The following is a 115,343-nucleotide window of genomic DNA, read 5'->3' on the forward strand; positions in this document are numbered from 1 at the left end:
GGCGATTAACTGGCAAATGTCGAGTGCGCAAATAGGTCTGCTGTATGCGGCCATTCCTCTTGGCGCGGCGGTGGGCGCGTTGACCAGCGGGCAACTGGCGCACAGCGTGCGTCCGGGACTGATCATGCTGATATCGACCGTGGCTTCGTTCCTGGCTATCGGTCTGTTTGGGTTGATGCCGGTCTGGGAGCTTGGCGTTGTCTGCCTGGCGCTGTTCGGCTGGCTGAGTGCGGTCAGCTCTTTGTTGCAGTACACCCTGTTACAGACGCAGACGCCAGAAGCGATGCTCGGGCGAATTAACGGTTTGTGGACTGCGCAGAACGTTACAGGAGATGCGATCGGCGCGGCGCTGTTAGGGGGATTGGGGGCGATGATGACACCGGTTGCTTCGGCAAGCGTAAGTGGGTTTGGGCTGGTGATTGTCGGTCTGCTACTGCTGCTGTTGCTGGGAGAAGTGCGCCGATTCCGACAAATGCCTGTGAATGCCGGATAGCGTTGTCCTCTACGGTTTGTAGGCCGGATAAGGCGTTAGCCGTATCCGGCGCTGGCGATTAAAAGAGAGCTGACAGACGTTGCAGCAGCAAGGTCGCGCTGTAGTAGTCGAGACGGAAGGTTTCCGTACCCAGGGCGTAAACACGTTTATTCTGCACGGCAGGCAGATGTGCCAGCAGCGGATTAGCATAAATGGCGTCGGCATCTTTGTTGTCGCCAGCGAACAGGAACAGCGCTTCGCCGTTCAGGCCTGCCGCCAGGTTCTCACCGCCAAGCTGGATGATATCGTGGCGTTTGCCCTGACTCTGGCTGGTGTGCAATCCGGCAGGCAGCGGTGCCAGGGTGAAACCTAACTGCTCCATCAGCTTGCCCTGCGCCGACTCAGGCGTCCACAGGTTGGCGCTGTGCGCTGCAGCGGTGTATACCAGCGCGCTGACCGGTTGCGGCGGCAGGGTAATACGCTGCTTGACCGCCTGCAGTTGCTTATCAAACTCGGCAATACGCGCAGCCGCCTGTTGCTCCTGACCGGTAATTTCACCTAACTGCGTCAGCAGCGCCTGCCAGCTTTTGTCGTCGTAATTAATGATGAGCGTTGGCGCAATGGTGGACAGCTGATCGTATAGCGCGAGGGCTGAATCTCCCCCGGTGGCGCTGATCAGAATCAGATCCGGCATTTGCGCCGCCACGGCCTCAGCGCTCGGTTCGCCGATATACAGGCGGCTCAGTTTGCGCGCTTTTGCCACTTCGCTCCACTGGCGTAAAAAGCCCTGTGCATCGCCGATGCGATTGTTCGGCGTAGTAGCGCCGCTGGCGATGACCGGGGCATCAATTGCCAGCAGCGAGCCGGTGAGGGTGACGCTGGTGGAGACAATTCGCTGCGGCTTATGTTCCAGCGTATGCGTACCACGACTGTCGGTAACCTGACGCGGCCAGTCGGCGGCATAACCTGAAGAAATTCCTGAAATAGACAAACCTGCCAGTAAGAGCACGGTGCGGCAAAAAGAGGGGAGACTCACGAATCAGCATCCTGTTATCAGTATAAGTAATGCTTCTCATTTTCATTGTTAGTGGGCAAGGATGCAAGCCAAAGTCGCACATTGTGCTGCCACAAGAGTTGACATACCGCCGCTTTGCTTTTAGGTTAGCGACCGAAAATATAAATGATAATCATTATTAGAGCTTTTATCATTTTTGGAGGATGATATGGAAACGTCACTGGCCGAGGAAAAAACGCAGACTATGCCGACGCTCGCTCCCGACAGTTTTTTCTTTATGTCGCCGTACCGTAGTTTTACGACGTCAGGATGCTTCGCCCGCTATGCGGAACCGGCAATTGATGGCGATTCGCCAGACAGCCCTTTCCAACAAAAAATGCATGCACTGTTTGCTGATGCCAAAGCGCAGGGTATCGCTAACCCCATCATGGTCGGGGCGATTCCTTTTGACACCCGCCAGCCGTCATCGCTGTTTATTCCCCAGTCGTGGCAGACGTTCTCCCGAACGGCGAAGCAGCAATCATCTCGTTACTTTAACGCGCATCAGTCGCTGAACGTTGTTGAACGTAAATCGATCCCGGAACAGAACTTCTTTGAAGATATGGTCGCTCGCGCGGCTGCGCTGACGGCAACCCCGGAAGTCGACAAAGTGGTGTTGTCACGCCTGATCGATATCACCGCTGATGCCAATATTGACAGCGGGGCGCTGCTGGAGCGCCTGGTGGCGCAAAATCCGGCGAGCTACAACTTCCACGTCCCCCTTGAAGACGGTGGCGTATTGATTGGCGCCAGTCCGGAACTGCTGTTACGCAAAGAAGGCGATCGTTTCAGCTCATTACCGCTGGCAGGCTCGGCACGACGTCAACCGGACGATGTGCTGGACCGTGAGGCGGGCATCCGCCTGCTGGCGTCCGAAAAGGATCGTCATGAGCACGAACTGGTGACGCAGGCCATGAAAAATGTCCTGCGCGATCGCAGCCGTGAACTGCAACTCCCTTCTTCTCCGCAACTGGTCACCACGCCTACGCTCTGGCACCTCGGCACGCCGTTTGAGGGTAAAGCCAACGCGCAAGAAAACGCCCTGACGCTCGCGTGCCTGCTGCATCCGACGCCTGCGCTGAGCGGTTTCCCGCATCAGGTTGCGCGCAAACTTATCGCCGAGCTGGAGCCGTTCGATCGCGAACTGTTCGGTGGCATTGTCGGCTGGTGTGATGCCCAAGGCAACGGCGAATGGGTAGTGACGATCCGTTGTGCGAAGCTGCTGCGTAATCAGGTACGTTTCTTTGCCGGTGCCGGGATTGTTCCGGCTTCGTCCCCGGTTGCGGAATGGCGTGAAACGGGAGCCAAACTCTCCACGATGTTGAATGTTTTTGGACTGCATTAAGAGCCTTATTGACCAGGCCTCTAAGGAGCGATAATGAGTATTCCTTTCACCCGTTGGCCGGAGGAGTTTGCCCGCCGCTATCGTGAAAAAGGTTACTGGCAGGATTTGCCGCTGACCGACATTCTGACCCGTCACGCCGACAGCGATCATACAGCGGTGATCGATGGCGAACGCCATCTGAGCTATCGCCAACTGAATCAGGCCACTGACAATCTCGCCTGCAGCCTGCGCCGTCAGGGGATCAAACCCGGCGAAACCGCGCTGGTACAACTGGGCAACGTGGCTGAGTTGTATATCACTTTCTTTGCGCTGCTCAAGCTGGGCGTAGCCCCGGTGCTGGCATTATTCAGCCATCAGCGAAACGAACTTAACGCCTATGCCAAACAGATCGAACCTGCGCTGCTGATTGCCGATCGTCAGCATGCGTTGTTTAGCGGAGACGATTTTCTTAACGCTTTTGTGGCTGAACACAATTCAGTGCGCGTGGTGCAACTGCGCAATGACGAAGGCGAACACAATCTGCAAACGGCGATAAGCCAGCCTGCGACTGATTTTTCCGCCACGCCATCGCCTGCTGATGAGGTGGCCTATTTCCAGCTTTCAGGCGGGACTACCGGGACGCCAAAGCTGATTCCTCGTACCCATAACGATTACTACTACAGCGTGCGTCGCAGCAATGAGATTTGCCGCTTCACCGGGGAAACGCGTTATTTATGCGCGATCCCGGCGGCGCATAACTACGCGATGAGTTCGCCTGGCGCGTTGGGGGTATTCCTGGCTGGCGGCACCGTCGTGCTGGCGGCTGACCCGAGCGCCACCCTGTGCTTCCCTCTGATTGAACAGCATCAGGTTAACGTCACGGCGCTGGTGCCGCCAGCGGTGAGCCTGTGGCTGCAGGCAATTGCGGAGTGGGGGAGCAATGCGCAATTGGCTTCGCTGAAGCTGCTACAGGTCGGTGGGGCACGGCTTTCCGCCTCGCTTGCGGCGCGTATTCCGGCGGAGATTGGCTGCCAGCTGCAGCAGGTCTTCGGCATGGCGGAAGGGCTGGTGAACTACACCCGTCTGGACGACAGCCCTGAACGCATCATCAATACCCAGGGCCGCCCGATGTGTCCCGATGATGAAGTCTGGGTAGCAGACGCTGACGGCAACCCTTTAGCCCAGGGAGAAACCGGGCGCCTGATGACGCGTGGCCCATACACCTTCCGCGGTTACTTCAAAAGTCCTGAGCACAATGCCAGCGCCTTTGACGCCAACGGTTTTTACTGCTCTGGCGATCTGATCGCCATCGATCGAGATGGCTACATCACCGTCCAGGGACGTGAGAAGGATCAGATCAACCGCGGTGGAGAGAAGATCGCTGCAGAAGAGATTGAAAACCTGCTGCTGCGCCACCCGATGGTGATCCATGCCGCGCTGGTCAGTATGGATGACGAACTGATGGGCGAGAAAAGCTGTGCCTGGTTGGTGGTAAAAGAGCCGCTGCGAGCGGTGCAGGTGCGTCGTTTTCTACGCGAACAGGGCGTAGCGGAATTTAAATTACCTGACCGCGTTGAGTGCGTTGAGTCGTTACCGCTGACTCCGGTTGGGAAAGTAGATAAAAAACAATTACGTCAGTGGCTGGCATCACGTTCACTGGCCTGAAGGAGAATAAGAGATGGCAATTCCTAAACTGCAGGCTTATGCGCTACCCACGGCGCTTGATGTTCCGGTGAACAAAGTGGACTGGGCGTTTGACCCCGAACGCGCCGCACTGCTGATCCACGACATGCAGGACTATTTTATCGGTTTTTGGGGCGATAACTGCCCGATGATGGAGCAGGTCGTCGCTAACATCGCCGCACTGCGTCAGTACTGCAAAGAGCATAACATTCCGGTGTATTACACCGCTCAGCCGAAAGAACAGAGTGATGAAGACCGCGCTCTGCTCAATGATATGTGGGGACCGGGACTGACGCGTTCGCCGGAACAGCAGAAAATCGTTGAGGCGCTGGCGCCGGATGAAGCGGATACCATTCTGGTGAAATGGCGTTACAGCGCATTTCATCGCTCCCCGCTGGAACAGATGCTTAAGGAAACCGGACGTAATCAACTGATCATTACCGGCGTGTATGCGCATATTGGCTGTATGACCACCGCAACAGACGCCTTTATGCGCGACATCAAGCCGTTTATGGTTGCCGATGCGTTGGCAGACTTTAGCCGTGACGAACATCTGATGTCGCTGAAATACGTGGCGGGACGCTCCGGGCGTGTGGTGATGACACAGGAATTATTACCGACGCCGGTACCGGCCAGCAAAGATGCGTTACGCAGCATTATTCTGCCGCTGCTGGATGAGTCCGAAGAGCCGATGGATGACGAAAACCTGATCGACTACGGACTGGATTCCGTGCGCATGATGGCGCTGGCGGCGCGCTGGCGTAAGGTTCATGGCGATATTGACTTCGTGATGCTGGCGAAAAACCCGACCATTGACGCCTGGTGGACGCTGCTCTCTCGCGAGGTGAAGTAATGTCTGGATTTGACTTCGCAGGGAAAACCGTCTGGGTAACCGGCGCGGGAAAAGGGATTGGCTACACCACCGCGCTGGCGTTTGTGAAAGCGGGTGCTGAGGTGACAGGATTCGATCGTGAATTTTCTCAGAATAACTACCCGTTTGCCACCGAAGTGCTGGATGTGGCGAATGCTGAACAGGTGGCTGAGGTGTGTCAGCGCGTCCTGCAAACGCGCGAGCGGTTGGATGTGTTGGTCAATGCGGCGGGTATTTTGCGTATGGGGGCCACCGATGCGCTGAGTATTGAGGAGTGGCAGCAGACGTTTGCGGTTAACGTTGGTGGGGCGTTCAATCTGTTTCAACAGACGATGGCGCAGTTTCGTCGCCAGCAGGGCGGGGCAATCGTGACCGTCGCGTCGGATGCGGCGCACACGCCGCGTATCGGTATGAGCGCATACGGTGCGTCAAAAGCCGCGCTGAAAAACCTGGCACTGACCGTCGGACTTGAACTGGCAGGCAGCGGTGTGCGTTGCAATGTGGTTTCGCCAGGCTCGACCGACACCGACATGCAGCGTACGTTGTGGGTCAGCGATGACGCGGAGCAACAGCGCATTCGTGGGTTTGGCGAGCAGTTTAAGCTCGGCATTCCGCTGGGGAAAATCGCTCGTCCACAGGAAATCGCTAACACGATTTTATTCCTCGCTTCCGATCTGGCGAGCCACATTACGCTTCAGGATATCGTGGTGGACGGCGGCTCCACGCTGGGGGCATGACGATGATCTGGAAACGTCATTTAACGCTGGATGAACTGAATGCCACCAGTCAGAACACGATGGTGGCGCATTTAGGCATGGTCTATACCCGACTGGGGGATGATGTGCTGGAAGCCGAAATGCCGGTGGATAGCCGGACGCATCAGCCGTTTGGTCTGCTGCACGGCGGCGCGTCGGCGGCCCTGGCGGAAACATTGGGTTCGATGGCGGGTTATCTGATGACTCGCGACGGGCAGTGTGTGGTGGGTACGGAACTGAACGCCACGCACCATCGGGCGGTTGCGCAGGGGAAAGTGCGCGGCGTTTGCCAGCCGCTGCACCTCGGGCGTCAGAGTCAAAGCTGGGAAATCGTCATCTTTGATGAGCAGGGACGACGCTGTTGCACCTGTCGTTTAGGCACTGCGGTGATGGGGTGAGTCGCCCGACAAAGTAAAATGAAATTGCAGGGTTAACGGCTAAATGAAGTGATCCAGTTAACAATGCAATGTAAATACTCAGTGATACTTCGGGTTTACATGGTTGTCAGGTTGTTAAATTCAGAAAAGATGTTATAGAAACAAAATGTAACATCTCTCTGACCAGGACAACGGAAAACCAAGTATGAATAAATCAGGGAAGTACCTCGTCTGGACAGTGCTCTCCGTTATGGGAGCATTTGCCCTCGGCTATATCGCATTAAATCGTGGCGAACAGATCAACGCGTTGTGGATAGTCGTGGCGTCGGTCTGTGTCTACCTTATCGCTTACCGTTTCTACGGCCTGTACATCGCGAAAAATGTACTGGCGCTGGACCCGACGCGTATGACGCCAGCTGTGCGTCATAACGATGGTCTGGACTATGTTCCTACCGATAAAAAAGTGCTGTTTGGCCACCATTTCGCGGCGATTGCTGGAGCGGGTCCATTAGTTGGACCGGTGCTGGCGGCGCAAATGGGCTATCTGCCGGGTATGATCTGGCTGCTTGCCGGGGTGGTACTGGCGGGGGCGGTGCAGGACTTTATGGTGCTGTTTGTTTCTACCCGTCGCGATGGTCGTTCCCTTGGCGAACTGGTGAAAGAAGAAATGGGCCCAACGGCGGGCGTCATTGCTCTGGTGGCCTGTTTTATGATCATGGTGATTATCCTCGCGGTACTGGCGATGATCGTCGTGAAAGCGCTGACCCACAGCCCGTGGGGAACCTACACCGTCGCCTTTACTATCCCGCTGGCGATCTTCATGGGGATTTACCTGCGTTATCTGCGCCCGGGCCGCATTGGTGAAGTGTCGGTCATCGGTCTGGTATTCCTGGTGTTTGCTATTATTTCCGGCGGCTGGGTGGCTGAAAGCCCGACCTGGGCACCGTACTTTGACTTTACCGGCGTACAGTTGACCTGGATGCTGGTGGGATACGGCTTTGTCGCCGCTGTGTTGCCGGTGTGGCTGCTGCTGGCACCGCGTGATTATCTCTCTACCTTCCTGAAAATCGGTACCATTGTTGGTCTGGCGGTAGGGATTCTGATCATGCGTCCGACGCTGACCATGCCTGCGCTGACCAAGTTTGTTGACGGTACAGGCCCGGTCTGGAGCGGTAACCTGTTCCCGTTCCTGTTTATTACCATCGCCTGCGGTGCGGTCTCTGGTTTCCACGCGCTGATTGCCTCCGGCACCACGCCGAAGATGCTGGCGAATGAAGGTCAGGCCTGTTTTATTGGCTACGGCGGGATGCTGATGGAATCCTTTGTCGCCATTATGGCGCTGGTGGCGGCCTGCGTTATCGACCCGGGCGTCTACTTTGCGATGAACAGCCCGATGGCTGTACTGGCACCTGCCGGAACCACCGATGTGGTTGCGTCAGCGGCACAGGTTGTGAGCAGTTGGGGCTTTGTTATCACGCCTGATACGCTGCATCAGATTGCGAACGATGTCGGCGAACAATCCATTATCTCCCGCGCAGGCGGTGCGCCGACGCTGGCGGTGGGCATGGCGTATATTCTGCATGGTGCACTGGGCGGAATGATGGATGTGGCGTTCTGGTATCACTTCGCCATTCTGTTTGAAGCCCTGTTTATTCTGACGGCGGTAGACGCCGGTACGCGCGCCGCACGCTTTATGCTGCAGGATCTGCTGGGCGTGGTGTCACCGGGTCTGAAACGTACCGATTCGCTGCCTGCGAACCTGCTGGCAACGGCGCTGTGCGTGCTGGCCTGGGGTTACTTCTTGCACCAGGGCGTGGTGGATCCATTGGGTGGTATTAATACCCTGTGGCCACTGTTTGGTATCGCCAACCAGATGCTGGCCGGTATGGCGTTGATGCTTTGCGCGGTGGTGCTGTTCAAGATGAAACGTCAACGCTACGCGTGGGTGGCGCTGGTGCCAACGGCCTGGCTGCTGATTTGTACCCTGACCGCCGGCTGGCAGAAAGCGTTTAGCCCGGATGCGAAAATTGGCTTCCTCGCCATCGCTAACAAGTTCCAGGCGATGATCGACAGCGGTAATATTCCGGCGCAGTACACTCAGTCGCAGCTGACGCAGTTGGTGTTTAACAACCGCCTGGATGCGGGTCTCACTATCTTCTTCATGGTAGTCGTTGTGGTGCTGGGTCTGTTCTCCATCAAAACTGCACTGGCAGCACTGAAAGAGGACAAACCTACGTCGAAAGAAACGCCATACGAACCGATGCCTGAGAATGTCGAAGAGATCGTGGCGCAGGCGAAAGGCGCGCACTAATATTCTCTTAACCAACGAGCCCTCTCCTGAATGGGGAGGGCGTTTGTTCGACAGGGAACCACTATGTTTGAAACGCTCTCTAAAGCCGGGAAGTATTTAGGTCAAACCGCCCGATTAATGATAGGTGTGCCGGATTACGACAACTATGTTGAGCATATGCGCGTCACGCATCCGGACCTGACACCAATGACCTACGAAGAATTTTTCCGCGAACGCCAGGATGCGCGCTACGGGGGGAAAGGCGGCGCGCGCTGCTGTTAATGCTCTTCATCATTCAAGCTGCAGGCGTGTTCACCCTGGTTACTTACCTTTGTAAGCTCCAGGGGTTTCGCTGCGTTGCTGCCATCAGGCATCCCACACCATAATCACACCGTAAACGATTCTACTTTTTCGAACGCTGCGCGCAGCGTCTGTGGCGTTAACGTTACCGGCAGCGCATGAATGGACTCCACCGGGCGCAGGGTGTGCGCAATCACGTTGTCGATTTCGGCGCGGTTGTTGATGTCCACTTCCAGTTGAGCCAACCGGGTTGGCAGGTTGAAGCGCTGATAGGCGGTAATTAACTGCGTCAGCACATCATTTTGTCCCAGCAGCGCGCTCTGCACCAGTATGCCGTACGCCACTTTGGTGCCATGCAAAAACTTCTCCGTTTGCGGGAGCACGGTCAGGCCATTATGTACCGAATGCGCCGCCGCCACGCGGGTGTAGCGCTCACCCAGACCGCCGACCATGCCGCCTCCGGCAATAATTGCATCCACTACATCGCAAAACGTGCGGCTTAACGTACCTTGTTGCTTATCGACCAGCGCCTGCTCGCTGCTTTCCAACAGGACGTCGCGGATCGTCTGCGCAGCATGGATACCCAGACGTACGGTCAGAGGCAGGTTTTCCGGCTCAGGTGCGAGCACGACTGCCTCGTACCATTTCGCCAGCGTGTCGCCGATCCCCGCCAGTAAGTATTCTTCAGGCGCATTGAGAACGATCTCTGGCTCGACCAGCACGAGGAAATTGGCGTCAGCGAAAATTTCGAAATGCAGCGCCTGGCCTGCATCGTTGTACCAGACGGAGAGCGGTGTCCATGCGGCGCAGGTCGCTGCGATAGTAGGAATACCGACAAAAGGCAGACCCAGACGACGAGCCAGCGCTTTGGCCGTGTCGAGCAATGTCCCGCCGCCCACACCAATCACCACGCTGCGATTCTCTCCTGACTCTTTTGCCAGTTGAGTAACATCGGTTTCACTGCAATGTCCCGTAAACAGCAGGTGTCTGGCATCGGCAAGATGAAATGCCTCAGGCAGATAAGGGCGGGCCGCGTCGATGGCGCGTTCACCGTAAACCCAGACGGCGCGTGAGAGTTGCTCTGCGGTGAAAAAATCGTTGAGTCTTGACAGGCTGCCGGGATGGGAAAAATAGTTGGCCGGGCCGGTGACGACGCGAATCTCGGTATTACTCATGTTGTGTTGTCCTTTTGGCTGTCCTGTCAATGCAGGTTATTTTTATATAGACGTCTGAACGTCTTGATTGCCAAATACTAGCATCGTGCTATAGTGGCTTCAACCACAACATCACACGCTGGGATAACAATAATGAGTAATAACCCGCTGATTCCGCAAAGCAAACTGCCTAATCTTGGCACCACTATCTTCACGCAAATGAGCGCGCTGGCGCAGCAGCATCAGGCCATTAACCTCTCGCAGGGATTTCCTGATTTTGACGGCCCACTTTTTTTGCGGGAACGTCTGGCGTATCACGTCGCGCATGGCGCAAACCAGTATGCGCCGATGACGGGCGTACAGCCGTTGCGCGAAGCCATTGCGGATAAAACCGCGCAGTTGTACGGCTACAAACCTGATGCGAATAGTGAAGTGACCGTGACGGCGGGGGCCACAGAAGCGCTGTTCGCCGCTATTACGGCGCTGGTGCGTCCTGGCGATGAGGTGATTTGTTTTGACCCGAGCTACGACAGCTATGCGCCCGCGGTCGAATTATCCGGCGGCGTAGTTAAACGTATCGCGCTGCAACCGCCGTCTTTTCGCGTCGACTGGCAGGAATTTAGCGCTGTACTCAGCGAACGTACCCGACTGGTGATCCTTAACACGCCGCACAATCCTTCCGCCACCGTATGGCATCACGCCGATTTTGATGCCCTGTGGCAGGCAATTAAAGAACGCGAGATCTTTGTCATCAGCGACGAAGTTTATGAGCACATTTGCTTCGCCGGACAAGGACATGCCAGCGTGCTGGCGCATTCACAGCTGCGCGAACGCGCCGTTGCAGTTTCATCGTTTGGGAAGACCTACCATATGACCGGCTGGAAAGTCGGCTACTGCGTTGCGCCTGCCGCCATTAGCGCTGAATTACGCAAGGTACACCAGTATCTGACGTTCTCAGTTAATACGCCGGCTCAGTTGGCGCTGGCGGATATGCTGCGGGAGGATCCAACACACTATCGTGAGTTGCCAGCCTTTTATCAGAAAAAACGCGATGTGTTGGTGAACGCGCTGCGTGACAGCCGACTGGAAATTTTGCCGTGTGAAGGCACCTATTTTCTGCTGGTCGATTACAGTGCCGTCTCCACGCTTAACGACGTTGAGTTTTGCCAGTGGCTGACCAAAGAAGTGGGCGTTGCCGCGATCCCGTTGTCGGTTTTCTGCGCCGATCCTTTCCCGCATAAGCTGATTCGCCTATGTTTTGCCAAGCAAGAATCGACGCTGCTGGCGGCAGCCGAACGTCTGGTTGCGCTGTAGTTATTTTACTGTCCAGGCTTTGGAGAAGCGACGGTCGGCAAATAACTCTTGCAGACCGTTAATTTGTTTCAGACGTAAAACCTCATCGTCGTCCATACCTAACTCTTTACTGATTTTCTCTTCGCTCCATCCCAGGAGCGATAATTCACGAACGATTTCCGACATGGCATGAATTTTATGCCGCCCGCGGGCACGGTTATGACGAATTGTCGCTGCCATGCGTTCATGGCGTTCACGCTGTAAACAGGTGACCGGCAGGTAGCCATGCAGGCGTGATTTCAGCGACGGTTTGCTTTTACCTAGCTCATGACGGTGGAAACCATCGACAATTTCGTATTCTTCCGCCGTGGAGTGAACTACCACGATGGGCTGCGTGAATCCGTCTGCTTCGAGGGATTTCTGCAGCAGTTTTTTCTCCGGAGGCGCAACGTTATTGGGGTTATAGTCATTGGGTGAGATATGCTCATTTTTAATCCATAGTACACAATCTACTGGCTCTTCGCGAAAAGGGCTGACGCTGTGGATAGCCATTCTGAATTGGTTGATTGCTTCAATTCGTTCTTCTTCTGACAGCCCAGAAAGAAAACCAGTGAGTTCTTGAGTTAGTCGGTGTTGCATAAGATTCCCCATTGCTGGCGTTTTATTTTCATGCGTTCATTATAACGTTGGTAGTTTTTGGGTTTTGTGGGGCTGAATGACAGCGCCCGGCACCAGTAGTCGTTATTCAGCAGGACTTTACAGATACGCCGCCACGACGGAATATCCGCTGAGCCAATATCTTTTTCCTGAGTTTCCGGGATATTGTCCATGCCCTTTTTCTTATACCACTGCAAATAGATGGCGATTTTATTGCGATAATGCTCAGCGGTCTTTTCCGGCATGCTATTGAGTAGCAGCATGGCGTATTCCTGCCAGTTTAAATGTTCGGGTTTTAATATTTTGCGGTGCCCGTAAAAATGGTTGTCCTGACCGGCATAAATTCCGCCACTTTTTACACCGCTGACACGGGCACACATGGCTGCCCAGCGCTCGGGTTCAATGACGTGATATAGCCATAATCCCTGACGCTGTTCCGGGCCAAAGGGCTCACAAATACGCATGTAACGTGTTGGGACACCGGCCTGATACATGAGATTGTATAAGGGATTGCACGACATTCTGGTTTTTGCGAACCAGGTCCAGATATCGGCAGTTTTCCAGTCATAAATCGGGTAAATATACCAGGTATGCCCGCCGGGGGCGCTGGTGGTCCAGGGTTTATCATCGGCAAAGCGCTGCTTTTGCGAATTGGCAATGGCGACAAAACGATTATATGACTCATCGGCGCGGATCCCGACCATCATGCCGGCTGGACGTTTCTCTGAATACCAGTCAGCGAACTCGCGAACAAATTGTTCAAAGGTCATGCCGGGTTGATAGAAGGAGAAATACTCTGGATCGGTTATGGCATCCGTGGGAGGCTGGCGAACCCACGGAGTACCTGGTTCCCAACACTGCCATTCTGGCTGAAATTGAGAGAGGGAATTCTGGGTGGTGAGCGGTAAAGCCACCCAATAAAAGCGCTCGATGACATCAGAATAACGTGCACGAAGCGCCTCAACATAATCAATAGTGCAGGAAAACTGGGCTTCCCAGTCGATAAATAGTACATCAATTTTTTTATGCAGTTGGCGTGCAAGCATAGCTGTCAGATGTAACATCAGTCCTGAATCTTTCCCGCCGGAGAAAGAGACACAAACCCGAGGCAGAGTTTCCAGCGCCCAGGTTATGCGCTCCAGAGCGGCGTCCAGCACGTTTTGAGCAAGCGGGATTTTATAAATAGACATATTAAGCTCATATCAGAATTATTATTCAAAACAATAACAAATGCTGACAATAAGATATGCTAATTTTTTTCAGGTGCAACGTTTTAATACATTCATGGTTGTTTTGAATTGCCTTTATTCATAAAAATATAAAATGAATAGCTAAAGCTCTATTTGTTAGTCCTCTGGTCATTTTTATCATTTATTTTATTAATTAAATTAACGAAGCCAGTATTGTTGAGTGATGCTCTGTTATACATCAAAAATAAATTTATTTTTGGTAAGGGGATATCGATACAGATCTCTTTTAAATTAAATGAGCCGGTATATTGTTCGTAAACATCCCTTGGTAGCAGACCTATGATATCTGTGTTTGAAATAATATTAATGATCGTTATTAATGAGTCGCTGCGGAAACCAATATCTCGATTAGCCAGCAAGGCGCTGGTTTTTTGCCAGTATTCTTTAACGCCATGGTCTTCAGAGATAAGTTGCGTGAACTGTTCTTTTAATATTGTTTCAAGCGTGCTTTCTCCATTAATTCTTGGATGGTTTTTGTTGCAAACTAATATTGTTTCAGCAGTTTTAAATGGTGAGCATATTATCGAGCGATTACTCACTGGGGCGGTAGCAATGACTAAATCTGCTTTTCTGTAAGCCAACAGATTTTCCGTACTTTCAGCAGTGATGAGTATGTTATGGTGCTCAATTTCGACATGTGAGTCTTCTCTGAGAAAATGAATAACTTCCTCGATGTTGATAATGGTTGGCAGTTGTGGACAGTAAATAATGAATTTTTTCTTCAGACTGGAGTTATTCATGATGTTTATTGTCTGCTCCAGACTGTTGAGGTTTTTCTCAAGATGATGATGGAGGTTAATCCCCATAATCGTTGGCGTTAGGCCTTTTCCGGAGCGGATAAACAGTGGGTCATTAAATTGTGTGCGTAGCCGTTGCAGTGACTGGCTAACGGCAGAGGGGGTAATATACAAAGTTTCAGCAGCTTTAGTGATACTCAAATGTTGATAAATACACTCAAAGATAACCAACAGATTGAGATCGAACTTTTTGAGGTCATAGAGGTTAGCCATGCATACCTTCCTGTGATGGTCATGTTTTGAAAGATTTAATATTGAAATATTTTAAGTTGTGATTATTCTTGTGATTTATGTTTGTGTGCTTAATGAATTATTAATTTAAACTAAAATAGCACATATTGCATAATTTTGACCAAAAAAGTTAATTTAAATGAGTGATTGACATGAAAATGATAACAACCACTCATTTTGTTACTTTTATTTATTACCCATGATAATGTTTAATTTCTCCTTATCCGGCAAGCCGACTTCCTGTTGTAACGTATCGTCTTTACTCATGTAATAGATAGCCGGCGTGACGTTGGCGCCTAAATCATCCATCAACTTTTGATTGATATTCAATACCTTCATCTGCTCCGGTGAAATGGAGGTCGGGATTTCTAGCTTCATATTCCCACCAGATGCCTCATAGTCATGCCAGGTCTTGGCCGGATCTTTTGCGGCCAGAATCGCAGCGGCGGTAGCCGGGCTTTCGGGTTTAATTACGCCAACCAGTATTGTGCGCAACTGAACTTTACCTGAGTCTACCCACGGGCGAGCCTTTTGCCAGAACTGTTTGCAATAGGGACAGAAGGGATCGGCAAACACATAGACAATGACTGGAGCCTCTTTTTTCCCGTCCAGAATCCAGGATGTTTTTTCCATTCGCTGCCACATTTCGCGTCCGGCAGGGGCGTAGATCTCTTTTTCTATCAGCGTATTACTGAGGTTTTCACCTTTTTCGTTATACATATAACCGGAAATGGCGTGTTTGCCGTCAGGCGTAACATAGATAGTAACGCCCATATCCTGGTATTTTCCCAGGTAGCCCTTCATTCCACCCGGCGCGTCGAAGGGTTTGAGAATAGTAATGCCCTGTTTCTCAATAGCTTTAACGGGGGCAGGAAGTTCTTCGGCGTGCACCACGGCAGGAAGCAGGGTTAAGAGTAAGGTACGTTTAAACATTGATTTTCCTTATAAAATCAGAAGGAAAGGGGGCTAAGTTGCAAAACCTATCGCAGCCATAGGTAAGATCGACCGTCTGTCGATTGCCCTTTCTTGAGTGGGGTGATGTAATCCCAATCGCTGTTACGACCTTTGTTAAGGTAATGTAGAGCGCAACACATAGCCAGCCCTGCTGGCACTGACGTTACCTGCGGGTAGCTCGGGTAATGAGGCTCCCTGCAAAGGGGGCCTTTTTTACTTTTATCTTTAGATTCACAACATGAGTTTGAGTGGGTTGTTAGTTAACGCTTATTGATTTGATAAAGGAAACGCATTAGCCCTGCGAAGAGATTTTCGTTAACTTATCTCTCAACGAAAACACGGAGGAAGTACAGATGTCTTTGATTAATACCAAAATTAAACCTTTCAAAAACCAGGCGTTCAAAAACGGTGAGTTCATCGAAGTAACCGAGAAAGATACCGAAGGTCGCTGGAGCGTCTTCTTCTTCTACCCGGCTGACTTTACTTTCGTTTGCCCGACCGAGCTTGGTGATGTGGCTGACCACTACGAAGAACTGCAGAAACTGGGCGTAGATGTTTATTCCGTATCTACTGACACCCACTTCACCCACAAAGCATGGCACAGCAGCTCTGACACCATCGCGAAAATCAAATACGCGATGATCGGCGACCCGACTGGCGCCCTGACCCGTAACTTCGACAACATGCGTGAAGATGAAGGTCTGGCTGACCGCGCAACCTTCGTTGTAGACCCGCAGGGTATCATCCAGGCAATCGAAGTTACCGCTGAAGGTATCGGCCGTGATGCGTCTGACCTGCTGCGTAAAATTAAAGCCGCACAGTACGTTGCCTCTCACCCAGGTGAAGTTTGCCCGGCGAAATGGAAAGAAGGCGAAGCGACCCTGGCTCCATCCTTAGATCTGGTCGGTAAGATTTAAGTCGCATAATTTGTAGGCCGGATAAACGCAGTGCATCCGGCCATTCCACAGGCGCAGTTTGCGCCTGTTTCATTCCAGCACCATGACGCAAGTTGCATTAATGCAGTCCCGCAAAGTCGGCTTGCATGATGATGTTTTCAGAGAGGGAAGAAGAATGCTCGACACAAATATGAAAACCCAGCTCAAGGCTTATCTTGAGAAACTGACCAAACCTGTTGAGCTGATTGCTACGCTGGATGACAGCGCTAAATCGGCAGAAATCAAGGAACTGCTGACTGAAATTGCTGAACTGTCAGAAAAAGTCACCTTTAAAGAAGACAATACTCTGGCGGTACGCAAGCCATCGTTCCTGATCACCAATCCAGGCTCTCACCAGGGGCCGCGCTTTGCCGGTTCTCCGCTGGGTCATGAGTTTACCTCCCTGGTGCTGGCGCTGCTGTGGACCGGTGGTCATCCGTCAAAAGAGGCGCAGGCGTTGCTGGAGCAGATCCGCGATCTCGACGGTGATTTTGAGTTTGAAACCTATTATTCGCTTTCCTGTCATAACTGTCCGGACGTGGTACAGGCGCTGAACCTGATGTCGGTACTGAATCCACGCATCAAGCATACGGCGATTGACGGCGGTACATTCCAGAACGAAATTACCGATCGCAACGTGATGGGCGTTCCGGCGGTGTATATGAACGGCAAAGAGTTCGGTCAGGGGCGTATGACGCTGACTGAGATCGTGGCGAAAGTAGATAGCGGCGCAGAAAAACGTGCGGCACAAGAGCTGAACAAACGTGATGCTTATGACGTGCTGATTGTTGGTTCCGGTCCTGCGGGGGCGGCAGCGGCAGTGTACTCTGCACGTAAAGGTATTCGCACCGGTCTGATGGGCGAACGTTTTGGCGGTCAGGTTCTTGATACCGTTGATATTGAAAACTACATCTCGGTACCGAAAACCGAAGGCCAGAAACTGGCGGGCGCGCTGAAAGCACACGTTGATGACTATGATGTTGATGTGATCGACAGCCAGAGCGCAAGTAAACTGGTTCCGGCGGCGCAGGAAGGCGGTTTGCATCAGATTGAAACGGCATCCGGCGCGGTGCTCAAAGCACGCAGCATTATCATTGCCACCGGTGCGAAATGGCGCAACATGAACGTTCCGGGTGAAGATCAGTATCGCACAAAAGGCGTAACCTACTGCCCGCACTGCGATGGCCCGCTGTTCAAAGGCAAGCGCGTTGCGGTGATTGGTGGCGGCAACTCCGGTGTTGAAGCTGCTATTGACCTGGCAGGCATTGTTGAACATGTGACGCTGCTGGAGTTCGCACCTGAAATGAAGGCTGACCAGGTGCTGCAGAATAAGCTTCGCAGTCTGAAAAACGTCGATATTATTCTGAATGCGCAAACGACAGAAGTGAAAGGCGATGGCAGCAAAGTCACCGGCCTGGAGTATCGCGACCGCGTGAGTGGCGACGTTCACAGTGTGGAACTGGCGGGTATCTTTGTACAGATAGGTCTGCTGCCAAACACCAACTGGCTTGAAGGTGCCGTCGAGCGTAATCGCATGGGTGAAATCATCATCGATGCCAAGTGCGAAACCAGCGTGAAGGGGGTTTTCGCCGCTGGTGACTGCACCACCGTACCGTATAAGCAGATCATCATCGCGACCGGTGAAGGCGCGAAGGCCTCATTGAGTTCGTTTGATTATCTGATTCGCACGACAGTAGCATAAAAAAAGTAAGACTCACCTGCAATGCCAAAACCGTCAGCCATCCGCTGGCGGTTTTTTATTTCCACGCTTTCAGATTGTCAATTCTTGAAACAATAAACCGTGTAACACATTCATTTAATGAGTCTGACCATTAGTTTCATCAAAGAAAGATGAGGCGTTTTCTTTATTATATCAACCTGCATTACGTTTTTATTTGTTTTATGAATAAATGGTTGGTTAATTCATGGGTGAAATATATGAAACCCTGACGATCTTTGAATCGACAGGGTTATTGTTGCGTGATTTTTTTATTTCTCACGATAGTCACACGCTGAAAGCGGCTTATTCAGCTCTGGAAGCACATGCCTCGAGGCTAACAGAACAGGAGTGGTTGGACGCGGAGTACGACTTCAATGCGCTATTTGTTGGGCCACAGACGTTAAAGGCTGCGCCGTTCGCTTCGGTTTATCTCGAAGAAGATGCCCTCGTAATGGGTAAATCAACTTTGAGCATTCGGGAATTCATGGCAAATATAGGTTTATCTATAAACCACAAAAATAATATACCGGATGATCATATTTCATATGTATTGGAATTGGCGGTTTTATTATCGGCTAATGCCAGAACATCAGCTAAATACCAGGTCGCCTTCACTCGATATGTAAGTGAGTATATAGCGCTGTGGGTGCCCGAGTATATCGAAAAAATAAATATAAATGCACAAACCGCCACGCTGAAAACCGTAGCGGGAAGGTTGTCTTCTTGGCTTAATGAATTAAACACGAGAGTATCAATATGAGTAATGAACCGGGAGTTCTGAACAGACGTTCATTTTTGAAAGGGTTAGTTGCCCTTGGAACCGTGGCTGCCCTGCCTGGGGGGTTGCTGACTTCACGCTGCGCATTGGCGCAACCGCCAATTCCGTTTAACCCTAAAACTTACAAAATTTCTCGCAACGCCTGTCCGCGTAACTGCTATGACACCTGTAGCCTGAAAACCTGGGTGAAGGATGACGTCATTACCTTTGTGGAAGGCGCGCCTGAGTCAACGTTTACGCATGGAACACCCTGTGTAAAAGGTCTGACTTATCCTCGCCGGGTGTATAGCCCGGATCGCATTAAATATCCGATGGTTCAGGATGTTCGCGGCAGCGGTAACTGGCGTCGTATCTCCTGGGACGAAGCAATGCAGCGCATTGCGACCAAGATGCTGGAGATTAAAAAGAAAGACGGCTCAATGCTGGGGCTGGCGCTGTCAAAATACTCAGGCAACCTTGGGGTGATGGGTTATGCCGTTGAAGGGATGATGTCTTCGCTGGGTTACACCACCCGTTTTGCCGGGACACCTTGCTGGCCAGCCGGTATCGACGCCCAGAACTATGATATGGGGGATATGTGGTGTAACGACCCGGAAGATTTTGTAAAAGCAAAATATATCATCATCTGGGGCGCGAATCCGGCCTGGTGCTCTATGCACACTATGAAATACATCTATCAGGCGCGGGAGAAAGGCGCAAAAGTTGTCGTTATCGATCCGCTGTTAACGCAGACCGCCGCGAAAGCCGATCTTTATTTACGTGTTCGCCCAGGCTCAGATGGCGCTCTGGCGCTGGGCATGGCGCGTCACCTGGTGGATAAAGGTTTAGTTGATCAGGATTTCGTCAATAACTATTCCCACGGATACCCGGAATTCGAAGCTTATCTGCGCAGCAGTGTGACCGTCGAGTGGGCCGCTGAAATTTGCGGTCTGTCGGCGGATGCCATTCGCCAGTTAGCGGAAGAGTTTACGGCGGTTAATCCTGCCACCGTGTGGATTGGCTACGGCATGCAGCGCCATGTTAACGGCGGCGCTAACGTACGGGCGATCGATGCCTTTGTGGCAATGACCGGCAATATTGGTATTGAGGGCGGCGGTGCCCGCTACGGTCATCTGCAGACATGGGGTTATAACTACCATGGAATGATGCAGAAGCCTCCTGCAGGTTCTGTCGGAATAAAAGGCGCAGGTGGTCCGGTGGGTGAGTTTGTCAGCGATAGCGGTGAGAAGAGCGAATACTCCGATCGTGCGCTGAATATCAACCAGACGGCGCAAGGAATTCTGGACGCCAGTGAACCACCGGTACGGATGCTGTGGGTGGCCTCTAAAAACCCGTTTGCTCAGGATTTCGACCGCAACAAGATGATCAAAGCGTTTGATAAACTGGAAATGGTGGTTTGTGTCGACCAGTTCTTCAACGAAACCGTCCAACATGCGGATATCGTGCTGCCTGTCACTACCACCTTTGAACAATGGGATGTCTCTTCGTCTTATTGGCACTACTGGTTATCCGTCAACGAGCCGGCTATCAAACCGCTGTATGAGTGCAAGAGCGATCCGGAAATCGCGGCGCTGCTGTCCAAAACCATCAATAAACTGGAACCCGGTTCATGTACCTTCCCGCAGGCGTTTGATGCTAAACGCTGGTTGGATCAGGAATTTAATGAGGGGATGGGGAAACAGTTTGGCATTGCGGGCTGGGATGACCTGCTGGAAGGACCACGCAAAGCAAAAATGGTCAGCACCGCGGCCTGGTACGATCGCAAGTTCAAAACGCCGTCAGGCAAGTACGAGTTCAAATCAGAACGTTGTGCGGAAAATGGTCACACGGCTTTGCCGGAATATAAAGCGGGTGCACAGGGTGCGCTGCCGTTCCACCTGTTTACACCTCATCTTCAGTACGGTCTGCACTCGCAGTTTGTCAATCTGGACTGGATGCAGGTTTTCTGGCCAGAACCCTTTGTTTATATCCACCCGCTTGCTGCACAGAAAAAGGGCATCACTGAGGGCGCTCACGTCAAAGTCTTCAACGAGGTGGGCCATGTTGAGTTGCGAGCCAAAATTACCACTAATGTGCCGGAAGATTTTCTTGTGATGTACGAATCCTGGTTCAACAAGCTTAGTTACAACGTACAGAATGTGGTCAAAGATACGCCCGCCGATATGGGAAAAATGGCGACAGGCGCGCCCGGTGCGGCCATACACAGTCAATTTGTAGATATTACTCTGTCAGGAAATGAAGGAGCTGCGGCATGAGACGCGCGTTTTTAGTCAATAGCGATAAGTGCATCGGCTGCCGTGGCTGTGCGATGGCGTGTAAGAGTTTTAATCAGCTGGAGCCTGAACGTTTCTGGCGCTATGTCTACCCGCTGGATAAAGAAATTTACCCGCATGAGGAGCGAGCGTTCTACTCGCTGGCCTGTAACCATTGCGAAAATCCGGCCTGCCTGGCGGCTTGTCCGGTAGAGGCGTACACCAAACGCGAGGATGGTGTTGTGGTGCATAATCCGGAACGTTGTATCGGATGCAAAAACTGTATCCGCAATTGCCCATACGGTGCGCCGCGCTTTAATGAAGAGATGAAAAAAGCGGAAAAATGCAGCATGTGCTACGAGCGTCTCGATGTCGGTATGCAGCCGGCGTGCGTGAGTGCCTGCCCGGTAGGCGCCCTGACGCTTATCGATCTGGATGCCGATCCGATCCCCAACAATGCCGTACAGTATCCGCCGGGATTCCCACGTATGCCGCAGCTTAACCCTGGCACGCGTTTTATCCTCGCGCGTCAACCGAAGCAACCGGAGGGCAAGTAATGGAAAAGTATGAATTCCCTCTGGTTATTTTTACCGTATTGAGCCAGATGTCGGTTGGTATAACGCTCATTCTGACGCTGCGCACGCTGCAAGGGAAACTGGAAAGCAAGCGCCTGTACTGGCTGGTAAGCGGGCTGGTTCTGGCGGCTGCTTCCGTGGCGGCGGTATTGCACCTGGCGCATCCGGATCGCGCCTACAATGCCCTGATTAACCTCCAGCATGCCTGGCTGAGCCGTGAGATTCTCGGCGCAACTTTATACGGCGCGGCGGTGGGCGTGACGTTTTTGGCAAAAGGGCACAAAGCGCCGGCCGTTCTGGCCTCTGTTCTCGGGATCGCGCTGGTGGCGGTACAGGGGATGACCTATGCCGCCCCGGCGATGGTGGCGATCGCCAACGGTCTGACGATGCTGCTGTTCTTCATCACGGTGTGGGTTATGGGTTGTGCGGCGATTCCGCTGCTTAACCTCACGCCTGCCGTTGCCGCATTGCGTCAGGGGATTGTCGTTTGTATGGCGGTCATGATTGCCGCGCCCATTATCTGGCTAAGTGGTGGCACCATCATGCAGATGACGGCACATGCCTGGCTGACGTCGCCGCTTTATCTGGCAAGTCTGGTGTGTCTGGCGGTGGCCTTTGTCCTCAGCCGCCAGGGCGAGCGTCGTGCAAAAGCGCTCTTTGTCCTGCTGTTTGTTGGCGTATTCCTGGGTCGTCTGACGTTCTTTGGCGATACGGTTAGTACTATCGTGAATATCGGTCATTTGTACTGATCGTCAGGCAATAAAAACCCCTGTCAGGCATTAACCTGGCAGGGGTTTTCTTTAGCAAATTAGAGGCTATTAACGTACAACCAGCACTGGCAGAGTAGCGTGGCGAACAACGCTGGAAGCGTTTGAGCCGAGCAGATGAGTGCTGATTGATGGGTTGCGCGATCCAATGACGACCACATCCGCATTCAACTCTTCACCCAACTCGTTGACGACGTCACGTACGCTGCCAAAGCGGACGTGTTGTTTAATACGGGAAGGATCAATGCTGAAGTGACCGACCATCGTTTGCAGACGGGTTTCCGCTTCGTGTTGTAGATGCTCTTCAAAACGACGGACATCGGCTGCAAAGCGGTGCAGGCTTAAGCTTGCTGAGCCTGGCAGCACATGCAGCAGATGAATAACCCCGTTTTCCTGTGCCAGAAATTCTGCATGGCGAATAGCCTTGTCGCTCAGTTCCATTTCGAATACATCAACAGGCATTATGATTGTGTTGTACATAAACATTCTCCTTGTCATTACATGAACACATATCAGCATAGTATTAAAAATGATTCTGTCAGTCACGACACAGATTTATGTTTTCGAACAGGAGATAAGGTGAGGGTCAGGAGTTGGGGGCTAACCGGAAAGAGGATGCGGATGCATCCCCTGTAAGATAAAGCGAGTGGCTTTGATAAGACAGAGTTAGCGCAGGTAGTCGCCCGCAGCTTCAGGTTGGTACTCAAGCTCAATGACTTCGAGGTGTGTTGAGGTCCCGCCTGGTAGTTCCCAGTGAATGGTGTCGCCAACGCGCAGGCCCAGAAGTGCAGCGCCAACAGGTGCCATTACCGAAAGCTGTGTGCTGCTGTCAGTCATATTGGCCGGATACACCAGGGTACGCACACGGACTTCGCCATCACTCAGATTGCGGAATTTCACGCGGCTGTTCATGGTCACGACATCGTGCGGCATGGTTTCTGGTGAACACATTTGGGCACGATCCAGCTCGGCGTTCAGGGCGTCGGCAATCGGTAAACCAGCAAACGCAGGTTGCTCCAACAGGCGGTCAATGCGTTCCGCATCGAGGTCGTTAATGATGATAGTTGGTCTGGACATTTGTTACTCCATGTCGTCGATACTGCGGGTGCGCAGGTAAATAATCCCAAAAGAAAACCCTCACCGTCAGGCGGCAAGGGTTTAGCTTTTATGATGATACTGAGACTTACCCCTGGTTTGAAGTGATTTAGTTCACATTCAGGCAAATCATCAATATTGTTGCGTATGGTGTGATTTTAGCCGAAAAACGCGATCGTTCTCCAATTTGCATTATGCTTTTTAAGCGCTCGCTGCGGGCGCGTCAAACAACTCAGTGTTCCGCGACAGGAGATCTCATGAGCCAGTACGACAAACTTACCTTGAAAGACGGCAGCTATTTGCATTTTAAAGATTGGGGAAGTGGGCAGCCTATCGTCTTTAGCCATGGCTGGCCGCTGACGGCAGATGCGTTTGAGGATCAGATGCTGTTCCTCGGGTCGAAAGGATTTCGGGTGATCGCCCATGACAGGCGTGGGCATGGGCGTTCAGCCCAGCCCTGGGATGGTCACAATATGGATCAGTATGCTGACGATCTGGCTGAACTTACCGCGCATCTCAATCTTAAAGATGCCGTACATGTCGGACACTCTACCGGGGGCGGGGAAGTGGCGAGGTACATTGGTCGCCATGGAACGCAGCGGGTAGCCAAAGCGGTGTTAATCGGCGCGGTGACGCCCATAATGATCAAGACCGACTTTAACCCAAATGGTGTGCCAAAAGAGGTGTTTGATGGCATCCGTGAGGGAGTGATAAACGATCGCGCTGCTTTCTTCTATGAACTGACCGCTGCATTTTATGGCTACAACCGCCCGGGCGTAAATGCGTCGAAAGCCGTTCGTGAAAGCTTTGTTGAACAGGGTTTACAAGGTTCTATCAAAGCGTTGTACGACTGTATTCACGCGTTTTCAGAAACTGACCTGCGTGAGGATCTCAAAAAGATGACTATCCCGACGCTGGTGATCCATGGTGATGACGATCAGATTGTCCCGTTTGAAACCTGCGGAAAGGTTGCGGCGGAAATACTGCCGGACGTGCAGTTGAAGGTGTATGTTGGCGGTTCGCATGGCATTTGCACTACCCATAAACAACAGATCAACGGCGATCTGCTCAACTTTATTCAATCGTAATCTTTAGCGGATTGTTCTACGCTGATCTTCTTTTTCCAGGGAGATGAGCGAAGCATAATTTGTGCTGCGCTGATGTTAACTTCAACAGAGAACGCTATGTATTTCTATCAACCATCACAAGGACACGGCTTACCGCATGACCCGCTGAATGCCATCATTGGACCGCGCCCTATTGGCTGGATTGCCTCCCGCGACAGCGACGGTCGGCATAACCTTGCACCGTACAGTTTCTTTAACTGCTTTAATTATCACCCGCCGATTATCGGTTTCGCCAGCAGCGGCTGGAAAGATAGCGTGCAGAATATTATCGACACCGGTGAGTTTGTCTGGAATCTGACGACTCTTGAGCTGGCCAGCGCGATGAACGAAACGTCAGCCAGCTTGCCTCACGGCGAGGATGAGTTTTTTGCCGCCGGGCTTAGCAAAGCAGATAGTCGGATAGTCAGCGTGCCGCGCGTGGCGCAAAGCCCGGTCAATTTTGAGTGTCGCTTATCGCAAAGTCTGCAACTGACCACCGCTGATGGTTCGCCTGTTGAAACCTGGCTGGTGCTGGGAGAAGTGGTGGGTATTCATATTGATGAAACGCTACTGGAAGGCGGCATCTACCAGACGGCGAAAGCAAAACCGGTACTGCGTGCGGGCGGGCCAACGGCGTATTATTCGATCAGTGAAACACACCGCTTTGATTTAGTTCGCCCGGATGCCCGTTCAAAACGCTAACCATATGGACCGACGCCAGCTTGCCGCGCCGGTCGTTATTTTCAGTATCCCACTTTGTCGATAATAAACTGTTTACCGCAGTTACCCGGATGCGGTTGCGGTAAGAATGACTGTGCGGATAACGTCTGGTTAATGGTGTCGGCTTTCAGGGACAACTGGATTTCTGTTAGATAGGCCGGATTGCCGTGGCAGCTTAGCTTCACGGCTTTGACGTTCTCTCTGCCCCAGCTTTTAGCGACGGCGGCGTCAAATGCGCTGCGGCTGACGGTTTTGCCGTAGTTTTCCGCGAGGAATTTGCCAGCCTCGCTGTTCTTAACCTCATTATTCATCCGTACCATCGTGCCGAAGTATGCGTCGGGATCAAAACCGAAACAGGCGCCATGCTTGGCATATTCGTAACGTTCCAGACAAGATCTCCCGCCGGCACCGGGCATTACGGCACTGAGTTTTGCAGCGCTTTCCAGTGACAGGCCCGTGTCGGGAGCCGCGCATTTACGGCTGGCGCGCGCTTCAGGCAGGTTGGGAATAGGGCGAGTCGCGCAGCCAAAGCGCATCCAGCGGCGGTTGTCTACTCCACGGGCGGCGATGGATTTTGGCAGGCTGGGCCATAAACCGTGAACGGTCAGGAAATCTGCTTTGTCCGCGCTCTCTTTTTGCAGACGACATTCGTCGGGCTCTTGACGATTTCTCTCGTGTTGGCTCTGACAAAATCCGGTTTGCCAGGAGAGGGCCAGCACGTAGCTGTCAAAATCAGCGTACTGTTTTGCCTGAAGTTCATCGGCCTGAGCCGCAGAAACTGGGAGCAGAAGTGCTGCCAGCAGCGAAGAATAACGCCATGTTGATGTCATGATGATTTCGGATACTTATATAAATTCTGAATATCATCTATTTAATCATAAAAAATGCCAGTCAGGTTTAGCTGACTGGCATCATTTTCATCAGGCGGGAACCCGAATGATTAGCTCCACATTGCCAGAATCGGCCAGCCGACCAGCAGAAGCATAGAGATGTAGATAACGCCGAAGATAGCACCCAGACGCCAGTAGTCTTTGGACTTCACATAACCGCAGCCGTAAATAATAACGCCAGGGCCAGTTGCATACGGAGTCAGACAGCCCATGATACCGATGGACAGTACCAGCAGGATACACAGGTGTTCCATCGGAACGCCCGGGATGCCTTTGCCGACGGCCAGAATAACCGGCAGCATGGTGGCGGTGTGTGCGGAAAGGCTGGCAAACAGGTAGTGAGCAAAATAGAACACCAGCACCAGAACGATCACGGTCGCGTTAGGCGAGAAGCCTTCCAGGTGCGAGCTCATCGTGTTGGCGAACCAGTCGATGAAGCCTGAACGGGTTAAACCATTCGCCATAACGACCAGCGTGGCGAGGTTAACCAGGGTGTTCCATGCGCTGTTATAACGGGTGATGTCTTTCCACGGGACAACGTGCAGCGCCAGCATCAGCGAGACTGCCAGCAGACCCACAGCGGTCGCATCAATCAGTTTACCGCCAAAGACCCACAGACCCAGGCTGAGCAGAACCAGACCGATCAGGGTCAGCTCTTTACGCGTCAGTTTACCCATGGTTTTCAGTTCATCACCAGCCCACGCGGCAACTTCAGCACTGTGAGTAACTTCTGGCTTGTAAAGAACATAGGACAGCCACGGAGCAACGATCAGCAAAATAATACCAACCGGCAGGAAGCTGAGGAACCATTGCAACCAGCTGATTTGAATACCGGCAATTTTATTGACGAATTCCAGACCCAGCACGTTAGGTGCAGCACCGGTAACGAACATAGAGGAGCTCAGGCTGGTACTGATTACCATCATCCACATCAGATATCCGCCGATACGGCGCGCGGACGGATCGTTCGGGAATGATTTAAACAGCGGCGGCAGGTTTTTGATAACCGGGAATACGGTACCACCGGTACGCGCGGTGTTGGACGGTGTAAACGGCGCCAGCAGAATGTCGATGATGACAATCGCGTAGCCCAGCGTCAGGGTGCGCTTACCCATGAATTTTACCAGGAACAGCGCGATACGACGACCCAGACCGGTGACTTCATAGCCCAGCGCGAAGATAAACGCGCCAAACACCAACCACACGGTAGTGCTGGAGAAGCCTGCCAGACCCCATTTCAGCGCTTGCTTACCCGCTTTAAACGCCGGGTCGGCCAGCTCTGAAGCATCAAACAGCAGATAGTTGCTGCCGATGACGCAGATCGTTACGGCGATAAAGCTTATCGCTGTTGCCGGGATTGGCTCCAGGATCATCCCAACAATCATTGCCACGAAAACGGCAAAATAGTGCCAGGCCTGCGGGGGCATTCCATCAGGGACAGGGATAAGAAACATGACGCCCATTACGACCAATGGGGCCAGTAATTTCCATATTTTATCTTTTGCTAAAGACATGTGTGTGATTCTCCGGAAAGGATCTTTAATTGTGATAATGATGAACTTGTGAAATCTGAGCTAAGAACCAGGTGACGATCAGCAGATCGGCGCAGCCTCCTGGGCTGAGGTTGCGTTCAATGCACTGTTGGTCGAACTGGCGCAGGTATTCGAGATCGGCAGGGGTGCGAATCCCCCCTTGCTGCAATAGAGTTGTGGCCTGCTGCTGTAGCCAGCGCAGACCTTCTGCGCCGCCACGTGAAGCCACGTTGGTGTCGCCATTGATAGACATCAGCAGCAATAACGTGTCGAGTAGCGCCAGTTCAGGATCGCGGCCCTGAGTCAGCAGTGCGCGGTAGTGCGGCAGGGCATGCTTGATGACTAGCGGGTATCCTGCTTCGGCTTCGCCCCGTGCGCCGGTTAATCCCAGTTGCTGATAAAGACGTTGGCCAGCCGTGAGTTGTTGATTGTTCTGGCGCAGTTCGCGCTCGGTCAGGCCACGGCAAAATGTTGCTGCCGTAGAGCAAAGGGTTTCAGCGGTAACAGTCAGTTGGAGCTGGTGCAGGCGGCCAATGGCGGCACACAGCAGCCCCAGTGAAAAGATGCTCCCTTTATGGGTGTTTACCCCCTCGGTGGCGCGAAACATATCGGCTTCGCAGGCCATGCCCAGTGGGCGCAGTCCTTTCAACACATCCTCGGGCGACAGCTGTGCGCTAAACGCCCCATATTCAATAAAACGCGGCAGCCAGGCCTGAATTGCCTCAGCGCTGCGATGAAAATCTTCCAGCGCCATATCTTTATGTGCGCCGTTGTTAATACGATCCACCAGACCCGGTTTGGGCGACAGGTTGACTTCAGTCAACATGGCCCGCCACGCAAGCGTTGCGTAAGCGTCAGGCAGATCCAGAGGAAGGACTGCGTTATTGGTTGATGTTGCGGGAATCGGCATCATGCAGCAGAGCCTCCATCTGAGAGAGTAAGTCGGAAAGCGCGTGGGTTTTACCCCGCGCGCATTCGGCAGCGCTTTGCCCGCACAGCAGACAGCGGCGGGCAGGGAGTGCGAAATGACGCCGGGACAGAATTTCCCCTTCAGGGGTCAGGACATCGATGTCCCATAACCGTCCCAGCGGATGTGAATGCTCAAGTTCAATTGTGGCGAGCTTGAGATCGTGGGCCGGGGCCTCAATAGACAAAAGACCTTCCGGACCGCTGGCAGAAACCAGCGCCGTTTGCTCCCTGATAATCCAGGTGGATTTTTCCGCCAGCGCGAGCAGGGCGGTTACGCCGTGATTAAAGATGCGACGGGTTAATGCGCTGTCTTTAATCGGACCCGGTACGACCACGGTAAATGAGACCAGTGGCGCGTGATGACGCGTCAACCAGGCATGTTGCCTTGCTTGTCTCTCATCCCGGCTGGCGAGCAGCTCGGGAATCGAAACCGCGTGTTGGGTGGCGTGTTCAGGGAGCAGGCGCATGGCTTATTCCTTCACCTGATGCACAACGTCAATCACCGAGCCATCGCGGTAACGCACAACGGCAATCACGCGGTCGGTGAATTCGATAGCGCGTGGCTGACCGGTGAGCTGCTGTGCACGTTCGCGCAGCCATTCAATGGACACCACTTTCATACCGGCTTCTTTCAGACGTTCAGCCAGTTCCGGACGCGCAGGGTTAACGGCGATACCGTGGTCAGTGACCAGGATGTCTACGCTGGAGCCCGGGGTTACGCAGGTCAGGACGTTATCAACCAGCGTCGGGATGCGTCCGCGAACCAGCGGAGCGACAATGATGGAAAGCGCAGCGGCAACCGCAGTATCGCAGTGACCGCCGGATGCGCCGCGCAGTACGCCGTCAGAACCGGTCAGTACGTTAACGTTGAAGCTGGTATCAACTTCCAGCGCACTCAGCACCACGACGTCCAGACGATCGACGGAGGCGCCTTTTGAACCCCAGTTGGCATACTGGTTGGCACTGATCTCAATGTGGTTTGGATTGCGGGCCAGCGACTCAGCCGCGTTACGGTCAAAGCTCTGTACGTCCAGCAGTTTGCGAATCAGGCCTTTTTCGTGCAGGTCAACGATGGTAGCGGTGATGCCGCCCAGCGCGAAGTCAGCACGGATATCGCGGCTGCGCATCTTGTCTTCCAGGAAACGAGTAACGGCCAGAGAAGCGCCGCCGGTTCCTGTCTGCAGTGAGAAGCCTTCATTGAAGTAACCGGAGTTAGCAATGACGTCTGCCGCGCTACGGGCGATTAACAGTTCACGCGGGTTGGTGGTCATGCGTGTCGCATCAGCACCGATTTTGTCCGCATCGCCGACCTGATCGATCTGTACAATCAGATCCACTTGATCCTGCGTAATGCTGGCCGGGTTATGCGGATAGGTCAGCAGCTGTTCAGTCAGCAGGACAACCTGTTTTGCATTTTCGGCATCGACGCGGGCATAGCCCAGTGAACCACAGCATGCTTTACCTGTATAGCCGTTAGCATTACCAAACTGGTCACAGGACGGTACGCCGAGGAACGCCACATCAATGCTGAGTTCGCCACTTTGCACCAGGTGTACACGGCCGCCATGGGAGTGGACCTGCACAGGCTCGGCCAGCAGGCCACGGGAGATCTCTTCCGCCAGCGGGCCACGCAGCCCGGAGGTGTAAATACGGCTGACCACGCCCTGACGGATGTGCTCAACCAGCGGAGCATGGCAGTCGCTCAGGGAGCTGGAGGCCAGCGTCAGATTTTTAAAGCCCATTCTGGCGATGGCGTCCATCACCAGGTTAATCGTCAGATCGCCACCGCGAAAAGCGTGGTGGAAAGAGATGGTCATGCCATCCTGTAAACCTGAACGACGAATGGCGTCTTCCAGGTTAGCGCACAGCTTCTTGTCGCGCGGTTTTTGCGCCTGTAATTCTACTTTTGCGGTGCTCTGATAAGCGGAAAGCTCACTTTCTGCATGACGGCTCCAGGTCGCCACGCGATCCTGGCGTTGAGACTGTTCGATTTTCTGCGTCATTTTTTTGCCTTATTCTTCGCGAATGCCGGAAAGTTCTGCACGGGAGATAACCAGAAGGGCGCGCTCGATAACCGGGCTGTCGACCATTTTGCCGTTCAGGGAAACTACGCCACGACCTTCGCGAGCGGCGGCTTCAGCGGCTTCCACGACCAGGCGCGCGTGAGCCAGCTCTTTGCGTGTCGGCGCGTACAGGTTGTGCAGGAGCTCGATCTGGCGCGGGTTGATGAGCGACTTACCGTCAAAACCCAGTTGCTTGATGTGTGCGGCTTCATGCAGGAAACCCGCTTCGTTGTTGGCATCGGAATAAACGGTGTCGAACGCCTGAATGCCGGCAGAGCGTGCCGCCTGCAAAATAGAGCAGCGGGCAAACAGCAGTTCAGTCCCTTCCGCAGAGCGCTCAGTGCGCAGGTTACGCACATAATCTTCCGCACCCAGTGCAATACCGATCAGGCGCTCGGAAGCGTGGGCAATTTCTACCGCGCGGGTAATGCCTAACGGCGATTCGATGGCAGCTAACAGACCGGTACTGCCGGGCTCACGGCCACAGGCTTTCTCGATACGCAGGATTTCGCTTTCGATGTCGATGACGTCCTGCGCGGTATCGGTCTTCGGTAAACGCACGATGTCAGCGCCGCCGCGTACCACGGCTTCGAGATCGTTAATGCCCCATTCGGAGTCGAGGGCGTTTACGCGCACGATAGTTTCAACGTCGTGATACAGCGGATGCTGCAGCGCGTGGTACACCATACGGCGAGCAGTATCTTTCTCGCGCAGCGCGACGGAGTCTTCCAGGTCGAACATCAGCGCATCTGCCGGATAGATGAACGAGTTGCTGACCATGGCGGCATTGGCGCCCGGTACGAACAGCATGCTGCGGCGGGTACGGGTTTTACGTTGCTGCAAAGATTCACTAATCACTGGCAATCCTCCCATGGCAGTGCAGGAATACCGCCAGCGCGGGCCAGTAGTGCTTCCAGTCGCGCACGTAAAATGCAGTCCAGTGCGCCTTTATCATCAACATTTAATTGCACGCCGCGTACGTTGTAGCGGGACAGAACGTCCAGAATGGTGGCCCGGATGGCATCACCGAACTGCTTTTCGACGCTACTGTTAACCTGCAGGTCAATATCCTGCGAATCAAGTGGGGCGATGCGAATCATCACATCACCGGACTCGAGTGTGCCTGCGACGGCTGCCTGGTTTATTTTCATTTTTCACCTGTTGCTAATGCGGGGGTATTTTGGCGGACTGCCGCACCCGATGAGGCCCGCTCAACCATGCTTTGCAGATAGTGCAGCGTGGCGTCAGGGACCAGGGATGCGATAGCCGTGAGATCTTTTTTAACCAGCAGCTTGCGCACCCAGGAGGCAGAAATCGGCATCTCCTGGAAGCACAGCCGCTCAATTTCCACCAGTTCAATCGGTGGGGCGGGAAGCGTTGGGGTCTCCAGCCAGTAGCGCATATCGTTGTTGTACTGGGAGGTGACGGTGCAATACGGCTCGGTACCGACGAAGCGGTGCGTGACGCCGAGAGCCGGTGCCAGATACTGGCGGAAGATTTTCAGGTCTATTTCGGTATAGCAGTGGTTAATAACGCTCTGCTCTTTGATGAAGTAGCACGGGAATGTGGCGCGGGAAATGATGTATTCCGAACCGCGATGAACGGTTAAACGTGGAATGTCTTTTGTCCCTTTAAGCACCAGATCCAGTCGGTCTTCATACGGAAAACGCGAGGTATCTTCTTTCACCAAAAACAGATGCAGCCAGTCACATTGCGCGGCCGCTTGTTGGATCAGAAAACGATGTCCGTTGGTGAAGGGGTTGGCGTTCATGACGATACAGCCAATTTTTTTCCCTTCATGGCGCTGTTTCGCCAGTGATTCAGCGTAGCGTTTCAGACGTGTGGTGCTGTTTTCCATCAGCACCATAATGCCGGGAACGCTGGTCAGCGTAGAAAAACCGCACTGCTTAAACAGCGACTCGTACTCGGTTTTGGTATAGATGAAGAGGTGCGTACAGTGGCGCTCATAGGCGAGGTTGATTAACTCGGTCGCCAGCGTCAACGCTAAGCCTTCACCCCTTACGGATTCGCAGATGGCGACGCACTTTATGATATTGCCGGCAATGCCGCCGCAGGCAATCAGGCGGTCATCGCGGGTGACGGTGATAAATACTTCGACAGTTGTATCAACGCTCAAATCATTCTCTTTCAGAAATTGCGCGATAGCCGCCATCTTTTTATTTTCTGAGCGTTTAACTTGCGTGAATATATTATTACCGAACATAGTGAATAGAGCCCCGATGCTATATTTGTTACTGGGTTTCTGTTTTTGTTGCTCTGTTTAGCAACCTGATAACTTTTTGTTTGCAATTGAAGGGAATGTTTTTTTATTACGGAGTATTTCTTTTTTTCCCTGCTGCATACATCGTAAGGAGTATTTTGGAGGTGATTTTTGATTTATTTCACAATAAGTTAGAAGGTTTTAATGTGTTTTATGGTTTTAAGTTTTTTAATTAATTTAACTCCGAAATAGCGTGTGGTTTTAATTTGTTTAATTGATTTAAGGTGGGGAATCTGCAACGATCCTGTTTTATACCGCGACTTGCAAATAAAACATTTTTATTACAACTACAATGAGAAATAAGTTTCGGGTATCGTCGCTGAGGAAGAAATATGGCAGAGCAGAAAAATAAAACACGGTTTCCTTTTTTTCGCAGTCTGGCGTTTCCATTGCGTATCTTTCTGCTTATTTTGGTCGTTTCTGTTTTTATTATCGCCGCGTTAGCACAATACTTTACCGCCAGTTTTGAAGATTATCTGGCAACGCATGTCCGCGATATGGCGATGAACCAGGCCAAAATCATCGCCTCTAACGACAGTATCATCGCGGCGGTGAAGCATCGTGATTACAAGCGTCTGGCGACCATTGCCGACAAACTGCAGAGCGGGACTGACTTCGACTATGTGGTTATCGGGGATACCAACTCTGTCCGCCTTTACCACCCAAATCCGGAAAAAATTGGCTACCCGATGCAGTTCACCAAACCCGGCGCGCTGGAAAGAGGGGAGAGTTACTTTATTACCGGCAAAGGGTCGATTGGGATGGCGATGCGCGCCAAAACGCCCATCTTTGATGACGATGGCAAAATCATTGGCGTGGTCTCAATTGGCTATCTGATCAGTAAAATCGATAGCTGGCGATCGGACTTTTTACTCCCAATGGCAGGGGTGTTTATCCTGCTGTTGCTGGTACTTATGCTGCTCTCCTGGTTATTTGCCGCCCATATTCGCCGGCAGATGTTGGGGATGGAGCCTAAGCAAATCGCGCGGGTAGTGCGTCAGCAGGAAGCGCTATTCAGCTCGGTATATGAAGGTTTGATCGCCGTGGACCCTGATGGGTATATCACCGCAATAAACCGCAGCGCGAGGAAAATGCTGGGGCTGTCTTCGCCTGGACGAAAGTGGCTTGGAAAACCGGTTAGTGAGGTGGTTCAGCCGACTGACTTTTTCACCCAGCAGATTGCGGAAAAACGACAGGACGCGATGGTGAACTTTAATGGCCTGAGCGTTATCGCTAACCGTGAGGCGATTCGCTCCGGCGATGAACTGCTTGGGGCAATCATCAGTTTTCGTAGTAAAGATGAAATTGCTACTCTTAATGCGCAATTAACGCAGATCAAACAGTATGTAGAGAGCCTGAGAACGCTGCGTCATGAACACCTTAACTGGATGTCGACCATTAATGGCCTGCTGCAAATGAAAGAGTATGACCGGGTGCTGGCAATGGTGCAGGGGGAGTCGCAGGCGCAACAGCAACTGATTGACAGTCTGCGCGGCGCGTTTGCCGATCGTCAGGTAGCCGGTCTGTTGTTTGGCAAGGTGCAGCGTGCGCGTGAACTGGGCCTCACTATGACTATCGTTCCTGGCAGTCAACTGCATCAACTCCCTGAGGGGCTGGATAGCACAGAGTTTGCAGCAATTGTTGGCAATCTGCTTGATAATGCATTTGAAGCGAGCTTGCGCACCCAGCAAGGCAACAAGATCGTCGAACTCTATTTGAGTGATGAAGGGGATGACGTGATCATCGAAGTTGCCGATCAGGGATGCGGTGTACCGGAAGCATTGCGTGAAAAAATATTTGAACAGGGTGTGAGCACCCGTACCGATGAACCAGGTGAACATGGCATCGGTTTGTATCTGATTGCAAGTTATGTGAGGCGCTGTAACGGGGTGATTACACTCGAAGATAACTCCCCCTGCGGCACCTTATTTTCTTTATTTCTTCCGAAAGTGAAAAAAAATAATGACGGAACCATTAACGCTATTGATCGTTGAGGATGAAACGCTACTGGCGGAAATGCATGCTGAATATATCCGCCATATACCCGGCTTCAGCCAGATTTGGCTGGCGGGTAATCTTGCGCAAGCGAGGATGATGATTGAGCGTTTTAAGCCCGGTTTGATTCTGCTCGATAACTACTTGCCGGACGGCAAGGGAATTACGTTGTTGCATGAGCTAACCCAGACGCGTTATCCGGGCGGCGTGGTGTTTACCACGGCGGCCAGCGACATGGAAACGGTCTCCGAGGCCGTGCGCAGCGGCGCGTTTGATTATCTGGTTAAACCCATTGCCTACGAGCGCCTGGGACAGACGCTGACGCGTTATCAACAGCGCAGACGCATGTTGGCCGGTAATGACAGCGCCAGTCAAAAGCAGATTGATGAAATGTTTAATGCTTATGCGCGCGGCGAACCGAAAGGCGATTTGCCGACCGGAATTGATGCGTTAACGCTGAATGCGGTGTTGAAATTATTTGCCGATCCGACGGTACATCATACTGCGGAAACGATCGCTCAGGCGCTCACTATCAGCCGTACCACCTCCAGGCGCTACCTGGAGTACTGTGCCAGCCGTCATTTGATTATTGCGGAGATTATTCACGGTAAGGTGGGGAGGCCGCAGCGTATTTATCACGGCGGCTAATTCACGTCATCCTTGAAGCTGCCTCTTTGTGGGCTGCGTGAAGAAACCCCAGTCACATAATTATCTATGGTACTGGGGATGTCTTCACTTGCCGCTTTGAGGCAGCTTAAATGATTTTGCGTATCAAGGTCAGATGCTGACAGTTATCGTTAACCGCCAATCAGGGCGGACGTCGCCGGCACCATCACTTCAGTTGCGATAATCACAACCAGCAGTCCAACCAGAACCGGAACCGAGGTACGTTTCACTACTTCGAACGGAGAGATCTTTGCCATCCCTGCGACAGCAACAACCACACCGGAGACCGGAGAGATTGTGCGTCCAAGGTTTGATGCCTGCAGCATCGGGATAGCAAGGTAAGCCGGGTTAATGCCAGAAGAGTGCGCCAGTTTCGGGATCATCTCAACGAAAGCATAGAAAGGTGCGTTACCGGACCCCGTGGTCATTGCCGCCAGCATAGTCAGGATCACCAGTACCAGCATCAGAATAATGCTCGCGGAGCCAAACGAGGTGGCGATAGAAATCAGACTCTGAATAAAGCCGATTGTGCTCAGACCCTGGGCAAAAACGCCCGCCGCGACTAACAGCATCACCACGTTAGCAAAGGCATCCGCCATACCACGGTAGGCGACTTCCAGACCCGAGAAAACCTTCTGGGTGTTGAATCCTCGTACGAACTCCAGTACAGCAGCGATGAGCATGCACAGCACCAGAATCGTAATGATATGCAGCTGTGGGCCCCATTTTCCATCGAAAATCAGGACGCCAACGATCGGGGTAAATGGCAAGATGGCGTAAAACGACGGGGCGGTAGTGGTAATTTCAGCCACATCTAACATTTCATGAGAAATGTTCTCTTTTTTATCCAGATAACGCTGCCAGAAAAAGTGGGCAATCGCCATAGCAATGATGGCGGCAATGGAAATTGGTAGCGTGGTTTTAAACGCGAAATCGATCAGCGGCATTTCCGCGGCTTTTGCAGCCAGCACTACATCACCGGATGTTGGCGAAAGAATAATAGCGGCTGGGGAGGCGCAAATGGCCGCTGCGGCGCCACGGCTAATCCCAACGTTGACCATGACCGGGAACAATGTCGCCATCAGCAATACGCCCAGACCGGTTGCTGAAGAGACCGCCAGGGACATCAGGCAGGCGACAAAATAGGCGGCAATCATAAGCAGATAAGGTGAATTGATATACTGCAGCGGCTTAGAGGCCAGCTTAACCACCATATCATTCGCGCCAATATGCGTCATGTAGGCGGCAAAACCACACAGCATCATAATCATCATGCCGAGATCGCCGCCACGGCTCATCAGCAAAATTTTAATATATTCAACAATGTCTGTTGCCGTATAGCCCGTCGTTGCCGCGCTAGACGGCAAAACTTTATGGCCCATCAACGCACTGATTATCAGCAAAACCAGACCGCCGACAAACAGTACGCCTGTCGCGGAATAACCTTTAATGATGTAGCGCGCTACACCCACAATAACCACAACTCCAATAAGGAGTTCAATAAATGTCAACATTGTTTCCCCTGTCGCATTGCTGCCCAGAAAGTTAAAAAACTAAAAAAAGTAAAAAGTGGTGACAGAATGTGCCTAATAAACCGATAACTCTTGCTGATTGAAATCAATAAAAATACGGATTCAAGCGATGGCTAAGCCGTTTTTTCAGCATCGCGATTAAAAAAAGAATATCACAATAAAAAACTGTGAAGCGCAGCGTTGGTGTGTGTGTTTTGTGGTGACATTGATGCTTTATTGTTAATTTATTGTGATGTTATTTAACTCTCGCCGCAGGAAAGCACAATTTATTGGCAATAAAGAGAAAATAGTTCCTATGAAATGGCTCAGTAAATAAAGGGGTAGGTTATAGGCTGAGGAATATTCTGATTTTTTATTTGCGCATTTTTGTTAAGCTGACATTAAGGTTGGGTTTGCTAAAATTAATAATAAATCCCAGGATGGTAATTAAGTTGTGATTTTCGCTAAACGATATTTTCTCATTTTTTCATTTATTTTTATTCAGTTAGCTTTCACTTCCCAGGCTGCTGCTGAAGATAAAGGCTGGTTTGCTACTTTTAAAGATAATGTCAGTGAAACCTGGCAGCAGCCGGAACATTATGATCTGTATGTACCTGCTATTACCTGGCATGCGCGTTTTGCCTACGATAAAGAAAAAACGGATCGCTACAATGAACGGCCGTGGGGTGCAGGATTTGGTCAATCCCGTTGGGATGATAAAGGTAACTGGCACGGACTTTATATCATGGCGTTTAAGGATTCCTACAATAAATGGGAACCCATTGGCGGCTATGGCTGGGAAAAAACCTGGCGACCGCTGGCTGATGAAAACTTCCATACAGGTCTCGGCTTTACCGCCGGTTTCACCGCGCGTGATAACTGGAACTACATTCCGGTACCGGTGCTGTTACCGCTGGCATCAATTGGTTATGGCCCGGCAACGTTTCAGATGACCTACATTCCTGGAACGTATAACAACGGCAACGTCTACTTTGCGTGGATGCGGTTCCAGTTTTGATGGACTACCTGTATTGTCAGGTGGTTTATTGAAAAGTCTTTTAAAAACATAGTGATAGGAAGTTTAACTGAAAAATAACGCGACATTTATCACTTTTTGATAAAGTTCGACTGGACAAAGTGCACCACAATTGTTGTACTGATACCCGACACAGCATTTGTGTCTATTTTTCATGTAAAGGTAATTTTGATGTCTAAGATTAAAGGTAACGTTAAGTGGTTTAATGAGTCCAAAGGATTCGGTTTCATTACTCCGGAAGATGGCAGCAAAGATGTGTTCGTACACTTCTCTGCAATCCAGACCAATGGTTTTAAAACTCTGGCTGAAGGTCAGCGTGTAGAGTTCGAAATCACTAACGGTGCCAAAGGCCCTTCTGCTGCAAACGTAATCGCTCTGTAAGCATACGACAGCAAGCATTCAAAACCCGCTTAATTGCGGGTTTTTTTCGCTTCAATGTGCGGGAGAGGCAGATACCAACCAGAATGCCAGGGCGGTCATCGCGAATGATCCCAACAGATTAACCAGTACATTCACCATAGCCCAACCAAAGCGTCCTTCCTGCAGTAAAAACACTACCTCAGCAGAGAAAGTGGAAAACGTTGTCAGTCCCCCGCAAAAGCCAGTAGTAATCAGCACCTTCCACATTGGGTCAATATTTGTCATGCGATTAAACCATGCCAGACCCATACCAATGATAAATGCGCCAAGTAAGTTTGCAGCCAGCGTACCGAATGGAATGGCCTGATGCAGCGGGTTAAACCGCATACTCAACATCCATCTTGCTACGCTACCTGTGCCACCACCGATAAAAACCGCTAAAAGGAGTTGTAACACTGCGTAATCCTGCTATTTGATTGTATAGAGGGTGAGTGTAACGCTGAATAATTGTTGTTGGCGAGCTTAACAAAGTTTTCTGGAGGGAATATGTTCGTTGCAGCAGGGCAATTTGCCGTGGGACCTTCATGGGAAAAAAATGCAGAAACCTGCGCCTTACTGATGTCTCAGGCTGCAGGAGAGGGGGCGTCGCTACTGGTATTACCGGAGGCATTGCTGGCGCGTGACGATTTAGACCCTGACCTGTCAGTGAAATCAGCTCAGCTTTTGGAAGGTGGGTTTCTGACGCGTTTGTTGCAAGAAAGCGCACAAAATGAGATGACGACAATCCTGACGATTCATGTTCCCTCTGTGCCAGGCCGGGCATTTAACATGCTGGTGGCGCTACGGGCTGGTCGGGTAGTGGCCCATTACGCTAAATTACATCTCTATGATGCCTTTTCGATTCAGGAGTCACGTAATGTCGATGCAGGGGACGCCATAGCGCCGCTGCTGGACGTAGGCGGATTAAAAGTAGGGCTAATGACCTGCTATGACCTGCGCTTCCCTGAGCTGGCGCTGGCGCACGCGTTGCAGGGGGCTGAGATTCTCGTTTTACCTGCGGCTTGGGTGCGGGGATCGTTAAAAGAGCATCATTGGGCCACGCTTTTGGCGGCAAGAGCGCTGGATGCCACGTGTTATCTGGTTGCGGCTGGAGAATGCGGTAACAAGAATATCGGCCAAAGCCGGGTCATCGATCCCTTTGGCGTGACTATTGCGGCGGCCGCTGAAACGCCCGCGCTCATTATGGCCGAGGTTTCCGCCGAGCGGGTGAGGCAGGTCAGGGCACAACTTCCGGTGTTAAGTAACCGACGCTTTGCGCCACCGCAATTATTATGACGTTTTTTTAAACAAGGCTTGATTCACCTTGTTACAGATTGCTATTGTGTGCGCGCGTCGAAAGGCCGTTAATATTCTCAGGTTAATATGGCGCTTTATGTAGCCTGGTTTAAGTCAAGAAGGTATCTATGGGTGAGATTAGTATTACCAAACTGCTGGTGGTTGCCGCACTGGTTGTTCTGCTGTTTGGTACCAAGAAGTTACGTACTCTGGGTGGAGACCTGGGGACGGCAATCAAGGGCTTCAAGAAAGCAATGAACGACGATAATGCCGATGCCAAGAAAGAGGCTGATGGTAGCGTTCAGGCTGAGAAGCTTTCTCATAAAGAGTAATACTGCAAACTCTGCATGAAAAAAAACCGGCGATTTGCCGGTTTTTTATTGCTGATATGTAAGTGAGTATTACACGATTACTTCACTTCCAGCCCTTTGGCCTGCATGTCAGCATGGTATGAAGAGCGCACGAATGGACCGCAAGCCGCGTGGGTAAAGCCCATAGCCATGGCTTCTGCTTTCATCTCATCGAACTCATCCGGGCTTACATAGCGTTGAACCGGGAGGTGATGGCGGCTTGGCTGTAAATACTGCCCCAGCGTCAGCATGGTCACGCCATGGCTGCGCAGGTCGCGCATGACCTCAATGATTTCAGCATTAGTTTCACCCAGACCCACCATCAGACCCGATTTGGTCGGAATCTCCGGGTGCGCTTCCTTGAAGCGTTCCAGAAGCTTCAGCGACCAGTTGTAGTCAGCCCCAGGGCGTACATTACGATAAATACGCGGTACGTTTTCGAGGTTGTGATTAAACACGTCCGGCGGCGTGGCTGTGAGGATATCCAGCGCGCGATCCATACGACCACGGAAGTCAGGCACCAGCGTTTCGATTTTAATCGACGGGCTTTTCTCACGAATCGCGGTGATGCAGTCAGCAAAGTGCTGAGCGCCGCCGTCACGCAGATCGTCACGGTCAACGGAGGTAATCACGACATAGCGCAGCGCCATGTCCGCAATCGTCTGAGCCAGTTTTAACGGCTCGTTGGCGTCAGGAGCAACCGGACGGCCATGGGCAACGTCACAGAATGGGCAACGGCGAGTACAGATTGCGCCGAGGATCATAAAGGTTGCTGTTCCGTGATTGAAACATTCAGCCAGGTTAGGGCAGGAAGCTTCTTCGCAGACAGAGTGCAGGCCATTTTTGCGCATTGCCGCTTTGATGCCCTGGATGCGAGTGGAGTCCGCTGGCAGTTTTATTTTCATCCATTCCGGTTTACGCAGCAGGGCTTCACGCTCTGTTGCCACATTTTTTACCGGGATAAGAGCCATCTTATCGGCATCGCGGTATTTAACACCGCGTTCCATCACAATGGGTTTACTCATAGCTTGCGTGTTCCAGTTGCGAATTACGAAGGAAAGCGTTTCAATTCAAGGGAATGTTGCATTTATCAACTATTTTTGAATTAGTGATACGCAGTATATCATTGAAACGGGCCAGAAAGCAGCCTGACAGGCTGGCAAAATGTAAAATAGTTGTTGTTTTGTGCCATTTGCCACAACATATGCCGTGGCAAAGTATGACCGTATTTTCAGTCCGCGATGTACTCGTGCGGTGGGTTACCCAACAGCGCGAAGATGTTGGCCAGCAGGCGGGGGCGAATGCTCTCGGTCGTGGCTGTGCTATCCCACTGCGATACTTTCGCCATCTCCATCCCGGCATAACCGCAAGGATTGATTCGCAGGAAAGGTGACAAGTCCATATCCACGTTGAGCGCTAAGCCGTGAAATGAACATCCTTTACGGATACGTAATCCCAAAGAGCAGATTTTCTTCTCACCCACGTATACGCCAGGCGCATCGGCTCGCGGGTGGGCATCAATGCCGATTTCCGCAAGGGTATTCACGACGGTTTGCTCCAGCAACGTAACCAGTTCGCGAACGCCAAGTTTACGACGCTTCAGGTTCAACAGCACATACATAACCTGTTGGCCTGGCCCGTGGTAGGTCACCTGACCGCCACGATCGCTCTGGATCACCGGAATATCTCCCGGCATCAATACGTGCTCAGCTTTACCTGCCTGACCCTGGGTGAAGACAGGATAATGCTCTACCAGCCAGATTTCATCATGACTGTTTTCATCACGGGTATCGGTAAATTCATGCATGGCCAGAGAGACTGGCTCGTAAGGTTGAAGACCGAGCTGGCGGACCAGAATTTTATCCTGATACAAAACGGCATCTCCGTAGAGAATGTTAAAGAGGGGAAAAGTATATCACAGGGGGGAGGGGTTACCCGAGCGGGGATGCAGCGGGTAACCGACAGGTTTTTACAGCACCATGCGTACGATATCGATATTGCCTAATTCTTCGTACAGCGTTTCAACCTGCTCAATGTGTGTAGCAGTGATGGTGATTGAGACCGAGTGGTAGTTGCCTTTGCTGCTCGGTTTTACCGTCGGAGAGTAATCACCTGGCGCATGGCGCTGTACCACTTCAACCACCTGATCAACCAGCTCAGGCAACGCCTGCCCCATTACTTTGTAAGTAAATGGAGTAGGGAATTCAAGCAGTTCGTTAAGTTTGGTTTTCATGTCAGCTCCGGCATTACATCAAAAAATAATAACTCCCACTGCGCGTGGGAGTTATCTGGATACCTAGTATATGGGGACGTAAATCACACTTTCAAGTGTTCGATTTTTAGCCAAACCAGTGATGGAACATTAATTTAATGTAATCAATGATTTTCCCAAAGAAGTTGCCTTCAGGGATTTCTTGCAGCACCACCAGCGGGCGCTGTTCAATAGTTTTGCCATCCAACTGGAAGTTGATAGTGCCGACAACCTGGTTTTTCTGCAGCGGGGCGTGCAGTTCAGTGGTGTTCAACACATAGCTGGCTTTCAGATCTTTCATCCGGCCGCGCGGAATGGTCAGGTAGACGTCTTTATCAACGCCTAACGACGCACGATCGGTGTTACCAAACCAGGCGGGTTCTGAGGCAAATTCTTTACCCACTTTCAACGGGTTCACGGTTTCGAAGAAACGGAAGCCCCAGGTCAGCAGTTTTTTACTTTCGGTTTCTCGGCCTTTATAGGTGCGACCACCCATAACGGCGGAGATCAGACGCATCTGGCCTTCGGTTGCGGATGCAACGAGGTTATAGCCAGCCTTATCGGTGTGACCGGTTTTGATACCGTCGACATTCAGGCTGTTATCCCACAGCAGGCCGTTGCGGTTTAACTGACGAATGCCGTTAAAGGTGAACTCTTTTTCTTTATAGATAGAGTATTCGTTAGGCACGTCGCGAATCAGAGCCTGACCAATCATTGCCATGTCGCGAGCCGAGCTGTACTGACCGTCAGCATCGAGACCATGAACGGTCTGGAAGTGGGTGTTTTTCAGGCCCAGCGCATTCACATAGCTGTTCATCAGGCCGACGAAAGCATCCTGGCTACCGGCTGCGAAGTCTGCCATCGCCACGCACGCGTCGTTTCCGGATTGCAGGTTAATACCACGGATCAGCTGAGAAACAGGAACCTGCATGCCTGGCTTGAGGAACATCAGCGATGAACCTTTGAAGACCGGGTTGCCCGTAGCCCATGCGTCATTGCCGACGGTGACCAGATCGGTTTCTTTGAATTTCCCGGCTTTCATCGCCTGGCCGATGACGTAGCTGGTCATCATTTTGGTCAGGCTGGCGGGGTCGCGGCGAGTGTCTGCGTTCTGTTCTGCCAGAACTTTACCTGAATTGTAATCAATCAGGATATACGACTCCGCATCGATCTGCGGAACACCCGGGATCATGGTTTTAATATTCAGGTCATCGGCATGGGCAGCAGAGAGAGAGGCTGCGCAGAGAGCCGCGGTGAGCGCCATACGCTGCACGAAACGAGCGGAAAAAGTGGTCTTCATGGTCTGAACTACGACGTCCGTGATGAAATTTAAAAAAGTGCCCTACTATAGCAAATGCATAACTGGCAGGCATCTGACTTTCCGCGTGACTTTGTTAATGTCATTTACAGAAATTGACAGTTCAGATACCTGATTTACGTTATTACACGCCGGTGATGAAGGACTGTAATTGCGCCTCGGATTGAAGACGCTGCTGCAATGTGGAGGCTTCGGCTTTGCTGGCAAACGGCCCCATCTGGATACGCCAGACTGCGCCGTTTTGTACCACCCGGCCAGGAACGCCAAACTGCTGGCTTAAACGCTTTTGATACTGCTGCGCGCGCGACTGCTCGCTGACTGCGCCAACCTGAACCACATAGCGTCCGTTGGCAGTTGCCGCAGGCGCAGGAGCTGTGACGGCGGCTGGTGTTGCTGCCGGCGCGGTTGACGTGACCGGTGCGGTGGTTGTCGATTGCGGCACCGGAGTCGGCTCGCTGCTTTCCAGCACGCCTGATGCGAGCGTGGTTGGCGCACCGAGGAATCCACTGCTGTTTACTGGCGCACCGGTTGGATCATCGCTTTTCAGCGTGGAATTACTGATCGGACGAATATCGCCTTGCGGCTGACCTGCATCTGATGGCGAAGGCATGCTTCCCATATTGCCGCCACCGCTTAAATCAGGACGCGCAGGCAAGGCATAAGTTTGTTTCGCGACCGTGGTACAAGCCATACCCGGTCCGGACAATGAACCATCCTGGGCGACGATGATTGGGTCGATACGCACTTTAGTGTTGTTGGAGGTGTTCAGACGATCGGCTGCGGCGCGCGAAAGTGAAATCACGCGATCGTTACCATAAGGCCCGCGATCGTTAATGCGCACGACGATCATCCTGCCGTTCGCCAGATTGGTAATTCTGGCATAGCTGGGGACTGGCAGCGTCGGATGCGCAGCGGTCAGCTGCATCGGATCGAACGCTTCGCCAGACGCGGTTAAGTTGCTTCCTGGTTCCGCATCATAGATAGCGGCAAGTCCGGCCTGGCTAAAGCGGGAGGGATCCTGCACGATTTTGTAGCTTTTACCATCACGCTGGTAGTCCTGATTCGCCGTTGGGTTCAGGGGTTCAAAGCGCGGATCGGCCCCGCTGATTTCAACAATCGGACCATTACACACCGCAGGCTGCGGCGCGACAGCAACCTGTTGCTGACCATCATCACTCGAACACGCCGCGAGCATTCCTGCTGCGATGCAGATACCAAGCCACTGCTTACGCATTGCGTACCCCTTACACGCTTTTCGACAACATTTTTCTATGGGTGTGGATCGACATAACAATCCCGAACCCGGCCATCAGCACGATAAGTGCCGAGCCTCCGTAACTGACCAGTGGGAGTGGAACCCCAACCACGGGCAGAATACCGCTCACCATACCAATATTTACGAAGACATAAACGAATAATATCAACATTAAGCCACCCGCCATGACGCGACCAAAGGTGGTTTGCGCGCGGGCAGCGATCCATAATCCGCGCATAATCAGCAAAATGTAGAGCGTCAACAGAATCAAGATCCCCACCAGACCCAGCTCTTCCGCTAAGACAGCAAAGATAAAGTCGGTGTGGCGTTCGGGTAAAAACTCAAGCTGCGACTGCGTACCATGCAGCCAGCCTTTACCGCGTAACCCACCGGAGCCAATAGCTATTTTAGACTGAATTATGTGATAACCCGCGCCCAGCGGATCGGTTTCCGGGTCGAGCAGCATCATGACGCGCTGACGCTGGTAATCATGCATCAAGAAGAACCACAGTATCGGGATAAACGCCGCGACCAGAACCACCGCAACGCCGATTAAGCGCCAGCTCAAACCAGAAAGGAACAAGACAAACAGACCGGAAAGTGCGACCAGAATTGAAGTGCCGAGGTCAGGTTGGGCGGCGACCAGCAGCGTGGGCATAAAAATCAGCACCAGCGCAATGGCGGTATTTTTTAGCGATGGTGGGCAAACGTCACGGTTAATAAAGCGCGCAACCATCAGCGGCACGGCGATTTTGGCAATTTCAGAAGGCTGAAAACGCACGATACCCAAATCCAGCCAGCGCTGCGCACCTTTGGAAATGGCGCCGAAGGCGTCTACCGCCACCAACAGAATGATGCAAAAGATATAGAGATAGGGCGCCCAGCCCTCATACACCCGAGGGGGAATTTGCGCCATCACTACCATGATGACCAGGCCCATTGCGATCTGGCCGACTTTGCGCTCCATCATCCCAATATCCTGGCCGCTGGCGCTCCAGATGACCAGTGAGCTGTAAACCAGCAGAGCCAGCAAAATAAGCAACATTGTGGGATCGATGTGGATTTTGTCCCAGAATGTTTTTTTGTTCGGATTATCCGTCACGATTATTGGTCCTCCGCTGCTGCAACCGCTGGGTTTTCCGCAGGCAGATTGGTGTTGTTGTCGCCCAACATAATATGGTCAAGGATCTGGCGCATAATGGTACCCACCGCCGGACCCGCACCACCGTTTTCAAGGATCATGGCGACAGCGACCTGGGGTTTATCATAGGGGGCGAAGGCCGTCATCAGCTTGTGGTCACGTAAACGCTCGGCGATCTTATGTGCGTTATAGGTTTCATTAGCTTTCAGGCCAAAGACCTGCGCGGTACCGGATTTCGCCGCAATTTTGTAAGGCGCGCCAGCAAAATACTTATGCGCAGTTCCGTTAGGGCGGTTCGCAACACCGTACATACCGTCTTTCGCGATTTCCCAGTAACCAGAATGAATATCGCCAACGGGCGGTTCGTGCGGCTGTACCCACGGCACCTGCTTGCCGTTTTCTGCCGTGCTCATCAGCAGATGCGGGACTTTTATCAAACCGTCGTTGATAAGGATCATCAGCGCTTTACTCATCTGGATTGGGGTTGCTGTCCAGTAACCCTGGCCGATGCCGACGGGAATGGTATCACCCTGATACCATGGCTTTTTAAACCGTTTTTGCTTCCACTCGCGGGTTGGCATATTGCCGGAGCGTTCTTCGGCAAGATCGATGCCCGTATATTTGCCGTAGCCAAATTTGCTCATCCACTCTGAAAGCCGGTCAATCCCCATATCATAGGCGATTTGATAGAAAAACGTATCCGCGGACTCTTCCAGAGAGCGGGTGATATTCAGATGGCCGTGCCCCCACTTTTTCCAGTCGCGGTAACGTTTTTCAGAGCCCGGTAGCTGCCACCAGCCCGGATCGAACAGGCCGGTATTGCGGGTGATGACGCCTGCGCTTAACGCAGAAACCGCAACGTAAGGTTTAACCGTCGAAGCAGGGGGGTAAACACCCTGTGTAGCGCGGTTAACCAAGGGGGTGTTCGGGTCATTGAGCAACCCGGAATAATCTTTACTGGAGATACCATCCACGAACAGATTCGGGTCGTAGCTCGGCATAGATACCAGCGCCAGAACGCCACCGGTACGCGGGTCGGTAACCACCACGGCGGCACGACTGCCCGCCAGCAACGTTTCAATATACTGCTGGAGTTTCAAATCAAGGGTGAGATAGATATCGTGCCCGGCCTGCGGCGCCACTTCTTTCAGCTGGCGAATGACGCGACCGCGGTTGTTTACTTCAACTTCTTCATACCCGGTCTGGCCGTGAAGCACGTCCTCATAATAGCGTTCAATACCCAGCTTGCCGATGTCATGCGTTGCCGCGTAGTTAGCCAGTTTGCCGTCTTTGTCCAGGCGGTCTACGTCTTTATCGTTGATCTTCGATACGTAGCCAATTACGTGGGTCAGCGCAGAGCCGTATGGGTAATAGCGGCGTTTATAGCCTTTAACTTCGACCCCAGGAAAGCGATATTGATTCACGGCAAAGCGTGCGACCTGAACTTCAGTCAGGTTGGTTTTTACCGGAATTGAGGTGAAACGGTGTGAACGGGCGCGCTCTTTTTTAAAGGCAGCAATATCGTCGTCCGTCAGGTCTACGACGTTACGCAGCGCGTCGAGGGTATCCTGAATGTTGTCTACCTTTTCCGGCATCATTTCTATCTGATAAATGGTGCGGTTAAGGGCGAGAGGAATTCCGTTGCGGTCATAAATGATGCCGCGACTCGGCGCGATAGGCACCAGTTTGATGCGGTTTTCGTTCGAACGGGTCTGATAATCAGTAAAGCGAACGATTTGCAGATTATAAAGGTTGGCGATCAGCACGCCAGTTAGCAGCAAAATCCCCAAAAAAGCGACCAGCGCCCGGCGCACAAACAGCGCGGACTCAGCCGAATAGTCGCGAAAAGAATTCTGTAGTTTCATCCGCTGCTTAATCTACTCAAGAATCAATGATCACTCACGGTGATAAGGATGGTTGGTGGTAATGCTCCACGCCCTGTACAGACTCTCCGCAACCAGAACCCGAACAAGAGGGTGTGGAAGGGTTAATGCAGAGAGTGACCAGCTTTGTTCCGCTGCGGCTTTACAGGCAGGAGAGAGACCTTCAGGCCCGCCAATTAACAGGCTGACGTCACGACCGTCCAGTTTCCAGCGCTCCAGTTCGGTCGCCAGCTGCGGCGTGTCCCAGGGTTTACCCGGGATATCAAGGGTGACGATGCGGTTTTTGCCTGCGGCAGCCAGCATCTGCTCACCCTCTTTGTCGAGAATGCGTTTGATGTCCGCGTTCTTGCCGCGCTTTCCTGCCGGGATTTCGATCAGCTCAAAGGGCATATCTTTCGGAAACCGACGGAGATACTCGGTAAATCCGGTTTGTACCCAGTCAGGCATTTTCGTACCCACAGCGACAAGTTGCAGCTTCACGCATTAACTCCAGAGTTTTTCCAGTTCATACAGGCGACGACTCTCTTCCTGCATCACGTGGACAATCACATCGCCGAGGTCAACGACGATCCAGTCAGCGACATTCTCGCCTTCCACGCCGAGCGGCAGCAGGCCAGCAGTGCGGGACTCCTGAACCACATGGTCTGCAATAGACATAACGTGACGGCTGGATGTACCGGTGAAGATAATCATGCAATCAGTGATGCTGGATTTGCCCTGAACGTCTAAGGCGATGATGTCTTGACCTTTCAGGTCATCAATTTTGTCGATTACAAAATCCTGGAGTGCTTTACCCTGCAAGTGTTCCCCCTGGGTGAAAAGAGTTAAAAACGTCCGTTAGTATACCTGAACCAGAGGCGATATCGGGACAAATGTCTCCGAATGCGCTTGTGAAGTGCGCTATCATCCCACCCCACGCCACAGAATGCATCGCCATTTTTGTAAAACAATTTCTGCAAAGCTCTGAAGGGCGGGAAAAGTCAGGCTGCGGAGAATAACAGCCTGTCATGGGGTGTCAATGGGAGAGAGGCCCTTCGGCATAAAAAACAGCGCTTTCACTCCCCGTCGCGCCATACGGCCCGGCTGTTAAGCACTTTCAGAACCGCAAAATCGTCACAAAAATCAATTGCGCTCCAGCAGCCTTGTTCGACGCGGAAATGCCACATTGCCGCAGCGGGCATGGACAGCAGACGGGCGATCAACACGCTCAGCACGCCTTGATGACTCACCACCAGCAGATTTTGGCACGCTTTATAATCAGCAAGCTGGGCAATGAAACGTTCCACTCGCTGGGAAAACGCCTGAAAACCTTCGCCATTGGTGGGCGTCGCATTCTGCCAGTCGTTACACCATACGGCGTAATTTTCGGCGTCTTCGCGCGCCAGATCGCGATGGTGACGCATTTCCCAGTCACCAAAAAACATCTCATTAAGCTCAGGCATGTTGCGCACAGGAACTTCACGTTCTGCCAGAATCAACTGCGTTGTATGGCGGGCGCGTTCCAGTTCGCTGCACAGAACGTTGTCGACAGGGACATTGCGTAACAGCGTACCCAGCGTTTGTGCCTGAGCGATCCCCCGTTCCGTTAGCGGTGTGGGGGCGTGGCCGCTATATAAACCAGCGACATTGGCTTCGGTTTCGCCATGACGTACTAACCAGAGTCTCATGTTTTCCTCGTGAGGCTATTCGCACAAAATATGATGTTTGCCCTGATTGCGCAGTGATTTTTCACTAAAATACCCTTTTTTACGTGGAGCGGCACGATGTCTTTATTGAAGAGCGCACATGGCGGTAACACCCGAGAAGCCGCCGAATTGTTGGGCATCTTGCCTGAACAGTTGCTGGATTTTAGCGCGAATATTAACCCGCTGGGTATGCCGGTAAGTTTAAAACGGGCGATTATCGACAATCTGGACTGCACGGAGCGTTACCCGGATGTCGATTACGCGCAACTGCATGCCGCGCTGGCGGAGCATCATCAAATTCCGTCCTCGTGGATCCTGGCCGGGAACGGTGAAACCGAATCCATTTTTACCCTGGTGCATGGCCTGAAGCCACGCCACGCGATGATCGTGACGCCTGGGTTTGCGGAATATCGTCGGGCGCTGCAATGGGGAGACTGTACGATCCATGAGTTTGCGCTGTGCGAAGAAGATGGCTGGCAGCTTACCGATGCGATCCTCGATGCGTTAACGCCTGAGCTGGACTGCCTGTTTCTCTGTACGCCCAATAATCCCACCGGGTTGTTGCCCGAAACCCGCCTGCTGCGTGAAATTGCCACGCGTTGTGAGTCGCTGGGGATCGCCCTGATCCTTGATGAAGCGTTTATCGATTTTATTGCCAAGGAGTCGGGGTTTATCCCGTTACTGCACAAGAACCCGCATATTTGGGTGCTGCGTTCGCTCACCAAGTTTTATGCGATCCCGGGACTGCGCCTGGGGTATCTGGTCAACAGTAACGAACAGGCGGTTGCACAGATGCGCAACCAACAAATGCCGTGGTCAATTAATGCGTTTGCTGCCCTGGCAGGCGAGATTATCTTACGCGATAGCGCATATCAGCGGGCGACGTGGAAATGGCTGGAACAAGAGGGGGAGCGGTTTGATCAACAACTGCAAGATCTGCCCGGCCTGACGGCGTATCCCGGCCGGGCAAATTATCGTTTATTACGCTGCGATCGTGCGGATATTGATCTGCAACTTGCGTTGCTGAAACAGCATGTCTTGATTCGCAGTTGCGCCAATTATCCGGGGCTGGATGCGCGCTATTATCGGGTAGCCGTTCGCAGCCAGGAAGAGAATAACCGCCTGCTGACGGCCTTACGCAAGGCGCTTAGCGGTACAGTCCCTGTTGATTGATATAGTCAAGCACCGCGTCTGGCATCAGGTCGTCGCACGGCTCGCCCTTTTCCAGGCGCTCACGGATGAGCGTGGCAGAGATGTTAAACCACGGCGTTTCGGCCAGGTAAATTTTCCCGCAAGGCAGGTTGTGCAGGTCATCTGCTGAATGGGTCAGATGATCCTCCAGCCATTGCTGGTGTTTTTCCTGTGCCATTTCGAGTGGATAGCCCGGACGTCGGCACACGATGAGGTGGGTATTACCCAGAATCGTGTGGTAGTCATGCCAGGAAGGGAAGGTAAGCAGCGAATCCTGACCAATGATAAACGCTAATGGCACGTTCGGGCCTTGCTCCTCGCGCCACTCTTTTAGCGTTTGCGCGGTGTAGGAGGCGGTATCGCGTTTCAGCTCGCGTTCATCCAGGGAAAACAGCGGCTTATCAGCAATGGCCAGTTCAACCATACGCTTACGTTGCTCAGCGGACGCTTCGGGCTGCGCACGATGTGGCGGCACGTTATTGGGCATGATGATGACCCGGGAAAGGCCAATCAGATTCGCCAGAATTTCAACCGGTTTAAGATGACCGTAATGCACCGGATCAAAGGTGCCACCGAACAGAGCCTGCAATGATTTCATATCAACCATCAATAAAAACATCGGCCAGCGATTTATGACAGAGCAAAAGGGAAAGCCCCTCTAGTTCCGCCCACACTGACTGACCATAGTCTTGTTTAAGCGTAATTTCCGTACGCGTTAAAAGCGTAACAGCCTGACGCAGTTGCGCCGGGTTCAGCCGGTTTAACGCATCTCCCATCATGCCCCGGCGATTTTGCCACACCCGGTGTTTATCAAACAACGTGCGCAAAGGCGTATGGGCCGACTGCCGTTTTAAGTTAACCAGCAACAGCAACTCACGCTGGATCGTACGCAGCAAAATAACCGGCTCGCTACCTTCCAGGCGTAGCTGCTGCAGAATGTGCAGCGCGCGTTTGCTTTTGCCCATTAGCAGCGCATCTACCCAGTGGAATGGGGTAAAGTGCGCGGCATCGTTAACCGCTTTCTCCACGCGAGGCAGCGTTAGTTTGCCGTCAGGCCAAAGCAACGCTAATCGTTCCAGCGCTTGCGCCAGTGCTAACAAATTACCTTCATAGCAATAGCACAAAAGCTGATTGGCTGCGTCATCCAGTTGCAGGTTGTTAAGTTTCGCCCTGGCGGCAACCCAGCGAGGAAGCTGTGCTTGTTCCGGCGTCTGGCAGCTTACCTGAACCGCGTTATTTGCAAGCCCCGTATACCATGCGGCGTTTTCCTGTGCCCTGGTGAGTTTGTTGCCGCGAACTATCAGCAGCAGATCGTCATGTAACAGAGTGACGAGTGACGCGAGCTGTTCATTAATGGCGGCATTAGGGCCATTTTCAGGCAACTGCAGAAGCAGGGTTTGACGGCTGGCAAACAGGCTCATCGCCTGGCAGAGTGAAAAAATCTCTCCCCAGTCGGTGCTGTTGTCCAGAGTGAAGGCGTGGTGTTCTTCGAATCCTTGCGTTGCGGCAGCCTGACGGATGGCATCCTGGCTTTCCTGCAATAAGAGGGGATCGTTGCCCAAGAGTAAATACGCCGCGCGCAGCCCTTCATTGAGCTGTGCGCGGAGTTGTTCAGGGTACAACTTGAGCATCAGTTACCCAGCGTGGTGGAGACACGCGCCGGAGATGACGCAGGCGCTGCGGTTTTATTCACCGCAGGCTCAGCATCAGCATTGGATGACTGAGTATCGGCCAGATGTACGCTTGGCAGCTTACGAATCAACTGTTCAGCCGCTTTGTCATACATCTCTTTTATGATCATGTCCTGCTCGTTATCCTTCGCCAGCGCAGCCTGTGGGTTGTCAAAGAACGAACGATAAACTTTGGCGCTGATTGGGTAAATATCATGACCTGGAATCAGCACAGTAGCACTTACGGACATCACCATCTGGTATTCAGCCGTTTGACCGTTCTGGAATACCGATGCCGTATCTTGCGAAAGGCTGACCGCACCCAGACGTAAGGACGTCACATCTTTACGCATGGTACCGTCTTCAAGCAGCGTAACGCCGTTCAGACGCAGCTGATTACGCACCGCGCGGCTTAACGGGCCGTTCGGATCGCCAGAGTTCAGGATCATGGTTTTCATTGAGGGTGGAACCTGCGTAGTACTACGCAGATGCCAGCCACACCCGGCGGTGACAAGCACCGCCAGCGATAACAACAATGTTGTCAGAAGTCGCACGCTTCCTCCCGCGCTTAGCCAACGACCAGATTGAGGAGTTTACCCGGTACATAAATCACTTTACGTACGGTAACGCCATCAAGATATTTTGCCACCAGATGCTCCTGGCCAGCACGTTCACGAACCTGCTCTTCAGTGGCGTTTACCGGAACGGTGATTTTGCCACGTACTTTGCCGTTTACCTGAACCACAACCAGCGTTGAGTCTTCAACCATTGCTGCTTCGTCCGCCACCGGCCACGGCGCGTTGTCGATATCGCCTTCGCCTTTCAGCGCCTGCCACAGGGTGAAGCAAACGTGTGGGGTGAACGGGTTAAGCATGCGTACAACAGCCAGCAATGCTTCCTGCATCAGGGCTCTGTCCTGCTCGTCTGCCTGCGGTGCTTTCGCCAGCTTGTTCATCAGCTCCATAATCGCCGCAATCGCGGTGTTAAAGGTCTGACGACGACCGATATCATCGGTGACTTTAGCAATGGTTTTATGCACGTCGCGACGCAGCGCTTTTTGATCTTCGCTCAACACATCAACGTTCAGGGCAGCAACATCTCCCTGGGACGTATGTTCGTAAACCAGTTTCCAGACACGTTTCAGGAAGCGGTTCGCCCCTTCAACGCCGGACTCCTGCCATTCCAGCGTCATATCAGCCGGAGAAGCGAACATCATGAACAGACGTACGGTGTCGGCGCCGTAGCGTTCAACCATGACCTGCGGGTCGATACCGTTATTTTTCGACTTGGACATCTTGCTCATGCCGGTATACACCAGTTCATGGCCTTCTGCGTCCTTAGCCTTAACGATACGACCTTTTTCGTCACGCTCAACGATGGCATCAACCGGAGAAACCCAGTTACGTTCGCCGTTGGCGCCAACGTAGTAGAACGCATCGGCCAGAACCATCCCCTGACACAGCAGCTGTTTAGCTGGTTCATCAGAGTTGACCATGCCTGCGTCGCGCATCAGTTTGTGGAAGAAGCGGAAGTAGAGCAGGTGCATGATGGCGTGTTCAATACCGCCAATGTAGATATCAACCGGCAGCCAGTAGTTCGCCGCGTCGGAATCCAGCATACCTTCCTGATACTGCGGGCAGGTGTAGCGCGCGTAGTACCAGGACGACTCCATAAAGGTATCGAAGGTGTCAGTTTCACGCAGCGCAGGCATACCGTTAACGGTGGTTTTCGCCCACTCCGGATCGGCTTTGATTGGGCTGGTAATGCCGTCCATGACTACGTCTTCCGGCAAAATAACCGGCAGTTGGTCTTCTGGCGTTGGCAGGACGGTACCGTCTTCCAGCGTCACCATCGGAATCGGCGCGCCCCAGTAACGCTGACGGGAAACACCCCAGTCACGCAGACGATAGTTAACTTTACGCTCACCCACGCCTTTAGCTACCAGCTTGTCAGCAATGGCGTTGAAGGCCGCTTCGAAGTCGAGGCCGTCAAACTCACCGGAGTTAAACAGCACGCCTTTTTCAGTCAGCGCTTGTTCAGACAGATCCGGCTCTGCGCCTTCAGCGGTCAGAATTACCGGCTTGATGGTCAGGCCATATTTGGTCGCAAATTCGTAATCGCGCTGATCGTGACCCGGAACGGCCATAACTGCGCCTGTACCGTATTCCATCAGCACGAAGTTTGCCGCCCAAACCGGGATCTCTTCGCCAGTCAGCGGGTGAACGGCTTTGAAACCAGTGTCGACGCCTTTCTTCTCCATGGTCGCCATTTCGGCTTCAGCAACCTTGGTGTTGCGGCATTCGTCAATGAAGGCAGCCAGTTCTGGGTTATTTTCAGCGGCTTTCTGCGCCAGCGGATGACCTGCAGCAACGGCCAGGTAGGTCGCACCCATAAAGGTGTCCGGGCGTGTGGTGTAGACGGTCAGCGTGTTGTCGTAACCGTTCACATCGAAGGTGATTTCCACGCCTTCAGAGCGGCCAATCCAGTTGCGCTGCATCGTTTTCACGGTGTCAGGCCAGTGATCCAGATTATCCAGGTCGCGCAGCAGTTCGTCAGCGTAAGCGGTGATTTTGATGAACCACTGCGGGATCTCTTTACGCTCAACTTTGGTATCGCAACGCCAGCAGCAGCCGTCGATAACCTGTTCGTTCGCCAGTACGGTCTGGTCGTTTGGGCACCAGTTAACGGCAGACGTTTTCTTGTACACCAGCCCTTTTTTGTACAGCTCGGTGAAGAACTTCTGTTCCCAGCGGTAGTATTCCGGGGTGCAGGTCGCCAGCTCACGGCTCCAGTCGTAACCGAAACCCAGCATTTTGAGCTGGTTTTTCATGTATGCAATGTTGTCATACGTCCACGGTGCCGGGGCGGTGTTGTTTTTAACCGCAGCGCCTTCGGCAGGCAGGCCGAACGCATCCCAGCCAATTGGCTGAAGTACGTTTTTGCCCAGCATACGCTGATAGCGAGCGATCACGTCACCGATGGTGTAGTTACGTACGTGGCCCATGTGTAGTCGACCAGAAGGATAGGGAAGCATAGACAGGCAGTAATACTTCTCTTTGCTCTCGTCTTCGGTAACTTCAAATGTGCGCTTCTCATCCCAGTGAAGCTGTACTTTGGATTCTATCTCTTCCGGGCGGTATTGCTCTTGCATGGCAGCCAGTGGTCCTGTTTTCAATACAGCTACAAACGTAGCTCTAGATGTGGTGTTTTAGATCCGCATAGCATAGCCCAAACGCCCGCGCCAAAACAGCCTTTCGCGCATTCAACGTTGAATTCCCGTAAGGATAATTCTTGCACGAATTTACACACTCTGTGGACAGTCTTGCAAAGCGTAGCGTAAATAACGTCTATTATTATAGACAGTTAACGACCCAGGAGGCGAAGCGATGAACAAGGTTGCTCAATATTACCGTGAACTGGTGGCTTCACTGAGTGAACGCCTGCGTAATGGCGAACGCGATATTGATGCGTTGGTGGAACAGGCGCGTCAGCGCGTTATGCAGACCGGGGAGTTAACGCGCACCGAGGTGGAAGAGCTCACCCGGGCCGTCAGACGCGACCTGGAAGAGTTTGCTCTGAGCTATGAAGAAAGCCTCGATGAGGAGACCGACAGCGTCTTTATGCGGGTAATCAAAGAGAGTATCTGGCAGGAACTGGCCGATATTACCGATAAAACGCAGCTCGAATGGCGCGAAGTGTTCCAGGACCTCAGCCATCACGGGGTTTATCACAGCGGCGAGGTGGTCGGGTTGGGCAACCTGGTGTGCGAGAAGTGCCACTTCCATTTAGCGGTGTACACTCCTGATGTGCTGCCGCTATGCCCGAAATGCGGACACGATCAGTTCCAGCGTCGACCGTTTGAGCCGTGATTTTCACCTGAGAGCCGCTAACGCGGCTCTGTGAGGGATTGCGAATGTGTTACGCCACAACGCGTTGATTCCAGGCATCCGTATAGATGATATTTCCATCGCAATGCTTCCATGTGATGCTTTCATAGCGTAGTAGAATGGTTTCAAGATGTGTCCCGGTTGAAGCTCCAGGATAAAGATCTGCGGTAATGGATGTGATTTTCACATTGTTTAGAATGATATTAAAATACTCCTTTTCCATATAAATATATAATATTGGGTTATTTGAATTTTTCGAATTTTTCTGTAATGAACGGATAAAACCAAAAAATAGCAATAATACTGATGAGCATTAGCTCCCACCAGTATTCAGGAAATAAATATAACCAGAGCACGGCAAAAACTATCAAGATTGCTGGGAGTACAAGGTTATATAGTACAACTGATGTTAGACTCTTAAACATCGAATCTTTCCATGATTTCGTCGGCAAGCTGATCGAGGTTAGAATAGACACCATCATGAACTTTCTGAATTATTTCTGAAAGAGCTGGCTCAACGAAGTAATAGAGCATCTCCAGCTTTGCTTGGTAAAGAATCCAATAATAACTTGGATCTATTGCTTTCTGTGCCCGGGCTGCCATAGCTGCTTTTTGCTGAAACCCATAGACCTGCAGAAGATAAACGCCAACTGGCATTTTACCAGCCAGTTTTCGCGCAACGGCTTTTGACAGAAACGCTGACTGTGCAATAGCTTCCGCCATAGCTGAGGCTACAGTAAACCGTGTACATCGTATTTGTGAATCCATTCTCAATATATATAGATAACTGCCTGTCATTCTGAAATCTTACCCTGAGATAATCTGAAGCATTCATTCAATGTTCCTCTGATTTGTTGTGCCGGATGTTGCATGATACATTAATCTGCTGGGGGATTTATTCAGTATTACCTGACAAATTAATGAAGTAACGCAGTATTCACGTTCGCTATTAGCTAACAGTAAAATCGCTATGATTCAACATAGCGATCTTACTCAATGATAAATTTCAGGCGTAAAATTTCAGACGCTCCGCTAGCAAATCGACAAACCCCTGGCGATCCACGTCCACCATTACGGTGGCGTTTGGCTTATTGCCGCTCAGGAAGTAGTAGTCAACCACGGTCATTCCCTGGGTGTATTTGCCCTGAGTTTCCACACCAACCCAGCGTTCAACGGTGGTAAACAGTTCAGGTTTCAGCAGCCAGGCAATGGTGCATGGATCGTGCAGCGGCGCGCCAATAAATCCCCATTTTTCATCTTTGTGATATTCAAAGAAGAAGTCGAGTAGCTCAGCAACGATTGTCGAAATGGGATTGCCGATAGCGCGGAACCGTTCGGTATCTTCACGATGTATTTGCGCTTTATGCGTGACATCCAGTCCAGCCATCACCACCGGAATGCCCGACTGGAACACGATCTCAGCGGCTTCTGGATCCACGAAGATGTTGAACTCGGCGGCGGGCGTCCAGTTTCCGAGGCCCATTGCACCACCCATGATCACGATACGGGCAATTTGGGGGTGCAGTTCAGGATGGCTATTCAGTAGCAATGCCACGTTAGTTTGCGGCCCGGTGGAGACAATCGTCACCGGTTCCTGACTGTTACGCAGGGTTTTCGCCATCAATTCCACGGCGGTACAGTCCTGTGGAGCAAAAGCGGGTTCAGGCAGCGCCGGGCCATCAAGCCCGCTCTCACCGTGGACGTTATCGGCAATTATCAGGTCGCGCATCAGCGGTTTGACTGCACCACCGGCCACTGGGATATCCGTGCGGTTGAGCAACGTTAACATACGCAATACGTTACGCAGTGTTTTGTCGGGGGTCTGGTTACCGGCAGAGGAGGTTATCGCTTTCACATCCAGTTCAGGTGAAGCGAGGGCGAGAACAATTGCGATAGCGTCGTCATGACCTGGATCGCAATCAAACAGGATAGGAAGTGCCATTGTTGCTCCTTGTAAGTGGGACTTTGTGACAAGGTTAACGCTGGGCTATGCCTGTTTCGAGAAGTGAAGAGATAAATCGTGAGGTGGCGCGCACATGGAGGTGCGCGCCAGCAAAATTAGTGCAGGATTTTCGCGAGGAAGTCTTTGGCACGGTCTGATTTTGGATTAGCGAAGAACTCTTCTTTCGGTGAGTCTTCAACAATCTTCCCTTCATCCATGAAGATCACCCGGTTCGCCACTTTACGCGCAAAGCCCATTTCGTGGGTAACTACCATCATGGTCATCCCTTCATTGGCCAGTTCAACCATGACGTCCAGTACTTCGTTGATCATTTCTGGGTCGAGTGCTGACGTCGGTTCGTCAAACAGCATGGCGATAGGATCCATGCACAGCGCCCGAGCGATGGCGACACGCTGTTGCTGGCCCCCGGAGAGCTGAGCTGGAAACTTCTCGGCATGCGCTGACAGACCAACGCGTTCCAGTAACTTTTGCGCTTTGTCGCGGGCCGGCTTTTTATCGCGTTTAAGCACTTTTACCTGCGCCAGAGTCAGGTTCTCAATAATCGACAGATGCGGGAACAGTTCAAAGTGCTGGAACACCATGCCAACGCGAGAGCGCAGTTTGGCCAGATCGGTCTTTTTATCATTCACCACGGTACCATCAACGGTGATGACGCCCTGTTGTACCGGCTCCAGCCCGTTCACCGTTTTGATAAGCGTTGATTTACCTGAACCTGACGGGCCGCAGACCACCACCACTTCACCTTTTTTCACTTCCGTGGAGCAGTCGGTCAGCACCTGAAAGTGACCATACCATTTAGAAACATTTTTCAGGGTAATCATTAAACTGTCCTTTTCTTCAAATAGCTGACCAACAACGATGCGCTCAGACTGAATACAAAATAAACGGCGCCAGCAAACAGGATCATTTCAACCTGCGTGCCGTCACGCTCGCCAATGGTGGAGGCGGTACGGAAGAAGTCTGCCAGACTCAATACATAGACCAGCGAGGTATCCTGGAAGAGTACGATGCCCTGGGTAAGCAGCAGCGGCACCATCGCGCGAAATGCCTGCGGCAGAATGATGAGCTTCATCGACTGCCAATGGGTCATCCCCAGCGCCAGCGCGGCACTGGACTGCCCGCGAGAAATACTCTGGATACCGGCGCGGATAATCTCGGAATAGTACGCGGCTTCAAACATCGAAAATGCGACCATCGCTGAGATCAGGCGAATATCGGTTTTTGGCGACAGACCCAGCACGTTTTGCAGGAAGCCGGGCACAATCAGGTAGAACCACAGCAGCACCATCACCAGCGGAATGGAGCGGAATACGTTGACGTAGCCCTTCGCAAACCAGGCAATCGGCGCGAAGCTGGACAGACGCATTACTGCAAGGATGGTCCCCCAGACGATACCAATGACGACTGCCGTGACGGTGATTTTCAGCGTGATGATCAGCCCATCCAGCAGATACGGCAGGGAAGGGACGATAGAACTCCAGTCAAATTCGTACATTATTTGCCTCCCAAATTGCCAGGCAGGCGGATTTTGCGTTCGACGAGATTCATCACCAGCATGATGACGGCGTTAATCAGTACGTAGGCCAGAGTGATGGCCGTAAACGATTCCCATGCGTGGGCGGAGTAATCCAGTAGTTTACCCGCTTGCGCAGCCATATCGACCAGGCCGATAGTGGAGGCGATCGCGGAGTTCTTTACCAGGTTCATCATCTCTGAGGTCATTGGCGGAACAATCACGCGGTAAGCGTTTGGCAGCAGAACATAGCGGTAGGCCTGCGGCAACGTCAGTCCCATCGCCAGCGCGGCATTTTTCTGTCCGCGAGGCAGAGACTGAATAGCGGCACGAACCTGTTCGCAGACGCGCGCAGCGGTAAACAGCCCCAGACAAAGCATGGATGAGAGGAAGAACTGAATGTTGGGATCCAGTTCTGACTTGAACCACATCCCGATGTTTTCCGGCAGCAGTTCAGGAATGACCAGATACCAGGTAAAAAACTGGACGATGAGCGGAACGTTACGAAACAGCTCGACGTACAGCGTGCCGATCCCGGAAAGGAAACGATTTGGTACGGTACGTAAGATGCCGAATAAAGAGCCGATGAGGAAAGCGATAACCCAGGCGGTGATAGATAACGCGACAGTGACCTGGAAACCACTCCAGAGCCAGCCGAGATAGGTGGTGTTGCCGAACGGGGCTTGTTGTAAAAAAATACCCCAGTTCCAGTCTATAGACATAAATCTACTCCAGAAAAAAAAGGGTAGCAGCGCTACCCCCGAAGATTGTTATTCAGCGTTTTGCGGTTTTCAGGCCTGATGGGGAACGACCATCAGGCTTATAGTCTGTCCGTGCTGAGTAGCAATCGAGAGGGAGGGGAAGCCTCCCTGATTACACTTCATCCTTCAAGATATCTCGTTGTTGGCTGCCTTTATTCATCCCGGTTACTTACTCATGTAAGCGCCCGGGAATTCGCTCAGTTGCCGCCTCGATATAACTTGAAAGGTTTTGTGTACTCTTCTAATTAATTAGTTAAGCGCTTTATCATTCGGTTCTTTGAACAGGGCTTTCATCTCGTCTGACAGTTCGAAATTCATGTTCAGGTTCTTCGGTGGAATTGGATTTTTAAACCACTTATCAAACCATTTCTCAGCTTCGCCTGAGGTCTGCGCTTTGGAGATAGTGTCATCCATCAGCTTTTTGAACTGAGGGTCATCTTTACGCAGCATGCAGCCGTAAGCTTCCTGAGACTGCGGCTTGCCGACGATCTCCCAGTTGTCTGGTTTCTTCGCCTTCGCGCGCTCGCCAGCCAGCAGGGCGTCATCCATCATAAAGGCAACGGCGCGGCCGCTTTCCAGAGTACGGAAAGAGTCACCGTGGTCTTTCGCGCTGATGATGCGCATATCCATTTTTTGCTCTTCATTCAGCTTGTGCAGCAGCACCTCTGAGGTGGTACCCGAAGTCACGACTACGGCTTTACCTTTCAGATCGGCGAAATCTTTGACGTCGCCGCCTTTTTTCGCCAGCAGACGAGTACCAACAACGAAAATGGTGTCAGAGAAAGCCGCTTGTTTTTGGCGCTCGACGTTGTTGGTGGTGGAGCCACATTCAAAGTCGAAGGTGCCGTTTTGCAGTAGCGGGATACGGTTTTGTGAAGTAATCGGGATCAGTTTCACCTGCAGGTCAGGCTTGTTCAGCTTTTTCTTCACGGCTTCAACGATCGCGTTGGAGTAATCCTGTGAATAACCGACCACTTTTTGCTGGTTATCGTAGTAAGAAAACGGTACCGATGATTCACGGTGGCCGACCACAATCACGCCGTTTTTGGCGATCTTGTCCAGCGTGCTGCCTGCCGCTGGTGCTGCGTCTTCTGCGTGCGCCAGACCGGCGGACATTCCCATGACCAGCATGGCAGTGGCGAGCTTACGTAATTGCATATCCAACTCCTTTATCGTCTGCGCCAGGGACGCATTGATACCCATTGTGATGTTGTTATTGTTTGCTACTAAAACGTGCAGTCTTGTATATGTTTGTTAACATTTAGTTTGGATGAATGTAAAGAATTTGCTGTTTTATTGTTTATTTTTGCGAGGTGCGCCGCACCATTTGGGGGCAAAAATATCTTGTTGCACTTTTCAGGTGCTACCGGCGCTCAACGTTGGTGCGACCAGGTTGCACATTCAGCCAAAACTGCATTTGTCTTGTAGAACAAAGCAATAGACGTGCCAGAATGGGGAGCGGGAAATGTTTTGTGGGCCGGATAAGCGAAACGTTATCCGGCCGGGAAAGGAAGGTTACTTACGACGCTGGCGCAGGCTCATTACTACCGCACCAAAGCCAAACAGCGCGGTAAGCAGCCAGAGCGGCCAGTTACCGGTACGGGCATAAGGGGTTAAGCCCGTCGTTGGCGTCACGCTGGTGGTCAGGACCTGGCGGGTAAACTGCGGGATCATCGCCTGAATCTCACCCTGTGGACCAATCACCGCCGTAATACCGTTGTTGGTGCTACGCAGCAGAGGGCGCGCCAGCTCGAGGGAACGCATACGCGCCATCTGGAAGTGCTGCCACGGGCCGATGGATTTACCAAACCAGGCATCGTTGGAAATCGTCAGCAGGTAGTCCGTATCCGGGCGGAAATTATCCCGTACCTGTTCGCCAAGAATGATTTCATAGCAGATGGCAGCCGTCAGCTTAAAGCCGTGCGCATGCAGCTGTGGCTGCACATAAGGCCCACGGCTGAAAGACGACATTGGCAGGTCAAAGAACGGCGCTAACGGGCGCAGGATCGATTCCAGCGGGACGAACTCGCCAAACGGTACCAGATGGTTTTTGTTATAGCGGTTGCTGGAGTCGTAACTGTACGGGCTGTCTTTACCCAGCGTGATGATGGTGTTGTAGGTGTCGTAACGATTCTGCTTGTTCAGACGTGCGTCAACGATACCGGTAATCAGCGTGCTGTTTTTCGATCTCAGCAGGTCATCCATCATGCCCAGAAAACGCTGCTGATTAATTTCCAGGTCAGGAATAGCGGATTCTGGCCAGATGATCAGCTGTGATTGGCCCATCTCAGGCTGGGTGGCGTCGAGATAAATCTTCAGGGTGTTGAGTAACTGACCTTCATCCCATTTGAGCGACTGCGGAATGTCACCTTGCACCATCGAGACCTGAGTGGTTTTTTCCGGCTCAAGCGTGTACCACTGGATATAGCGCAGCGGAAAGGGCAGAGCAAAGAGCACCAGCGCGGCAATCAGCGGTTTCCAGTTACGCGTCACCAGCGCCAGCGCCAGCAGGCCGCTAACCACCATCAGCAGGAAGTTAATCGCCTCAACGCCCATCACCGGAGCCAGCCCTTTTAACGGACCGTCGATCTGACTGTAGCCGAACTGTAGCCACGGGAAGCCGGTCAGTACCCAGCCGCGCAGGAATTCGGTTATTTGCCAGACGACCGGTGCGGCAATCGCCACGCGTATCCAGGTGGTTTTCGGCCACAGACGCGCCAACACGCCGGCAAACAGGCCGGTGTAGAGGGAAAGGTATGCGGCAAGCAGAACCACGAGGAACACATTAATGGGGCCCGGCATACCGCCAAACTGCGCGATGCTGACGTAAACCCAGTTGATGCCGGAGCCAAACAGCCCCAATCCCCAGAAGTAGCCGATTGCGGCAGACTGGAGCGGACGGCGATTGAAGGTAAGAGCCTGCAAGCCCATCAGCGAAACGATCGCAGCGGGCCAGATGTCATATGGAGAGAAAGCCAGCGTCCCGCAGGCACCGAATAATAACGCCAGCAGCAGGCGAATGCGCTGGCGTTCAATTAATGGGGCAAATGCCATGTAGTCTTAGATCCAGTTTCGGGTTTATTCGTCCAGTTTGGGCTGGGGTGAGTCGTCCGGAATTCTGACATGAACCTGAATAATACGACGGCTGTCGGCCATTGCCACTTTGAACTGGTAACCATCAATGTCGATAGTCTCCCCGCGCGCGGGCAGATGACCAAAGGCCTGCATGACCAGCCCGCCGATGGTATCTACTTCTTCGTCGCTAAAATGGGTACCGAAAGCGTCGTTGAAGTCTTCAATCGGCGCCAGAGCGCGAATGGTCCAGGTGTGGCGACTGAGCTGACGGAAATCGATATCGTCTTCTTCGTCGTACTCATCTTCAATTTCACCCACGATCAGTTCAAGGATGTCCTCAATGGTCACCAGACCTGAGACACCGCCGAATTCGTCGATGACGATAGCCATATGATAACGCTGGGAGCGGAACTCTTTCAGCATGCGGTCAACTCGCTTGCTTTCAGGTACGACAACCGCCTGGCGTAACACTTTCTCCATGCTGAAGGCTTCGGCATCGCTGCGCATAAACGGCAGCAGATCTTTGGCCATCAGAATCCCTTCAATGTGATCTTTGTCTTCGCTGATCACCGGGAAACGCGAGTGGGCAGACTCGATAATGACATCGAGACATTCGTCCAGGGTCTGGTTGCGTTTCAGGGTAATCATCTGAGAGCGAGGGATCATGATGTCGCGCACGCGTTGGTCCGCAATATCCATCACCCCTTCGAGCATATCGCGCGTATCTTCATCGATAAGGTCGTTTTGCCCGGAATCACGGATCAGCTCCAACAGTTCGTCGCGGTTTTTTGGTTCACCGTGGAAAAGTTGGCTCAGTAACAGGGAGAAAAATCCCTTTTTGCTGTTTAAGGTGTCACTACTGTGTGAATTGTCGTCGCTCATGGCGTCGTATGGGTTCTCATGTTAGTTAATACAAAGCTCGTCATGCGTATATTCAGCTGTTGACGGCATGTCTCTTCATCGTACTTCAAACCAGGTAAGCCGGATAAGGCGCAATACCTGATGGCGGCTGCGCCTTATCAGGCTTACAAGATTTCGAAATGCTTATTCTTTCTCGGCAATGTACGGATCCTCATAGCCCAGAGCAAGCATAATCTCTGTTTCTAGGGATTCCATCTCTTCCGCTTCATCGTCTTCGATATGGTCGTAACCGAGTAAATGCAGGCTACCGTGCACCACCATGTGCGCCCAGTGGGCCTCAAGCGGTTTGCCTTGTTCCTGCGCTTCTTTCTCGACTACCTGACGGCAGATGATCAAATCGCCCAGCAGCGGCATTTCAATGCCCGGCGGGGCTTCAAACGGGAAAGAGAGTACGTTGGTTGATTTATCTTTCCCGCGATAGGTCAGGTTCAGCTCGTGGCTTTCCGCGTCATCAACCAGACGAATGGTAACTTCAGACTCTTCCTGAAACTGTGGGATCACCGCATCCAGCCAACCCTGAAACTGACTTTCTGTTGGTAAACCAGATTCGTCTTCACATGCCAGCTGTAAATCGAGAATAACCTGACTCATTTTTGTTCCTGCTCCTGAGCTTCGCGCTTGCGTTCTGCAGCCAGCTCGGCTTTGCGTTTCTGTTCAGCTTCTTCCCAGGCTTCATACGCCGTGACGATACGGGCGACCACCGGGTGGCGAACCACGTCTTCGCTATGGAAGAAATTAAAACTAATTTCGTCGACTTCAGCCAGTACTTCAATGGCATGACGCAGACCGGATTTGGTGCTTCGCGGCAGGTCAATCTGGGTGATATCGCCGGTGATAACCGCTTTGGAGTTAAAGCCGATACGGGTCAGGAACATTTTCATCTGTTCGATGGTGGTGTTCTGGCTCTCATCAAGAATGATGAACGCATCGTTTAACGTACGACCGCGCATGTAGGCCAGCGGCGCAACTTCAATGACGTTACGCTCAATCAGCTTTTCGACCTTCTCAAACCCGAGCATTTCGAACAGTGCGTCATACAGCGGTCGTAAGTAGGGATCGACTTTCTGGCTGAGGTCACCCGGCAGGAAGCCGAGTTTTTCGCCCGCTTCCACTGCCGGACGGGTCAGCAGAATTCGACGGATCTCCTGACGCTCAAGCGCATCGACCGCAGCGGCAACCGCAAGATACGTTTTACCCGTACCCGCAGGGCCAACGCCAAAGGTGATGTCGTGGTCGAGGATATTCGCAATGTATTGTGCCTGGTTCGGCGTACGCGGCTTAATTACCCCGCGCTTGGTTTTGATGTTCACCGCTTTGCCAAATTCCGGCACGCTGTCTGCGCTTTGCTCAAGCACTCGCGCTTCTTTAATTGCCAGATGAATTTGTTCAGGCTCAATGTCCTGCGTCTGACCACGCATTGGGGCAGTATCGACGTACAGGCTACGTAAAATATCTGCCGCCGCGGTGACGCAAATTGGGCGACCGGTCAGCTTAAAGTGGTTATCACGGCGGTTAATTTCGATGCCGAGGCGACGTTCCAGCTGCTTGATGTTGTCATCAAATGGGCCGCAAAGGCTCAACAGGCGGGCATTGTCTGCGGGTTCAAGGGTGATTTCACGAGTGTCTATGTTCAAACTGTTCCTCTTTTGCATGTCTTGCCGGACGCTGAACATTTACCGGCATCTAAGGAAATTATTCACGCCATGGGGGAAAGGCGCAAGCATTGCGATAAATATGGGGATGATGAGGTAGATTACAAGGCCCGCCGGGGCAGCGAGCCCAGAAGAGTAAGCCCGATAAGCGTAGCGCCATCGGGCATTGAAGATTAAGGCTGATAAATACCGACGCCCAGATCGTTTTCTTTGCGGGTACGCGCAATAACCGACTCAGGGGATTCAGCGATGCGCAGACCCATTTCGTCTTCGGTGCGCACCACTTTACCGCGCAGGGAGTTCGTCCAGACATCGGTAATTTCTACATCCACGAACTTACCGACCATTTCCGGGTTGCCTTCAAAGTTCACCACTCGGTTATTTTCGGTACGGCCAGACAGTTCCATGATGCTTTTACGCGATGTGCCTTCAACCAGAATGCGCTGGGTCGTGCCGACCATGCGACGGCTCCAGGCCATGGCTTGCTGGTTAATACGCTCCTGCAGAATATACAGGCGCTGTTTTTTCTCTTCTTCCGGCACGTCGTCAACCATATCGGCGGCAGGGGTGCCAGGACGCGCAGAGAAGATAAAGCTGTAGCTCATGTCAAAATTGACGTCTGCAATCAACTTCATGGTCTGCTCGAAATCCTGCGTAGTTTCGCCTGGGAAGCCAACGATGAAGTCGGAGCTAATCTGGATATCCGGACGCGCTGCGCGCAGTTTGCGGATGATCGCTTTATATTCCAGCGCGGTATGGGTGCGTCCCATCAGGTTCAGTACGCGATCTGAACCGCTCTGTACCGGCAGGTGCAGGAAACTCACCAGTTCTGGCGTGTCACGATACACTTCAATGATATCATCGGTGAATTCGATCGGATGGCTGGTGGTGAAGCGGATACGGTCAATGCCATCGATCGCCGCGACCAGCCGCAGCAGATCGGCAAAAGATCCGGTCGTGCCGTCGTAGTTTTCACCGCGCCAGGCGTTCACGTTTTGTCCCAGCAGGTTCACTTCACGCACGCCTTGCGCCGCAAGCTGGGCGATTTCAAACAGAATATCGTCCGCCGGACGGCTCACTTCTTCACCGCGGGTGTATGGCACCACGCAGTAAGTACAATATTTATTACAACCTTCCATGATTGACACGAAAGCGCTTGGACCTTCAGCACGCGGTTCCGGTAGGCGGTCGAATTTTTCGATCTCCGGGAAACTGATATCAACCACCGGGCTACGGGTGGTACTTCCACGCACTTTGTTAATCATTTCCGGCAGACGATGCAGGGTTTGCGGCCCAAAAATAATATCGACATAGTGCGCGCGTTGGCGAATATGGTCGCCTTCCTGAGACGCAACACAGCCACCGACACCGATGATCAGCTTGGGGTTTTTCTCTTTTAACAGCTTCCAGCGGCCCAACTGATGGAAGACTTTTTCCTGAGCCTTCTCACGGATAGAGCAGGTATTCAGCAGCAGCACATCCGCTTCTTCGGCCACGTCGGTCAGTTGATACCCATGGGTGGCATCCAGCAGATCGGCCATCTTCGATGAATCGTATTCGTTCATCTGACAGCCCCAGGTTTTAATATGGAGTTTTTTGGTCATCGACTTGCTCTTGCGAAATTGTGGCTGAAATGCAGGGCGCATAGTGTACTGCTTTGGCGCGGTTGTGACCAGTATGACGGATGTCAGCCTCAAGGGGTAAAAAATCCTGTAAACTTACACAATACATGTAACAGGATAATTGACCATGACAAATCAACCAACGGAAATTGCCATTGTCGGCGGGGGGATGGTCGGCGGCGCGCTGGCGCTAGGACTGGCGCAGCATGGATTTACGGTAACGGTCATTGAACATGCCGTTCCCGCGCCGTTTGTGGCTGACGGACAGCCAGATGTCAGAATTTCGGCCATCAGCTCCGCCTCCGTGTCGTTGCTAAAAGGGCTGGGCGTCTGGGATACGGTTCAGGGGATGCGCAGCCATCCTTACCGTCGTCTGGAAACGTGGGAATGGGAAAATGCCCATGTGATGTTTGATGCCGCCGAGCTTAAGCTGCCCTTACTGGGCTATATGGTGGAAAACACGGTCCTGCAACAGGCGCTCTGGCAGGCTCTGGACGTTCACCCCAAAGTCACGCTGCGCGTGCCTGCGTCGCTGATCTCTCTGCATCAACATAACGATCGGCATGAGCTTGAGCTGGCTGGTGGCGAAAAAATCAGCGCGAAGCTGGTCATCGGCGCCGATGGCGCAAATTCTCAGGTGCGGAAAATGGCCGGGATTGGTATCCATGCCTGGCAGTATGCGCAGTCCTGTATGTTGATAACCGTACAATGCGAGAATTCGCCGGGAGACAGCACCTGGCAGCAATTCACCCCTGACGGTCCGCGCGCATTTTTACCGCTGTTTGATAACTGGGCCTCGCTGGTGTGGTACGACTCACCGGCGCGTATCCGCCAGTTGCAAGGTTTGAATATGTCGCAACTGCAGGTGGAGATCGCCAAACATTTCCCATCGCGACTCGGTAACGTTACGCCTGTGGCAGCGGGGGCATTCCCGCTAACGCGCCGTCACGCGCTGCAATATGTGCAGCCAGGACTGGCGCTGGTGGGTGACGCCGCGCATACCATTCATCCGCTGGCGGGGCAGGGCGTTAATTTGGGGTTCCGTGATGTGGATGCGCTGATTGACGTGCTGGTGAATGCGCGCAGCTACGGTGAGTCCTGGGCAAGCCAGCCGGTGCTGAAGCGCTATCAGAACCGTCGCATGACTGACAATTTCATCATGCAAAGCGGCATGGATCTGTTCTACGCAGGATTTAGCAACAACCTGCAGCCGCTGCGTATCATGCGTAATCTTGGGCTAATGGCCGCAGAGCGCGCCGGTATGTTGAAACGTCAGGCACTCAAGTACGCGTTAGGATTGTAATTCAGACAGGCCTACAGAGAACGTTGTAGGCCTGGTAAGCGTAGTGCCATCAGATAATAAATGCAGAAAAGCAAAAAGCTCGCCGAAGCGAGCTTTTTTAATATGGCTGGGGTACGAGGATTCGAACCTCGGAATGCTGGTATCAGAAACCAGAGCCTTACCGCTTGGCGATACCCCAACGGGTGCATCCACAGAATGGACGGCTTTTTGAAATTGGCTGGGGTACGAGGATTCGAACCTCGGAATGCTGGTATCAGAAACCAGAGCCTTACCGCTTGGCGATACCCCAACAATTTTTTGGATTTACCGAACGAGTCGATACGTCCTTAATATGGTGGCTACGACGGGATTCGAACCTGTGACCCCATCATTATGAGTGATGTGCTCTAACCAGCTGAGCTACGTAGCCAGATACTATCATATTCTTCGATGGCTGGGGTACCTGGATTCGAACCAGGGAATGCCGGTATCAAAAACCGGTGCCTTACCGCTTGGCGATACCCCAATGACCGTTGCGGTGAACCGCTACATCGAAGAAAAAATGGCTGGGGTACCTGGATTCGAACCAGGGAATGCCGGTATCAAAAACCGGTGCCTTACCGCTTGGCGATACCCCATCCGTGCAACGCTTACGGGTGAATGGTGCGGGAGGCGAGACTTGAACTCGCACACCTTGCGGCGCCAGAACCTAAATCTGGTGCGTCTACCAATTTCGCCACTCCCGCAAAAAAGATGGTGGCTACGACGGGATTCGAACCTGTGACCCCATCATTATGAGTGATGTGCTCTAACCAGCTGAGCTACGTAGCCATCTTTTTTTCGCGTAACCTTATCGGCGTTGCGGGGCGCATTATGCGTATTGAGCCTTGAAGCGTCAACCCCTTTTTCATTGAAAATAGCTGGAATGTGACTGTTTGGTTAGGTTGCGAACAGCATGACGCAATATTCGGCAATTATTAGTTATTAATTGTTTTTTTGCACAGAAAATAGACATAAAAAAGAGCCCCGCAGGGCCCTTTTCTAAGGATTAACTTATTTATAAGCGGACTGATGTACGCCAACCGCACGACCAGAAGGATCGTTCATGGTTTTAAACGCCTCATCCCATTCAATTGCTTTGGCAGAAGAACAGGCAACAGACGGCCCGCCAGGCACACATTCCGCAGCGCTCGCAACCGGGAACAGCTCTTCGAAAATCTCACGGTACAAATACGCTTCTTTAGAAGATGGCGTGTTGTAAGGGAAACGGAAGCTGGCGGTTTCCAGTTGTTGGTCAGAAACTTGCTCAGCGGCCACCTCTTTCAGGGTATCAATCCAGCTGTAACCGACACCATCGGAGAACTGCTCTTTCTGACGCCATGCAACGCTTGCTGGCAGGTAGGATTCAAAACATTCACGCAGAACATGTTTTTCCATTTTGCCGTTGCCGCACATTTTGTCCTGCGGGTTGATGCGCATCGCCACATCAAGGAATTTCTTATCCAGGAAGGGCACGCGAGCTTCCACTCCCCAGGCCGACATAGCTTTGTTGGCACGGGCACAGTCGAACATATGCAGCGCCTGCAGCTTACGCACGGTCTCTTCGTGCAGCTCTTTTGCATCTGGTGCTTTGTGGAAATAGAGATAGCCGCCAAATACTTCGTCAGAACCTTCGCCCGACAGCACCATTTTAATGCCCATAGCTTTAATTTTACGCGACATTAAGTACATCGGGGTCGAGGCGCGAATCGTCGTAACATCGTAAGTTTCGATGTGATAAATCACGTCGCGGATAGCATCCAAACCTTCCTGCACGGTGAAGTGGATCTCATGGTGTACAGTACCCAGATGGTTCGCCACCTCTTGTGCGGCTTTCAGGTCTGGAGCGCCTTCCAGGCCTACGGCGAAGGAGTGCAACTGCGGCCACCAGGCTTCGCTACGCTCCTGATCTTCAACACGACGCGCGGCGTATTTTTTGGTGATTGCGGAAATGACGGATGAATCCAGACCGCCGGACAGCAATACACCATAAGGAACATCTGACATCAGGTGGCTTTTCACTGCATCTTCCAGTGCCTGACGCAACTCGTTTTTATCGGTAACGTTGTCTTTTACCGCATCGTATTCAAACCAGTCGCGCTGATAGTACTGACGAATTTCGCCGTCTTTACTCCATAAATAGCTACCGGCCGGGAATTCTTTGATCGTGCGACACACGGGAACCAGAGCTTTCATTTCAGACGCAACGTAGAAGTTACCGTGCTCGTCGTAACCCATATACAGCGGGATGATCCCGATATGATCGCGACCGATCAGGTAAGCGTCCTGCTCGCTGTCGTACAGAGCAAAAGCAAACATGCCTTGCAGGTCATCCAGAAACTCTGGGCCTTTTTCCTGATACAACGCAAGGATAACTTCGCAGTCGGAACCGGTCTGGAACTGATAGCGATCGCCATATTCAGCGCGCAGCGCCTGATGGTTATAAATTTCACCGTTAACCGCCAGGATATGCGTTTTCTTCACGTTGTACAGCGGCTGAGCACCGGCGTTGACGTCGACGATGGACAGACGTTCGTGCGCCAGAATGGCGTTATCACTGGCGTAAATACCCGACCAGTCCGGGCCGCGATGGCGCATCAGACGAGACAATTCCAGGGCTTTTTTACGCAGTTCAACTGCGTCAGTTTTAATATCGAATACGCCAAAAATAGAACACATAACCTTCTCCGTTAACCTGTTGCGTGATGCTTTTTATGTTTGCTTGATAAAGAAAATGCCGCAAAGCTGGAGAGGGCGCAAGTGAATTACGGGTCAGAAAATAAAAAACGCAATGGTCATTGTGGATTGGTGAAAAAAGATTACGGAATGGACGGGTTTATTAATGAATCGATAATTTTATGGCGGTTTTATTAAATGGAAGGATTTCTTCTGGCCGGATATGACGCGGGGGCGTCTTATCCGGCTTACGCATCAAATCACATCAATTTCCGCAACGGACGGGTAAATCCAGCTTGGTCTGAACGGCATGCTGTCAATGTCGTCGAGCGTCGAAACGCCAGACAATACCAGGATGGTTTCGAGACCCGCCTGGAAGCCCGCCAGAATATCGGTACGCAGGTTGTCGCCAACGATAACGGTCTCTTCCGAATGCGCCTGCATTTTGTTGAGCGCCGCGCGAATAATCCACGGGCTGGGTTTGCCCACATAAAACGGCTTGCGGCCAGAGATTTTTTCGATACCGGCGCACAGCGCACCACAGGCGGGATAAAAGCCGCGTCCGTGAGTATCCGGGTTTGTGGCGATGAAACGCGCGCCGTTGGCCACAAAATATGCCGCTTTATGCATCATGTCCCAGTTATAGGATCGCGTCTCGCCAACAATCACAAAATCGGGGTTCACGTCAGTAATAGTAAACCCGGCTTTATACAGCTCGTGAATTAACGCACCTTCACCTACCACGTAGGCCTTTTTCCCTTCCTGGCGGCGAAGAAAATCAGCGGTAGCCATGGCGGAAGTATAAAAGACGCTATCAGGGACATTCACACCCGCGGTGGCGAAGCGGTTTGCCAAATCCTGCCCGGTCTGTGAAGGATAGTTAGTCAGCAAAACTAACGGCAGGCCTTTTTCCAGGATCCCAGTCAGAAATTCTGCCGCACCCGGTACGGCAACATTGTCGTGCATCAGCACGCCGTCGATATCACAAATTACATTCTTAATGGCCATGGACAATCCGACATCAAAAAAAGAAGGCATTACTATACACAAAATACACTAAATCATTCGAGTTGCATCAAGGCGGCAAGTCTGAGAACCCCGGGAGCTTACTGAAGTAAGTGACTGGGGTGAGCAGATGCAGCTAACGCAGAGGCTGCTTGGTATTAGCTTTCCAGCAAACGTTGCAGCAATGTACCGTTGAGCATCGCACGCTTCACCAGCGCAAAGGCGCCAATGGCTGAACGGTGATCCAGCGTGGAGCGAACCACCGGTAAATTGTGGCGAAACGCTTTCAACGCCTGCGTGTTGATACAGCTTTCTATAGCAGGCAGCAGCACTTTGTCAGCCTCGGTAATCTCGCCCGCAATGACGATTTTTTGTGGGTTAAACAGGTTGATGGCGATGGCGATGGTTTTACCCAGGTGACGACCAACGTGCTCAATGACTTCTGATGCCAGGTTATCGCCTTTATTAGCCGCCTTACAGATGGCTTTAATGCCGCAATCATCCAGCGTGAGTCGGCTTGGATAACCCTGTTTCAATAAGTTCTGCACGCGGTGTTCAATAGAGGCATTGGCAGCAATTGTTTCCAGACAGCCGAAATTACCGCAGTGACAGCGCTCACCCAGCGGCTCTACCTGAATATGGCCAATCTCACCCACGTTGCCATTGCGACCAATAAAAATTCGGCCATTGGAGATGATTCCCGCCCCGGTTCCGCGGTGAACACGCACCAAAATGGAGTCTTCGCAATCCTGGCTTGCCCCGAAATAGTGCTCGGCCAGCGCCAGACTGCGAATATCGTGACCGACAAAGCAGGTGACCTTAAAGCGTTTTTCGAGTGCTTCGACCAGCCCCCAGTTTTCGACCTGAATGTGCGGCATATAGCGGATGACGCCGCTTTCAGGATCAACCAGGCCTGGCAGAATGACGGAAATCGCAACCAGCTCGCGGATTTTCCGCTGGCAGTTCTCAATAAAGGTGGCAATGGTGTTGAGCAGCGCATACTCCAGCGTTTCCTGGGTGCGCTCCGGGAGGGGATAATGCTCTTCAGCGACCACTTTACTGCTCATATCATAGAGCGTGAGCGTAGTATCGTGGCGGCCCAGGCGTACGCCAATGGCGTGGAAATTGCGGGTTTCGGTGACGATAGAGATAGCGCGGCGGCCCCCGGTAGAGGCCTGCTGATCGACTTCTTTGATCAGCCCGCGTTCGATCAATTGACGCGTAATTTTCGTTACGCTGGCGGGGGCAAGCTGGCTTTGCTCGGCAATTTGAATTCGCGAGATTGGCCCATGCTGGTCAATCAGGCGATAAACCGCCGCGCTGTTAAGCTGTTTTACGAGATCAACATTACCTATTTGAGCTTGTCCGCCTGGTGTCATTCTTTCTCTTACTCAGTAACGACCTCGTTGCCATTAACGATGGTCTTGATAATTTTAAAGTCGTGCGTGAACGCAGTCAGGTTGGCTACTTTGCCTGGCGCGATGCTGCCGAGTTGTTTGTCGACGCCAATGGCGCGAGCAGGGTAGAGCGTTGCCATACGTAAGACTTCGTCGAGAGCGATATTCGCATGTTCGACCAGATTGCGTACGCCTTCAATCATGGTTAATGATGAGCCGCTCAGTGTACCGTTCTCATCAACGCACAATCCATTACGGTAGTATATTGTTTTGCCAGCGAAAATGAACTGTTCAATGTTTGCACCTGCTGGTGCGGTTGCGTCGGTGACCAGGCACAGCTTGTCGCCTTTCAGGCATTTGGCATTACGAATGTTAACGTAATCAACGTGGAGGCCATCAGCGATGATACCGCAATAGATATCGGCTTCATCAAGAATAGCGCCCGCCAGACCAGGTTCGCGGCCGGTAATGTACGGCATCGCGTTGAACAGATGCGTCGCAAAGGTGATGCCTGCGCGGAACCCGATTTTTGCTTCTTTTACCGTTGCATTTGAGTGACCCGCAGAAACCACAATACCCGCATTCACCAGTTTGGTAATGACCTCTACCGGGACCATTTCTGGCGCCAGCGTTACTTTGGTGATCACATCGGCATTATTGCACAGGAAATCAACCAGCGCAGCGTCCGGTTGACGGACAAATCCCGGATTATGGGTGCCTTTTTTCACCAGATTCAGCCACGGACCTTCCAGATGAAGCCCTAGTGCCTGATTCGGGTGTTTCGCCAGGTATTCACGCATGACGCGAACGCCTTGTTTCATCAGGTCATCGCTGGTGGTGATAAGCGTTGGCAGGTAGCTGGTGCAGCCAGATTTTTCATTGGCTTTCTGCATGATTTCCAGCGTTTCAACGGTCACGGCTTCTGCCGTATCGTTAAATTGTACGCCGCCGCAGCCGTTTAGCTGTACATCGATAAAACCGGGGGAAACAATGGCCCCATTCAGTGAGCGCTGTTCAATTCCTGACGGTAACTCAGTCAGTGGGCAAACGCTGTCAATCAGGCCATTGGCGACAACAATCGCATGGTCATCAAGAATTTCGTGACCGGTAAAAATCCGGCCCTGGGTTAAAGCATACATTCCGACCCCCGATTTCAAAAAATGCCGCCCTGCAACTTATCGACAGGGCGGAGACATCAATTACAGACCTTTAATATTTTCCGCTTCTAACTCGTTAAAGTATTTCAGCGTCTTCACTTTCAGTTCCATGGTGGAAGGCTCATCGCAGACCACAACTGCTTTCGGATGCAGCTGCAGACAGCTGATGGTCCACATATGGTTAACGTTGCCTTCAACGGCGGCTTGCAGCGCCTGCGCTTTCTGGTGGCCCAGTACCAGGATCATCACTTCTTCAGCATCCAGCAGGGTGCCCACACCAACGGTCAGCGCATATTTAGGCACCTGGCTGACGTCGCCGTCAAAGAAGCGTGAGTTCGCAACACGCGTGTCGTGAGTCAGCGTTTTGATGCGAGTACGGGAAGCCAAAGAAGAGGCTGGTTCGTTGAACGCGATGTGACCATCGTTGCCTACGCCGCCCATAAACAAGTGGATTTTACCGTAAGAACGGATTTTTTCTTCATACTGACGGCATTCTGCATCAATATCCGGTGCGTTACCATTGAGGAGGTTGATGTTTTCTGCTGGAATATCAACGTGATCAAAGAAGTTGCGATGCATGAAGCTATGGTAGCTTTCCGGATGCTCTTTCGGCAGGCCAACATATTCGTCCATATTGAACGTTACAACATGCTTGAAGCTTACCTGGCCCGCTTTGTGCATTTCAACCAATGCTTTGTAGGCTGTCAGCGGAGTACCGCCTGTCGGCAGGCCCAAAACGAACGGACGATCAGCCGTTGGTTTGAACGCGTTAATACGGTTAACGATATGGCGAGCAGCCCATTTGCCGACTTGTTCAGCGGTATTCAGGGGGATCAGTCTCATTCTTCACCTCAAAAGTAAATGTAAGCAATTGGCGGATTGAGTCTCTGTGCAGTATTAAGCGTAACCTGGTTTTGCATCGGTAAGGATCAATCCGTTTCGATTTTTTGAATGATAAAATAAGTTTTCGTAGTTAGCCAGTGGAAGGGAGGGTTAATAACGATATTTGGTGACTGGAATCACAAAAAACACGCATTTAATTTGCGATACGAATTAAATTTTCACACACTCTGAATGTAGATGAATGGTTAATATTGTTGTTCCAGAATCTTGCTGTCAGGAATGGTCGCACAATAAAAATATGGCTTCAAAGAAGCCTAATCGGGGTCTCGTAGGGGGAATAAAATGAATATTTTAGGTTTTTTCCAGCGGCTGGGTAGGGCGTTACAGCTCCCCATCGCTGTGCTGCCAGTCGCGGCACTGCTGCTGCGATTCGGCCAACCAGATTTACTTAACGTACCCTTCATCGCGCAAGCGGGTGGGGCCATCTTTGATAACCTGGCGTTAATTTTCGCTATTGGTGTGGCTTCCAGCTGGTCAAAAGACAGCGCGGGTGCTGCAGCGCTGGCGGGTGCGGTTGGTTATTTCATATTGACCAAAGCAATGGTTACCATTAACCCGGCCATCAACATGGGCGTGCTGGCAGGTATCATCACTGGTCTGGTCGGCGGTGCGGTATATAACCGTTGGTCTGGTATCAAACTACCTGACTTCCTGAGCTTCTTTGGCGGCAAACGCTTCGTGCCGATCGCCACTGGCTTCTTCTGTCTGGTGCTGGCTGCTATCTTCGGCTACGTGTGGCCGCCGGTGCAGAACGCCATCCATGCGGGAGGTGAGTGGATCGTAGGCGCTGGCGCGCTGGGTTCCGGTATCTTTGGTTTCATCAACCGTCTGCTGATCCCAACCGGTCTGCATCAGGTGCTGAACACCATCGCCTGGTTCCAGATTGGTGAATTCACTAACGCTGCAGGTACCGTATTCCACGGTGACATCAACCGCTTCTACGCGGGTGACGGCACTGCGGGTATGTTCATGTCTGGCTTCTTCCCGATCATGATGTTTGGTCTGCCGGGTGCGGCGCTGGCAATGTACTTCGCCGCTCCGAAAGCACGTCGTCCGATGGTTGGCGGTATGCTGTTGTCCGTTGCGATCACCGCGTTCCTGACCGGTGTTACCGAGCCGCTGGAATTCCTGTTCATGTTCCTGGCGCCATTGCTGTACCTCCTGCACGCACTGTTAACGGGTATCAGCCTGTTCGTTGCAACACTGCTGGGGATCCACGCGGGCTTCTCCTTCTCCGCAGGTGCTATCGACTACGTGTTGATGTACAACCTGCCGGCGGCGAGTCAGAACGTCTGGATGCTGGTCGTGATGGGCCTGGTGTTCTTCGTCATTTACTTTGTGTTGTTCAGCGCGGTTATTCGTATGTTTAACCTGAAAACGCCGGGCCGTGAAGATAAAGAAGACGATATCGTTACTGAAGAAGCGAACAGCAACACTGAAGAAGGTCTGGCTCAACTGGCAACCAACTACATTGCAGCAGTTGGCGGTACCGATAACCTGAAAGCGATTGATGCCTGTATCACTCGTCTGCGTCTGACCGTTGCCGACTCCGGTCGCGTAAATGATGCGATGTGTAAACGTTTAGGCGCATCTGGAGTGGTTAAGCTGAACAAGCAAACTATCCAGGTCATCGTGGGTGCGAAGGCCGAATCTATCGGCGACGAAATGAAGAAAGTTGTTGCGCGTGGCCCGGTGGCTGCAGCGTCTGGTGAAAGTGCGCCAGCAGCAGCGGCTCCGGTTGCTAAACCGCAAGCTGTAGCGAACGCAGTAACCGTTGAAACTTTAGTTTCTCCGATTACCGGTGACGTGGTTGCGCTGGAGCAGGTGCCTGATGAAGCCTTCGCCAGCAAAGCTGTAGGCGACGGCGTGGCGGTGAAGCCAACGGATAAAATCGTGGTTGCTCCGGCTGCCGGCACCATCGTGAAAATCTTCAACACTAACCATGCGTTCTGTCTGGAAACCGTTAAAGGCGCGGAAATCGTGGTCCACATGGGTATCGATACAGTAGCGCTGGAAGGTAAAGGCTTTAAGCGTCTGGTTGAAGAAGGTGCGGAAGTGACTGCAGGTCAACCGATTCTGGAAATGGATCTGGAGTTCCTGAACGCCAACGCACGTTCCATGGTTAGCCCGGTTGTGTGCAGCAACAGCGATGATTTCGGTGCTCTGGTCATTAAAGCCGAAGGTCATGTGGTTGCTGGTCAAACACCACTGTATGAGATTAAAGGTAAATAACTGCTCCTGAGTAAAGTGAGTTAAGTGCCTTAAGCGGCGGGGGATATTCCTCCGCCGCTTTTTTTTGCAGCAAATACCCTCATATATCCTGTTGAAACACCTTTTTTGTGCAACTAATAGTTGTCTCCTGACGTCGCTTATAAGATCATGTTCCGTTATACGTTGTTTACGCTTTGAGGAATCCACGATGAGTGAGGCTGAAGCCCGCCCGAGTAACTTTATTCGTCAGATCATCGATGAAGATCTGGCCAGTGGTAAGCACACCACTATCCATACACGTTTTCCGCCGGAGCCAAATGGCTATCTGCACATTGGCCACGCGAAATCCATTTGTCTGAACTTTGGCATTGCGCAAGATTACCAGGGCCAGTGCAACCTGCGTTTTGATGATACGAACCCGGTTAAAGAAGATATCGAGTACGTTGAGTCGATTAAAAACGACGTTGAATGGTTAGGTTTCCACTGGACTGGCGATATTCGCTACTCTTCGGATTACTTCGATCAGCTTCACGCCTATGCGGTAGAGCTTATTAATAAAGGCCTGGCGTACGTTGATGAACTGTCAGCGGAGGAGATCCGCGAATACCGCGGCACTCTGACGCAGCCAGGTAAAAACAGCCCGTTCCGCGATCGTAGCGTCGAAGAGAACCTGGCGCTGTTCGAAAAAATGCGTACCGGTGGTTTTGAAGAAGGTAAAGCCTGCCTGCGCGCGAAAATCGATATGGCTTCGCCGTTTATCGTGATGCGCGATCCGGTGCTGTACCGTATTAAGTTCGCCGAACACCACCAGACCGGCAACAAGTGGTGCATCTACCCGATGTACGATTTTACCCACTGCATCAGCGATGCGCTGGAAGGCATTACGCATTCACTGTGTACGCTGGAGTTCCAGGATAACCGTCGTTTGTACGACTGGGTGCTGGACAACATCACCATTCCGGTTCACCCGCGCCAGTACGAATTCTCGCGCCTGAATCTGGAATACACCGTGATGTCCAAACGCAAGCTGAACCTGCTGGTGACCGACAAGCACGTTGAAGGCTGGGACGATCCGCGTATGCCGACGATTTCTGGCCTGCGTCGTCGTGGTTATACTGCTGCCGCTATTCGTGAGTTCTGCAAACGCATTGGCGTGACCAAGCAGGATAACACCATTGAGATCGCTTCTCTGGAGTCCTGCATTCGCGAAGATCTGAACGAAAACGCCCCGCGCGCGATGGCAGTTATCGATCCGGTGAAACTGGTTATCGAAAACTACCCGCAGGGCGAAAGTGAGTTGGTTACCATGCCTAACCATCCGAACAAACCGGAAATGGGCAGCCGTGAAGTGCCGTTTAGCGGTGAAATTTGGATCGATCGCGCCGACTTCCGCGAAGAAGCGAACAAGCAGTACAAGCGTCTGGTGATGGGCAAAGAAGTACGTTTGCGTAATGCTTACGTGATCAAGGCTGAACGTGTAGAGAAAGATGCAGAAGGGAATATCACCACCATTTTCTGCACCTACGATGCCGACACCCTGAGCAAAGATCCGGCTGATGGCCGTAAAGTAAAAGGTGTTATTCACTGGGTGAGCGCGTCCCATGCGCTGCCGATTGAAATCCGTTTGTACGATCGTCTGTTTAGCGTGCCAAACCCAGGTGCGGCGGAAGACTTCCTGTCCGTTATCAACCCGGAATCGCTGGTCATTAAGCAGGGCTACGGTGAGCCGTCACTGCAGGCTGCGATTGCAGGTAAAGCGTTCCAGTTTGAGCGTGAAGGCTACTTCTGCCTGGACAGCCGCTATGCAACGGCTGACAAGCTGGTATTTAACCGCACTGTAGGTCTGCGTGATACGTGGGCTAAAGTCGGCGAGTAATTCCTGCCACACTGCCTCAAACGCCGCCAACGCGACGTTTGAGGCGGATTTTTCTGTTTTACTTATGCTGCATTAACGCCTGAACCCGCTGCTGGCTGCGTTCCAGCACCACCGATGTCTCCTGCTTACCCACCGTCGCCTGATTGACCATTTCACTGAGGATCATGGAGCCGGTAATATCCCCCATCCGCGTAAAGTTCTTCTCGCCGACCGATCCAAAGACCTGCATATTCGGGTACTGGGCAATCAGCTGTTCAGGGAGAGTTCCAAAGACTTTGACTGCAGGGTTGTCCTTCCAGCTGACGTTTTGCGCGGCGGCCTTCGTCACCGGCAGCATCGCCCCCGGCGACATCAATACCCAGTCAGCCGCGTTCTGCGCCTGTCCCATAAAGCTGACAAATTTTTCGGCGGCTTTCGTTTCTGCCTCAGTCTGACCGGCTGTGAGCGTTAATGATGTGATAACGCCAAATACGGCAGGTGATTTTTCGCTCGGCACGACAAAGCCTAAATCCGCCAGCGAACCATCCTGATAAATCGCTGGCAGGATATAGGTCGAATAGACCGCCATCGGCGCGGTGCCGTTCATAAAGGCGTCTTTGATCTCTGTTACGTTGTTCGAGCCGGGCATGGTATAGCGGGCCAGTTCGCGATAATAGTTCAGCGAGGCCTGCATTTCTGCTGAGTTAACCGTGATGTCGCCGTTTGCGTTGAACACATTAGCACCGTTTGAAAGTGCGAACTGAGAGAAGGTTTGTTCGCTCATGACGCTTTCAGCCGTCGGCAGCGCGATGCCATATTTTTTACTGGTGCTGTCGGTCAGCCTGCGTGCCGCTTCCAGCAGTTGCGTCCAGTTTTTGGGTTCGTCGATTCCCGCTTTAGCCAGTACCGATTTACGATACCAGACTCCCTGCAGCCAGGCGCTGATCGGCACGCCGGTATAGGCCGTTCCGTCTTCGGTACGAACAATGCGCAGCACGCCGTCGTAGAAGGCGCTTTCGCCTTGCCTGTCGATCAGCGTTTTCACCGCTTTGTGGTCGATAAGCTGCTCTTTATCCATGACTTTGGCATAGTCATGGCTGACCTCGACGACCTCCGGCAGTGATCCTGAGCGGGCAAGGGTAATGATTTTAGTATTATAGGCATCCTCTTCGACGGGAACCTGCTTCACAATAATATCCGGATTCTCTTGCTGAAAGCGGTTGATGATCCCGGCAATGACGGTCTGGCGCTCCTGCTCAACGGCGGAGTGCATAAATTCGATGGTCACCTGCTGCGGTTTATCCTCACAGCCTGAAAGCAAAACGGCGGTTACCAGCGCCAGCATTGTTTTTGGTATGTTCATTTTTAATCCTTTGTTGTCGTCCATTTCCGTTAATTAACAACTGGCGCTGATATGGATAGCGTCCGTCGACAGCGCACCTGCACAAATCAGTAAACCGATCCCGCCATCCATCAAGGCTTCGTGTTCAGCGTCCTCCACGTGCAGCGTTTTACCGTCAACGGTCGCGGAGATAATCTGCCCGTTGATGGCGATATCGAACGACACAGGGCGCTCGTACACGTCGGACAACGCCGCTTCTGCCAGGACTTTGGTACTGGTGTCGCGCACGCGGACGATCTGTAATTTCCCGTCGCGCAGGATGCGCGCGGCGTAATAGCGCCTCATCCCCTGCACCCGAAAAGCCAGACCGCCGTACTCCCCTGAATGCAGCGTAATGTCACTCTGAACGCGGTAGTTATCCCACTGCCGCGTTCCGTGAATAATCAATCCCTCGTCGTACTCTTTGGAGATACGAAAGCTGGTGGGATAGTGGCGTGAAAAGAGATCCACGCCGTTTACCCAGGCTCGCCACCAAAAATTAGTTTCCCCTGTGGGTTTACGCAGGGTCAGCTCAGGTGTGCCGTCCCAGCGCATACTGTCGATGAGCAGGCGACCGCGGGCAACGCGGGCATCGGTGCTGATTGTTACGCCAATCTCGCCGATTGGTTGGCCCTGGCAGTCCGGGAGATCCAACGCCAGCGTTAGCGATTCGCCCGGGGCTATACTCTGCGCGTCGCCGTACTGGGGCGTCAGCTGATTGTTGTCATCATAAACCCGGTAGCAGAGTCGCACGTTTAACGCGGATGTGTTATCCGGTGGCGCAATCAGGGTGGCCTGAAGACGCTGGCCTGGGTAGATAAGTGGGGTAGCCATTAAATCGTAGCTGCGCATTTCCACGATTTCAGGCGGGGTAAAGGTTTGCGTGGTCACGCTGGCATGAAGTCCGGGCGCAAGATGGCGATAGTGCAGACTCAACATCTGCCGCCCCAGGTGCGCCTCATTCTTAACCTCAACCGCGGCCGCATTTTCTTCATTAAGCCAGCGGAAACCCTGCACGCTGCCCGGTAGTGAGAAATGGTACTGCGCGCCGGATTTTTTGGCTTCAGGGCGCGGCAGACCGGCAATCTGGTGTCCCAGCCCGACCAGGTAATCGGTGATCCGCACGGCGTTGTTTATGGAGAACCCCCCGTCGGCTGAGGAGATCAGCATTCTGTCCGCCAGCGGCCCGCGCCAGTCCGGGCCTGCGTCAATACCCTGGAGTCCCAGCATAATGCCGGACAGACAGCCGACATTCCCCGCATTGCAGTCAGTGTCCCATCCTGACGTATTGACAATGCACTGGGCCTGCTGGAAGTCGTCCGGCGCGTAAAGGATCGCCATAATCATCAGCGCATGATTAGGGATGATGTGACAATTGCTGGGATATTTGTGATAGCCATAGTTGTCGTCGATTCGCTGGCGGGTCGTCTGCCAGTCGTTATCTTCCCGTCGCCAGCGACGGATATCGCCAACCAGCTGGGCTATTTGCGACTCTGCCGGGATCACGGATAGTCCAACGTCAATAAGCTGTTCGATCTCCTGGCAAATAAAGGCCTGTGACTCCATCGCCGCCCAGAGCATAGCGGCATACACCGCTTCACCGTCATGGCTCACGCTGGCGGCATTTTTGGCAAGTTCTGCCGCCAGACGGGGTTGTCCCGGTGCGACAAGCGCCCAGCTATCAATAAAGATTTGTGCGCCAATCTGTTCGGCAATCGTTTTCCCGTTGGTCGCAATGGCTCCGCTTAGCGGAGCCGGAATGCCTTTTTTGAGATTCAGCCAGGCGGTGTGTTCCGTCGAATTACCGTTTCCGCCCCACCAGAGGATGGTGCGCTTATCAATGATGTAATTAAGCCAGCAGTGCCCCATCTGTTCCGCGCTCAGATCCGGCGGCAGGGCATAATCTTCCAGTGCGCGGATAAAGGTAAAGGTTCCGGCGACATCATCGTCGGTGACAACCAGCGGACGCTTAAATTTTTCGTGGACGTAATACTGGATCGGCCCCAGCTCCTGCATAATTTTTTCGTAGGTCCACCCTTCAAAAGGGCGGCCAAGGTAGACGCCGATTAATTTCCCTAACACCCCTGCATAAACGCGCGACTCATAATCTGAAGGCAATTCCATCTGTTTGATCCTTGTGTGGTGTTTTATCAGCCGTTCAGGCGGATTCTCTTTTTACCAGGCCCCAGGGCATTTCAGTGGTGCTGCCCTGGAGCTGTGCGGTGATATCAGTTTGCGCCAGGAGGAGGGCGGCCGCTTTTTGCCCAAGCTGCTCCGGGTACTGGGCGATAGTAGTCAGGGAAGGGGTCACCAGCCCGGCGGCGGGAATATCATCGAAACCCATCACCGCAAGCTGCTCCGGGATAGTGATGCCTTTCTCCCTTGCGGCACGCATCACGCCGATAGCCATTAAATCGTTGGCGGCGAAAATCGCATCCGGGAGCGTGCCGTCATTAATCAGCTGCATCGCGATCTGATAGCCGCTCTGTTCGTTAAAACCAGGCAGAATTTTGATGCGCGGAAGGCGGCCAGCCTGGGTCATCGCCTGGCGATATCCTTCCACTCTGGCAGGTTCAGGACCGCCAGCGCTGGCGATCATCGTGATATTTTGGTGCCCCTGTGCCAGCAGATATTCGACGGCGCTGCGCGCGGCAGCGGCGTTGTCGATATAAACATTATGCAGCGGTAGCGGGCCGTTTTTTTTCATTCTGGCTTCAATACGTGCAATCGGGATCCCTGCCTGAAGATACGGGGCAAAATCTTTCATCCCGACGTTAAAAAATGTCCCCACCACGGCGTCGACCCGCCCCTGCGCTGACCAGCGCAAAAAATGCAGCTCTCTTTCCCGTAATCCATCGGTGCTGGCCACGATCGCATCGTAGTGATACCTATCCGTCACCGACTGAACGCCACGGACGAGTGAGGCATAAAAAGGGTTGGCGATATCCGGCACGATGCAGGCGATCGACATGGTTTTATTGGTTTTCAGCGCTTGTGCAAAACGGTTCGGTATATATCCCAGCTGATTAGCCGCTTGCTCAACCCGGATCACTGTCTCCTGTGGGTAGGTGTGATTTCCTTTGGTGAGTACCACGGATACCACCGCCTGTGAAACGCCAGCCAGGGCCGCGACGTCTTTCTGCGTGATGCGTTTTGTCATTTATTTATCAACTTATACGTATAACCTGCATCTTTGAATAATGGGACACCCGGTAGCTGTCAATAAAAACCTTATAAAGTGAGTGTATTTGTGTGGAAAATCCGAGGACGGTCACATCAACGACGGAGAGTGAATTCAGGAGCTCGAACGTTCTGTTTGCAGAGCGAATTAATGACGTTCGAGAATTAATTTGTTTTGCGAATGCAAAGACAATTATTAGGGGTGGAATTATATATATAATAATAAAATTGAAGATATCTATATGTATATAAAGTATTTTTTCTTGTTTTTGTGACTTTTTTTACTCCCAAAGCAAAATGTAACAGAAAACAAGAAAATATGTGCGGTTGCTCATACTATTACATACTCGTTACAGAAAGAGATTGATAATTCGCGTCGCGAAAAATAGTCTATTCATTGTAGTCACTGAGGTTTTCTCAGCGCTACTTTTTTAATTTTTGTTTTTTCGCTGTCCGCTTTTGTCGGCAGCATTTTATACCCAATGGATTTCGAGTTGCATCAAGGCGGAGACGCAGCGTGTGCGCTGTCCCCGATGGGGCGAGGCCAAAGGCCGAGTAAAGCCAACACTGATGCAGCTTGAAAAACGAAGGGTTATACGTCAAAGAGGATTAACATATGCGTACGTTTAGTGGCAAACGTAGTACGCTGGCGCTGGCTATCGCCGGTATCACAGCAATCTCGGGTTTCGTTGTCGCTCCCCAGGTACACGCCGAAGGATTTATTGATGACTCAACCTTAACCGGCGGCATCTATTACTGGCAGCGTGAGCGTGACCGTAAAGATGTGACCGATCACGACAAATACAAAACCAACCTTTCTCACTCCACCTGGAACGCTAACCTCGACTTCCAGTCCGGTTATGCGGCTGATATGTTTGGTATTGATATCGCAGCATTTACCGCTATTGAAATGAACGAAAGTAGCGAAAGCGGCCATCCAAACGAAATTGCATTCTCGTCAAAAAATAAAGGCTATGATGAAGATTACTCCGGCGATAAGAGCGGAATTAGCCTTTATAAAGCAGCAGCCAAATTTAAATTCGGCCCAACCTGGGCGCGCGCTGGTTACATTCAACCAACCGGACAGACTCTGTTGGCTCCGCACTGGAGCTTTATGCCAGGTACCTATCAGGGTGCTGAAGCCGGAGCCAACTTCGACTATGGTGATGCTGGTGCACTGAGCTTCTCCTATATGTGGGCCAACGAATATAAAGCACCATGGCACACTGAAGTCGATAAATTCTATCAGGCTGATAAAAAGACCAGCGTAGATTATCTGCACTCAATCGGCGCGAAATATGACTTCAAAAATAACCTGTTGCTGGAAGCCGCATTTGGTCAGTCTGAAGGCTACGTCGATCAGTACTTCGCAAAAGCCAGCTATAAATTCGATTTAGGCGGTAACCCGTTTACCACCAGCTACCAGTTCTACGGTGCGCGCGACAAAGTTGATGATCGCACCGTGAACGATATTTATGACGGTACGGCCTGGCTGCAGGCGCTGACCTTTGGCTACAAAGTGGCGGAAGTGGTTGACCTGCGTCTGGAAGGGACCTGGGTTAAAGCGGACGGGCAGCAGGGGTACTTCCTGCAGCGTATGACCCCGACCTACGCCTCATCAAACGGTCGCCTGGATATCTGGTGGGATAACCGTTCCGACTTCAACGCCAACGGCGAAAAGGCTGTCTTCTTCGGCGCAATGTATGACCTGAAGAACTGGAATTTGCCGGGCTGGGCAGTGGGCGCGTCCTACGTTTACGCATGGGATGCCAAGCCATCAACCTGGCAGATCAATCCGGATGCGTACTACGACAAAAACCGCACTATCGAAGAATCTTCTTACAGCCTGGATGCGGTCTATACCCTGCAAGAGGGGCGTGCGAAGGGCACCATGTTTAAACTGCACTTCACCCAGTACGACAACCATTCAGACATTCCGAGCTGGGGCGGTGGTTACGGCAACATCTTCCAGGATGAGCGCGACGTGAAATTCATCGTTATTGCTCCGTTCACCATCTTCTAATGCCAACAGCGGCAGGCCGGGCGCCTGCCGCATCGTTGAGGAAAGTGCTATGAAAAAACTGATACTCATCGCTGTTATGGCAACCGGGCTGGTGGCTTGCGCGCAATCCCCGGCACCAAAAGAAGACAGCCGTCTGAAAGAAGCCTACAGCGCGTGCATTACTACCGCGCAAGGATCGCCGGAGAAAATCGAAGCCTGCCAAAGCGTGTTGAATGTGCTGAAGAAAGAAAAGCAGCATCAGCAGTTTGCCAATGAAGAAAGCGTACGCGTACTGGATTATCAGCAATGCATCGAGGCTACGCGCACGGGTAATGGTCAGTCCGTTAATGCTGATTGCGACAAGGTCTGGCAGGAAATTCGTAGCAAGAATACTGCGCAGTAAATCGAAAAATGAAACAGACAACGGGCGGAGAGTTTTCCGCCCGTTTGCATTTCAGGGTTTATATTCCACCGGTTGATAACTCCGACTCAGCCGGACAAACAGCATTGCCGTGGCGGCGAGCCCGCAAAGTGCCGCACACATCAGCCACCACCCCGGTGAGCTTTTATCCCCGGTTAGCTGGACCAGCGCTGTGGAGATGACTGGCGTAAGGCCGCCAAAAATCGCCGTGGCAAGACTGAATGCCAGTGAAAAACCCACCGTACGCACATAGACAGGCATCACCTCGGTGAGTGCGGCGACCATTGCCCCGTTGTACATACCAAAAAAGAACGAGAACCAAAGCAGAACCAGCGTCATGCGCGTGAAATCTGGCGCGGCGGTGAGCCAGTGCATAACCGGCCAGGTGGTGATTAGTGCAAGGATGGTAATCCCCATCAACACCGGACGACGACCAATTCGGTCAGAAATCGCCCCGCCAATCGGCAGCCAGATAAAATTAGAAATACCGACCAGCATGGTGACGATCAGGCTGTCGCGAGCGCTCAGGTGAAGTACAGCCCTACCGTAGGTCGGTGTGTAGACGGTAATAAAGTAGAACGTCGTTGTGGTCATCGCCACCAGCAGCGTACCCGCAGCGATGAGACGCCAGTTTTTGATGATGGTAGTAAAAATTTCCCTGGTGTCGGGACGGTGTGTACGTTGTAAAAAGGCGTCTGTTTCCTGAAGCGAGCGGCGGAGCACGAAGATCAAAGGAATAATCATGCAACCAATAAAGAATGGAATACGCCAGCCCCATTCAGAGATCTCATCGTGTCCCAGGGTGGCGTTCAGGCCGTAACCAATCAGAGCCGCCACCACAATGGCGACCTGTTGACTGGCGGACTGCCAGCTGGTGTAGAAGCCTTTATTGCCAGGGGTGGCGATTTCAGAAAGATAAACCGAGACGCCGCCCAGTTCCACCCCTGCAGAAAAGCCCTGTAATAATCGGCCGAGTAATACCAGGACAGGGGCCAGCAGACCAATACTGTGATAACCAGGTACCAGGGCAATCAGCAGGGTACCGCAGCCCATAATCGCCAGCGTCACCATCAGTCCTTTACGGCGACCAATTCTGTCGATGTAAGCACCCAGCACAATTGCGCCAACAGGCCGCATTAAGAAACCTGAACCAAACACGGCGAAAGTTAACATTAGCCCGGCAAATTCACTCTCTGCAGGAAAGAAGGTCTTTGCGATATAGGTGGCGTAAAAACCGAACAGAAAAAAGTCAAACTGTTCGAGGAAATTACCGCTGGTTACCCGCAGTATTGCGCCGAAAGTTCCGGCGCGCGATGGTTGTTGTGTCATTGGGTTTGCTCCACTGTCTTATCATAATATTTATAGAGGTAAGAGTTTGCGGGTTAGTCGCCTGCGACCCCCGCCTGTTTGCCGCGCCGTTTCTCAATCGCCCACTTGAGTAAGGCTGCGCAGCGGTAAAATCCGTGGGCAAATTTTCCATAAGGAATGGTCAGAAAGAGCGCCATGACCACGCCGAGGTGAATGGCGAGCAAAATAGCCATCCAGGAGGTGTCTCTTCCCGCCAGCAGCGCTAAACCGGTCAGACTGGTCAGGAGCAGCAGCAAAATAAAACCGCGATCCATCGGTTTTTGCCGTGCGTCGCCATGCAGCGGTGAGCGCTTAAAATTGAGCCATAGCAAGCCAGCCGGGCCGACAGTCAGGCCAATGCCGCCCAACGTGCCCAACATTACCGGAACGCTGAAGAACGGATAGGGCGCTTCTATACCTGCAAAGTAGTGATAGCCCGTTGCCACCACGGTGGCGGCAAAGCAGAGCATAAAACCGTAGAAGGTGAAGTGATGGAAACGGCGGCGCATCAGGGTGAAGGCATCATCTGCTTCGTTACAACCTTTGCCATGCCCACCATCGAGATACTTCAGCGTCAGCGCATTGTGCGAGGCTTCAGCAATTTCAGCGGAACGCGGTACACCCGGAGAGATTTCGCGCCAGAAGCGCAGAACGCCCGCCATCAGCAGACCTATCGCCAGAATAAATACCGAACCAAACATCCATGCGAGCAGGTTATGCGGGAAAATTTGATAAAAATCCCCGGCCAGCGGAGGATGGAATAACGAGCCCTTTAAACTCATGGCGAGGAGTAAAAACAGGATCAGACCGAAAACCAGCGCCAGCGTCACGGTGATGCCTGCGCGACGATAAAGCGCGCCAAAGGCGGCGGGTTGCGCGTAGTGCTGATAGGTTTCGAGCCGCACTTCCGCCATCGCCTTCGGTACGTTGATGGCAAATTCATGAGGTGGGGCATACTGACACGCGTGCAGGCAGGCGCCGCAGTTATGGCACAAGTTCGCCAGATAATTGATATCCGCTTTACCGAATTCCAGGCGCTGAGTCATTGCCGGGAACACGGCGCAAAAACCTTCACAATAGCGGCAGGCGTTACAGACCTGCATCACACGTTCAACTTCTGCTTCCGGCTCGGTGATAATTTGTGCTTCGATGATCAGTTTCTCAAGCTGCTTCATGACGTGCCTCCTTACGTGCTGCCAGCGCGGCTTCTTTTCCGGCAATGCGGCCAAAGGTTGTCCCGATCGACATGCCCACGCCAGCGGTGTAACCCTTGCCCAACACGTTGCCCGCCATCATCTCTCCGGCGACGAACAGGTTGCGGCTTGGCTGCCCGGCAAAGTGTACGGCAGCGCGTTCGTTCACTTTTAACCCAAGATAGGTGAAGGTGATCCCTGGTCGCAGGGCATAGCCGTAGTAAGGTGGCTGGTCCAGCGGTCGCGCCCAGTGTGTTTTCGCGGGGGTTAACTTCTTCGTCGTGCAGTTGTCCAGGACGGTATGGTCGAACTGACCTGGCTGGCAGGTGTTGTTGTACGCCGTCACGGTGTGGGTAAAGCGTTCGGCATCCAACCCCAACTGATGCGCCAACTCCGCCAGCGTATTCGCCTGTGCGCCGGGGAATACCGGTGGCATAAAGTGGCCGATGGCTTTACTGTCGATAATGGAATAGCCAATCTGTCCTGGCTGTTGGGCGACCAGGCGTCCCCAGATGGCGTAGCGTTTGGGCCAGAAATCTTCGCCTTCATCATAAAAACGTTCTGCGTCACGGTTGACTACTATGCCGAGTGAAACGCAGTCCACGCGGGTGCAAATCCCGCCGTCATATAATGGCGCTCTGGCATCAATGGCTACGCAGTGTGACTGGGAGGGTTCGCCGATGATGTCCGCCCCGGCATCCATCATAAATTTAAGCAGTACGCCCTGATTAAAGCGCGTGCCGCGAATCAGGAAGTTATCCGCAGGCCACTCGCCGCGGGCGTTCTCTCCCCAGGCTTCGCGCAGCCATTCGCGGTTTGACTCAAATCCGCCAGCGGCAAGCACGCAGGACTTAGCGGTTATGCGCTCTTCGCCTGCCAGCGCTGCCACAAACTCACCGTTATGCAGTTCAAGCGCCTGCACCGGTGTGTTGTAGCGGATTTGCACGCCTAACTTTTCTGCGCTGCGATAATAGGCATTCACGAGGGCTTTCCCGCCCCCCATAAAAAAGGCGTTGGTTCGCGCTACGTGTAAAGCACCGGAGAGAGGAGGTTGAAAATTAACGCCGTGTTGGCGCATCCAGTCGCGGCATTGTGAAGAGGTGCGGATCACCAGACGCGCCAGGGCTTCGTTAGTATTTCCCTCGGTGACGCGCCGCAAATCCTGCCAGAACTCCTCTTCAGGATAGCTTTCCACTAGCACATCCTGCGGCGCGTCATGCATACAGCGCAGATTACGCGTGTGTTGAGAATTTCCCCCGCGCCATTCCCGTGGAGCCGCTTCGAGCAGGAGTACCGAAGCTCCTTGCTCCCGGGCGGTTAGGGCAGCACATAACGCGGCATTGCCACCGCCAATCACCAGAACATCAACCATCGTATACTCCATTACCATTTAACTAATTGTTAAATTTGTAATTGAAATGTATACGCATAGCTTGTGCAGGCGCTATGACGAAGTGCTAAAGAGGGCTTTAGTTATTGTAAAGGATGGCGCCTGGCCAGCTTCCTGCTTCCACCAGTTGATGCATCACTTTCGTTAGTACGACGCGGGCGGCGAGGCCCGCGGGGGTGAGCTCATCATCAGAAAGGCTGACCAGAAAGTTGGGGCGACTGAGTATTGGATTATGGACGCCGATCACTCTTAGCGTCTCTTTATCTAGATGGGAAATCGCCGCGCCGGGCTGGAGAGTAGCGCCGATTCCACTGCGAACGGCGCGCATTAGCAGCGCCAGACCATCAATTTCTGTAGCGATCTCAATGCGCAGCGCGTGTTCCTGACAAATTGCTTCCAGCCTGCCGCGCAGACCGTGGCCTGGGCTGGGCATTATCAATGGGATACTTGCCAACTGGGCTGGCGCAATATTGTCATCGGCAATATCGGCCAGTAAGGCATGAGTCCCAATCAAAAACAGGCGCTCTTCGAGAATCGGTCTGGCGCTCCAGCGCAGGAGCTTTTCTTTTTGAAATACCACGGCCAGATCAATCTGGCGGGTATTAATCATCCGTTCCAGGTTGCCAGAGAGGCTTTCCACCACATGCAGGCGGACATCACTATAGCTTTCCCGCATGGCGTTAATAAAAGGCATGCCGAGAACGGAAGCGGTACTGGGGGCCATACCGACGCTGACGTGCCCGGAAAGCCGGGACTCTCGCGCGGCGAGGATTGCATCGTCTGCGTGGCGGAGCGCCAGCTGCGCCTGGGAGTAAAAAGCCAGTCCGGCGCTGGTGGGCGTCACGCCACGCGAGGTGCGCTGCAGCAGGCGAATAGCGAGTTCGTTTTCCAGGCGGGACATTTGCTGGCTGAGTGCCGAAACCCCAATATTGAGATCGAGCGCCGCGCTACCCATGCTGCCGGTTTCTACAATGCGAACAAAATAGCGTAGCTGGCGAAGTTCCATTTCGACTCTCCGGGAAGGGACTATTGATTTTACATTAAAGCAACACAGGAGTGGAGGGAAGGGGAAAAGGGGGGAATAACGCCCATAAAAAAAGCCAACCGAATGGTTGGCTTTTCAGAAAGGGATTACATTATTTACCGTCGTGAGCATGCTCATCTTCGCGGCAATCGCCTTCGGCGCAGTGACCGTAAAGATAGAGGCTATGGTTGGTTAAACGAATACCATGTTTAGCCGCAATCTCACGCTGGCGCGCCTCGATGGAATCATCGCTGAACTCGACCACTTTGCCGCAGTCGAGGCAGATGAGGTGGTCGTGATGATGCTGTTGAGTCAGTTCGAAGACGGATTTACCACCTTCAAAATTATGGCGGGTCACGATACCGGCATCATCAAACTGGTTCAGCACGCGATACACGGTCGCCAGACCAATTTCTTCACCCATATCGATCAGACGTTTGTATAAGTCTTCCGCACTGACGTGATGGTTATCCGGTTCCTGAAGAACTTCCAGAATTTTTAAACGAGGAAGCGTTACTTTCAGGCCAGCCTTCTTTAATGCGGTATTGTTGTCAGTCATGCGGAATCTGTCCTGTAGCTAAACGATTCACTTCATTAACAGAAGTGACAGAAATTGCACTTGAGATAATGCGATTCATTATAGAACTGCCATGGCTAAATGAAAACTGCAAGTCTCTGGCATATATTGTTAATCAAAACGTGGTATCGCCGACAAACACACTGTGCAATACCCGATTGGCATCCGGCCATTGTACAGGGTCAGACGAAAAAGTTACAAATTTGTAGCAATTATTTTGATTGGTTTTATCTATTGATGTGGCGCAGATGGAAATCTGCGCCACACAAAATCAGGCATTGATGATTTCGTCGAGGTGCAGCTCCTCAGAGATCTGCTTAACCCATTTTTCTACGCGTTCGGCGGTCAATTCAGGCTGGCGATCTTCATCAATGGCCAGACCCACAAAGTGGTCGTCGTCCGCCAGGCCTTTGGACGCTTCAAAGTGATAACCCGCCGTTGGCCAGTGACCAACGATGGTTGCGCCGCGTGGTTCGATGATGTCGCGAATTGTACCCAACGCATCGCAGAAATATTCTGCGTAATCTTCCTGGTCGCCGCAGCCGAACAATGCAACCAGTTTGCCGTTAAAATCAATGTCTTCGAGGGTTGGGAAGAAATCGTCCCAGTCACATTGCGCTTCACCGTAGTACCAGGTTGGAATGCCGAGCAGCAAAATGTCATACCCTTCGAGGTCTTCTTTGCTGCTTTTTGCAATGTCATGTACATCGGCAACGTCTTTACCAAGCTGTTTTTGAATCATTTTTGCGATGTTTTCGGTGTTACCGGTGTCGCTGCCGAAAAAGATGCCAGTGATTGCCATGAGTAAAATAACCTCTTGAAACTTATTGAAATGGTGGTGGCGCATTGCCCACGGATAAGGGCAATCATAGCAGAACAGTCAGGCATGCGGAAACAGCAAACACGCAGGACTGCACTCTGTGCTACACGATTTATGATTTAGAGCAGAAATTCAGACTAAGCCTGACCGCGCAATGCGCTGAGTTGGTTCATCAGCATCTCTTCGATGAGTTCACTGCGACTCATGTTGCGCGCCTCGGCCAGCTCGTTCAGAGCGTCAACAGCATCAGCGTTCAGTTTCAGTTCGACACGCTTAAGCCCGCGAACTTTATCGCGTTTAAGCTGATTACGTTTGTTAATACGTAACTGTTCATCACGCGAGAGCGGATTAGTTTTGGGTCGTCCCGGGCGACGCTCCTGCGCGAACAGATCTAATGTCGTACGGTCCGTTTGTTCTTTGGCCATGATCTTGGTGACTTCGGGGAAACAATCAGCCAGGCGTCTGCCCGGATGGATAGCCCGCCATAATACATCAGCAGGGGAGACACGCCAACGCCCACGCGCGTAATCACGCGCAGACGCTGAGTTTTTAATCAGTTAGCCTGCTCGCTCAGATAACGACGGATGGCGCGCAGTACCGCCTCCGGTTTTTCGGCATGCACCCAATGGCCCGCGCCTGCAATAACGTGCGCCCGAGCCTGCGGGAATTGCGCCAGCAGCTGTTCGCGATACGCTTCGGTTACATAAGGTGAGTTGCCTCCGGGGATAAACAGCGCCGGGTGTTCCCACGCCGGGATAGTCTCCCAGCCGACAATATGAGGATATTGCTCCCACAGCACGGGAACATTAAAGCGCCATTCGCCGTCCACGAAGGATTTGAGCAGAAACTGGATCACGCCTTCCTCTTGCAGATGCTGGCGCATGACGCTCGCCGCCTGCTGACGCGAAGAGGACTGCGCGTCAGTTACTGCGTTAATGGCAGCAAAAATCTCATCGTGACGGCGAACATGATAGTCAACGGGAGCAATGTCGATGGCTACCAACCGTTCGACACGTTCCGGGGCCAGCGCTGTTAACGCCATGACGGCTTTACCCCCCATTGAGTGACCAATAAAGATCGCTTTTTCGATTTGTTGATCGTCCAGCGTATCCAGCAGATCTTGCGCCATGGCCGGATAATTCATCTCAGGTGAACGCGGGGAGAGGCCATGATTTCGCATATCAACCTGGATGATATCGTGATCGGCCACCAGATCGCGCGCCAGGATCCCCAGGTTATCCAGACTGCCAAACAGGCCGTGCACCAGGACGATGGGAGAATTATTGTGCAGGTTTTGCGCAGATTGCGCTCGGATATTCAATTTCATGGCAAAGTTCTTTTTTTCACACTCACGGGTTAGGGTATCATGTTGACCATTCTGCCACATGGCTGCAACAACTACGGTTACTCTGAGTTTTGCCAGCCACCAGGCTTGACGCTATCCGCTGTTGGGATTTGCCTTTACACTACGCGTGTTGACCCCAACAACTTGTATTCAGCTAAACACTGCACTGGATTAAGATGAAAACGATTGAAGTTGATGATGAACTCTATAGCTATATTGCCAGCCACACCAAGCATATCGGCGAGAGCGCATCCGACATTTTACGGCGTATGTTGAAGTTTTCCGCCGCATCACAGCCTGTCACTCCGGTAGTAAAAGAAGTCCGCGCTGTGCAAGCTGTCGTGGAAGCGAAGCCGGTTAACCCCGTAAAAGATAAAGTGCGCGCGATGCGTGAACTGCTGCTGTCCGACGAATATGCGGAGCAGAAGAAAGCAGTAAATCGCTTTATGCTGGTGCTGTCTACACTCTATTCACTGGATCAAAACGCGTTCGCCGAAGCAACGGAATCGTTGCATGGTCGTACGCGTGTTTATTTTGCAGCAGATGAACAGACGCTGCTGAAAAATGGTAATCAAACCAAACCGAAACACGTGCCAGGCACGCCGTACTGGGTGATCACCAATACCAATACCGGCCGTAAATGCAGCATGGTTGAGCACATCATGCAGTCAATGCAATTCCCTGCGGAATTGATTGAAAAGGTTTGCGGAACAATTTAATCCTTGCATTAGAAGGACCAGGCAATGGCAATCCACAACCGTGCAGGTCAACCTGCGCAACAGAGTGATTTGATTAACGTCGCCCAACTGACGGCACAGTACTATGTACTGAAACCAACGGCAGGGAACGCTGAGCACGCCGTCAAGTTCGGTACGTCCGGACATCGCGGCAGTGCAGGTCGTCATAGTTTTAACGAGCCGCATATTCTGGCTATCGCTCAGGCGATTGCTGAAGAACGTGCGAAAAACGGGATCACTGGCCCGTGCTATGTGGGCAAGGATACCCACGCGCTGTCTGAACCGGCTTTTATCTCTGTACTGGAAGTGCTGGCAGCGAACGGCGTGGACGTCATCGTGCAGGAAAATAACGGCTTTACGCCAACCCCTGCCGTGTCGAATGCTATCCTGGTCCACAACAAAAAAGGCGGCCCGCTGGCTGACGGCATTGTGATCACGCCATCCCACAACCCGCCGGAAGATGGTGGCATTAAATACAACCCGCCAAACGGTGGTCCGGCAGATACTAACGTTACCAAAGTGGTGGAAGACAGGGCTAACGCTCTGCTGGCTGACGGTCTGCAAGGCGTGAAGCGTATGTCGCTGGATGCTGCGCTGGCATCTGGTCATGTAAAAGAGCAGGACCTGGTTCAGCCGTTTGTTGAAGGACTGGCCGACATCGTCGACATGGCGGCGATCCAGAAAGCGGGCCTGACGCTGGGCGTCGATCCGCTTGGCGGTTCCGGTATCGAATACTGGAAGCGTATTGCCAAGCACTACAACCTGAACCTGACTATCGTTAACGATCACGTTGATCAGACTTTCCGCTTTATGCATCTCGACAAAGATGGCGCAATCCGTATGGACTGCTCCTCCGAGTGCGCGATGGTGGGACTGTTGGCGCTGCGTGACAAGTTCGATCTGGCCTTTGCCAACGATCCGGACTACGACCGTCACGGTATCGTCACCCCGGCGGGCCTGATGAATCCGAACCACTACCTGGCGGTGGCGATCAACTACCTGTTCCAGCATCGTCCGCAGTGGGGCAAAGACGTTGCCGTTGGTAAGACGCTGGTCTCTTCGGCGATGATTGACCGCGTAGTGAATGATTTAGGGCGTAAACTGGTCGAAGTTCCGGTTGGCTTTAAATGGTTCGTTGACGGTCTGTTTGACGGCAGCTTTGGCTTTGGTGGTGAAGAGAGCGCGGGCGCTTCTTTCCTGCGCTTTGACGGTACACCGTGGTCGACCGACAAAGACGGCATCATCATGTGCCTGCTGGCGGCAGAAATTACCGCAGTGACTGGTAAGAATCCGCAAGAGCACTACAACGAACTGGCTGCCCGCTTCGGCGCGCCAAGCTACAACCGACTGCAGGCAAGCGCGACCTCCGCGCAGAAAGCGGCGCTGTCTAAGCTGTCTCCGGAAATGGTGAGTGCCAGCACGCTGGCGGGCGACCCGATCACGGCACGTCTGACGGCGGCACCGGGTAACGGTGCTTCTATCGGCGGTCTGAAGGTGATGACTGACAACGGCTGGTTTGCTGCGCGTCCGTCAGGTACTGAAGACGCTTATAAAATCTACTGCGAGAGCTTCCTTGGTGAAGAACATCGCAAGCAGATCGAAAAAGAAGCTGTTGAGATTGTCAGCGAAGTGCTGAAAAACGCGTAAGTCTTGTTTGTACTGACGCGTTTTGTAGGCCCGGTAAGCGTTAGCGCTACCGGGCTTTTTTATGCCAGGATTTAACTATGCTTATTTTTCAGTTCAAAACGCGGTGATACCAGGCCATACAGCGTCCAGCCGAGGAAGGTCACGATAGAACCATAAAGCATTGCTTCTTCGCCAGAGGAGTAGAGCGCATAGAAGCTGTACAATGCGCCAACAAACGCCACGAAGTTTGCCGGTTTCGCTTTCGACGACGGAACATTCGCCATTTTTTGAATAATTACCAGCGCGGCCATCGACAGAATATACGGAATGATGTTCGTTACCACCGCCAGGTTGACCAGCACGTTGAACTGACTGTTCAGTGACGGGCTGATAGTCATCAGCGATAAACCACTCTGGATGATCACGATAGCCAGCATCCCCTGTACCGGCGCGTCTACTTTGGTCACGCGAGAGAAGATTTTAGGGAAGTAACCCCCATCAGCCGACGATTTGAATACCTGAGCGATAGTGAACTGCCAGCCCAGCAGTGAACCGCAGCAGGACATCACCATCAGCGCCATGATCACCTTACCGACTTCCGGGGTGAACATTTGTGCAAAGGCTAAACCGAACGGTGCCGTAGAGTTCGCCAGATCCATATTCGGCACAATCCCGGCTATCACGTTGGTGGAGATGATGTAAATCACCGCCGCGCCCAGCGTACCGCCCAATACGGCGATGGGCACGTTGCGTTCCGGGTTGTCTACCACTTCAGCGTTGGCGCAGGCCGATTCCAGACCCAGAAAAGCCCACAAGGTCATCGCAATGGAAGAGCCGACAGCCGTGAAGAACGGGACGTGGTGTGGATTCCAGGAGTTAGCGTACAGCGTCGGACTGAACCAGAACCAGCCGATGATACACAGACCGACAACCGGAATAATGACGCCCCAAACGGTGATGCTGCTGATCTGCCCGGTAATGCGCGCCCCGCCAAAGTTAGCCACGGTACAGATCCACAGTACACCAATGGTTGCCAGGCCAATCTGCACCGGTGTCAGTGTGGCGCCAAACAGCTCGGTACCGTAGCCAACGGCGGAGATGGCGATAGCCACGTTGGCGATTAACAGCGAAACGCCATAAGTGTAGTTCGCCATAAAGTTACCGGATTTGCCAAAGGCGTATTCAGCGTAACCCCCCATACCACCGGATTTACGGCTGAACATACCGCATTTTGCGAAGGCCCAGGCCAGCGCCATTGAACCGACAGCAGTCACCAGCCACGAGATGATCGAGATAGTACCGACTTCCGCAAGCTTGGTGGGCAACATGATGATTCCGGATCCCATCATATTAACCATGGTCAGGATAGTGAGCTGGACGACGCCCATTTTGTTGGATTTGGCTTTGCTCATAACATTTCCCCTTTCAACAGAGCGTGTTGCGCGCTTTGTTGCTTAATCACGTAGCACCACACCTGTTTACGACCGTCTTGTTCTTCGATGTAGACACCCTGGAGTTCAGGCGCAAAACCCGGTAGCAAATTGATTCCTTCTTCCAGTGCGCTGAAATAACGTAATACTGAACCGCCCCAGATTTCACCCGGAACCACACACAGTACGCCCGGAGGATAAGGCAGCGCGCCTTCTGCCGCGATGCGACCTTCAGCGTCCGGCAGACGCACCAGTTCAACTTCACCACGCAGATATGCATAGTTGGCATCCTGGGGATTCATGCTGACGCGCGGGAAATGTGCCTTACGGAACATCTCTTTCTGGAGCTGCTTCACGTTGTGACGCGCATACAAATCGTGCATCTCCTGGCACAGCTGGCGCAGGGTGTAACCGGCGTAACGGGCTTCATGCTGCTTGTAGATCGAAGGCAGAACCTCGGCTAGCGGGGCATCGGCTTCCAGCAGTTTTTCGAAACGTACCAGCAGGGCGACAAGCTGCTGCAACTTCGCCATATCTTCTGCGGGGGTCAGCAGGAACAGGATGGAGTTGAGGTCGCATTTTTCGGGCACCACACCATTTTCGCGCAGGAAGTTAGCCAGAATGGTAGCCGGAACGCCGAAGGTATCGTATTCGCCGTTACGTGCATTAATACCCGGAGTGGTGAGCAGCAATTTGCATGGATCCACAAAGTACTGGTGTTCGGCATACCCTTCAAAAGCATGCCAGTGTTCACCGGGGACAAAATGGAAGAAACGCAGGTCGCTGGCGATTTCAGCGGTGGGATAAGCCTGCCACGGTTTACCTTCTACTATCTCCGGCACGAACGGGCGGATATGGTGGCAGTTTTCCAGGATCAACTTACGAGTATCAATTCCGTTGACGACGCAGTCCATCCACATGTTGCGCCCGCTGACGCCTTCATGCATTTTGGCGTTGATGTCCAGTGCGGCAAAGAGCGGATAGAACGGGCTGGTGGAGGCGTGCATCATGAACGCGTTATTCATTCGTTTATGAGGCACGTAGCGAGACTGGCCTTTAATATGGCTGTCTTTTTTGTGGATCTGCGAAGTCTGAGAGAAGCCTGCCTGTTGTTTGTGCACTGACTGGGTGACCAGAATGCCGGGGTCATTTTCGTTAAGATCCAGCAACAGCGGAGAGCAATCGGCCATCATCGGAATAAACTGCTCATAGCCAACCCACGCGGAGTCAAACAGGATGTAGTCGCACAGATGACCGATCTTATCCACCACCTGACGGGCGTTATAGATTGTGCCGTCGTAGGTACCTAACTGAATCACGGCCAGACGGAACGGACGCTCATCTTTCGAACGTTGTGGCGCAACTTCACTCACCTGTTCACGTAGATAGCCTTCTTCAAAGCAGTGCGCGTCGATCCCGCCGATAAAGCCGTACGGGTTACGCGCGGTTTCCAGATATACCGGCGTTGCCCCGGCCTGCAATAACGCGCCGTGGTGGTTTGACTTGTGGTTGTTGCGGTCGAATAACACCAGATCGCCTGGGGTGAGCAATGCGTTAAGCACCACTTTGTTCGATGAGGAGGTCCCGTTCAGTACAAAGTAGGTCTTATCCGCGTTGAAAACTTTAGCTGCGTGCTGTTGTGCGATGCAGGGAGCGCCTTCGTGAATCAGCAGATCACCCATTGCGACATCGGCATTACACAAATCGGAGCGGAAAAGTGTTTCGCCGAAATATTCGACAAACTGATTACCCGCAGGATGGCGACGGAAAAACTCGCCCCCCTGATGACCAGGACAATCAAAGGCGCTGTTACCCTGATTGACATAGTCGACAAGCGCACGGAAGAACGGCGGACGTAACTGCGTTTCATAATGGCTGGCGGCGGTTTCTAACTGCCGGCCATAAAAGGCGGTACGGGCTTCATTACATTCGAATACACCTGAGATCCGCGGCAGATGTTCAGATGGAACACGTTCTTCATTTTCGGTGGCGATAAAAACAGGAATCCCATAGCCGGTGGCGTCAATTTCATCGAGTTTTCCACGTTCAATATCATTGATGGATAACACGATAGCAGCAACATCAATAAAATTACTTTCATCGATATTTACGCAAGAACGCTGCGTAGAAAAACAATCAGGACAGGAACGGCTTACGGCAATTTTTAATTCTGACATTTTCATCTCTTTATTTTTAGGTAATAGCAGGTCCTCAATTTCTCAAATGAGAAATTGATAACTCCGGAAAAAAAAGCAAAGTCATACCGCTGATAAATAAATCAGTAAATTGCTTTTTTGAAGATGCAATAAACCCTAACCGGTCCGGTCACAGGTAATACAGGGTTATGCAGGGAGAGCACTGCGGATACAGGCGTTAGCCTGCGATACAGAGAGTCAGGAAGACCTGTATACTTGAGTGCCCTTAGTCGGAAGACTAACGGGCATTAAAGAAATGAAAGTCGAAACTGTTGCGGTGGGCAAACATCATAATATGCGTTGTTCGCCTTATATGTGGCATTGTACGGCTATTATTTTCCATTTTAGTTACCTTTACTGGATAAGTGGAAGGTGCGGGTATTTTATCCAGGAAATGGCTATGAACTGTGAAGAAGATCAATAAAAAACGATCGTTTATAAAATATTTAGTCGCCATTTATGCATAGTGCGGGACAAGATGCTGCTTTGTTGTTTATATGTTATTTATTTGTATTTTATTATTTTTTTACAATATTCTACTGGCTGCATAATAAGTATTATGCAGTGGAGTGAGTAATGAAAAATATATTTATTAATTAATCAGAAAAAATGAATAAGAATTCACGGCATAAACCGATAGCCAATTCCGGTTTCGGTCAGAAAATGACGCGGACGGGCCGGGTCCTGTTCCAGCTTCTGGCGCAGGTGTCCCATATAAATACGTAGATAGTGACTATGTTCGACGGCGTTTGGTCCCCAAACCTGATTTAACAACTGGCGTTGCGTCAGTACCTTCCCGGCATTATTTAGCAGAACCGCTAACAGGCGAAACTCAATCGGCGTCAAATGAATTTCCTCGTCACCTCGGTGAACGAGGCGTGCGGCAATATCCACTTTGACGTTGGAAAAATGTACCACCGGTTCGGGAGACGCACCGCTGGCGTGGCGACGCAATGCCACGCGCAATCTCGCCTGTAGCTCGCCAATACCAAAGGGTTTACTGAGATAGTCATCGGCACCGGCATCCAGCGCAGCAATTTTATCGCTTTCCTCACTGCGGGCTGAAAGCACAATCACCGGAATCGCGCTCCATTGTCGCAGGTCGCGAATAAAATCAATGCCGTCGCCGTCCGGCAGGCCGAGATCGAGAATGATGAGATCGGGTTTTCGCGTGGCGGCTTCCAACAGACCACGTTGCAGCGTTTCCGCTTCATATACACGCAGGCCATCGGCTTCCAGCGCGGTGCGCAGAAAGCGGCGAATGGCATGTTCATCTTCAACAATCAGTACGTTCGTCACATATCCTCATGAAAATCTTCAAGTTCAGGGGGAATTTCCTGGGGCAGTGTAACACGAAAACAGGCTCCTCCTTGCGCGCGATTGTGGACCGAAATAGTACCGCCGTGCACGTCCACAATAGCCTGACAAATTGCCAGCCCCAGCCCAACGCCGGGCACCGATGACTCTTTATTTCCCCGGGAAAATTTGTCAAAAACGCGCTGTTCCATACCCGACGGAATACCCGGCCCATTATCCCAGACGTCCAGTTGCAGATGTGCGCCATCGACGCTGGCATCAATACCGATTTGCGCCTGTGGCCCCGCGTATTTGACGGCGTTTTCCAGCAGATTAATCAGCACCCGTTCAAAGAGCGGACCATCGACGTGAATCAGTGTTAACGGTTCAGGTAACGACAGATTTATCGGGGCAGAGAGACCGGGCTCCAGCATTTGCAGGGCGCTGCCGACCACCTCTTCCAGCGTTAACCACTCCTTCTTAAGATTAAAGCCGCCAGACTGAATTCGCGCCATATCCAGCAGGTTATTAACCAGTTGGGTAGTATTCAGAACGTGCTGGCGAATCTCACTGGCCTGGCGCGCGTGCGGCGATCCCTCGCTGGCCAGATCCAGTGTTAAGATTTCCGCCTGACCGAACAACACCGTCAACGGCGTGCGCAAATCGTGGGACAGAGCAGCGAGCAGGGCGTTGCGAATGCTTTCGCGCTCGCTGGCAAACCGCGCCTGCTCTTCGCTGGCGGTAAGCGTCAGGCGCTCCAGCGCACTGGCTACCAGTAGAGTGAAGGTTTCCAGCAGGCGTTGCTGTTCGGGGATCATAAGCTGGCGTAAATTTCCCGGTTCGACCACCAGCAGCCCATGCGTTTTATCGGCGCTTTTTAACGGTAAAATCTGATACGGCACGCCCGGTAACGTGTCGGTGCCTGCACCGGCCGGTTGCCCTTTGTCAAAGCTCCATTGGGCAATGTCGTCATCCCACGGTGTCATGCCCTGTTGATGGGTGAGCGGGGCCAGCTTACCGTTCTCACCGGGCAGTAAAACCTGGCTGCGGGCCTGAAACGTTGAAGCGATAAACTGTTCACTGGTGGCGGCGATATCCGTCTGACTCCGACCGACGGCCAGCGCTTTCGACATCTCATACAAATGACGCGTACGCTGTTCACGATAACGCGCAACCCGCGCCTGATAACGCACCCCGGCGGTCAGATTACCAATAACCAGCCCTACCGTTAGCATTACGGCAAAGGTGAGCAGGTACTGAACGTCTGAAACGGCCAGCGTCCCGCGTGGGGCAATAAAGAAGAGATCGAAGCTGGCGACGTTAATAAAGGTTGCCAGTACTGATGGCCAGCGTCCGTAAAAGAGTGCGATAACCACCACACCCAATAAATAGATCATCACCAGGTTGGCGGCGTCAAAGGCCATTAGCCACTGCATGGCGATTAGCGTAATAATGGCGCACAGCGCAACGGCAACCACACAACCCTGAATTTGTACCCGCCATTTATCCTTAAAGGTGCGACTATCAGCCGTTTGCAGCACAGGGCGTGAAGGGGGCTCATCGAGCGCAACAATCATCAGGTCGAGATCCGGTGCGCGATGAGCGAGTTTGTCGGCAAAGGAATCGCTACGCCACCAGCGACGCGTAGTCGGACGCCCGAGCACAATTTTTCCCAGATTATGCTCACGGGCATAGTGGATGACCGCTTTGTCTTCGGCGGGGTCGGAAAGGGTAGCTGTTTCTGCGCCTAACTCCTGAGCCAGCCGCAGAGCGCTTAAAATTGCGCGGCGTTGTTTTTCGGGCAGTCGGTGCAGCGCTGGCGTTTCGACATACACCGCATGCCAGACGCTGCCGAGACGCGCCGCCAGACGTGCGGCGGCGCGTACCAGTTTGTCGCTGCCGGTATTGTGCCCAATGCACAGTAAAATAGCGTCGCGGGTATGCCAGACTTTCTCCTCTCCCGGACGTCCTCGCCAGGCGCGCATCTGATCGTCTACCCGATCAGCCGTGCGGCGCAGGGCAAGTTCACGTAGCGCGATCAGATTACCTTTGCGAAAGAAATGCTCAATTGCTCTTTCTGCCTGACCGGCGATATAAACCTTGCCTTCGTTCAGGCGCTGGCGCAAATCGTCGGGGGGGAGATCGACCAGCACCACATCGTCGGCGGCATCGAAAAAAGGGTCGGGTACGGTTTCACGAACCTGAATGCCGGTAACGCCGCTGACCACGTCATTGAGACTTTCCAGGTGCTGCACGTTAACGGTAGTAAAAACATCAATCCCGGCTTCCAGCAGCTCTTCAATGTCCTGCCAGCGCTTAGGATGCCGTGAGCCTGGCGCATTACTGTGCGCCAGTTCATCCATCAAAATGAGCGCCGGACGGCGGGCCAGCGCCGCGTCGAGATCGAACTCATTGATATGGCGACCGTGACGCGCTTGTCGCTTTAGCGGCAAGATGCTGAGGCCGTCCAACAGCGCGGCGGTCTCTTTGCGTCCATGGGTTTCCACCACGCCAATCAGCACATCTAACCCTTGCGCCCGCAGTCGCTGGGCCTCTGCCAGCATGGCCCAGGTTTTGCCGACGCCAGCACAGGCACCGAAGAAAATTTTCAGTTTTCCCCGGTGCGGGGCCGTGGTCTGCTCCAGCAGGCGATCGGGGTCGGGGCGTAAGGGTTCGTTATGCATGTCCTTTTTCTCAGTGCTTATCCAGCGCTAAATTAAGTTCCACCAGGTTCACCACCGGCTGACCGATAAAACTGACCAACGGCTTTTGCGTATATTGTGCAACCAACCGCGTAACCTCTTCAACGCTGAGGTTGCGAGCCTGCGCCACGCGGGGAATTTGCCAGGCCACCGCGGCTGGCGTCAGGTTGTTATCCAGCCCGCTGGAAGAAGCCGTTACCAGCTCTACCGGGACGGCAGGACTGGCCTGCGGGTTGGCGGCACGCAGCGCGGCAATCCGGCTTTGCAGCTGTTTATCCAGTTTCGGGTTGCTGGCTGCCAGATTACTGCCGCCTGAAGCCATTGGATTATAGGGCATTTCAGCTGTGGCAGACGGACGCCCCTGAAAATAACCGGCAGCGGTAAAATGTTGCCCGATGAGCTCAGAGCCGCGAACCACCTGACCTTCGCTAAGAAGCGAACCGTTAGCCTGGTGGGGAAACCACCACTGCCCCAGCGCGGTCGTCAGCAACGGGTAAGCCCCGCCGGTGATAAGCATCAGGAAAATCAATGTTGATAATGCAGGACGTAATCCACTCATCTGAAACCTCACACCAGACCCAGCAGGGTCAGCAGTAAATCAATCGCTTTGATACCGATAAACGGCACAACCAAACCGCCCAGACCATAGATCCACAAATTGCGGCGCAACATCGCGGATGCGGACAAAGGTTTGTAGCTCACGCCTTTTAGCGCCAGCGGGATCAGAAAGACGATAACCAGCGCGTTAAAGATAACCGCGCTGAGGATCGCCGAGTCTGGCGAATGCAGTCCCATCACGTTCAGCGCATTGAGCTGCGGATAGGTGGCGGCGAATGCGGCCGGGATAATAGCGAAATACTTCGCGACGTCGTTGGCAATACTGAAAGTGGTCAGCGAACCGCGCGTCATCAGCATTTGTTTACCAATGTGCACTACTTCAATCAGTTTGGTGGGGTTGGAGTCGAGATCCACCATGTTACCTGCTTCTTTCGCTGCCTGGGTTCCAGAGTTCATGGCGACCGCAACGTCGGCCTGCGCCAGGGCAGGAGCGTCATTGGTTCCGTCGCCGGTCATTGCCACCAGACGACCTTCCGCTTGATACTGACGAATCAGCGCCAGCTTGGCTTCCGGCGTGGCTTCAGCTAAGAAGTCATCCACTCCGGCCTCAGCGGCGATCGCGGCAGCGGTCAGGCGGTTATCGCCGGTGATCATCACCGTTTTAATCCCCATTTTGCGCAGTTGAGCAAAACGTTCTTTGATCCCGCCTTTCACAATATCTTTCAGCGCAATCACACCCAGTACGTGGGAGCCTTCGGCAACCACCAGCGGCGTTGCGCCAAGGCGAGCGACGCTTTCGACCTTCTGCTCCACATCGGCGGGAAAGTGGCCGCCGTTGGCTTCAACGTGCCGACGAATGGCATCGACCGACCCTTTGCGGATCATTCGGTTGTCGATGTTGATGCCGCTCATCCGGCTTTGGGCGGTAAACGGCACAAAGGTAGCGTGCAACGATTGCACGTCGCGAATACGCAGATTAAAGCGCTGTTTTGCCAGGATCACGATGCTGCGGCCTTCCGGCGTTTCATCGGCCAGCGATGAAAGCTGTGCGGCGTCGGCCAACGTTTTTTCGTCCACGCCGTGGGCGGGCAGAAAATCCGAAGCCTGACGGTTACCCAGCGTAATGGTGCCTGTTTTATCCAGCAGCAGTACGTCTACGTCACCTGCCGCCTCTACTGCACGTCCGCTGGTAGCGATGACATTCGCGCCCAGCATGCGGCTCATCCCGGCGACACCAATCGCTGAGAGCAGTCCGCCTATCGTTGTAGGGATCAAGCACACAAGCAAGGCAACCAGCACCGTGATGCTGACCGCACTACCACCCCAGGCGGAAAACGGCCATAGCGTGGCGGTCGCCAGCAAAAAGATAATGGTCAGGGCAATCAGCAGGATCGTCAGGGCGATTTCATTGGGCGTTTTACGCCGCTGCGCGCCTTCAACCATGGCGATCATCCGGTCGAGGAACGTTTCACCGGGGTTTACGCTGCATTCGATAACCAGCCAGTCGGAGAGGATGCGGGTCCCGCCGGTGACGGAAGCGAAATCGCCACCGGATTCACGAATCACAGGCGCAGATTCACCGGTAATGGCACTTTCATCTACTGATGCGCCACCTTCAATGACCTCGCCGTCACACGGGATAATATCGCCAGCTTCCACCAGCACGATATCCCCTTTCCGTAAATCATCGGCAGGAACGTGATCCATTGCCGCGCCGTATTTGGGTTCGCGAAGTTTACGGGCAAAGGCGGTTTTTTTGACTCCCTTTAGGCTGTTAGCCTGAGCTTTACTGCGACCTTCTGCCAGCGCCTCAGCGAAGTTGGCGAACAGAACGGTAATCCACAGCCACAGACTTATCGCGCCGGTAAACCACGGGCTGCCCTGCATATGACCTGTTGCCACCGCCACCGTTAACAGGGTTGTTAACAAACTGCCCAGCCAGACGATAAACATCACCGGGTTACGCCACTGGGTATGTGGGCTTAATTTTTTCACGGCGTCCATCAGCGCCTGTGCGACCAGAGAGGGTTCGAACAGCGCCAGTTGCTTGCGACTCATAGTAATGTGCTCCGCATCACTCAGTGTAATGACAGGTATTCTGCGACCGGGCCAAGCGCCAGGGCAGGAACAAAGGTGAGAGCGCCAACCAGTAACACCGTACCGATTAACAACCCGACAAACAGCGCGCCGTGGGTAGGTAGCGTGCCTGGGCTTGCTGGCTGGATCTTTTTACTGACCAGCGACCCGGCAATAGCCATCACGGGGATGATCACGCCGAAGCGACCGAAGAACATGCACAGGGCCAGCAGGCAGTTCCAGAACGGGCTATTGGCGCTTAATCCGGCAAAGGCGCTACCGTTGTTGTTCGAGGCAGACGACACGGCATACAGGACTTCACTAAAGCCGTGAGGACCTGGATTAAGCATGGCGCTGCGCCCGGCATCGCTCATCATGGCGATCGCTGTCCCGAGCAGGACCAGCGTAGGGGTGACCAGAATCGCCAGCGCGGTCATTTTCATTTCGCGCACGTCGATTTTCTTACCCAGATACTCCGGCGTACGGCCAATCATTAACCCGGCGATAAATACCGCCAGCAGCACGAACAGCAGCATGCCGTACAGACCTGAACCCACACCGCCGAAGACCACTTCACCAATCTGCATCAGCCACATAGGTACCATGCCGCCCAGTGCGGTAAAGGAGTCATGCATCGCATCGACAGCCCCGCAGGATGCTGCTGTGGTGACGACGGAAAAGAGACTCGTGGCCAGCACGCCAAAGCGGCTCTCCTTGCCCTCCATGTTGATATTGCTGTCGGCACCGAATGCCATCAGGTGCGGGTTGCCCTGAACTTCGGCCCACATCACGACGGCAACGCAGACTGCAAAAATCAGTGACATGGCCCACAGTAAGGTCCGCCCCTGACGACGATCGCCCACTACATCACCAAAGGCAAAACACAGCGCGGTGGGAATTAAGAAAATAGCCAGCATCTGTACCAGATTGGTTAGTGCGGTTGGGTTTTCAAACGGATGCGATGAGTTAGCGTTAAAGAATCCCCCTCCGTTAGTGCCGAGCATCTTAATCGCTTCCTGTGAGGCGACTGGCCCCATTGGCAGCAGCTGTTTCACCCCTTCAAGGGTGGTGATGGGCTGATAAGGCAATATGTTTTGCAACGTACCTTGCTGAATGAAGAACAGGGCAATGAGCAACGCAATAGGGACGAGGATCCACAGCGTAATGCGAACCAGATCGACCCAGGCGTTGCCCAGCGTGTTCATACTCTGGCGTGTGAAAGCGCGGGTCAGGGCAAAAATCACCGCAATTCCGGTCGCCGCAGACAGGAAATTCTGCACGGTCAACCCGGCCATCTGGCTGAAATAGCTTAAGGTGGTTTCGCCAGCATAGGATTGCCAGTTGGTATTAGTGACAAAACTCACCGCCGTGTTGAGCGCCAGATCCCACGAAAGCCCTGGCAGTTGCTGGGGATTTAGCGGCAGCAGGTTTTGCGCCATTAGCATCGAAAACAGGACCAGCAGGCCCAGCGCATTGAGAGCGAGGATAGCCAGCAGATACTGCCGCCAGTTCATCTCTTGCTGCGAGATGCCCAGACCGCGCCAGAGTAAATGCTCCGCGCCAACCAGGCCCGGCAGGGGCGTATTGTTGATCAGTCGAGCCAGCCCAAATCCCAACGGTCTGGCGATGACAAATAGCACCAGCAAGAAACTGGCAATGAGTAAAAATCCTTGGGCCGCCATCAGAACGCCTCCGCATTGATCAGGGCATAGACCAGGTAACCTAATAATAAAAAGACCAGCACAATGCCGGTTATCACGCCTGCACTCACAGTGCACCTCCAGTGGCATAAATGTGATAACCAGAGCGTAGGTTTTTGTTTGCAAAGATTTCGCAAAAATCAGCGGGTGGGGTGTAAAAAAAGTATAAAAATGGCAAAAACCATTATTTAACTAATGGTTAGTATTAATTTAACCTTTATGTAACTTAATTACGGTTTTATGCTAAACGGAGCATCAATAGATAAAAATAAGTGGTCGGATGAGTAGCAAAATTACACACAAGGCGGTATTATTTTCATCAGTTAACCAAGTTTATTTTTCCGGTGCTATTCACCGAGCAGATATATGGGAGAGGATTATGGACTTTTATAAAGAATATCCAGCACACATTGTTTTCTTGCGCCGTACCTTTGCCGTAGTGGCGGGCGTGCTGGCGCTACCGGTCATGCTGTTCTGGAAAGACCGCGCTCGTTTTTACAGCTACCTGCACCGCGTCTGGTCTAAAACCAGTGATAAACCGGTGTGGATGGAGCAGGCTGAAAAAGCCACCTGCGATTTCTACTAAGTTATCGTTCTTGCTCAAGAAAACCGCTCACAGTAATGTGGCGGTTTTTTTTATGCGCCGACGTCTACACTTGTCGGTGTAATAGATAACGAGTGGCAATGATTAATTTATATCCGGGAGTATTATGACCACCCATCTGGTCTGGTTTCGACGTGATTTACGTCTGCATGACAACCTCGCGCTGGCGGCGGCTTGTCGGGATCGTACTGCGCAGGTCATCGCGCTATATATCTCTACTCCTGAGCAGTGGAAGGCGCACGAAATGGCCCCACGTCAGGCGGCATTTGTGAGTGCGCAGTTGAATGCGTTGCAGACGGCGCTGGCGGAAAAAGGCATCCCGCTTGTGTTTGATGAAGTCGCAGATTTTGCGACCAGCGTGGAAACCGTCAAAAACGTCTGCGCACAGCATAGCGTCAGCCGATTGTTTTATAACTATCAATACGAAATAAACGAACGTCAGCGTGATGTCGCCGTTGAGAAGGTACTACCCCATGTGGTGTGTGAAGGGTTTGACGATAGCGTGATCTTGCCTCCGGGGGCGGTCATGACCGGCAATCACGAAATGTATAAAGTCTTTACACCGTTTAAAAATGCCTGGCTGAAGCGGATTAAAGAGGGTGTTCCAGAATGCGTTAGTGCGCCGAAGGTGAGAGAAAGCGGCGCTCTTGACGCTCCGTTAACATCAATAACGCTGAGCTATCCGCAGCAAGATTTTGATGCGCAGCGGTTTGTGGCAGAAGAAAAACTGGCTATCGCGCAATTACGCCAGTTTTGCCAGCAGGCCGCGAGAGAATATGAGCAACAGCGTGATTTCCCTGCGGTTGACGGTACCAGTCGATTATCCGCGAGCCTGGCGACAGGGGGATTGTCGCCGCGCCAGTGCCTGAATCGACTGCTCGCGGAGCAGCCGCAGGCGCTTGAAGGAGGGGAAGGCAGCGTCTGGCTGAACGAACTTATCTGGCGTGAATTTTATCGTCATCTGATGACTTACCATCCGGCGCTGTGTCGGCATCAACCGTTTATCCGTTGGACCGATCGCGTGCAATGGCAGAATAATCCGGCACATTTGCATGCCTGGCAAACAGGGAACACGGGATACCCGATTGTGGATGCGGCGATGCGTCAGCTCAACGCCACGGGCTGGATGCATAATCGATTACGCATGATTACGGCCAGTTTTTTAGTGAAAGATCTGCTGATCGACTGGCGTAAAGGCGAGCAATATTTTATGTCGCAACTGATCGATGGCGATCTGGCGGCCAATAACGGCGGCTGGCAGTGGGCGGCCTCAACCGGGACCGACGCCGCACCGTATTTCCGTATCTTTAACCCCACGACTCAGGGCGAAAAATTTGATCGCGACGGCGAGTTTATCCGCCAGTGGCTGCCGGAACTGCGCGATGTGCCGGGTAAAGCCATTCATGATCCGTGGACGTGGGCTGAAAAAGCGCAGGTTACGCTTAACTATCCTCGTCCGATTGTCGATCATAAACAGGCAAGACTGGCGACGCTGGCGGCCTATGAGGCGGCGCGCAAAGAGTAGGCATGGTGGATTTCAGCGTAATGCTTTCCAGCAGAATGAGAATGTGGTGATAGCGCTGGTAGAGCAACTGACCACGCTGCTACTTACTGGATGCGCTAATGACACGCAATTACAAGCGATGTTTAATTACATTCTACAATCTGGCGATGAATCTCGCTTTAATGAGTTTATGCAAGAGATGGCACAACGGATCCCCCAACACAAGGAGAGGCTGATGACTATTGCAGAGCGGTTACGGTTAGATGGATTACAGGAAGGTCTACAACAAGGACTACAACAAGGACTACAACAAGGACTACAACAAGGACTACAACAAGGACTACAACAAGGAAAACAAGAAGCGGCATTGCGTATAGCGCAAACCATGTTGGAGCAGGGAATAGAACGCGAAATGGTAAAACTGGTGACCGGTGTTTCAGAAGCAGATTTGGCTGTAAACCATGCATAATCTCCAGAAAAACAGGCCCGAATCTTATTACATCATCGGGCCTGTAAACTCAGGACTCTACCGCTAGCGGACGATTTCTGAACTTCAACGACTGGTACAGCCAAATCAGCAGCACCAGCACCACACAGGCCAGCGCGCCCCAGGTTATTTCGCTAAAGACATCAATATATGCATTGATGGAATAGTTGATAGCGCCCGCTGAATCAAACGAGCCTTGTGAGGTCTGATCGGCGATAACGCCTGCCAGGTAGTTGGCGATGGCCCCGGAAAGCAGCATGTAAATACCCGTTAATACGCCGGTCACTCCTGGGATCTCGATACGTGTAATCTGAGACATAGCCACCGGATCGATAAACAGCTCGGCAAAGCCCATGACCGCCAGCCCCAATACCATCAGCGGCATGGAAGAGTGACCGTAAGCCGCGGACCAGCGGGCGCTCAAGGTCAGAATACAGAATCCGGCGCTCATTAAACCGAGGCCAAGGGCAAATTTACCCCAGATACGTACGGTACGATTACCGCTAACGCTTTCTTTGACCACCCAGGCCAGCACGATACCGCACAGCATAACGGCAAAGGCGTTAACCGACTGGAACATCGCGGTAGGGACGGAATATCCCAGAATATCGCGGTTAACGAAGCGGTCGATATACAGGCTAATCGAACTGCCGCCCTGTTGAGCAAAGGCCCAGAACAACAGACTGAAGAAGGTCAGCGTAACGATAAGCCCCAGCTCTTTGCGCTGTTTCTGGGTCTGCGCCTGGCGGTAAATCTTCGCCAGAACCGCCAGACCAATAACAGTAGCAACGATCAGTGCGTAAACGGACCACTCTTTCCAGAACAGAACGGTAATCAGCAGCGGTGCTGCAACCAGCAGAACTAATAACCAGGCCCAGTTTGGCAGCATATATTTTTTCGCACACAAAACGGCCTTGTTGACGCCGGTGGTATGGGCGAAATGGCGATTACCGCATACGAAAATCACCAGCCCCGCCAGCATGCCAATCGCCGCCAGCGCAAAGCCCATCGCCCAGCTGTACTCTTCCTGCACGTAGCCGCAGGCAATGGGCGCGATGATTGAACCAATATTACCGGCAGCGTAGAGCAGAGAGAATCCACCGTCACGGCGAGGGTCTTCAGGCTGATACAACTCGCCCAACAGGCAACTGATGTTGGATTTAAACAGACCGTAGCCACAGACAATAATCGCCAGCGACAAATAAAGGAACGCCGGGGCCATTTCGCTGGCGCCCAATACCAGATGTCCCACTGCCATTAAAAATGCGCCGATCATCACCGCCATTCGATTGCCGAGCACTTTATCGGCCAGGTATCCCCCAAGAATGGGCGTGACGTAGACCAGCGAGCAGTAGGCGCTGAACAGTTCATATGCGTGATTATCGTCGTACTTAAGCTGGTTAGTGAGATACAGGATCAGCAATGCACGCATGCCGTAAAAACTGAAGTATTCCCAAATTTGTAGCGAAACGACGTAATAAATCGCCCGTGGTTGAGATGCTTGTTTATTCATTCTTTTCTCGAAGTAAATGCCTCGCAACAGACTGAACGTGCTGCGCGAGTGTGTTTCCTTAAAGTTTTAACTTTGATACAGATCTGATTATTTTTGCAATATGCTGTCTGATTGCATAAATATACATGAATTAGATCGCGTGGGGGTAAGCAAATTGCGTTCAAATCGGGTGTGATTGTTTCTTGATGTGTCAGTGAAATGTCTATCGACGAACGCAAGCGGGAACGCTATTTTAACCTAAGCTGTGTTGCTGATTGGGCAGGCAGAATTTATGACTACGAGGACGATGATGAAAAACACCGAACTGGAACAACTGATCAACGACAAACTGAACAGCGCCGCCATTAGCGACTATGCGCCGAATGGTTTGCAGGTTGAGGGCAAAGAGACGGTGCATAAGATCGTGACCGGCGTGACCGCAAGTCAGGCGTTACTGGACGAGGCGGTACGTCTGCAGGCGGATGCGGTCATCGTTCATCACGGTTATTTCTGGAAAGGCGAATCTCCGGTTATTCGCGGTATGAAGCGCCATCGTCTGAAAACTCTGTTGGAAAATGATATCAACCTGTATGGCTGGCACCTGCCGCTGGATGCTCACCCGGAACTGGGTAATAACGCGCAGTTGGCAGCGCTGTTGGGGATCACCGTCATGGGTGAAATCGAGCCGCTGGTGCCATGGGGAGAACTCTCCATGCCGGTTCCGGGGCTGGAGCTGGCATCGTGGATTGAAGCGCGTTTAGGCCGTAAACCGTTATGGTGCGGTGATACCGGGCCGGAAAAAGTTCAGCGCGTCGCCTGGTGTACAGGGGGCGGTCAGAGTTTTATTGATAGCGCAGCCCGGTTTGGTGTCGATGCCTTTATCACCGGTGAAGTTTCAGAGCAAACCATTCACTCAGCCCGCGAGCAAGGGTTGCATTTTTATGCTGCTGGTCACCATGCGACCGAACGCGGCGGCATTCGCGCATTAAGCGAATGGCTGAATGAAAATACCGATCTGGACGTAACCTTTATCGATATTCCTAATCCAGCGTAATAAAGAGGGACGAAAGTGCAGCGAGCGCGTTGTTATCTGTTAGGTGAAAGTGCGGTGGTTCTTGAGCTGGAACCTCCCATTACGCTGGCGACTCAGAAACGCATCTGGCGTCTGGCCCAGCGTCTGGTTGATGCCCCGAATGTGCTGGAAGCTATTCCGGGAATGAACAATATCACGGTTACCCTGCGCGACCCGAAAACGCTGGCGCTGGATGCGATTGAACGCCTGCAGCGCTGGTGGGAAGAGAGTGAGGCGCTGGAGCCGGACTCGCGCTTTATTGAAATTCCCGTGACCTATGGCGGTGAGTTCGGCCCCGATCTGGCAGAGGTCGCCCGGCACAGTGGATTAAGCGACAAGCAGGTCGTCGAACTTCATGCGTCGGTTGATTATGTGGTGTGGTTTATCGGTTTTCAGCCGGGATTTCCCTATCTCGGGAGCTTACCTGAACCGCTCCATACTCCGAGGCGTGCGGAACCGCGTCTGCTTGTTCC

Annotated in this window: 107 protein-coding genes, 7 tRNA genes and 1 pseudogene (2 of these 115 cut by a window edge); 37 read left to right on the forward strand and 78 right to left on the reverse strand. The window is 52.5% G+C overall.

What is annotated here, in order from left to right; all coding sequences use genetic code 11:
- Positions 1 to 493 carry the 3' end of an enterobactin transporter EntS gene (entS, locus tag GPJ68_RS06730; RefSeq protein ID WP_104652073.1) on the forward strand. The gene continues 746 nt to the left of window position 1, outside the view, so only the last 493 of its 1,239 coding nucleotides appear in the window; its start codon lies off the left edge, out of view; its stop codon occupies positions 491 to 493.
- A 58-nt stretch (positions 494 to 551) separates the two neighbouring features.
- On the opposite strand, the gene fepB is transcribed toward entS, so the two are convergent.
- Positions 552 to 1,508, reverse strand: a complete 957-nt coding sequence (gene fepB / locus GPJ68_RS06735) for a Fe2+-enterobactin ABC transporter substrate-binding protein (protein WP_016155944.1) — start codon at positions 1,506 to 1,508, stop codon at positions 552 to 554.
- A gap of 187 nt (positions 1,509 to 1,695) precedes the next feature.
- Here fepB and entC point away from each other — a divergent pair, with 187 nt between their 5' ends.
- The 7 genes from entC (at position 1,696) to GPJ68_RS06770 (ending at position 9,108) form a co-directional block, all read left to right on the forward strand.
- Positions 1,696 to 2,871 (forward strand): isochorismate synthase EntC, encoded by a 1,176-nt coding sequence (gene entC / locus GPJ68_RS06740; protein WP_016152197.1) that lies wholly within the window; start codon positions 1,696 to 1,698, stop codon positions 2,869 to 2,871.
- A gap of 33 nt (positions 2,872 to 2,904) precedes the next feature.
- Positions 2,905 to 4,515 carry a (2,3-dihydroxybenzoyl)adenylate synthase EntE gene (gene entE, locus GPJ68_RS06745; RefSeq protein WP_104652072.1) on the forward strand — a complete coding sequence of 537 codons (1,611 nt, stop codon included), beginning with the start codon at positions 2,905 to 2,907 and terminating at the stop codon, positions 4,513 to 4,515.
- A 13-nt stretch (positions 4,516 to 4,528) separates the two neighbouring features.
- Positions 4,529 to 5,386, forward strand: coding sequence for an isochorismatase (locus tag GPJ68_RS06750; protein WP_016152199.1), 858 nt, complete (start codon positions 4,529 to 4,531; stop codon positions 5,384 to 5,386).
- Positions 5,386 to 6,141 carry a 2,3-dihydro-2,3-dihydroxybenzoate dehydrogenase EntA gene (gene entA / locus GPJ68_RS06755; RefSeq protein ID WP_016155947.1) on the forward strand — a complete coding sequence of 252 codons (756 nt, stop codon included), beginning with the start codon at positions 5,386 to 5,388 and terminating at the stop codon, positions 6,139 to 6,141. Before GPJ68_RS06750 ends, entA begins: the two co-directional genes overlap by 1 nt.
- Positions 6,142 to 6,143: 2 nt before the next feature.
- Positions 6,144 to 6,557: a proofreading thioesterase EntH gene (gene entH / locus GPJ68_RS06760; protein WP_029139447.1), complete on the forward strand. Its 414-nt coding sequence runs from the start codon at positions 6,144 to 6,146 to the stop codon at positions 6,555 to 6,557.
- Positions 6,558 to 6,741: 184 nt separating this feature from the next.
- Positions 6,742 to 8,847: a pyruvate/proton symporter CstA gene (cstA, locus tag GPJ68_RS06765; RefSeq protein ID WP_016152202.1), complete on the forward strand. Its 2,106-nt coding sequence runs from the start codon at positions 6,742 to 6,744 to the stop codon at positions 8,845 to 8,847.
- A gap of 63 nt (positions 8,848 to 8,910) precedes the next feature.
- Positions 8,911 to 9,108, forward strand: coding sequence for a YbdD/YjiX family protein (locus GPJ68_RS06770; protein WP_019076244.1), 198 nt, complete (start codon positions 8,911 to 8,913; stop codon positions 9,106 to 9,108).
- A gap of 104 nt (positions 9,109 to 9,212) precedes the next feature.
- Here GPJ68_RS06770 and GPJ68_RS06775 read toward each other — a convergent pair whose 3' ends face one another.
- Complete coding sequence (locus GPJ68_RS06775; RefSeq protein WP_180837198.1) at positions 9,213 to 10,301, reverse strand: oxidoreductase; 1,089 nt, start codon at positions 10,299 to 10,301, stop codon at positions 9,213 to 9,215.
- Positions 10,302 to 10,433: 132 nt separating this feature from the next.
- Here GPJ68_RS06775 and GPJ68_RS06780 point away from each other — a divergent pair, with 132 nt between their 5' ends.
- On the forward strand, positions 10,434 to 11,594 hold the full coding sequence (locus GPJ68_RS06780; protein WP_019076246.1) for a pyridoxal phosphate-dependent aminotransferase: 1,161 nt from the start codon (positions 10,434 to 10,436) through the stop codon (positions 11,592 to 11,594).
- On the opposite strand, the gene GPJ68_RS06785 is transcribed toward GPJ68_RS06780, so the two are convergent.
- The 4 genes from GPJ68_RS06785 to dsbG all read right to left on the reverse strand — a co-directional run bounded on the left by GPJ68_RS06785 (position 11,595) and on the right by dsbG (position 15,441).
- Positions 11,595 to 12,212 (reverse strand): ParB/RepB/Spo0J family partition protein, encoded by a 618-nt coding sequence (locus GPJ68_RS06785; RefSeq protein ID WP_016155950.1) that lies wholly within the window; start codon positions 12,210 to 12,212, stop codon positions 11,595 to 11,597.
- The gene (locus GPJ68_RS06790) at positions 12,197 to 13,420 is read right to left on the reverse strand and encodes a phosphoadenosine phosphosulfate reductase (RefSeq protein ID WP_047415122.1); all 1,224 of its coding nucleotides are present in this window, start codon (positions 13,418 to 13,420) and stop codon (positions 12,197 to 12,199) included. The genes GPJ68_RS06785 and GPJ68_RS06790 overlap by 16 nt, the downstream gene beginning before the upstream one ends.
- 149 nt (positions 13,421 to 13,569) lie before the next feature.
- Positions 13,570 to 14,490, reverse strand: coding sequence for a LysR family transcriptional regulator (locus GPJ68_RS06795; RefSeq protein ID WP_180837200.1), 921 nt, complete (start codon positions 14,488 to 14,490; stop codon positions 13,570 to 13,572).
- Positions 14,491 to 14,694: 204 nt separating this feature from the next.
- Complete coding sequence (dsbG, locus tag GPJ68_RS06800) at positions 14,695 to 15,441, reverse strand: thiol:disulfide interchange protein DsbG (protein ID WP_016155953.1); 747 nt, start codon at positions 15,439 to 15,441, stop codon at positions 14,695 to 14,697.
- 374 nt (positions 15,442 to 15,815) lie between these two features.
- Between dsbG and ahpC the strand changes: the two genes are divergently transcribed.
- The 6 genes from ahpC (at position 15,816) to GPJ68_RS06830 (ending at position 22,471) form a co-directional block, all read left to right on the forward strand.
- Positions 15,816 to 16,379, forward strand: coding sequence for an alkyl hydroperoxide reductase subunit C (ahpC, locus tag GPJ68_RS06805; protein ID WP_004859485.1), 564 nt, complete (start codon positions 15,816 to 15,818; stop codon positions 16,377 to 16,379).
- A gap of 154 nt (positions 16,380 to 16,533) precedes the next feature.
- Complete coding sequence (gene ahpF / locus GPJ68_RS06810; RefSeq protein WP_016152210.1) at positions 16,534 to 18,099, forward strand: alkyl hydroperoxide reductase subunit F; 1,566 nt, start codon at positions 16,534 to 16,536, stop codon at positions 18,097 to 18,099.
- A gap of 223 nt (positions 18,100 to 18,322) precedes the next feature.
- Complete coding sequence (locus GPJ68_RS06815) at positions 18,323 to 18,877, forward strand: molecular chaperone (protein ID WP_172860561.1); 555 nt, start codon at positions 18,323 to 18,325, stop codon at positions 18,875 to 18,877.
- Entirely contained in the window at positions 18,874 to 21,150 is a 2,277-nt protein-coding gene (locus GPJ68_RS06820) for a molybdopterin-dependent oxidoreductase (protein WP_016155955.1), read from the forward strand. The genes GPJ68_RS06815 and GPJ68_RS06820 overlap by 4 nt, the downstream gene beginning before the upstream one ends.
- Positions 21,147 to 21,704, forward strand: a complete 558-nt coding sequence (locus GPJ68_RS06825; protein WP_049269768.1) for a 4Fe-4S dicluster domain-containing protein — start codon at positions 21,147 to 21,149, stop codon at positions 21,702 to 21,704. Before GPJ68_RS06820 ends, GPJ68_RS06825 begins: the two co-directional genes overlap by 4 nt.
- On the forward strand, positions 21,704 to 22,471 hold the full coding sequence (locus GPJ68_RS06830; RefSeq protein ID WP_049269767.1) for a DmsC/YnfH family molybdoenzyme membrane anchor subunit: 768 nt from the start codon (positions 21,704 to 21,706) through the stop codon (positions 22,469 to 22,471). Before GPJ68_RS06825 ends, GPJ68_RS06830 begins: the two co-directional genes overlap by 1 nt.
- Before the next feature lie 69 nt (positions 22,472 to 22,540).
- Here GPJ68_RS06830 and uspG read toward each other — a convergent pair whose 3' ends face one another.
- On the reverse strand, positions 22,541 to 22,969 hold the full coding sequence (gene uspG / locus GPJ68_RS06835) for a universal stress protein UspG (protein WP_016152215.1): 429 nt from the start codon (positions 22,967 to 22,969) through the stop codon (positions 22,541 to 22,543).
- Between the two features lie 186 nt (positions 22,970 to 23,155).
- Positions 23,156 to 23,566, reverse strand: coding sequence for a nucleoside diphosphate kinase regulator (gene rnk, locus GPJ68_RS06840; protein WP_005120853.1), 411 nt, complete (start codon positions 23,564 to 23,566; stop codon positions 23,156 to 23,158).
- Between the two features lie 275 nt (positions 23,567 to 23,841).
- On the opposite strand from rnk, the gene GPJ68_RS06845 reads away from it, so the two are divergent.
- Positions 23,842 to 24,672, forward strand: a complete 831-nt coding sequence (locus GPJ68_RS06845) for an alpha/beta fold hydrolase (RefSeq protein ID WP_104652336.1) — start codon at positions 23,842 to 23,844, stop codon at positions 24,670 to 24,672.
- Positions 24,673 to 24,768: 96 nt separating this feature from the next.
- On the forward strand, positions 24,769 to 25,392 hold the full coding sequence (locus GPJ68_RS06850) for a flavin reductase family protein (RefSeq protein ID WP_016155958.1): 624 nt from the start codon (positions 24,769 to 24,771) through the stop codon (positions 25,390 to 25,392).
- Between the two features lie 41 nt (positions 25,393 to 25,433).
- Here GPJ68_RS06850 and rna read toward each other — a convergent pair whose 3' ends face one another.
- From rna to citC, 8 genes are all read right to left on the reverse strand, one after another.
- Positions 25,434 to 26,240 carry a ribonuclease I gene (rna, locus tag GPJ68_RS06855; RefSeq protein ID WP_019076250.1) on the reverse strand — a complete coding sequence of 269 codons (807 nt, stop codon included), beginning with the start codon at positions 26,238 to 26,240 and terminating at the stop codon, positions 25,434 to 25,436.
- A gap of 110 nt (positions 26,241 to 26,350) precedes the next feature.
- Complete coding sequence (gene citT / locus GPJ68_RS06860; RefSeq protein WP_016152219.1) at positions 26,351 to 27,814, reverse strand: citrate/succinate antiporter CitT; 1,464 nt, start codon at positions 27,812 to 27,814, stop codon at positions 26,351 to 26,353.
- Positions 27,815 to 27,839: 25 nt separating this feature from the next.
- Positions 27,840 to 28,745, reverse strand: a complete 906-nt coding sequence (citG, locus tag GPJ68_RS06865; protein ID WP_049269763.1) for a triphosphoribosyl-dephospho-CoA synthase CitG — start codon at positions 28,743 to 28,745, stop codon at positions 27,840 to 27,842.
- A complete protein-coding gene (citX, locus tag GPJ68_RS06870; RefSeq protein ID WP_104652338.1) occupies positions 28,714 to 29,268 on the reverse strand; it encodes a citrate lyase holo-[acyl-carrier protein] synthase in 555 nt (184 codons plus the stop codon). The genes citG and citX overlap by 32 nt, the downstream gene beginning before the upstream one ends.
- Positions 29,269 to 29,271: 3 nt before the next feature.
- Positions 29,272 to 30,804 (reverse strand): citrate lyase subunit alpha, encoded by a 1,533-nt coding sequence (gene citF, locus GPJ68_RS06875; protein ID WP_016152222.1) that lies wholly within the window; start codon positions 30,802 to 30,804, stop codon positions 29,272 to 29,274.
- A 9-nt stretch (positions 30,805 to 30,813) separates the two neighbouring features.
- Positions 30,814 to 31,722: an aldolase/citrate lyase family protein gene (locus GPJ68_RS06880; RefSeq protein ID WP_019076252.1), complete on the reverse strand. Its 909-nt coding sequence runs from the start codon at positions 31,720 to 31,722 to the stop codon at positions 30,814 to 30,816.
- Positions 31,719 to 32,015 (reverse strand): citrate lyase acyl carrier protein, encoded by a 297-nt coding sequence (citD, locus tag GPJ68_RS06885; RefSeq protein ID WP_003831276.1) that lies wholly within the window; start codon positions 32,013 to 32,015, stop codon positions 31,719 to 31,721. The genes GPJ68_RS06880 and citD overlap by 4 nt, the downstream gene beginning before the upstream one ends.
- Positions 32,012 to 33,088: a [citrate (pro-3S)-lyase] ligase gene (citC, locus tag GPJ68_RS06890; RefSeq protein WP_016152224.1), complete on the reverse strand. Its 1,077-nt coding sequence runs from the start codon at positions 33,086 to 33,088 to the stop codon at positions 32,012 to 32,014. The genes citD and citC overlap by 4 nt, the downstream gene beginning before the upstream one ends.
- 389 nt (positions 33,089 to 33,477) lie before the next feature.
- Between citC and dpiB the strand changes: the two genes are divergently transcribed.
- Both dpiB and dpiA read left to right on the forward strand, forming a co-directional pair.
- Entirely contained in the window at positions 33,478 to 35,139 is a 1,662-nt protein-coding gene (gene dpiB, locus GPJ68_RS06895) for a sensor histidine kinase DpiB (protein WP_046274583.1), read from the forward strand.
- Positions 35,108 to 35,788: a two-component response regulator DpiA gene (gene dpiA / locus GPJ68_RS06900; protein ID WP_016152226.1), complete on the forward strand. Its 681-nt coding sequence runs from the start codon at positions 35,108 to 35,110 to the stop codon at positions 35,786 to 35,788. The genes dpiB and dpiA overlap by 32 nt, the downstream gene beginning before the upstream one ends.
- A 149-nt stretch (positions 35,789 to 35,937) precedes the next feature.
- Here dpiA and dcuC read toward each other — a convergent pair whose 3' ends face one another.
- Positions 35,938 to 37,320, reverse strand: a complete 1,383-nt coding sequence (gene dcuC / locus GPJ68_RS06905) for an anaerobic C4-dicarboxylate transporter DcuC (RefSeq protein WP_016152227.1) — start codon at positions 37,318 to 37,320, stop codon at positions 35,938 to 35,940.
- A 451-nt stretch (positions 37,321 to 37,771) separates the two neighbouring features.
- On the opposite strand from dcuC, the gene pagP reads away from it, so the two are divergent.
- Entirely contained in the window at positions 37,772 to 38,335 is a 564-nt protein-coding gene (gene pagP / locus GPJ68_RS06910) for a lipid IV(A) palmitoyltransferase PagP (protein WP_016155963.1), read from the forward strand.
- A gap of 189 nt (positions 38,336 to 38,524) precedes the next feature.
- A complete protein-coding gene (gene cspE / locus GPJ68_RS06915) occupies positions 38,525 to 38,734 on the forward strand; it encodes a transcription antiterminator/RNA stability regulator CspE (RefSeq protein WP_000034825.1) in 210 nt (69 codons plus the stop codon).
- A gap of 51 nt (positions 38,735 to 38,785) precedes the next feature.
- On the opposite strand, the gene crcB is transcribed toward cspE, so the two are convergent.
- The gene (gene crcB / locus GPJ68_RS06920; RefSeq protein ID WP_003831281.1) at positions 38,786 to 39,169 is read right to left on the reverse strand and encodes a fluoride efflux transporter CrcB; all 384 of its coding nucleotides are present in this window, start codon (positions 39,167 to 39,169) and stop codon (positions 38,786 to 38,788) included.
- 90 nt (positions 39,170 to 39,259) lie between these two features.
- On the opposite strand from crcB, the gene GPJ68_RS06925 reads away from it, so the two are divergent.
- Together GPJ68_RS06925 and tatE are read left to right on the forward strand one after the other, a co-directional pair.
- Positions 39,260 to 40,048, forward strand: coding sequence for a deaminated glutathione amidase (locus GPJ68_RS06925; RefSeq protein WP_169330286.1), 789 nt, complete (start codon positions 39,260 to 39,262; stop codon positions 40,046 to 40,048).
- A 128-nt stretch (positions 40,049 to 40,176) separates the two neighbouring features.
- Entirely contained in the window at positions 40,177 to 40,380 is a 204-nt protein-coding gene (tatE, locus tag GPJ68_RS06930) for a twin-arginine translocase subunit TatE (protein WP_016152230.1), read from the forward strand.
- A gap of 77 nt (positions 40,381 to 40,457) precedes the next feature.
- On the opposite strand, the gene lipA is transcribed toward tatE, so the two are convergent.
- The 10 genes from lipA to GPJ68_RS06980 all read right to left on the reverse strand — a co-directional run bounded on the left by lipA (position 40,458) and on the right by GPJ68_RS06980 (position 49,913).
- Positions 40,458 to 41,423 carry a lipoyl synthase gene (gene lipA / locus GPJ68_RS06935; RefSeq protein ID WP_003022702.1) on the reverse strand — a complete coding sequence of 322 codons (966 nt, stop codon included), beginning with the start codon at positions 41,421 to 41,423 and terminating at the stop codon, positions 40,458 to 40,460.
- 206 nt (positions 41,424 to 41,629) lie between these two features.
- Positions 41,630 to 42,271: a lipoyl(octanoyl) transferase LipB gene (gene lipB / locus GPJ68_RS06940; RefSeq protein WP_016152231.1), complete on the reverse strand. Its 642-nt coding sequence runs from the start codon at positions 42,269 to 42,271 to the stop codon at positions 41,630 to 41,632.
- 96 nt (positions 42,272 to 42,367) lie between these two features.
- The gene (gene ybeD, locus GPJ68_RS06945) at positions 42,368 to 42,631 is read right to left on the reverse strand and encodes a DUF493 family protein YbeD (RefSeq protein WP_003022706.1); all 264 of its coding nucleotides are present in this window, start codon (positions 42,629 to 42,631) and stop codon (positions 42,368 to 42,370) included.
- Between the two features lie 106 nt (positions 42,632 to 42,737).
- On the reverse strand, positions 42,738 to 43,949 hold the full coding sequence (gene dacA / locus GPJ68_RS06950; RefSeq protein ID WP_003022711.1) for a D-alanyl-D-alanine carboxypeptidase DacA: 1,212 nt from the start codon (positions 43,947 to 43,949) through the stop codon (positions 42,738 to 42,740).
- A gap of 142 nt (positions 43,950 to 44,091) precedes the next feature.
- Positions 44,092 to 45,201, reverse strand: coding sequence for an endolytic peptidoglycan transglycosylase RlpA (gene rlpA, locus GPJ68_RS06955; RefSeq protein WP_047359497.1), 1,110 nt, complete (start codon positions 45,199 to 45,201; stop codon positions 44,092 to 44,094).
- Positions 45,202 to 45,211: 10 nt separating this feature from the next.
- On the reverse strand, positions 45,212 to 46,324 hold the full coding sequence (mrdB, locus tag GPJ68_RS06960) for a peptidoglycan glycosyltransferase MrdB (protein WP_006685529.1): 1,113 nt from the start codon (positions 46,322 to 46,324) through the stop codon (positions 45,212 to 45,214).
- 2 nt (positions 46,325 to 46,326) lie between these two features.
- The gene (gene mrdA, locus GPJ68_RS06965; protein WP_016152233.1) at positions 46,327 to 48,228 is read right to left on the reverse strand and encodes a peptidoglycan DD-transpeptidase MrdA; all 1,902 of its coding nucleotides are present in this window, start codon (positions 48,226 to 48,228) and stop codon (positions 46,327 to 46,329) included.
- 30 nt (positions 48,229 to 48,258) lie between these two features.
- The gene (gene rlmH, locus GPJ68_RS06970; RefSeq protein WP_003022725.1) at positions 48,259 to 48,726 is read right to left on the reverse strand and encodes a 23S rRNA (pseudouridine(1915)-N(3))-methyltransferase RlmH; all 468 of its coding nucleotides are present in this window, start codon (positions 48,724 to 48,726) and stop codon (positions 48,259 to 48,261) included.
- A gap of 3 nt (positions 48,727 to 48,729) precedes the next feature.
- A complete protein-coding gene (gene rsfS / locus GPJ68_RS06975) occupies positions 48,730 to 49,047 on the reverse strand; it encodes a ribosome silencing factor (RefSeq protein ID WP_180837202.1) in 318 nt (105 codons plus the stop codon).
- A 254-nt stretch (positions 49,048 to 49,301) separates the two neighbouring features.
- Positions 49,302 to 49,913: an adenosylcobalamin/alpha-ribazole phosphatase gene (locus tag GPJ68_RS06980; protein WP_046274589.1), complete on the reverse strand. Its 612-nt coding sequence runs from the start codon at positions 49,911 to 49,913 to the stop codon at positions 49,302 to 49,304.
- 96 nt (positions 49,914 to 50,009) lie between these two features.
- Between GPJ68_RS06980 and cobD the strand changes: the two genes are divergently transcribed.
- Entirely contained in the window at positions 50,010 to 51,104 is a 1,095-nt protein-coding gene (gene cobD, locus GPJ68_RS06985; RefSeq protein WP_104651706.1) for a threonine-phosphate decarboxylase CobD, read from the forward strand.
- Here the strand turns inward: cobD and nadD are convergent.
- Genes nadD through leuS form a run of 4 tightly spaced genes read right to left on the reverse strand, consistent with a single transcriptional unit; the run spans position 51,079 to position 55,943 of the window.
- Complete coding sequence (nadD, locus tag GPJ68_RS06990; RefSeq protein WP_049259746.1) at positions 51,079 to 51,720, reverse strand: nicotinate-nucleotide adenylyltransferase; 642 nt, start codon at positions 51,718 to 51,720, stop codon at positions 51,079 to 51,081. The two genes, cobD and nadD, sit on opposite strands and share 26 nt — an antisense overlap.
- A 1-nt stretch (position 51,721) precedes the next feature.
- A complete protein-coding gene (gene holA, locus GPJ68_RS06995; RefSeq protein ID WP_019076260.1) occupies positions 51,722 to 52,753 on the reverse strand; it encodes a DNA polymerase III subunit delta in 1,032 nt (343 codons plus the stop codon).
- Positions 52,753 to 53,346: an LPS assembly lipoprotein LptE gene (gene lptE, locus GPJ68_RS07000; protein WP_016152238.1), complete on the reverse strand. Its 594-nt coding sequence runs from the start codon at positions 53,344 to 53,346 to the stop codon at positions 52,753 to 52,755. Before lptE ends, holA begins: the two co-directional genes overlap by 1 nt.
- Before the next feature lie 14 nt (positions 53,347 to 53,360).
- A complete protein-coding gene (leuS, locus tag GPJ68_RS07005; RefSeq protein WP_016155970.1) occupies positions 53,361 to 55,943 on the reverse strand; it encodes a leucine--tRNA ligase in 2,583 nt (860 codons plus the stop codon).
- 235 nt (positions 55,944 to 56,178) lie between these two features.
- Here leuS and GPJ68_RS07010 point away from each other — a divergent pair, with 235 nt between their 5' ends.
- On the forward strand, positions 56,179 to 56,661 hold the full coding sequence (locus GPJ68_RS07010; protein ID WP_003022748.1) for a zinc ribbon-containing protein: 483 nt from the start codon (positions 56,179 to 56,181) through the stop codon (positions 56,659 to 56,661).
- Between the two features lie 49 nt (positions 56,662 to 56,710).
- Here the strand turns inward: GPJ68_RS07010 and GPJ68_RS07015 are convergent.
- From GPJ68_RS07015 to miaB, 12 genes and pseudogenes are all read right to left on the reverse strand, one after another.
- A pseudogene (locus GPJ68_RS07015) lies at positions 56,711 to 56,902 on the reverse strand (type VI secretion system tube protein Hcp); the annotation flags it as partial.
- A 194-nt stretch (positions 56,903 to 57,096) separates the two neighbouring features.
- Positions 57,097 to 57,402, reverse strand: a complete 306-nt coding sequence (locus GPJ68_RS07020) for a hypothetical protein (RefSeq protein WP_172860558.1) — start codon at positions 57,400 to 57,402, stop codon at positions 57,097 to 57,099.
- Positions 57,403 to 57,685: 283 nt separating this feature from the next.
- On the reverse strand, positions 57,686 to 58,621 hold the full coding sequence (rihA, locus tag GPJ68_RS07025; RefSeq protein ID WP_103283620.1) for a pyrimidine-specific ribonucleoside hydrolase RihA: 936 nt from the start codon (positions 58,619 to 58,621) through the stop codon (positions 57,686 to 57,688).
- Positions 58,622 to 58,737: 116 nt separating this feature from the next.
- Positions 58,738 to 59,463 carry a glutamate/aspartate ABC transporter ATP-binding protein GltL gene (gltL, locus tag GPJ68_RS07030; protein WP_003022754.1) on the reverse strand — a complete coding sequence of 242 codons (726 nt, stop codon included), beginning with the start codon at positions 59,461 to 59,463 and terminating at the stop codon, positions 58,738 to 58,740.
- Positions 59,463 to 60,137 (reverse strand): glutamate/aspartate ABC transporter permease GltK, encoded by a 675-nt coding sequence (gene gltK / locus GPJ68_RS07035; RefSeq protein WP_003022757.1) that lies wholly within the window; start codon positions 60,135 to 60,137, stop codon positions 59,463 to 59,465. The genes gltL and gltK overlap by 1 nt, the downstream gene beginning before the upstream one ends.
- A complete protein-coding gene (gene gltJ, locus GPJ68_RS07040; protein ID WP_016152241.1) occupies positions 60,137 to 60,877 on the reverse strand; it encodes a glutamate/aspartate ABC transporter permease GltJ in 741 nt (246 codons plus the stop codon). Before gltJ ends, gltK begins: the two co-directional genes overlap by 1 nt.
- 288 nt (positions 60,878 to 61,165) lie before the next feature.
- Positions 61,166 to 62,074: a glutamate/aspartate ABC transporter substrate-binding protein GltI gene (gene gltI, locus GPJ68_RS07045; protein ID WP_104651705.1), complete on the reverse strand. Its 909-nt coding sequence runs from the start codon at positions 62,072 to 62,074 to the stop codon at positions 61,166 to 61,168.
- 357 nt (positions 62,075 to 62,431) lie between these two features.
- Positions 62,432 to 63,970: an apolipoprotein N-acyltransferase gene (gene lnt, locus GPJ68_RS07050; RefSeq protein WP_019076267.1), complete on the reverse strand. Its 1,539-nt coding sequence runs from the start codon at positions 63,968 to 63,970 to the stop codon at positions 62,432 to 62,434.
- A 24-nt stretch (positions 63,971 to 63,994) separates the two neighbouring features.
- Positions 63,995 to 64,873, reverse strand: coding sequence for a CNNM family magnesium/cobalt transport protein CorC (gene corC / locus GPJ68_RS07055; protein WP_005121418.1), 879 nt, complete (start codon positions 64,871 to 64,873; stop codon positions 63,995 to 63,997).
- A gap of 162 nt (positions 64,874 to 65,035) precedes the next feature.
- Complete coding sequence (gene ybeY, locus GPJ68_RS07060; protein ID WP_003835559.1) at positions 65,036 to 65,503, reverse strand: rRNA maturation RNase YbeY; 468 nt, start codon at positions 65,501 to 65,503, stop codon at positions 65,036 to 65,038.
- Positions 65,500 to 66,546: a PhoH family protein gene (locus GPJ68_RS07065; RefSeq protein WP_019076268.1), complete on the reverse strand. Its 1,047-nt coding sequence runs from the start codon at positions 66,544 to 66,546 to the stop codon at positions 65,500 to 65,502. Before GPJ68_RS07065 ends, ybeY begins: the two co-directional genes overlap by 4 nt.
- 191 nt (positions 66,547 to 66,737) lie before the next feature.
- A complete protein-coding gene (gene miaB / locus GPJ68_RS07070) occupies positions 66,738 to 68,168 on the reverse strand; it encodes a tRNA (N6-isopentenyl adenosine(37)-C2)-methylthiotransferase MiaB (RefSeq protein ID WP_103766019.1) in 1,431 nt (476 codons plus the stop codon).
- 145 nt (positions 68,169 to 68,313) lie between these two features.
- Between miaB and ubiF the strand changes: the two genes are divergently transcribed.
- The gene (gene ubiF, locus GPJ68_RS07075) at positions 68,314 to 69,489 is read left to right on the forward strand and encodes a 3-demethoxyubiquinol 3-hydroxylase (protein ID WP_065554191.1); all 1,176 of its coding nucleotides are present in this window, start codon (positions 68,314 to 68,316) and stop codon (positions 69,487 to 69,489) included.
- Between the two features lie 103 nt (positions 69,490 to 69,592).
- On the opposite strand, the gene GPJ68_RS07080 is transcribed toward ubiF, so the two are convergent.
- The 12 genes from GPJ68_RS07080 to nagB form a co-directional block, all read right to left on the reverse strand.
- A tRNA-Gln gene (locus GPJ68_RS07080) sits at positions 69,593 to 69,667 on the reverse strand.
- A 36-nt stretch (positions 69,668 to 69,703) separates the two neighbouring features.
- Positions 69,704 to 69,778: transfer RNA gene (locus GPJ68_RS07085), tRNA-Gln, on the reverse strand.
- A 43-nt stretch (positions 69,779 to 69,821) separates the two neighbouring features.
- Positions 69,822 to 69,898: transfer RNA gene (locus GPJ68_RS07090), tRNA-Met, on the reverse strand.
- Positions 69,899 to 69,919: 21 nt separating this feature from the next.
- A tRNA-Gln gene (locus tag GPJ68_RS07095) sits at positions 69,920 to 69,994 on the reverse strand.
- 37 nt (positions 69,995 to 70,031) lie between these two features.
- A tRNA-Gln gene (locus tag GPJ68_RS07100) sits at positions 70,032 to 70,106 on the reverse strand.
- Positions 70,107 to 70,129: 23 nt separating this feature from the next.
- Positions 70,130 to 70,214: transfer RNA gene (locus GPJ68_RS07105), tRNA-Leu, on the reverse strand.
- 8 nt (positions 70,215 to 70,222) lie between these two features.
- Positions 70,223 to 70,299, reverse strand: a tRNA-Met gene (locus GPJ68_RS07110).
- Between the two features lie 222 nt (positions 70,300 to 70,521).
- Entirely contained in the window at positions 70,522 to 72,186 is a 1,665-nt protein-coding gene (gene asnB, locus GPJ68_RS07115; protein WP_003835552.1) for an asparagine synthase B, read from the reverse strand.
- 252 nt (positions 72,187 to 72,438) lie between these two features.
- A complete protein-coding gene (nagD, locus tag GPJ68_RS07120) occupies positions 72,439 to 73,191 on the reverse strand; it encodes a ribonucleotide monophosphatase NagD (RefSeq protein WP_005121413.1) in 753 nt (250 codons plus the stop codon).
- A gap of 155 nt (positions 73,192 to 73,346) precedes the next feature.
- Positions 73,347 to 74,567: an N-acetylglucosamine repressor gene (locus GPJ68_RS07125; protein ID WP_016152247.1), complete on the reverse strand. Its 1,221-nt coding sequence runs from the start codon at positions 74,565 to 74,567 to the stop codon at positions 73,347 to 73,349.
- Between the two features lie 8 nt (positions 74,568 to 74,575).
- Positions 74,576 to 75,724: an N-acetylglucosamine-6-phosphate deacetylase gene (gene nagA, locus GPJ68_RS07130; protein WP_180837204.1), complete on the reverse strand. Its 1,149-nt coding sequence runs from the start codon at positions 75,722 to 75,724 to the stop codon at positions 74,576 to 74,578.
- Between the two features lie 60 nt (positions 75,725 to 75,784).
- Entirely contained in the window at positions 75,785 to 76,585 is an 801-nt protein-coding gene (gene nagB, locus GPJ68_RS07135) for a glucosamine-6-phosphate deaminase (RefSeq protein WP_003022803.1), read from the reverse strand.
- Positions 76,586 to 76,927: 342 nt separating this feature from the next.
- Here nagB and nagE point away from each other — a divergent pair, with 342 nt between their 5' ends.
- Together nagE and glnS are read left to right on the forward strand one after the other, a co-directional pair.
- Positions 76,928 to 78,877: a PTS N-acetyl glucosamine transporter subunit IIABC gene (gene nagE, locus GPJ68_RS07140; RefSeq protein ID WP_104651702.1), complete on the forward strand. Its 1,950-nt coding sequence runs from the start codon at positions 76,928 to 76,930 to the stop codon at positions 78,875 to 78,877.
- Between the two features lie 187 nt (positions 78,878 to 79,064).
- The gene (glnS, locus tag GPJ68_RS07145) at positions 79,065 to 80,732 is read left to right on the forward strand and encodes a glutamine--tRNA ligase (RefSeq protein WP_016152250.1); all 1,668 of its coding nucleotides are present in this window, start codon (positions 79,065 to 79,067) and stop codon (positions 80,730 to 80,732) included.
- A 58-nt stretch (positions 80,733 to 80,790) separates the two neighbouring features.
- Here glnS and GPJ68_RS07150 read toward each other — a convergent pair whose 3' ends face one another.
- The 3 genes from GPJ68_RS07150 to GPJ68_RS07160 are packed head-to-tail and all read right to left on the reverse strand — an operon-like array spanning position 80,791 to position 85,252.
- Complete coding sequence (locus GPJ68_RS07150; protein WP_104651701.1) at positions 80,791 to 82,074, reverse strand: ABC transporter substrate-binding protein; 1,284 nt, start codon at positions 82,072 to 82,074, stop codon at positions 80,791 to 80,793.
- Positions 82,075 to 82,107: 33 nt separating this feature from the next.
- On the reverse strand, positions 82,108 to 84,216 hold the full coding sequence (locus GPJ68_RS07155; protein WP_104651700.1) for an ADP-ribosylglycohydrolase family protein: 2,109 nt from the start codon (positions 84,214 to 84,216) through the stop codon (positions 82,108 to 82,110).
- 34 nt (positions 84,217 to 84,250) lie between these two features.
- Entirely contained in the window at positions 84,251 to 85,252 is a 1,002-nt protein-coding gene (locus GPJ68_RS07160) for a LacI family DNA-binding transcriptional regulator (protein ID WP_101699816.1), read from the reverse strand.
- A 636-nt stretch (positions 85,253 to 85,888) separates the two neighbouring features.
- On the opposite strand from GPJ68_RS07160, the gene chiP reads away from it, so the two are divergent.
- Together chiP and chiQ are read left to right on the forward strand one after the other, a co-directional pair.
- Positions 85,889 to 87,295 carry a chitoporin gene (gene chiP / locus GPJ68_RS07165; protein ID WP_101699817.1) on the forward strand — a complete coding sequence of 469 codons (1,407 nt, stop codon included), beginning with the start codon at positions 85,889 to 85,891 and terminating at the stop codon, positions 87,293 to 87,295.
- Between the two features lie 49 nt (positions 87,296 to 87,344).
- Positions 87,345 to 87,677 carry a ChiQ/YbfN family lipoprotein gene (gene chiQ, locus GPJ68_RS07170; RefSeq protein WP_047415157.1) on the forward strand — a complete coding sequence of 111 codons (333 nt, stop codon included), beginning with the start codon at positions 87,345 to 87,347 and terminating at the stop codon, positions 87,675 to 87,677.
- A gap of 51 nt (positions 87,678 to 87,728) precedes the next feature.
- On the opposite strand, the gene GPJ68_RS07175 is transcribed toward chiQ, so the two are convergent.
- The 9 genes from GPJ68_RS07175 to ybfF form a co-directional block, all read right to left on the reverse strand.
- Positions 87,729 to 89,024 carry an MFS transporter gene (locus GPJ68_RS07175; protein WP_016152256.1) on the reverse strand — a complete coding sequence of 432 codons (1,296 nt, stop codon included), beginning with the start codon at positions 89,022 to 89,024 and terminating at the stop codon, positions 87,729 to 87,731.
- Between the two features lie 53 nt (positions 89,025 to 89,077).
- Complete coding sequence (tcuB, locus tag GPJ68_RS07180; protein WP_101699818.1) at positions 89,078 to 90,217, reverse strand: tricarballylate utilization 4Fe-4S protein TcuB; 1,140 nt, start codon at positions 90,215 to 90,217, stop codon at positions 89,078 to 89,080.
- Positions 90,204 to 91,607 (reverse strand): FAD-dependent tricarballylate dehydrogenase TcuA, encoded by a 1,404-nt coding sequence (gene tcuA / locus GPJ68_RS07185; RefSeq protein ID WP_104651699.1) that lies wholly within the window; start codon positions 91,605 to 91,607, stop codon positions 90,204 to 90,206. The genes tcuB and tcuA overlap by 14 nt, the downstream gene beginning before the upstream one ends.
- 97 nt (positions 91,608 to 91,704) lie before the next feature.
- Positions 91,705 to 92,631: a tricarballylate utilization LysR family transcriptional regulator TcuR gene (gene tcuR / locus GPJ68_RS07190; protein ID WP_047501718.1), complete on the reverse strand. Its 927-nt coding sequence runs from the start codon at positions 92,629 to 92,631 to the stop codon at positions 91,705 to 91,707.
- Positions 92,632 to 92,761: 130 nt separating this feature from the next.
- The gene (fur, locus tag GPJ68_RS07195) at positions 92,762 to 93,208 is read right to left on the reverse strand and encodes a ferric iron uptake transcriptional regulator (RefSeq protein WP_003022836.1); all 447 of its coding nucleotides are present in this window, start codon (positions 93,206 to 93,208) and stop codon (positions 92,762 to 92,764) included.
- Positions 93,201 to 93,287 (reverse strand): ryhB-regulated fur leader peptide, encoded by an 87-nt coding sequence (locus GPJ68_RS07200; RefSeq protein WP_049259739.1) that lies wholly within the window; start codon positions 93,285 to 93,287, stop codon positions 93,201 to 93,203. The genes fur and GPJ68_RS07200 overlap by 8 nt, the downstream gene beginning before the upstream one ends.
- A 210-nt stretch (positions 93,288 to 93,497) precedes the next feature.
- Positions 93,498 to 94,028: a flavodoxin FldA gene (gene fldA, locus GPJ68_RS07205; protein ID WP_003022839.1), complete on the reverse strand. Its 531-nt coding sequence runs from the start codon at positions 94,026 to 94,028 to the stop codon at positions 93,498 to 93,500.
- A 155-nt stretch (positions 94,029 to 94,183) separates the two neighbouring features.
- On the reverse strand, positions 94,184 to 94,471 hold the full coding sequence (gene ybfE / locus GPJ68_RS07210) for a LexA regulated protein (RefSeq protein ID WP_003022842.1): 288 nt from the start codon (positions 94,469 to 94,471) through the stop codon (positions 94,184 to 94,186).
- Between the two features lie 128 nt (positions 94,472 to 94,599).
- Positions 94,600 to 95,373, reverse strand: coding sequence for an esterase (gene ybfF / locus GPJ68_RS07215; protein ID WP_047415163.1), 774 nt, complete (start codon positions 95,371 to 95,373; stop codon positions 94,600 to 94,602).
- 194 nt (positions 95,374 to 95,567) lie between these two features.
- On the opposite strand from ybfF, the gene seqA reads away from it, so the two are divergent.
- Positions 95,568 to 96,110 carry a replication initiation negative regulator SeqA gene (gene seqA, locus GPJ68_RS07220; RefSeq protein WP_016152261.1) on the forward strand — a complete coding sequence of 181 codons (543 nt, stop codon included), beginning with the start codon at positions 95,568 to 95,570 and terminating at the stop codon, positions 96,108 to 96,110.
- Between the two features lie 24 nt (positions 96,111 to 96,134).
- Positions 96,135 to 97,775, forward strand: a complete 1,641-nt coding sequence (gene pgm, locus GPJ68_RS07225; RefSeq protein WP_180837206.1) for a phosphoglucomutase (alpha-D-glucose-1,6-bisphosphate-dependent) — start codon at positions 96,135 to 96,137, stop codon at positions 97,773 to 97,775.
- Positions 97,776 to 97,846: 71 nt separating this feature from the next.
- On the opposite strand, the gene potE is transcribed toward pgm, so the two are convergent.
- The 9 genes from potE to kdpF form a co-directional block, all read right to left on the reverse strand.
- Complete coding sequence (gene potE, locus GPJ68_RS07230; protein WP_016155987.1) at positions 97,847 to 99,166, reverse strand: putrescine-ornithine antiporter; 1,320 nt, start codon at positions 99,164 to 99,166, stop codon at positions 97,847 to 97,849.
- Positions 99,163 to 101,361, reverse strand: a complete 2,199-nt coding sequence (speF, locus tag GPJ68_RS07235) for an ornithine decarboxylase SpeF (RefSeq protein ID WP_104651697.1) — start codon at positions 101,359 to 101,361, stop codon at positions 99,163 to 99,165. Before speF ends, potE begins: the two co-directional genes overlap by 4 nt.
- A 256-nt stretch (positions 101,362 to 101,617) precedes the next feature.
- Positions 101,618 to 101,722: a leader peptide SpeFL gene (gene speFL, locus GPJ68_RS07240; protein ID WP_114149115.1), complete on the reverse strand. Its 105-nt coding sequence runs from the start codon at positions 101,720 to 101,722 to the stop codon at positions 101,618 to 101,620.
- Between the two features lie 278 nt (positions 101,723 to 102,000).
- Complete coding sequence (gene kdpE, locus GPJ68_RS07245) at positions 102,001 to 102,678, reverse strand: two-component system response regulator KdpE (RefSeq protein WP_049269245.1); 678 nt, start codon at positions 102,676 to 102,678, stop codon at positions 102,001 to 102,003.
- Positions 102,675 to 105,359, reverse strand: coding sequence for a two-component system sensor histidine kinase KdpD (gene kdpD, locus GPJ68_RS07250; protein ID WP_180837208.1), 2,685 nt, complete (start codon positions 105,357 to 105,359; stop codon positions 102,675 to 102,677). Before kdpD ends, kdpE begins: the two co-directional genes overlap by 4 nt.
- A 10-nt stretch (positions 105,360 to 105,369) precedes the next feature.
- Positions 105,370 to 105,936 (reverse strand): potassium-transporting ATPase subunit KdpC, encoded by a 567-nt coding sequence (gene kdpC / locus GPJ68_RS07255; RefSeq protein WP_103283627.1) that lies wholly within the window; start codon positions 105,934 to 105,936, stop codon positions 105,370 to 105,372.
- Between the two features lie 8 nt (positions 105,937 to 105,944).
- A complete protein-coding gene (kdpB, locus tag GPJ68_RS07260; RefSeq protein ID WP_180837210.1) occupies positions 105,945 to 107,993 on the reverse strand; it encodes a potassium-transporting ATPase subunit KdpB in 2,049 nt (682 codons plus the stop codon).
- A 20-nt stretch (positions 107,994 to 108,013) separates the two neighbouring features.
- Entirely contained in the window at positions 108,014 to 109,693 is a 1,680-nt protein-coding gene (gene kdpA / locus GPJ68_RS07265; protein ID WP_046274707.1) for a potassium-transporting ATPase subunit KdpA, read from the reverse strand.
- Positions 109,693 to 109,782: a K(+)-transporting ATPase subunit F gene (kdpF, locus tag GPJ68_RS07270; RefSeq protein ID WP_001670793.1), complete on the reverse strand. Its 90-nt coding sequence runs from the start codon at positions 109,780 to 109,782 to the stop codon at positions 109,693 to 109,695. The genes kdpA and kdpF overlap by 1 nt, the downstream gene beginning before the upstream one ends.
- A gap of 308 nt (positions 109,783 to 110,090) precedes the next feature.
- Between kdpF and GPJ68_RS07275 the strand changes: the two genes are divergently transcribed.
- The 3 genes from GPJ68_RS07275 to GPJ68_RS07285 all read left to right on the forward strand — a co-directional run bounded on the left by GPJ68_RS07275 (position 110,091) and on the right by GPJ68_RS07285 (position 112,288).
- Entirely contained in the window at positions 110,091 to 110,297 is a 207-nt protein-coding gene (locus GPJ68_RS07275; protein ID WP_003022870.1) for a YbfA family protein, read from the forward strand.
- 124 nt (positions 110,298 to 110,421) lie between these two features.
- Positions 110,422 to 111,840 carry a deoxyribodipyrimidine photo-lyase gene (phrB, locus tag GPJ68_RS07280; RefSeq protein ID WP_104651692.1) on the forward strand — a complete coding sequence of 473 codons (1,419 nt, stop codon included), beginning with the start codon at positions 110,422 to 110,424 and terminating at the stop codon, positions 111,838 to 111,840.
- Between the two features lie 46 nt (positions 111,841 to 111,886).
- Positions 111,887 to 112,288 carry a transposase gene (locus tag GPJ68_RS07285; RefSeq protein WP_180837212.1) on the forward strand — a complete coding sequence of 134 codons (402 nt, stop codon included), beginning with the start codon at positions 111,887 to 111,889 and terminating at the stop codon, positions 112,286 to 112,288.
- 49 nt (positions 112,289 to 112,337) lie between these two features.
- Here GPJ68_RS07285 and dtpD read toward each other — a convergent pair whose 3' ends face one another.
- Positions 112,338 to 113,819, reverse strand: a complete 1,482-nt coding sequence (gene dtpD / locus GPJ68_RS07290; RefSeq protein WP_104651691.1) for a dipeptide permease DtpD — start codon at positions 113,817 to 113,819, stop codon at positions 112,338 to 112,340.
- 289 nt (positions 113,820 to 114,108) lie between these two features.
- Here dtpD and ybgI point away from each other — a divergent pair, with 289 nt between their 5' ends.
- Both ybgI and pxpB read left to right on the forward strand, forming a co-directional pair.
- Positions 114,109 to 114,852: a radiation resistance protein YbgI gene (gene ybgI / locus GPJ68_RS07295; protein WP_016152273.1), complete on the forward strand. Its 744-nt coding sequence runs from the start codon at positions 114,109 to 114,111 to the stop codon at positions 114,850 to 114,852.
- Positions 114,853 to 114,867: 15 nt separating this feature from the next.
- Positions 114,868 to 115,343 carry the 5' portion of a 5-oxoprolinase subunit PxpB gene (pxpB, locus tag GPJ68_RS07300; RefSeq protein ID WP_046274709.1) on the forward strand. 181 nt of this gene lie beyond the right edge of the window, so 476 of the gene's 657 nt are visible here — the first part of the coding sequence; it begins with the start codon at positions 114,868 to 114,870; its stop codon lies off the right edge, out of view.

The organism is Citrobacter sp. 172116965 (assembly GCF_013458095.1).
Taxonomy (GTDB): domain Bacteria; phylum Pseudomonadota; class Gammaproteobacteria; order Enterobacterales; family Enterobacteriaceae; genus Citrobacter; species Citrobacter braakii.

Excerpts from the sequence above, each read along its gene's own strand:
- entC (WP_016152197.1), top strand. The coding sequence starts at position 1,696 with ATGGAAACGTCACTGGCCGAGGAAAAAACGCAGACTATGCCGACGCTC.
- entE (WP_104652072.1), top strand. The coding sequence starts at position 2,905 with ATGAGTATTCCTTTCACCCGTTGGCCGGAGGAGTTTGCCCGCCGCTAT.
- GPJ68_RS06750 (WP_016152199.1), top strand. The coding sequence starts at position 4,529 with ATGGCAATTCCTAAACTGCAGGCTTATGCGCTACCCACGGCGCTTGAT.
- entA (WP_016155947.1), top strand. The coding sequence starts at position 5,386 with ATGTCTGGATTTGACTTCGCAGGGAAAACCGTCTGGGTAACCGGCGCG.
- entH (WP_029139447.1), top strand. The coding sequence starts at position 6,144 with ATGATCTGGAAACGTCATTTAACGCTGGATGAACTGAATGCCACCAGT.
- cstA (WP_016152202.1), top strand. The coding sequence starts at position 6,742 with ATGAATAAATCAGGGAAGTACCTCGTCTGGACAGTGCTCTCCGTTATG.
- GPJ68_RS06770 (WP_019076244.1), top strand. The coding sequence starts at position 8,911 with ATGTTTGAAACGCTCTCTAAAGCCGGGAAGTATTTAGGTCAAACCGCC.
- GPJ68_RS06775 (WP_180837198.1), bottom strand. The coding sequence starts at position 10,301 with ATGAGTAATACCGAGATTCGCGTCGTCACCGGCCCGGCCAACTATTTT.
- GPJ68_RS06780 (WP_019076246.1), top strand. The coding sequence starts at position 10,434 with ATGAGTAATAACCCGCTGATTCCGCAAAGCAAACTGCCTAATCTTGGC.
- GPJ68_RS06785 (WP_016155950.1), bottom strand. The coding sequence starts at position 12,212 with ATGCAACACCGACTAACTCAAGAACTCACTGGTTTTCTTTCTGGGCTG.
- GPJ68_RS06790 (WP_047415122.1), bottom strand. The coding sequence starts at position 13,420 with ATGTCTATTTATAAAATCCCGCTTGCTCAAAACGTGCTGGACGCCGCT.
- GPJ68_RS06795 (WP_180837200.1), bottom strand. The coding sequence starts at position 14,490 with ATGGCTAACCTCTATGACCTCAAAAAGTTCGATCTCAATCTGTTGGTT.
- dsbG (WP_016155953.1), bottom strand. The coding sequence starts at position 15,441 with ATGTTTAAACGTACCTTACTCTTAACCCTGCTTCCTGCCGTGGTGCAC.
- ahpC (WP_004859485.1), top strand. The coding sequence starts at position 15,816 with ATGTCTTTGATTAATACCAAAATTAAACCTTTCAAAAACCAGGCGTTC.
- ahpF (WP_016152210.1), top strand. The coding sequence starts at position 16,534 with ATGCTCGACACAAATATGAAAACCCAGCTCAAGGCTTATCTTGAGAAA.
- GPJ68_RS06815 (WP_172860561.1), top strand. The coding sequence starts at position 18,323 with ATGGGTGAAATATATGAAACCCTGACGATCTTTGAATCGACAGGGTTA.
- GPJ68_RS06820 (WP_016155955.1), top strand. The coding sequence starts at position 18,874 with ATGAGTAATGAACCGGGAGTTCTGAACAGACGTTCATTTTTGAAAGGG.
- GPJ68_RS06825 (WP_049269768.1), top strand. The coding sequence starts at position 21,147 with ATGAGACGCGCGTTTTTAGTCAATAGCGATAAGTGCATCGGCTGCCGT.
- GPJ68_RS06830 (WP_049269767.1), top strand. The coding sequence starts at position 21,704 with ATGGAAAAGTATGAATTCCCTCTGGTTATTTTTACCGTATTGAGCCAG.
- uspG (WP_016152215.1), bottom strand. The coding sequence starts at position 22,969 with ATGTACAACACAATCATAATGCCTGTTGATGTATTCGAAATGGAACTG.
- rnk (WP_005120853.1), bottom strand. The coding sequence starts at position 23,566 with ATGTCCAGACCAACTATCATCATTAACGACCTCGATGCGGAACGCATT.
- GPJ68_RS06845 (WP_104652336.1), top strand. The coding sequence starts at position 23,842 with ATGAGCCAGTACGACAAACTTACCTTGAAAGACGGCAGCTATTTGCAT.
- GPJ68_RS06850 (WP_016155958.1), top strand. The coding sequence starts at position 24,769 with ATGTATTTCTATCAACCATCACAAGGACACGGCTTACCGCATGACCCG.
- rna (WP_019076250.1), bottom strand. The coding sequence starts at position 26,240 with ATGACATCAACATGGCGTTATTCTTCGCTGCTGGCAGCACTTCTGCTC.
- citT (WP_016152219.1), bottom strand. The coding sequence starts at position 27,814 with ATGTCTTTAGCAAAAGATAAAATATGGAAATTACTGGCCCCATTGGTC.
- citG (WP_049269763.1), bottom strand. The coding sequence starts at position 28,745 with ATGATGCCGATTCCCGCAACATCAACCAATAACGCAGTCCTTCCTCTG.
- citX (WP_104652338.1), bottom strand. The coding sequence starts at position 29,268 with ATGCGCCTGCTCCCTGAACACGCCACCCAACACGCGGTTTCGATTCCC.
- citF (WP_016152222.1), bottom strand. The coding sequence starts at position 30,804 with ATGACGCAGAAAATCGAACAGTCTCAACGCCAGGATCGCGTGGCGACC.
- citD (WP_003831276.1), bottom strand. The coding sequence starts at position 32,015 with ATGAAAATAAACCAGGCAGCCGTCGCAGGCACACTCGAGTCCGGTGAT.
- citC (WP_016152224.1), bottom strand. The coding sequence starts at position 33,088 with ATGTTCGGTAATAATATATTCACGCAAGTTAAACGCTCAGAAAATAAA.
- dpiB (WP_046274583.1), top strand. The coding sequence starts at position 33,478 with ATGGCAGAGCAGAAAAATAAAACACGGTTTCCTTTTTTTCGCAGTCTG.
- dpiA (WP_016152226.1), top strand. The coding sequence starts at position 35,108 with ATGACGGAACCATTAACGCTATTGATCGTTGAGGATGAAACGCTACTG.
- dcuC (WP_016152227.1), bottom strand. The coding sequence starts at position 37,320 with ATGTTGACATTTATTGAACTCCTTATTGGAGTTGTGGTTATTGTGGGT.
- cspE (WP_000034825.1), top strand. The coding sequence starts at position 38,525 with ATGTCTAAGATTAAAGGTAACGTTAAGTGGTTTAATGAGTCCAAAGGA.
- GPJ68_RS06925 (WP_169330286.1), top strand. The coding sequence starts at position 39,260 with ATGTTCGTTGCAGCAGGGCAATTTGCCGTGGGACCTTCATGGGAAAAA.
- tatE (WP_016152230.1), top strand. The coding sequence starts at position 40,177 with ATGGGTGAGATTAGTATTACCAAACTGCTGGTGGTTGCCGCACTGGTT.
- lipA (WP_003022702.1), bottom strand. The coding sequence starts at position 41,423 with ATGAGTAAACCCATTGTGATGGAACGCGGTGTTAAATACCGCGATGCC.
- ybeD (WP_003022706.1), bottom strand. The coding sequence starts at position 42,631 with ATGAAAACCAAACTTAACGAACTGCTTGAATTCCCTACTCCATTTACT.
- dacA (WP_003022711.1), bottom strand. The coding sequence starts at position 43,949 with ATGAAGACCACTTTTTCCGCTCGTTTCGTGCAGCGTATGGCGCTCACC.
- rlpA (WP_047359497.1), bottom strand. The coding sequence starts at position 45,201 with ATGCGTAAGCAGTGGCTTGGTATCTGCATCGCAGCAGGAATGCTCGCG.
- mrdA (WP_016152233.1), bottom strand. The coding sequence starts at position 48,228 with ATGAAACTACAGAATTCTTTTCGCGACTATTCGGCTGAGTCCGCGCTG.
- GPJ68_RS06980 (WP_046274589.1), bottom strand. The coding sequence starts at position 49,913 with ATGAGACTCTGGTTAGTACGTCATGGCGAAACCGAAGCCAATGTCGCT.
- cobD (WP_104651706.1), top strand. The coding sequence starts at position 50,010 with ATGTCTTTATTGAAGAGCGCACATGGCGGTAACACCCGAGAAGCCGCC.
- nadD (WP_049259746.1), bottom strand. The coding sequence starts at position 51,720 with ATGAAATCATTGCAGGCTCTGTTCGGTGGCACCTTTGATCCGGTGCAT.
- holA (WP_019076260.1), bottom strand. The coding sequence starts at position 52,753 with ATGCTCAAGTTGTACCCTGAACAACTCCGCGCACAGCTCAATGAAGGG.
- leuS (WP_016155970.1), bottom strand. The coding sequence starts at position 55,943 with ATGCAAGAGCAATACCGCCCGGAAGAGATAGAATCCAAAGTACAGCTT.
- GPJ68_RS07010 (WP_003022748.1), top strand. The coding sequence starts at position 56,179 with ATGAACAAGGTTGCTCAATATTACCGTGAACTGGTGGCTTCACTGAGT.
- GPJ68_RS07020 (WP_172860558.1), bottom strand. The coding sequence starts at position 57,402 with ATGGCGGAAGCTATTGCACAGTCAGCGTTTCTGTCAAAAGCCGTTGCG.
- rihA (WP_103283620.1), bottom strand. The coding sequence starts at position 58,621 with ATGGCACTTCCTATCCTGTTTGATTGCGATCCAGGTCATGACGACGCT.
- gltL (WP_003022754.1), bottom strand. The coding sequence starts at position 59,463 with ATGATTACCCTGAAAAATGTTTCTAAATGGTATGGTCACTTTCAGGTG.
- gltK (WP_003022757.1), bottom strand. The coding sequence starts at position 60,137 with ATGTACGAATTTGACTGGAGTTCTATCGTCCCTTCCCTGCCGTATCTG.
- gltJ (WP_016152241.1), bottom strand. The coding sequence starts at position 60,877 with ATGTCTATAGACTGGAACTGGGGTATTTTTTTACAACAAGCCCCGTTC.
- gltI (WP_104651705.1), bottom strand. The coding sequence starts at position 62,074 with ATGCAATTACGTAAGCTCGCCACTGCCATGCTGGTCATGGGAATGTCC.
- lnt (WP_019076267.1), bottom strand. The coding sequence starts at position 63,970 with ATGGCATTTGCCCCATTAATTGAACGCCAGCGCATTCGCCTGCTGCTG.
- corC (WP_005121418.1), bottom strand. The coding sequence starts at position 64,873 with ATGAGCGACGACAATTCACACAGTAGTGACACCTTAAACAGCAAAAAG.
- ybeY (WP_003835559.1), bottom strand. The coding sequence starts at position 65,503 with ATGAGTCAGGTTATTCTCGATTTACAGCTGGCATGTGAAGACGAATCT.
- miaB (WP_103766019.1), bottom strand. The coding sequence starts at position 68,168 with ATGACCAAAAAACTCCATATTAAAACCTGGGGCTGTCAGATGAACGAA.
- ubiF (WP_065554191.1), top strand. The coding sequence starts at position 68,314 with ATGACAAATCAACCAACGGAAATTGCCATTGTCGGCGGGGGGATGGTC.
- asnB (WP_003835552.1), bottom strand. The coding sequence starts at position 72,186 with ATGTGTTCTATTTTTGGCGTATTCGATATTAAAACTGACGCAGTTGAA.
- nagD (WP_005121413.1), bottom strand. The coding sequence starts at position 73,191 with ATGGCCATTAAGAATGTAATTTGTGATATCGACGGCGTGCTGATGCAC.
- GPJ68_RS07125 (WP_016152247.1), bottom strand. The coding sequence starts at position 74,567 with ATGACACCAGGCGGACAAGCTCAAATAGGTAATGTTGATCTCGTAAAA.
- nagA (WP_180837204.1), bottom strand. The coding sequence starts at position 75,724 with ATGTATGCTTTAACCCAGGGCCGGATTTTTACCGGTCACGAAATTCTT.
- nagB (WP_003022803.1), bottom strand. The coding sequence starts at position 76,585 with ATGAGACTGATCCCCCTGAATACCGCTGAACAAGTCGGCAAATGGGCT.
- nagE (WP_104651702.1), top strand. The coding sequence starts at position 76,928 with ATGAATATTTTAGGTTTTTTCCAGCGGCTGGGTAGGGCGTTACAGCTC.
- glnS (WP_016152250.1), top strand. The coding sequence starts at position 79,065 with ATGAGTGAGGCTGAAGCCCGCCCGAGTAACTTTATTCGTCAGATCATC.
- GPJ68_RS07150 (WP_104651701.1), bottom strand. The coding sequence starts at position 82,074 with ATGAACATACCAAAAACAATGCTGGCGCTGGTAACCGCCGTTTTGCTT.
- GPJ68_RS07155 (WP_104651700.1), bottom strand. The coding sequence starts at position 84,216 with ATGGAATTGCCTTCAGATTATGAGTCGCGCGTTTATGCAGGGGTGTTA.
- GPJ68_RS07160 (WP_101699816.1), bottom strand. The coding sequence starts at position 85,252 with ATGACAAAACGCATCACGCAGAAAGACGTCGCGGCCCTGGCTGGCGTT.
- chiP (WP_101699817.1), top strand. The coding sequence starts at position 85,889 with ATGCGTACGTTTAGTGGCAAACGTAGTACGCTGGCGCTGGCTATCGCC.
- chiQ (WP_047415157.1), top strand. The coding sequence starts at position 87,345 with ATGAAAAAACTGATACTCATCGCTGTTATGGCAACCGGGCTGGTGGCT.
- GPJ68_RS07175 (WP_016152256.1), bottom strand. The coding sequence starts at position 89,024 with ATGACACAACAACCATCGCGCGCCGGAACTTTCGGCGCAATACTGCGG.
- tcuB (WP_101699818.1), bottom strand. The coding sequence starts at position 90,217 with ATGAAGCAGCTTGAGAAACTGATCATCGAAGCACAAATTATCACCGAG.
- tcuA (WP_104651699.1), bottom strand. The coding sequence starts at position 91,607 with ATGGTTGATGTTCTGGTGATTGGCGGTGGCAATGCCGCGTTATGTGCT.
- tcuR (WP_047501718.1), bottom strand. The coding sequence starts at position 92,631 with ATGGAACTTCGCCAGCTACGCTATTTTGTTCGCATTGTAGAAACCGGC.
- fur (WP_003022836.1), bottom strand. The coding sequence starts at position 93,208 with ATGACTGACAACAATACCGCATTAAAGAAGGCTGGCCTGAAAGTAACG.
- GPJ68_RS07200 (WP_049259739.1), bottom strand. The coding sequence starts at position 93,287 with ATGAATCGCATTATCTCAAGTGCAATTTCTGTCACTTCTGTTAATGAA.
- fldA (WP_003022839.1), bottom strand. The coding sequence starts at position 94,028 with ATGGCAATCACTGGCATCTTTTTCGGCAGCGACACCGGTAACACCGAA.
- ybfE (WP_003022842.1), bottom strand. The coding sequence starts at position 94,471 with ATGGCCAAAGAACAAACGGACCGTACGACATTAGATCTGTTCGCGCAG.
- ybfF (WP_047415163.1), bottom strand. The coding sequence starts at position 95,373 with ATGAAATTGAATATCCGAGCGCAATCTGCGCAAAACCTGCACAATAAT.
- seqA (WP_016152261.1), top strand. The coding sequence starts at position 95,568 with ATGAAAACGATTGAAGTTGATGATGAACTCTATAGCTATATTGCCAGC.
- pgm (WP_180837206.1), top strand. The coding sequence starts at position 96,135 with ATGGCAATCCACAACCGTGCAGGTCAACCTGCGCAACAGAGTGATTTG.
- potE (WP_016155987.1), bottom strand. The coding sequence starts at position 99,166 with ATGAGCAAAGCCAAATCCAACAAAATGGGCGTCGTCCAGCTCACTATC.
- speF (WP_104651697.1), bottom strand. The coding sequence starts at position 101,361 with ATGTCAGAATTAAAAATTGCCGTAAGCCGTTCCTGTCCTGATTGTTTT.
- speFL (WP_114149115.1), bottom strand. The coding sequence starts at position 101,722 with ATGGAAAATAATAGCCGTACAATGCCACATATAAGGCGAACAACGCAT.
- kdpD (WP_180837208.1), bottom strand. The coding sequence starts at position 105,359 with ATGCATAACGAACCCTTACGCCCCGACCCCGATCGCCTGCTGGAGCAG.
- kdpC (WP_103283627.1), bottom strand. The coding sequence starts at position 105,936 with ATGAGTGGATTACGTCCTGCATTATCAACATTGATTTTCCTGATGCTT.
- kdpB (WP_180837210.1), bottom strand. The coding sequence starts at position 107,993 with ATGAGTCGCAAGCAACTGGCGCTGTTCGAACCCTCTCTGGTCGCACAG.
- kdpA (WP_046274707.1), bottom strand. The coding sequence starts at position 109,693 with ATGGCGGCCCAAGGATTTTTACTCATTGCCAGTTTCTTGCTGGTGCTA.
- GPJ68_RS07275 (WP_003022870.1), top strand. The coding sequence starts at position 110,091 with ATGGACTTTTATAAAGAATATCCAGCACACATTGTTTTCTTGCGCCGT.
- phrB (WP_104651692.1), top strand. The coding sequence starts at position 110,422 with ATGACCACCCATCTGGTCTGGTTTCGACGTGATTTACGTCTGCATGAC.
- dtpD (WP_104651691.1), bottom strand. The coding sequence starts at position 113,819 with ATGAATAAACAAGCATCTCAACCACGGGCGATTTATTACGTCGTTTCG.
- ybgI (WP_016152273.1), top strand. The coding sequence starts at position 114,109 with ATGAAAAACACCGAACTGGAACAACTGATCAACGACAAACTGAACAGC.